101 protein-coding genes and 1 pseudogene (2 of these 102 cut by a window edge) are annotated in these 114294 nt (G+C 64.5%); 54 read left to right on the top strand and 48 right to left on the bottom strand.

Going from position 1 to position 114294, the window contains the following annotated elements; genetic code table 11:
• The 7 genes and pseudogenes from BV82_RS12095 to BV82_RS26380 all read left to right on the top strand — a co-directional run.
• A protein-coding gene (locus BV82_RS12095) for an alginate export family protein (RefSeq protein ID WP_036995964.1) crosses the window boundary here: on the top strand, positions 1–1223 show its 3' portion. Its footprint begins 229 nt before the window's first position; the window shows 1223 of its 1452 coding nt (coding positions 230–1452); its start codon lies off the left edge, out of view; it ends in the stop codon at positions 1221–1223.
• 14 nt (positions 1224–1237) lie between these two features.
• The gene (locus tag BV82_RS12090; RefSeq protein ID WP_036995967.1) at positions 1238–2665 is read left to right on the top strand and encodes an MBOAT family O-acyltransferase; all 1428 of its coding nucleotides are present in this window, start codon (positions 1238–1240) and stop codon (positions 2663–2665) included.
• A gap of 9 nt (positions 2666–2674) precedes the next feature.
• Complete coding sequence (locus BV82_RS12085; RefSeq protein WP_036995970.1) at positions 2675–3769, top strand: alginate O-acetyltransferase; 1095 nt, start codon at positions 2675–2677, stop codon at positions 3767–3769.
• A gap of 10 nt (positions 3770–3779) precedes the next feature.
• Positions 3780–4424: an alginate O-acetyltransferase AlgF gene (locus BV82_RS12080; RefSeq protein WP_010221868.1), complete on the top strand. Its 645-nt coding sequence runs from the start codon at positions 3780–3782 to the stop codon at positions 4422–4424.
• A 9-nt stretch (positions 4425–4433) separates the two neighbouring features.
• Positions 4434–5837: an alginate O-acetyltransferase AlgX-related protein gene (locus BV82_RS12075; protein ID WP_036996133.1), complete on the top strand. Its 1404-nt coding sequence runs from the start codon at positions 4434–4436 to the stop codon at positions 5835–5837.
• Positions 5828–6943 (top strand): polysaccharide lyase, encoded by a 1116-nt coding sequence (locus tag BV82_RS12070; protein WP_010221866.1) that lies wholly within the window; start codon positions 5828–5830, stop codon positions 6941–6943. Before BV82_RS12075 ends, BV82_RS12070 begins: the two co-directional genes overlap by 10 nt.
• A gap of 17 nt (positions 6944–6960) precedes the next feature.
• A pseudogene (locus BV82_RS26380) lies at positions 6961–8139 on the top strand (right-handed parallel beta-helix repeat-containing protein); the annotation flags it as partial.
• Between the two features lie 267 nt (positions 8140–8406).
• On the opposite strand, the gene BV82_RS12060 reads toward BV82_RS26380, so the two are convergent.
• Positions 8407–8838: a GNAT family N-acetyltransferase gene (locus BV82_RS12060; protein WP_026001234.1), complete on the bottom strand. Its 432-nt coding sequence runs from the start codon at positions 8836–8838 to the stop codon at positions 8407–8409.
• A gap of 62 nt (positions 8839–8900) precedes the next feature.
• Entirely contained in the window at positions 8901–9299 is a 399-nt protein-coding gene (locus BV82_RS12055) for a DUF488 domain-containing protein (RefSeq protein ID WP_036995975.1), read from the bottom strand.
• 128 nt (positions 9300–9427) lie between these two features.
• Between BV82_RS12055 and BV82_RS12050 the strand changes: the two genes are divergently transcribed.
• Positions 9428–11044 (top strand): inorganic phosphate transporter, encoded by a 1617-nt coding sequence (locus BV82_RS12050; protein WP_036995976.1) that lies wholly within the window; start codon positions 9428–9430, stop codon positions 11042–11044.
• 78 nt (positions 11045–11122) lie between these two features.
• Here the strand turns inward: BV82_RS12050 and BV82_RS12045 are convergent, their stop codons facing one another.
• The 9 genes from BV82_RS12045 to BV82_RS12005 form a co-directional block, all read right to left on the bottom strand.
• Positions 11123–11818 carry a glutathione S-transferase N-terminal domain-containing protein gene (locus BV82_RS12045; protein ID WP_036995977.1) on the bottom strand — a complete coding sequence of 232 codons (696 nt, stop codon included), beginning with the start codon at positions 11816–11818 and terminating at the stop codon, positions 11123–11125.
• 48 nt (positions 11819–11866) lie between these two features.
• Positions 11867–12373: a GNAT family N-acetyltransferase gene (locus BV82_RS12040; protein WP_010221859.1), complete on the bottom strand. Its 507-nt coding sequence runs from the start codon at positions 12371–12373 to the stop codon at positions 11867–11869.
• Between the two features lie 48 nt (positions 12374–12421).
• Positions 12422–14260, bottom strand: a complete 1839-nt coding sequence (locus BV82_RS12035) for an amidohydrolase (protein WP_162472685.1) — start codon at positions 14258–14260, stop codon at positions 12422–12424.
• A gap of 182 nt (positions 14261–14442) precedes the next feature.
• Positions 14443–15861, bottom strand: coding sequence for a hypothetical protein (locus BV82_RS12030; RefSeq protein WP_036995979.1), 1419 nt, complete (start codon positions 15859–15861; stop codon positions 14443–14445).
• Positions 15858–19667 carry an NACHT and WD repeat domain-containing protein gene (locus BV82_RS12025; protein ID WP_036995980.1) on the bottom strand — a complete coding sequence of 1270 codons (3810 nt, stop codon included), beginning with the start codon at positions 19665–19667 and terminating at the stop codon, positions 15858–15860. The genes BV82_RS12030 and BV82_RS12025 overlap by 4 nt, the downstream gene beginning before the upstream one ends.
• A 12-nt stretch (positions 19668–19679) precedes the next feature.
• On the bottom strand, positions 19680–21818 hold the full coding sequence (locus BV82_RS12020; RefSeq protein ID WP_081839678.1) for a CHAT domain-containing protein: 2139 nt from the start codon (positions 21816–21818) through the stop codon (positions 19680–19682).
• A 280-nt stretch (positions 21819–22098) separates the two neighbouring features.
• Positions 22099–22593: a DUF934 domain-containing protein gene (locus tag BV82_RS12015; RefSeq protein WP_010221857.1), complete on the bottom strand. Its 495-nt coding sequence runs from the start codon at positions 22591–22593 to the stop codon at positions 22099–22101.
• On the bottom strand, positions 22581–24263 hold the full coding sequence (locus BV82_RS12010; RefSeq protein WP_036995982.1) for a nitrite/sulfite reductase: 1683 nt from the start codon (positions 24261–24263) through the stop codon (positions 22581–22583). Before BV82_RS12010 ends, BV82_RS12015 begins: the two co-directional genes overlap by 13 nt.
• A 174-nt stretch (positions 24264–24437) precedes the next feature.
• A complete protein-coding gene (locus BV82_RS12005) occupies positions 24438–25511 on the bottom strand; it encodes a sigma-54 interaction domain-containing protein (RefSeq protein ID WP_010221855.1) in 1074 nt (357 codons plus the stop codon).
• 273 nt (positions 25512–25784) lie between these two features.
• Between BV82_RS12005 and BV82_RS12000 the strand changes: the two genes are divergently transcribed.
• From BV82_RS12000 to BV82_RS11990, 3 genes are read left to right on the top strand one after another with little or no spacing between them, the layout of a single operon-like run.
• Positions 25785–27008 carry a lipase family protein gene (locus BV82_RS12000; RefSeq protein ID WP_036995983.1) on the top strand — a complete coding sequence of 408 codons (1224 nt, stop codon included), beginning with the start codon at positions 25785–25787 and terminating at the stop codon, positions 27006–27008.
• A gap of 11 nt (positions 27009–27019) precedes the next feature.
• Entirely contained in the window at positions 27020–28216 is a 1197-nt protein-coding gene (locus BV82_RS11995; RefSeq protein WP_036995984.1) for an LLM class flavin-dependent oxidoreductase, read from the top strand.
• A gap of 4 nt (positions 28217–28220) precedes the next feature.
• Positions 28221–29780 (top strand): ABC transporter substrate-binding protein, encoded by a 1560-nt coding sequence (locus tag BV82_RS11990; protein WP_010221852.1) that lies wholly within the window; start codon positions 28221–28223, stop codon positions 29778–29780.
• Here BV82_RS11990 and hpaA read toward each other — a convergent pair.
• Positions 29777–30679 (bottom strand): 4-hydroxyphenylacetate catabolism regulatory protein HpaA, encoded by a 903-nt coding sequence (gene hpaA / locus BV82_RS11985; protein ID WP_010221851.1) that lies wholly within the window; start codon positions 30677–30679, stop codon positions 29777–29779. The two genes, BV82_RS11990 and hpaA, sit on opposite strands and share 4 nt — an antisense overlap.
• 143 nt (positions 30680–30822) lie before the next feature.
• Here hpaA and BV82_RS11980 point away from each other — a divergent pair, with 143 nt between their 5' ends.
• The 8 genes from BV82_RS11980 to hpaI all read left to right on the top strand — a co-directional run bounded on the left by BV82_RS11980 (position 30823) and on the right by hpaI (position 38180).
• On the top strand, positions 30823–31494 hold the full coding sequence (locus tag BV82_RS11980) for a fumarylacetoacetate hydrolase family protein (protein ID WP_010221850.1): 672 nt from the start codon (positions 30823–30825) through the stop codon (positions 31492–31494).
• Positions 31494–32267, top strand: coding sequence for a fumarylacetoacetate hydrolase family protein (locus BV82_RS11975; RefSeq protein WP_036995985.1), 774 nt, complete (start codon positions 31494–31496; stop codon positions 32265–32267). The genes BV82_RS11980 and BV82_RS11975 overlap by 1 nt, the downstream gene beginning before the upstream one ends.
• Before the next feature lie 5 nt (positions 32268–32272).
• Positions 32273–33733, top strand: coding sequence for a 5-carboxymethyl-2-hydroxymuconate semialdehyde dehydrogenase (gene hpaE, locus BV82_RS11970; RefSeq protein WP_036996135.1), 1461 nt, complete (start codon positions 32273–32275; stop codon positions 33731–33733).
• 106 nt (positions 33734–33839) lie between these two features.
• Positions 33840–34697: a 3,4-dihydroxyphenylacetate 2,3-dioxygenase gene (hpaD, locus tag BV82_RS11965; RefSeq protein WP_036995986.1), complete on the top strand. Its 858-nt coding sequence runs from the start codon at positions 33840–33842 to the stop codon at positions 34695–34697.
• Between the two features lie 105 nt (positions 34698–34802).
• Positions 34803–35195: a tautomerase family protein gene (locus BV82_RS11960; protein WP_010221846.1), complete on the top strand. Its 393-nt coding sequence runs from the start codon at positions 34803–34805 to the stop codon at positions 35193–35195.
• Positions 35196–35246: 51 nt separating this feature from the next.
• Entirely contained in the window at positions 35247–36551 is a 1305-nt protein-coding gene (locus BV82_RS11955; RefSeq protein ID WP_010221845.1) for an MFS transporter, read from the top strand.
• 11 nt (positions 36552–36562) lie between these two features.
• Positions 36563–37366, top strand: coding sequence for a 2-oxo-hept-4-ene-1,7-dioate hydratase (hpaH, locus tag BV82_RS11950; protein ID WP_010221844.1), 804 nt, complete (start codon positions 36563–36565; stop codon positions 37364–37366).
• Between the two features lie 10 nt (positions 37367–37376).
• On the top strand, positions 37377–38180 hold the full coding sequence (gene hpaI / locus BV82_RS11945) for a 4-hydroxy-2-oxoheptanedioate aldolase (protein WP_010221841.1): 804 nt from the start codon (positions 37377–37379) through the stop codon (positions 38178–38180).
• Positions 38181–38266: 86 nt separating this feature from the next.
• Here hpaI and hpaR read toward each other — a convergent pair whose 3' ends face one another.
• On the bottom strand, positions 38267–38689 hold the full coding sequence (gene hpaR, locus BV82_RS11940) for a homoprotocatechuate degradation operon regulator HpaR (RefSeq protein WP_036996137.1): 423 nt from the start codon (positions 38687–38689) through the stop codon (positions 38267–38269).
• Positions 38690–38853: 164 nt separating this feature from the next.
• Here hpaR and BV82_RS11935 point away from each other — a divergent pair, with 164 nt between their 5' ends.
• Both BV82_RS11935 and BV82_RS11930 read left to right on the top strand, forming a co-directional pair.
• Complete coding sequence (locus tag BV82_RS11935) at positions 38854–40152, top strand: NAD(P)/FAD-dependent oxidoreductase (protein ID WP_010221838.1); 1299 nt, start codon at positions 38854–38856, stop codon at positions 40150–40152.
• A 34-nt stretch (positions 40153–40186) separates the two neighbouring features.
• Positions 40187–40552, top strand: a complete 366-nt coding sequence (locus BV82_RS11930; protein WP_010221837.1) for a cupin domain-containing protein — start codon at positions 40187–40189, stop codon at positions 40550–40552.
• A 75-nt stretch (positions 40553–40627) separates the two neighbouring features.
• Here the strand turns inward: BV82_RS11930 and BV82_RS11925 are convergent, their stop codons facing one another.
• From BV82_RS11925 to BV82_RS11900, 6 genes are all read right to left on the bottom strand, one after another.
• The gene (locus BV82_RS11925) at positions 40628–41212 is read right to left on the bottom strand and encodes a TetR/AcrR family transcriptional regulator (protein WP_010221836.1); all 585 of its coding nucleotides are present in this window, start codon (positions 41210–41212) and stop codon (positions 40628–40630) included.
• Between the two features lie 27 nt (positions 41213–41239).
• Positions 41240–42463, bottom strand: coding sequence for a multidrug effflux MFS transporter (locus tag BV82_RS11920; protein ID WP_036995987.1), 1224 nt, complete (start codon positions 42461–42463; stop codon positions 41240–41242).
• Positions 42464–42594: 131 nt separating this feature from the next.
• Positions 42595–43539 (bottom strand): transcriptional regulator FeaR, encoded by a 945-nt coding sequence (feaR, locus tag BV82_RS11915; RefSeq protein WP_010221834.1) that lies wholly within the window; start codon positions 43537–43539, stop codon positions 42595–42597.
• Positions 43540–43656: 117 nt separating this feature from the next.
• On the bottom strand, positions 43657–44241 hold the full coding sequence (locus tag BV82_RS11910; protein WP_036995988.1) for a DUF3156 family protein: 585 nt from the start codon (positions 44239–44241) through the stop codon (positions 43657–43659).
• Positions 44201–45703, bottom strand: a complete 1503-nt coding sequence (locus BV82_RS11905) for an APC family permease (protein WP_010221832.1) — start codon at positions 45701–45703, stop codon at positions 44201–44203. The genes BV82_RS11910 and BV82_RS11905 overlap by 41 nt, the downstream gene beginning before the upstream one ends.
• Before the next feature lie 105 nt (positions 45704–45808).
• The gene (locus BV82_RS11900; protein ID WP_010221831.1) at positions 45809–46258 is read right to left on the bottom strand and encodes a winged helix-turn-helix transcriptional regulator; all 450 of its coding nucleotides are present in this window, start codon (positions 46256–46258) and stop codon (positions 45809–45811) included.
• Between the two features lie 92 nt (positions 46259–46350).
• Here BV82_RS11900 and BV82_RS11895 point away from each other — a divergent pair, with 92 nt between their 5' ends.
• Positions 46351–47559: an MFS transporter gene (locus BV82_RS11895; RefSeq protein WP_036995989.1), complete on the top strand. Its 1209-nt coding sequence runs from the start codon at positions 46351–46353 to the stop codon at positions 47557–47559.
• On the opposite strand, the gene BV82_RS11890 is transcribed toward BV82_RS11895, so the two are convergent.
• The 7 genes from BV82_RS11890 to BV82_RS11860 all read right to left on the bottom strand — a co-directional run bounded on the left by BV82_RS11890 (position 47523) and on the right by BV82_RS11860 (position 53851).
• The gene (locus BV82_RS11890) at positions 47523–48488 is read right to left on the bottom strand and encodes a Csu type fimbrial protein (RefSeq protein ID WP_036995990.1); all 966 of its coding nucleotides are present in this window, start codon (positions 48486–48488) and stop codon (positions 47523–47525) included. The two genes, BV82_RS11895 and BV82_RS11890, sit on opposite strands and share 37 nt — an antisense overlap.
• The gene (locus BV82_RS11885; protein ID WP_244993547.1) at positions 48485–50800 is read right to left on the bottom strand and encodes a fimbria/pilus outer membrane usher protein; all 2316 of its coding nucleotides are present in this window, start codon (positions 50798–50800) and stop codon (positions 48485–48487) included. The genes BV82_RS11890 and BV82_RS11885 overlap by 4 nt, the downstream gene beginning before the upstream one ends.
• Positions 50801–50873: 73 nt before the next feature.
• Positions 50874–51665: a fimbrial biogenesis chaperone gene (locus BV82_RS11880; RefSeq protein ID WP_036995992.1), complete on the bottom strand. Its 792-nt coding sequence runs from the start codon at positions 51663–51665 to the stop codon at positions 50874–50876.
• 40 nt (positions 51666–51705) lie between these two features.
• Positions 51706–52209, bottom strand: coding sequence for a Csu type fimbrial protein (locus BV82_RS11875; protein WP_051636784.1), 504 nt, complete (start codon positions 52207–52209; stop codon positions 51706–51708).
• Positions 52210–52212: 3 nt separating this feature from the next.
• On the bottom strand, positions 52213–52746 hold the full coding sequence (locus BV82_RS11870; protein ID WP_036995993.1) for a Csu type fimbrial protein: 534 nt from the start codon (positions 52744–52746) through the stop codon (positions 52213–52215).
• A gap of 17 nt (positions 52747–52763) precedes the next feature.
• Entirely contained in the window at positions 52764–53291 is a 528-nt protein-coding gene (locus BV82_RS11865; protein WP_036995994.1) for a Csu type fimbrial protein, read from the bottom strand.
• A gap of 32 nt (positions 53292–53323) precedes the next feature.
• Entirely contained in the window at positions 53324–53851 is a 528-nt protein-coding gene (locus BV82_RS11860; RefSeq protein WP_036995995.1) for a Csu type fimbrial protein, read from the bottom strand.
• A 242-nt stretch (positions 53852–54093) separates the two neighbouring features.
• Between BV82_RS11860 and zapE the strand changes: the two genes are divergently transcribed.
• Positions 54094–55191, top strand: a complete 1098-nt coding sequence (zapE, locus tag BV82_RS11855) for a cell division protein ZapE (protein WP_026001230.1) — start codon at positions 54094–54096, stop codon at positions 55189–55191.
• A 118-nt stretch (positions 55192–55309) separates the two neighbouring features.
• Here zapE and BV82_RS11850 read toward each other — a convergent pair whose 3' ends face one another.
• Positions 55310–57199 (bottom strand): propionyl-CoA synthetase, encoded by a 1890-nt coding sequence (locus tag BV82_RS11850; protein WP_010221819.1) that lies wholly within the window; start codon positions 57197–57199, stop codon positions 55310–55312.
• Between the two features lie 141 nt (positions 57200–57340).
• Here BV82_RS11850 and BV82_RS11845 point away from each other — a divergent pair, with 141 nt between their 5' ends.
• The gene (locus BV82_RS11845; RefSeq protein ID WP_036995996.1) at positions 57341–58630 is read left to right on the top strand and encodes a leucine-rich repeat-containing protein kinase family protein; all 1290 of its coding nucleotides are present in this window, start codon (positions 57341–57343) and stop codon (positions 58628–58630) included.
• 87 nt (positions 58631–58717) lie between these two features.
• Here the strand turns inward: BV82_RS11845 and BV82_RS11840 are convergent, their stop codons facing one another.
• The 3 genes from BV82_RS11840 to BV82_RS11830 form a co-directional block, all read right to left on the bottom strand.
• Entirely contained in the window at positions 58718–59425 is a 708-nt protein-coding gene (locus BV82_RS11840) for a YebC/PmpR family DNA-binding transcriptional regulator (RefSeq protein ID WP_010221816.1), read from the bottom strand.
• 228 nt (positions 59426–59653) lie between these two features.
• Positions 59654–60937: a Zn-dependent hydrolase gene (locus BV82_RS11835; RefSeq protein ID WP_010221815.1), complete on the bottom strand. Its 1284-nt coding sequence runs from the start codon at positions 60935–60937 to the stop codon at positions 59654–59656.
• Between the two features lie 45 nt (positions 60938–60982).
• A complete protein-coding gene (locus tag BV82_RS11830; protein ID WP_010221814.1) occupies positions 60983–62470 on the bottom strand; it encodes an NCS1 family nucleobase:cation symporter-1 in 1488 nt (495 codons plus the stop codon).
• 331 nt (positions 62471–62801) lie between these two features.
• Between BV82_RS11830 and hydA the strand changes: the two genes are divergently transcribed.
• The 3 genes from hydA to preA all read left to right on the top strand — a co-directional run bounded on the left by hydA (position 62802) and on the right by preA (position 66960).
• A complete protein-coding gene (gene hydA / locus BV82_RS11825; RefSeq protein ID WP_010221813.1) occupies positions 62802–64247 on the top strand; it encodes a dihydropyrimidinase in 1446 nt (481 codons plus the stop codon).
• Positions 64248–64317: 70 nt separating this feature from the next.
• The gene (locus BV82_RS11820) at positions 64318–65685 is read left to right on the top strand and encodes an NAD(P)-dependent oxidoreductase (protein WP_036995997.1); all 1368 of its coding nucleotides are present in this window, start codon (positions 64318–64320) and stop codon (positions 65683–65685) included.
• Positions 65686–66960, top strand: coding sequence for an NAD-dependent dihydropyrimidine dehydrogenase subunit PreA (preA, locus tag BV82_RS11815; protein ID WP_036995998.1), 1275 nt, complete (start codon positions 65686–65688; stop codon positions 66958–66960).
• A gap of 55 nt (positions 66961–67015) precedes the next feature.
• On the opposite strand, the gene BV82_RS11810 is transcribed toward preA, so the two are convergent.
• Positions 67016–67645, bottom strand: coding sequence for a LysE family translocator (locus BV82_RS11810; protein ID WP_036995999.1), 630 nt, complete (start codon positions 67643–67645; stop codon positions 67016–67018).
• Between the two features lie 124 nt (positions 67646–67769).
• On the opposite strand from BV82_RS11810, the gene BV82_RS11805 reads away from it, so the two are divergent.
• Complete coding sequence (locus BV82_RS11805; RefSeq protein ID WP_010221808.1) at positions 67770–68153, top strand: DUF2784 domain-containing protein; 384 nt, start codon at positions 67770–67772, stop codon at positions 68151–68153.
• On the opposite strand, the gene tam is transcribed toward BV82_RS11805, so the two are convergent.
• Entirely contained in the window at positions 68150–68914 is a 765-nt protein-coding gene (tam, locus tag BV82_RS11800) for a trans-aconitate 2-methyltransferase (RefSeq protein WP_036996000.1), read from the bottom strand. The two genes, BV82_RS11805 and tam, sit on opposite strands and share 4 nt — an antisense overlap.
• A gap of 63 nt (positions 68915–68977) precedes the next feature.
• Positions 68978–70432 (bottom strand): MocR-like pyridoxine biosynthesis transcription factor PdxR, encoded by a 1455-nt coding sequence (gene pdxR / locus BV82_RS11795; RefSeq protein WP_036996002.1) that lies wholly within the window; start codon positions 70430–70432, stop codon positions 68978–68980.
• Between the two features lie 90 nt (positions 70433–70522).
• Between pdxR (BV82_RS11795) and BV82_RS11790 the strand changes: the two genes are divergently transcribed.
• The 5 genes from BV82_RS11790 to BV82_RS11770 all read left to right on the top strand — a co-directional run bounded on the left by BV82_RS11790 (position 70523) and on the right by BV82_RS11770 (position 76208).
• Positions 70523–71734: a multidrug effflux MFS transporter gene (locus BV82_RS11790; protein WP_036996003.1), complete on the top strand. Its 1212-nt coding sequence runs from the start codon at positions 70523–70525 to the stop codon at positions 71732–71734.
• 34 nt (positions 71735–71768) lie between these two features.
• The gene (locus tag BV82_RS11785) at positions 71769–72248 is read left to right on the top strand and encodes a GNAT family N-acetyltransferase (RefSeq protein ID WP_010221804.1); all 480 of its coding nucleotides are present in this window, start codon (positions 71769–71771) and stop codon (positions 72246–72248) included.
• A 77-nt stretch (positions 72249–72325) separates the two neighbouring features.
• Positions 72326–73147 carry a WG repeat-containing protein gene (locus BV82_RS11780; RefSeq protein WP_036996006.1) on the top strand — a complete coding sequence of 274 codons (822 nt, stop codon included), beginning with the start codon at positions 72326–72328 and terminating at the stop codon, positions 73145–73147.
• Between the two features lie 44 nt (positions 73148–73191).
• A complete protein-coding gene (locus tag BV82_RS11775) occupies positions 73192–74925 on the top strand; it encodes a gluzincin family metallopeptidase (RefSeq protein ID WP_036996008.1) in 1734 nt (577 codons plus the stop codon).
• Positions 74922–76208, top strand: a complete 1287-nt coding sequence (locus BV82_RS11770; protein ID WP_036996010.1) for a ComEC/Rec2 family competence protein — start codon at positions 74922–74924, stop codon at positions 76206–76208. Before BV82_RS11775 ends, BV82_RS11770 begins: the two co-directional genes overlap by 4 nt.
• A gap of 89 nt (positions 76209–76297) precedes the next feature.
• On the opposite strand, the gene BV82_RS11765 is transcribed toward BV82_RS11770, so the two are convergent.
• Complete coding sequence (locus tag BV82_RS11765; protein ID WP_010221800.1) at positions 76298–76918, bottom strand: TetR/AcrR family transcriptional regulator; 621 nt, start codon at positions 76916–76918, stop codon at positions 76298–76300.
• A gap of 159 nt (positions 76919–77077) precedes the next feature.
• Here BV82_RS11765 and dkgB point away from each other — a divergent pair, with 159 nt between their 5' ends.
• From dkgB to BV82_RS11750, 3 genes are all read left to right on the top strand, one after another.
• Positions 77078–77881, top strand: a complete 804-nt coding sequence (gene dkgB, locus BV82_RS11760; RefSeq protein ID WP_036996013.1) for a 2,5-didehydrogluconate reductase DkgB — start codon at positions 77078–77080, stop codon at positions 77879–77881.
• Positions 77882–78024: 143 nt separating this feature from the next.
• The gene (pdxR, locus tag BV82_RS11755; protein WP_036996015.1) at positions 78025–79455 is read left to right on the top strand and encodes a MocR-like pyridoxine biosynthesis transcription factor PdxR; all 1431 of its coding nucleotides are present in this window, start codon (positions 78025–78027) and stop codon (positions 79453–79455) included.
• A gap of 102 nt (positions 79456–79557) precedes the next feature.
• Positions 79558–79995 (top strand): carboxymuconolactone decarboxylase family protein, encoded by a 438-nt coding sequence (locus tag BV82_RS11750; protein WP_010221797.1) that lies wholly within the window; start codon positions 79558–79560, stop codon positions 79993–79995.
• Between the two features lie 36 nt (positions 79996–80031).
• Here BV82_RS11750 and BV82_RS11745 read toward each other — a convergent pair whose 3' ends face one another.
• From BV82_RS11745 to BV82_RS11735, 3 genes are all read right to left on the bottom strand, one after another.
• On the bottom strand, positions 80032–81462 hold the full coding sequence (locus BV82_RS11745; protein WP_036996016.1) for a short-chain fatty acid transporter: 1431 nt from the start codon (positions 81460–81462) through the stop codon (positions 80032–80034).
• Between the two features lie 143 nt (positions 81463–81605).
• On the bottom strand, positions 81606–82262 hold the full coding sequence (locus tag BV82_RS11740; protein WP_010221795.1) for a CoA transferase subunit B: 657 nt from the start codon (positions 82260–82262) through the stop codon (positions 81606–81608).
• A gap of 29 nt (positions 82263–82291) precedes the next feature.
• Positions 82292–82990: a CoA transferase subunit A gene (locus tag BV82_RS11735; RefSeq protein ID WP_010221794.1), complete on the bottom strand. Its 699-nt coding sequence runs from the start codon at positions 82988–82990 to the stop codon at positions 82292–82294.
• A 137-nt stretch (positions 82991–83127) separates the two neighbouring features.
• Between BV82_RS11735 and BV82_RS11730 the strand changes: the two genes are divergently transcribed.
• The gene (locus BV82_RS11730; protein ID WP_010221793.1) at positions 83128–84033 is read left to right on the top strand and encodes a LysR family transcriptional regulator; all 906 of its coding nucleotides are present in this window, start codon (positions 83128–83130) and stop codon (positions 84031–84033) included.
• On the top strand, positions 84021–84848 hold the full coding sequence (locus tag BV82_RS11725; protein ID WP_036996018.1) for an aldo/keto reductase: 828 nt from the start codon (positions 84021–84023) through the stop codon (positions 84846–84848). Before BV82_RS11730 ends, BV82_RS11725 begins: the two co-directional genes overlap by 13 nt.
• A 90-nt stretch (positions 84849–84938) precedes the next feature.
• On the opposite strand, the gene BV82_RS11720 is transcribed toward BV82_RS11725, so the two are convergent.
• Genes BV82_RS11720 through lexA form a run of 4 tightly spaced genes read right to left on the bottom strand, consistent with a single transcriptional unit; the run spans position 84939 to position 90675 of the window.
• Positions 84939–88043 (bottom strand): error-prone DNA polymerase, encoded by a 3105-nt coding sequence (locus tag BV82_RS11720; protein WP_215444976.1) that lies wholly within the window; start codon positions 88041–88043, stop codon positions 84939–84941.
• Positions 88019–89434 (bottom strand): Y-family DNA polymerase, encoded by a 1416-nt coding sequence (locus BV82_RS11715; RefSeq protein ID WP_036996021.1) that lies wholly within the window; start codon positions 89432–89434, stop codon positions 88019–88021. The genes BV82_RS11720 and BV82_RS11715 overlap by 25 nt, the downstream gene beginning before the upstream one ends.
• Before the next feature lie 6 nt (positions 89435–89440).
• Complete coding sequence (gene imuA / locus BV82_RS11710; protein WP_010221789.1) at positions 89441–90058, bottom strand: translesion DNA synthesis-associated protein ImuA; 618 nt, start codon at positions 90056–90058, stop codon at positions 89441–89443.
• On the bottom strand, positions 90058–90675 hold the full coding sequence (gene lexA, locus BV82_RS11705) for a transcriptional repressor LexA (protein ID WP_026001228.1): 618 nt from the start codon (positions 90673–90675) through the stop codon (positions 90058–90060). Before lexA ends, imuA begins: the two co-directional genes overlap by 1 nt.
• A 77-nt stretch (positions 90676–90752) precedes the next feature.
• Between lexA and BV82_RS11700 the strand changes: the two genes are divergently transcribed.
• From BV82_RS11700 to BV82_RS11685, 4 genes are all read left to right on the top strand, one after another.
• Complete coding sequence (locus tag BV82_RS11700) at positions 90753–91409, top strand: HAD family hydrolase (protein WP_036996022.1); 657 nt, start codon at positions 90753–90755, stop codon at positions 91407–91409.
• Between the two features lie 278 nt (positions 91410–91687).
• On the top strand, positions 91688–92407 hold the full coding sequence (locus BV82_RS11695; RefSeq protein WP_036996023.1) for a DUF899 domain-containing protein: 720 nt from the start codon (positions 91688–91690) through the stop codon (positions 92405–92407).
• Positions 92408–92508: 101 nt separating this feature from the next.
• The gene (locus BV82_RS11690; protein ID WP_036996024.1) at positions 92509–93414 is read left to right on the top strand and encodes a hypothetical protein; all 906 of its coding nucleotides are present in this window, start codon (positions 92509–92511) and stop codon (positions 93412–93414) included.
• A 113-nt stretch (positions 93415–93527) separates the two neighbouring features.
• Positions 93528–94445 carry a bestrophin family protein gene (locus BV82_RS11685; protein ID WP_010221784.1) on the top strand — a complete coding sequence of 306 codons (918 nt, stop codon included), beginning with the start codon at positions 93528–93530 and terminating at the stop codon, positions 94443–94445.
• Here BV82_RS11685 and BV82_RS11680 read toward each other — a convergent pair.
• Positions 94426–95418, bottom strand: a complete 993-nt coding sequence (locus BV82_RS11680) for a bile acid:sodium symporter family protein (protein WP_010221783.1) — start codon at positions 95416–95418, stop codon at positions 94426–94428. The two genes, BV82_RS11685 and BV82_RS11680, sit on opposite strands and share 20 nt — an antisense overlap.
• 79 nt (positions 95419–95497) lie before the next feature.
• On the opposite strand from BV82_RS11680, the gene BV82_RS11675 reads away from it, so the two are divergent.
• From BV82_RS11675 to BV82_RS11650, 6 genes are all read left to right on the top strand, one after another.
• Positions 95498–96313, top strand: coding sequence for an AraC family transcriptional regulator (locus BV82_RS11675; protein ID WP_036996025.1), 816 nt, complete (start codon positions 95498–95500; stop codon positions 96311–96313).
• An 81-nt stretch (positions 96314–96394) separates the two neighbouring features.
• A complete protein-coding gene (locus BV82_RS11670; RefSeq protein ID WP_010221781.1) occupies positions 96395–96790 on the top strand; it encodes a hypothetical protein in 396 nt (131 codons plus the stop codon).
• A gap of 3 nt (positions 96791–96793) precedes the next feature.
• Entirely contained in the window at positions 96794–99454 is a 2661-nt protein-coding gene (locus BV82_RS11665) for a DUF4132 domain-containing protein (RefSeq protein WP_036996026.1), read from the top strand.
• 59 nt (positions 99455–99513) lie between these two features.
• On the top strand, positions 99514–99933 hold the full coding sequence (locus tag BV82_RS11660; protein ID WP_010221778.1) for an LIC_13387 family protein: 420 nt from the start codon (positions 99514–99516) through the stop codon (positions 99931–99933).
• Positions 99930–100355 (top strand): hypothetical protein, encoded by a 426-nt coding sequence (locus BV82_RS11655; RefSeq protein WP_010221776.1) that lies wholly within the window; start codon positions 99930–99932, stop codon positions 100353–100355. Before BV82_RS11660 ends, BV82_RS11655 begins: the two co-directional genes overlap by 4 nt.
• Positions 100352–101401, top strand: a complete 1050-nt coding sequence (locus BV82_RS11650; protein WP_036996027.1) for an NAD(P)/FAD-dependent oxidoreductase — start codon at positions 100352–100354, stop codon at positions 101399–101401. The genes BV82_RS11655 and BV82_RS11650 overlap by 4 nt, the downstream gene beginning before the upstream one ends.
• Here BV82_RS11650 and BV82_RS11645 read toward each other — a convergent pair.
• A complete protein-coding gene (locus tag BV82_RS11645; RefSeq protein WP_036996030.1) occupies positions 101391–102266 on the bottom strand; it encodes a LysR family transcriptional regulator in 876 nt (291 codons plus the stop codon). The two genes, BV82_RS11650 and BV82_RS11645, sit on opposite strands and share 11 nt — an antisense overlap.
• 131 nt (positions 102267–102397) lie before the next feature.
• On the opposite strand from BV82_RS11645, the gene ampC reads away from it, so the two are divergent.
• Positions 102398–103552 (top strand): class C beta-lactamase, encoded by a 1155-nt coding sequence (ampC, locus tag BV82_RS11640; RefSeq protein WP_010221773.1) that lies wholly within the window; start codon positions 102398–102400, stop codon positions 103550–103552.
• A gap of 196 nt (positions 103553–103748) precedes the next feature.
• On the opposite strand, the gene BV82_RS11635 is transcribed toward ampC, so the two are convergent.
• Positions 103749–104372: a glutathione S-transferase family protein gene (locus BV82_RS11635; protein ID WP_010221772.1), complete on the bottom strand. Its 624-nt coding sequence runs from the start codon at positions 104370–104372 to the stop codon at positions 103749–103751.
• 3 nt (positions 104373–104375) lie between these two features.
• A complete protein-coding gene (locus tag BV82_RS11630; protein WP_010221771.1) occupies positions 104376–105167 on the bottom strand; it encodes a helix-turn-helix transcriptional regulator in 792 nt (263 codons plus the stop codon).
• A gap of 166 nt (positions 105168–105333) precedes the next feature.
• On the opposite strand from BV82_RS11630, the gene BV82_RS11625 reads away from it, so the two are divergent.
• The 3 genes from BV82_RS11625 (at position 105334) to BV82_RS11615 (ending at position 108781) form a co-directional block, all read left to right on the top strand.
• The gene (locus tag BV82_RS11625) at positions 105334–106452 is read left to right on the top strand and encodes a DmpA family aminopeptidase (protein ID WP_010221770.1); all 1119 of its coding nucleotides are present in this window, start codon (positions 105334–105336) and stop codon (positions 106450–106452) included.
• Positions 106453–106538: 86 nt separating this feature from the next.
• On the top strand, positions 106539–107912 hold the full coding sequence (ppnN, locus tag BV82_RS11620; RefSeq protein WP_036996031.1) for a nucleotide 5'-monophosphate nucleosidase PpnN: 1374 nt from the start codon (positions 106539–106541) through the stop codon (positions 107910–107912).
• 182 nt (positions 107913–108094) lie between these two features.
• Positions 108095–108781 (top strand): TIGR04211 family SH3 domain-containing protein, encoded by a 687-nt coding sequence (locus BV82_RS11615; protein ID WP_010221768.1) that lies wholly within the window; start codon positions 108095–108097, stop codon positions 108779–108781.
• 18 nt (positions 108782–108799) lie between these two features.
• Here BV82_RS11615 and BV82_RS11610 read toward each other — a convergent pair whose 3' ends face one another.
• The gene (locus BV82_RS11610) at positions 108800–109723 is read right to left on the bottom strand and encodes a DMT family transporter (protein ID WP_036996032.1); all 924 of its coding nucleotides are present in this window, start codon (positions 109721–109723) and stop codon (positions 108800–108802) included.
• A gap of 96 nt (positions 109724–109819) precedes the next feature.
• Between BV82_RS11610 and BV82_RS11605 the strand changes: the two genes are divergently transcribed.
• Positions 109820–110377, top strand: coding sequence for a helix-turn-helix domain-containing protein (locus BV82_RS11605; RefSeq protein WP_010221765.1), 558 nt, complete (start codon positions 109820–109822; stop codon positions 110375–110377).
• A gap of 13 nt (positions 110378–110390) precedes the next feature.
• A complete protein-coding gene (locus BV82_RS26510; protein ID WP_036996034.1) occupies positions 110391–110912 on the top strand; it encodes a methylated-DNA--[protein]-cysteine S-methyltransferase in 522 nt (173 codons plus the stop codon).
• A gap of 94 nt (positions 110913–111006) precedes the next feature.
• On the opposite strand, the gene BV82_RS11595 is transcribed toward BV82_RS26510, so the two are convergent.
• Both BV82_RS11595 and BV82_RS11590 read right to left on the bottom strand, forming a co-directional pair.
• A complete protein-coding gene (locus BV82_RS11595; protein ID WP_036996035.1) occupies positions 111007–113406 on the bottom strand; it encodes a TonB-dependent siderophore receptor in 2400 nt (799 codons plus the stop codon).
• Between the two features lie 100 nt (positions 113407–113506).
• Positions 113507–114294 carry the 3' portion of a FecR domain-containing protein gene (locus BV82_RS11590; RefSeq protein ID WP_036996036.1) on the bottom strand. The gene runs 175 nt beyond the window's last position, so only the last 788 of its 963 coding nucleotides appear in the window; the start codon falls outside the window, past its right edge; the stop codon is at positions 113507–113509.

Below are 114294 nucleotides of genomic sequence, written 5' to 3'. Positions count from 1 at the left end.
GCTTGCGCTACGAGCCGTCGTTCGCCTGGTACTCGCCGGAAAAACGCTGGGCCAAGTGGATGGTCTACGGCCGCGTCTGGCTGAACTATGACTCCAGCGAGTCGGCCAGCGTGCAGAACGAAAACGCCAACAACCTCGACCGCGACCAGCCCGAAGGCTGGTACGCCGAACTGCGCGAACTGTATGTGAAACGCAACCTGCTCGGCGACGACCCGCGCTTCTCGCTGTCGGCCGGGCGCCAGCGCTATTTCGACGACTACGGCATCTGGTGGGACGACAGCATCGAGTCGCTGCGTTTCAACTACAACGACACCTTCTCCCGTGGCTTCGTGGCCGTGGCGCAGAAGTTCTACAACTACAACAGCGACGTCAACCGCCTGGCCGACAGCGAGGAGCGCACCACCTACCTGATGGGCGAATACGCCTACCGCTGGAGCGAGCACAACTGGGCTGGCATGCGCCTGATGCACGAGAACGACCACAGCGGCCACGACGCCGAAGACCGCTACGACTTCAAGGGCATGCGCTACGGGCTGTTCTTCAAGGCAGACGATCTTGACGTGACGCCGCTGTTCAGCGACTACCACCTGGAACTCGCGGGCCTGGACGGCAAAGTCGACAACACCGACGTCAACGGCGTCACCAGCAGCGGCCACAACGCCAGCGGCTGGGCGGCCCTGGGCGAAATCGGCAAACGCTTTCACGACCTGCCGTGGACACCACGGGTGGCCTTGCGCGGCGGCCTGACCGACAAGCCGAGCAACGACAACGACGGCTTTCGCCTCAATGCCATCCAGTCCGACCGCATCACCCGCCAGGGTAGCTACAGCACGCGCCTGGCCAGCTCCTTCGTCAGCCTCGACCTGCGCAACCTGAGCTACTACGGCATCGCCCTGGAAACCAACCCGACGCCGCGCAGCGCCCTCGATTTTCGCCTGACCGAACTCAAGCTGCGCGACGCCAACGGCACCCTGCCGATCCGCCTCGACGGCGACCAGCGCAGCGAGCGCAACCGCGCCATCGCCCAGGGCAGCCACGGCAACGGCAAGGACGTCGGGCAGATGCTCGACCTCAACTACTACTGGAAGATGTTTCCGGTGGCCATCGACGGCAAGCACCTGGACGTCAACGCCCTGGTCAGCGCCAGCTACCTCAATGCCGGCAACGCCCTGGACAGTGGTGATGACTACCAGCTGACCTTCGGCGTCGTGGTCAGCTACTAAGGACGGAACCCGAGATGATCTTCGCCTCCAACGTGTTCCTGTTCCTCTACCTGCCGCTGTTCCTGGCCGTGTACTTTCTCGCCCGGGCGCCGTGGCGCTCGACGGTGATCGTCGCCGCCAGCTACATCTTCTATGCCTGGTGGCGGCCGGACTTTCTCCTGTTGTTCGTGGCCATTACCTACTGGAACTACTGGTTCGGCCTGCGCATCAAGGCGCGCCTGGATGCCGGCGACAAGCGCTGGGCCTTTCGCCTGCTGTGGATCGGCATCATCGGCAACCTGTCGACCCTGGGCTACTTCAAGTACGCCAACTTCGGCGCCGAGGTGCTGGCCGCCCTGCTCGCGCCGCTGGGCATCAACACCTTCACCCTGGAAACGATCTTCCTGCCGCTGGGCATCTCGTTCTATGTGTTCCATGCCCTGAGCTACATCGTCGACATCTACCGCAAGGACGCCACGCCAACCAACAACTTCATCGACTTCGCCGCCTTCGTCGCGCTGTTCCCGCACCTGGTCGCCGGCCCGATCCTGCGCTACAGCCAACTGGCGCCGCAGCTGCGCCAGCGCAGCCACTCGCTGGAGCTGTTTTCCCTGGGCGTGTGCCGTTTCATGCTCGGCTTCATCATGAAGGTGCTGATCGCCGACCAACTGGCGCCGATCAACGTGCTGTTCATCAGCGAAGGCACCCTGCAGTTGAGCGATGCCTGGTTCGGCCTGGTGGTCTCGACCCTGCAGCTGTACTTCGACTTCGCCGGCTACAGCCACATGGCCCTGGGCCTGGCCTTGATGATGGGTTTTCGCTTTCCGGAGAACTTCAACCAGCCCTATGTGTCGCAGAGCATCACCGAGTTCTGGGCCCGCTGGCACATGACCCTGGCGCACTTTCTGCGCGACTACGTGTACATGCCGCTGGTGCGCAAGCGCATCACCGGGGCGCTGCCGGCGCTGGTCTACACCATGCTGCTGTCGGGCCTGTGGCATGGCGCCAGTTTCGCCTTTATCTGCTGGGGGCTGTTCTTCGGTTTCGGCATGGTCATCGAGCGCAAGTTCAACCTCGCCACCAAGATCACCACGCCCTACCACCTGGGCCGCAACCTGCGCACCTTCGTGCTGATCATCCTGAGCATGCCGCTGTTCTTCACCAACGACCTGCGCCACAGCATCGACATCTACCAGGCTCTGTTCGGCCTCAACGGCCTGGGCTCGCTGGACCTGTACGTGCTCGGCGCCTCGAAGATGGCCATGTCGTTCGCCGCCATTGCCCTGTGCTGGCTGGTGCTGGCCGGCAACAACAACGTGCGCTTCTACGCCGGCAACAAGGAGCAGTACTTCATGCGCCATGTCGGCGGTCTCAAGGCGCTGCTGCTGTGGGCAGGCTTTACCCTGGCGCTGAGCAGCCTGGCGGCGCATTCGTTCTCGCCCTTTTTGTACTTTCAGTTCTAGGAGAGCGCCATGTACCCGGTCATGAATTCGGCCAGCAAGGTCAACGGCATTGCCTTCGGCGTCCTGCTGGCGGGCATGTTCGTCTACTCGCTGCCGCCAGTGTTCAGTTTTGCCCGCAACCAGACCGACGCCTGGAACCTGTTCGTCGACGGCAAGCTGCTGCGCAAGTTCGAGCAGGTCTACGAGAAGCGCTTTTTCCTGCGTGAGCCGTCGGTCGAGCTGTGGGCCAACGCCCAGTACCGGCTGTTCGACGAAGGCACCAAGGGCGTGGTGCTGGGCAAGGACGGCTGGCTCTACACCAACCAGGAGTACCGCGTGCCGAATGATCTGCAGGCCAATCTGGACGGCCAGCTCAAGCAGATCGCCGAGATCGGGCAGCAGCTCAAGGCCCACAACAAGCGCCTGATCCTGCTGCCGCTGCCGATGAAAGCCGACGTGTACGCCGCCCACGCCGAACGCGCGATCGACCCGCGGGCAATCAGCCTGTACGACCGTTTCGTCGAACGCCTGCAGGCGCAGAACATTGCCGTCACGCCGCTGCGTTCGGCGTTTCTGGCCAACCTCGCCGGCCCCGGGCTGTTCCTCAAGTCCGACACCCACTGGAGCCCGGAAGGCGCGCGCCTGAGCGCCTACGAGCTGGCCCGCCAGCACCCGGAACTGCTCGGCGACGAGCGCTACCTGTCGCACAAGGTCGCCGACAAGACGGTCAAGGGCGACCTGATGAACTACATCCAGTTCAACCATGTGCAACTGGCGCCGCAGTTCGGCCCCAGCCAGATCGCCCTGTACGAAACCCTCAAGGCCGAACAGAACGCCGGCGACCTGTTCGCCAGCGAAAACCAGAGCCTGATGCTGGTCGGCACCAGCTACAGCAAGATCGATGACTGGAACTTCGTCGGCTTCCTCAAGGAGGCGCTCAACCGCGACCTGCTCAGTGTTTCGGTGGAAGCCCGCGGGCCGTTCGAGGCCATGAGCCAGTTCCTTGCCAGCGACCAGCTGAGCAACCCCGAGATCGACACCGTGGTCTGGGAGTTCCCCCTGCGCACCCTGCTCGCCCACCGCCTCGGCTCCCTGAGCCGCCCCGGCCAGACCCAACATTTCTAAGGAGAGACTGATGAACATTGCACTGCAACGCCTGCTCGCCACTTCCGCCCTGCTGCTGGGCAGCGCCGCTGCCCATGGCGCCGAAGGCAATGCCGACCTGTACGACGCCGTGGCCCCGGCCGACTCGGCCTTCGTCCGCGTGCTCAACCTGTCCAACGCCAACATCGACGTGACCCTGAGCGGCAAGATCAGCCCGCAACGGGTCGCCGCCGGCCAGCTCAGCGGCTACCGTTTCACCCCGGCCGGCGCGCACAAGATCGCCGTCGGCGCTACCGCCATCGAGCCGCAGCTCAAGGCCAATGCCGCCAGCACCGTGGTCTTTGATGGCAGCAAGCTGACCCTGATCGCTGACAAATACGTCAACGAACCGAAGAAAGCCCAGGTCGCCTTCTACAACCTGACCGCGGCCCAGGCGGCGCTGAAAACCGTCGACGGCAAGCACGTGATCGTCGAGCCGCTGGGCAAGGACCAGACCGGCAGCCGCATGGTCAACGAGATCAAGATCGGCTTTGCCGCCTACGTCGATGAGCAGAACGTGGCCAGGTTCGATGAGCTGTTCCTGAAAAAAGGCCGCTCCTACAGCTACGTGCTGCTGCCCCAGGGCGCCGGCTATCGCAGCATGAGCCTGGCCAACAGCATCGACCCGAGCGAGTGATCCATGGCCATGAAGCGCATTCTTCCCCTTGGCCTGGCCGCACTGCTGGGCCCTCTGCTGAGCACCCCAGGCGTAGCCGCAGAGCCAGGCAAGGCCGCCTGCAGCAGCCTTGAGTGCATGGTCTGCCCGGGCTTGAGCAACCCACAGAACTACGCCGAAGGGCGCATGAAGCTGATGCGTGAAATCGTCCCGGCCAAGGACCGCTGGCTGTTTCGCTCGGCGGTCGACCTGACCAATGATTTTGGCATCCCGGCGCCAATGCGCGCGGAATTCGCCCGTTTGATGGCCGCCTTCCGCCAGCAGGGCATCCACGTGGCCATGGCGGTACAACCGACCCGCGGCCTGATGCACCGCGACAAACTCTACGCCGACAAGCTGCACGGCTTCGACTTTGCCCGCGCCAGCAGCAACCTCGAAAGCTACCTGCAACAACTGCGCGCCGCTGGCGCGGTGGTGCCGCCATTGATGCAACTGGTGCACACCCCGCCCAAGGGCGAGTTCTTCTTTCGCCGTGACCACCACTGGACCCCCGCCGGTGCCGAAGCCACGGCACGCCTGGTAGCCGAGGAAGTGCGGCGCCAGCCGTTCTATGCCCAGCTGAGCAAGAAGCGCTACCGCACCGAGCCCGGGGTCATGGTGCCCAAGGACGGCACGCTGAACCTGGCGTTGAGTTATATCTGCGGCAACAACTATGGTTTCCAGTATGTGCGTGGCTACCAGACCATCCCCGAAGCCGACGGCGCCGATGCACTGTTCGACGACGCGCCGGACCCTGAAGTGATCCTGGTCGGCGACAGTAACGCCGCCGCCCGTGAGGACGAGAGCAAGCAGTTCAACTTCGACGGCTACCTGAAACAGTACCTGGAGGTCGACATCCTCAACTACGCCCTGCCCGGTGTTGGCCAGGACGGCTCGCTGCTCGAATACCTGCTGTCGGAGAACTACAAGCCCAAGGCGCCGCCGAAGCTGATCATCTGGGAGCTGCCGGCCAACTACCAGTTGGAATCCGAGTCGATGTACCGCCAACTGATCCCGGCGGTCAAAGGCGGTTGCCCGGTGTCCACCGAGGTCCTGGCCAACCGTGTGCAGCGCCCGCCGCTGCGGGTCAACGAGCGCATCGAGCTGCTCAGCAACGCAGGTGATGGCCGCAAGCAGCTCGGCAACGGCCAGGGCTTTCTCGATATCCGTATCAGCGACAAGAACGTCAAGGACTTCTACCTGATCGTCTATTACGACAACGGTGCCCGCGACAAAGTCTGGTTCCGCCGCGAAGCGGTGGTCACCGGCGGCCAGTACTACCTTGAGTTGAGCCGCGCCAAGGAATTTGCCGGCGCCAACCTGCTGTCGGTGTTCATGGAACCGACCAAGCCCGGCACTGCCGCCACCCAAGTGGAAACCCGCGTATGCCTGTAAAGACCTGGACCGCGCTGGGCCTGGGCCTGTGCGCCAGCCTGCAGTTGAGCAACAGCCTGGCGGCCAGCTCGATCTGGCCGCCGCGGGCCACCGCGCAGTCGGCGATGATTGCCGACTACCGGACCCTGAGCTGCAGCAAGCAAGTACCAGCGCCCTACACCGGCAGCTTGCAGTTGCAAAGCAAGTACGACCAGCGCGACGCCAGCAAGTCGACCCTGCGCAGCAGCCCGGACGCCAACAGCGAACAGATCGGCAAGCAGGTCAAACAGTTCATCGGCGGCCTGATCTACGCCAGCAAGCGCTTCCAGCGGGCCAAGAATCCGCAGGAGGCGAACATGGCCCTGGCCTGCCAGGACCAGTGGCTGGAGCGCTGGGCCCAGGCCGGTGCACTGCTCAACCCCGACGCCAGCAGCACCGGCATGGCCGCACGCAAATGGGCGGTGGCGGCCATGGCCTCGACCCTGCTGCTGACCCAGGCCGCCAGCGACGCCAAGCTGCAATTGTCGCCGGCCCAGAAGGCCTGGTTCAGCCAGCTCGGCGAACGCATCATCGCCGAGTACCAGCCGCGCCGCACGCCGGGCTTTACCTGGTTCAACAACCATGACTACTGGGCGGCCTGGGCCGTGGCCGCCACCGGCATGCTGGTGCAGCGCGACGACTTCATCCAGTGGGCCGACGGCAACCTGCGTCGCGGCCTGCAGCAAGCGGTGAAATCCAGCGATGGCAACTACGCCTACCTGCCGCTGGAAGTGGCGCGCAGCAAGCTGGCCGCCACCTACAGCCAGTACGCCCTGGTGCCACTGGTACTGCTGGCGGAATCGGCGCGAGCCAATGGCCTGCCGTGGAGCAGCGACGATCAGCAGACCCTGGAACTGCTGGCCAACTTCGCCGCCCGCAGCATTCTCGACCCCGACGGCCTGCCCGAGCTCAAGGGCCAGTCGCAGACCGACGTCGCCCCGTACAAGCTGGCCTGGCTGATCCCCTTCCTGCAGCGCGCCCCCGGCAACCGCCTGGCTCGCCAGCTGTATGACAGCGAGGACGGCGAGGTCGACAACTACAGCCAGATCGGCGGCCCGCTCAAGCCGTTCTATCCCAAACTGCCGTAACCCAAGGACGAACCGTCATGGCCATGCTTGCCCGCCCGCTTACCCTTTCCTGCCTGGCACTGCTGTTCAGCGCCATGGCCCAGGCCGCCAGCCAGAGCCTGCCACTGCAGCAAACACTGAGCGCGGTAAACAGCGCCGAACACCAGCGCGACCTGCAGCAGTTGCAGCAACAAGTCAGCCAGGCCGTGCAGCTGCAGGTCGACGAACGCCCGCGCCCGGCTGGCCGCGCCACTGTCAGCCTGCAACCGATGTTCTCGTCCCAGGCTGGCAGCTGGCCGTTCGAGCCGTTCGTCAACAACGGCCTGTTCCGCGCCATTGCCGGCTACCAGGCGCATCACCCGCAAGCGGTAATGGTGCGCGGCGGCAGCATTACCCTCGCGCAGTTGCACGATGCCCTGAACGACCCGAAGATCATCAAGCGCTACAAGGACGGCTATCTGCTCAGCTACCCGCTGCTGATCGCCAACGACGGCGGCCTGTTGCTTGAGGGCACCAGCCTGTACCTGTACAGCTACTCCGGCACGGCGTTGATCAACCAGGGCTGGCTGGGCCTGAACCAGTCACGCCTGGAAAGCGTCGCCGGCGACAAACCGGGCAGCACCGACCGCGCCTGGCGGCCGTTCGTGGTGGCCTGGGCCGGCAGCCATACCCAGGTGCTGGGCTCGACCCTCAACCGCCTGGGCTACAACGCCAACCTCTCGCGCGGCCTGACCACCGCCTTGAGCAGCCAGCAGGCAGCGTCAACCCGCCCGGCCACGCTGCTGATCCGCGACAGCCAGCTCACTGAACTGGCCAGCGCCGTGGAGCTGCAACACAGTCAGGCGCAGATCGACAACAGCCAGTTCGGCCAGTCTCGGCAGTACGCCATCGACGTGCGAGACAGCCAAGTGACTGTGCGCAACAACCAGCTGCGCGGCATCGACAACAACAGCGGCATCCGCCTGCGCGGCCAGACCCGCGCACGCATTGAGCACAACCTGATCCTCGGCGCGCACAAGGCGGCCATCGAGGTCAGCGAGCAACAGGGCGCCCTGCTGCTCACTGGCAACCTGATCGGCGACAGCCGTGGCAACGGCATCCAGCTACGCAACCTGGCGCCGACGGCTGGCGCGCCGCTGCTGATCAGCGACAACCTGATCGGCAACAGCCAGGGCAGCGCCGTGGATGCCAGCGAGGTCGGCGCCGTGAGCCTGATCGGCAACCGCATCGGCAACAGCCCGGAGTACGCCGTCAGCCTGCGCAACGCCGCGCCGCTGGCCGGGCCGCTGACCTTGAGCGGCAACACCCTGGGCAAGGTCGGCAAGGCTGTGGTGCGAGTCGAAGGCTTGCAGCAGGTGGTGCTGGGGCCGAACACCTTCGAGGGCAAGCCGATTTTGCAGAACCTGCTGATTGGTGACTTGTTGCCGGTGCAGGGCCTGTTGCTGCAGGCGACCCAGCGTCAGGGCTGCGTGGTGCGGGTCGAGCTAAGCGAACGCCCGTTGCATGCGCAAAAAGCACTCGTCCTCGCCCATGCAGACGAAGCCCTCGCGCTCGTACAGGCGCCGTGCCGGGTTGCTCTTGAACACCATCAGGCGCAGCAGCGGCAATTGCCGTTGGCGGGTCCAGTCGGCCAGTTGCGTTAACACCCAGCGGCCGATACCGCGGTCGCGAAAGCCTTCGAGCAGGTGCAGTTCACGGATGAACAGAGCCTGGCGGTCCTGGCTGAGGCTGAAGTAACCCAACGGCTGCCGGGCTTCGCTGATCAGCCACTGCTCGCGCCACGTCCAGGCCTGGTCGAAGGCTTCTTCCTGCCAGAGCAGGTCGAACTCGCGGTAATAAGGCAGCATGGCCCGGCGGGTGAGGTCGCGGGCGAAGGTGCGGTGCTGGTCGGTGGCGGGGGTTAGTTGCACAGTCATAAGGGCCAGGATATGTGGGAGCCGGCGTTGCCGGCGATGGGCTGCAAAGCAGCCCCATTGACTCAAGGTTTGAACTCATCGGCATAACACACCGGCGAACTGCCCGGCCCCTGGCGCTCCAGCTCATCCTCGAGCCATTGCGCCAACACCGTAGCATTGTTGTGCTCAGTGTCCTTGCCAGCATACAGCAAGGTCACATCGCCCTGCCCGGCCATGCCCAGCAACTTCCACCAATGCTCGGGCCGCGCCGTCAGTTCCTCGCGGTAGCGCTCGGCAAACCCGGCAAAATCCACTTCACCGGCATGAAAAGCCTGACGCAACGCCGTTGAAGGCGCCACCTCCGGCAACCACAAGGCTTGCAGCTGGTCCTTGCGCCGGTTGCGCGGCCACAGCCGGTCGACCAGCACCCGCTGGCCATCGCCAGGCTCCAGCGGCTCGTAGACGCGTTTGCAGCGGATCATCGCTTCACTCCATCGAATGCTCTGTTGATCCTAGGACTTTCCTTGACCGAGGTCACGGTGCTGTCAGCGATTGTTTTTATCATGGCCGGGCAAGGCTAGACCCTTCCTGGTAACCCGGACCCGTCATCATGACCACCCCGACCCTGGCTGGCAGCCCATCGCTGGCCAACCACGATCCACGCCCGCGTCTGAATCACAAACCCGGCCGCACCACCCTGACCCTGTTCTTCGGCCTGCTGGCGGCCGGCCTGGTGTATACCGCCTGGAGCCTGTTCCGCGACATTGACGCCACCGGCACCGTGGTCACCACCTGGACACCCTTTGTGCTGCTCGGCCTGGCGTTGCTGATTGCCCTGGGGTTCGAGTTCGTCAACGGCTTTCACGACACCGCCAACGCCGTGGCCACGGTGATCTACACCCATTCGCTACCCCCGTCGGTGGCGGTAGTCTGGTCCGGCTGTTTCAATTTTCTCGGCGTGCTGCTGTCCAGCGGTGCGGTGGCCTTCGGCATCATCGCCTTGCTGCCGGTGGAGCTGATCTTGCAAGTCGGCTCCTCGGCCGGTTTCTCCATGGTCTTTGCCCTGTTGCTGTCGGCGATCATCTGGAACCTGGGCACCTGGTGGCTGGGCCTGCCAGCGTCCTCATCGCATACCTTGATCGGCTCGATCATCGGCGTCGGCATCGCCAACGCCCTGATGCACGGGCGTGACGGCACCAGCGGCGTGGACTGGAGCCAGGCCAGCAAGGTCGGTTACTCACTGTTGCTGTCGCCGCTGGTGGGCTTTACCTGCGCGGCGCTGTTGCTGCTGGCCCTGCGCATGCTGGTCAAGCGTCGCGAGCTGTACCAGGCACCGGTCGGCAATACGCCGCCGCCCTGGTGGATTCGCGGGCTGTTGATCCTTACCTGCACCGGCGTGTCCTTCGCCCATGGCTCCAACGACGGGCAGAAAGGCATGGGCCTGATCATGCTGATCCTGGTCGGCACCCTGCCCATGGCCTATGCCTTGAACCGGACCATGCCGGCTGACCAGTCGCTGCAGTTCGTCGCGGTGGCCGAGGTCACCCAGCAGGCCTTGCAGCGCAGCGCCCCGCAGGCCGCACCGGCAGACCCGCGACAAACCCTCAGCAGCTTCATTCGCGAGCCGCAGGCCAGCGACGAACTGGTGCCTGCCCTGGCGGCGCTGGCCGGGATGATCGGCACCGAGGTCAAAGGCTACGGTTCGCTCAACCGGGTGCCGGCAGAAGCGATGGCCAACGTGCGCAACGACATGTACCTGACCTCCGAGGCCATCCGCCTGATCGACAAGCACCAACTGGGGCGGTTCGATGCCGATACCCAGGCCAAGGTGCAGGTATTCAAGCAACAGATCGACAACGCCACCCGCTACATTCCGCTGTGGGTGAAGATCGCCGTGGCTATCGCCCTGGGGCTGGGGACCATGGTCGGCTGGCGGCGGATCGTGGTGACCGTTGGCGAGAAGATCGGCAAGACCCACCTGACCTACGCCCAGGGCGCGTCGGCGGAGCTGGTGGCGATGTGCACCATTGGTGCCGCGGACATGTACGGGCTGCCGGTGTCGACCACCCACGTGCTGTCGTCCGGGGTGGCCGGGAGCATGGTCGCCAATGGCTCGGGCTTGCAGATGCGCACCCTCTTCAACCTGATGATGGCCTGGGTGCTGACCTTGCCGGCGGCGATGATGCTGGCGGGGGGGTTGTACTGGTTATTGCGGCAGGTGTTCTGATTTGAATGTACCGGCCTCATCGCTGGCAAGCCGGCTTGCCGGCGATAAGGCCGGCAGGGGCAGCACAAATACCGGAGATTACCCCGGAATCTTCAACCCCCGCTCCACCGCCGGCCGCTGCACGAACGCCGCCAGTACCCGCTTGACGTTGGCAAAGTCATCAAAGCCCACCAGCTCGCCCGCCTCATAAAAGCCGACCAGGTTGCGCACCCAGGGCAGAATGGCGATATCGGCAATGCTGTAGGCGTCCATCACCCACTCACGCCCTTGCAGGCGCTGGTCCAGCACCCCGAGCAAGCGCCGCGACTCGGCCACGTAACGGTCGCGCGGACGCTTGTCTTCGTACGCCTTGCCAGCGAATTTGTGGAAAAAACCCACCTGGCCGAACATCGGCCCGATCCCGCCCATCTGGAACATCAGCCACTGCAGAGTCTCGTAGCGCTGGGCCGGGTCCGCCGACAGCAGTTGCCCGCTCTTCTCTGCCAGGTAAACCAGGATCGCCCCGGACTCGAACAACGCCAGCGGCTCGCCACCCGGGCCATTGGGGTCGAGGATCGCCGGGATCTTGTTGTTGGCGCTCAGGGAAATGAATTCCGGGGTCAACTGGTCATTGCTCTCGAAGCTGACCTTGTGCACCTCGTAGGCCAGGCCGATCTCCTCGAGCATGATCGACACCTTCACGCCGTTGGGCGTGGTCAGCGAGTACAGCTGCAGCAGCTCGGGCTGTTTGGCCGGCCATTTGCGGGTGATCGGGAATGCACTGAGATCAGTCATGAACAGAACCTTGAGCAGAAATTGAGGAAGACACTGTAACCAGTTTTGTCACCGCCGCGCGACCATCACCCAGTCGCGGTGACGCTCCGGGCCACATTCGAACAGCGCCTCGCCGACCTTGCTAAAACCATTGCGCTGATAAAAACGGATGGCCCGGGTGTTCTGTTCATTGACGGTCAGGCGAATCGCCCCGCGCACCGGCGCCAGGGTGTCGTCGAGCAACAGCTGGGCGCCGCCGTGGCCATGGTGCTCGGGCAGCACATAGCAGCGGCTCAGCTCCGGCAGGCCATCAGCCTCGGCAATCCCCAGGGCTTCAGGTGCACTGTCGATCATGCTGTAGCCGACCACGCTACCCAGGTACTCCAGCACCCGCAGGCGCTTGCGCGGATTGAGCAGGTGGAGGACGAAATGCTCGGACTGCAACTGCCTGTCGATGTAGGCCTGCAACGCCTGGGGCGCAGCATCCGGCGGGCTGGCCAGGGCGAAGGTCAGGCCGGCGACATGGCTGAGCGCCTCGGCATCACTGGGCCGGGCAACACGGGTACTGAAAGGCATTAAGCAACATCCTGTCGATCGGGCGAACCGGCATGGTAGCCCGAACCCTCAGAAGGCAAAACAGGAACAACCGAATGCGCCCCAAAAGCCCTGAAAATCGCTGACCGGCACCGACGATTGCCGCGCGCGCTGATGCGCGTGGGCATGCACCGCGCAGGCACCGACGCACTGATGCACCTGGGCGGTCAGCGGCGCGCCCTGGCGCCAGTGCCCGGGGACCTTGGCCACCGGCGACCAGTCGGGCAGCACCGGCAAGGTCGGTGGGTCGAGCCGGGCGAACTCGGCGGCGCCATACACCACCTTGCCATCGACCAGGGTCAGCACCGACTCCAGGTGCTTGATCGCCTCGGCGTCGATACTGAAATAGTCGGCGCTCAAGGCCGTCAGGTCTGCCAGTTGGCCGACCTTGATCTGGCCCTTCTTGCCCTGCTCACTGGAAAACCAGGCGCTGCCGTGGGTGAACAGCGACAACGCCGTGTCGCGGTCCAGCCCCTGTGGGTACAGCTCCAGCCCACCAACGGTACGTCCGCTGACCAGCCAGTACAGCGAGGTCCAGGGGTTGTAGCTGGACACCCGGGTGGCGTCGGTGCCGGCGCCGACCGGGATGCCTTCGCCAAGCATGCGCTTGATCGGTGGCGTGTGCTGCGCCGCCTTGGCGCCGTAGCGCTCGACGAAGTACTCGCCCTGAAACGCCATGCGGTCCTGAATGGCGATGCCGCCGCCCAGCGCCCGCACCCGCTCGATGTTCTTCGGGCTGATGGTCTCGGCATGGTCGAAGAACCACGGCAGGCCGTTGAAAGGGATGTCGCGGTTGACCTTCTCGAACACGTCGAGCATGCGCGAGATCGATTCGTCGTAGGTGGCGTGCAGGCGAAACGGCCAGCGCTGCTCGACCAGATGGCGTACCACCGGTTCCAGATCGCCCTCCATGGCGCCGGGCAGGTCCGGACGCGGTTCGAGGAAGTCTTCGAAGTCGGCGGCGGAGAACACCAGCATCTCGCCGGCGCCGTTGTGGCGCAGAAAATCGTCGCCCTGACCGTACTTGACGCTGCCGGTCCAGTGCTTGAAATCGGCCAGTTCTTCCTTGGGCTTCTGGGTAAACAGGTTGTAGGCGATGCGCACGGTCAACTGCCGGGCCTTGGCCAGTTGCTCGATCACCGCGTAATCGTCAGGGTAGTTCTGGTAGCCGCCACCGGCATCGATGGCGCTGGTCAGGCCCAGGCGGTTGAGCTCGCGCATGAACTGGCGGGTCGAGTTGACCTGGTATTCCAGCGGCAGCTTCGGCCCCTTGGCCAGGGTCGAGTAAAGGATCATCGCATTGGGCCGGGCGATCAGCATGCCGGTCGGGTTGCCGTTGGCGTCGCGCTGGATCTCGCCACCCGGCGGGTTGGGCGTGTTGCGGTCATAGCCGACCACGCGCAGGGCTGCGCGGTTGAGCAAGGCGCGGTCGTACAGGTGCAGGACAAACACCGGGGTGTCGGGCGCCGCCTGGTTGAGCTCGTCGAGGGTCGGCAAGCGGCGCTCGGCGAACTGGAATTCGTTCCAGCCGCCGACCACCCTCACCCACTGCGGCGAAGGCGTGCGCAGGGCCTGGTCCTTGAGCATGCGCAAGGCGTCGGCCAGGGACGGCACGCCCTCCCAGCGCAGCTCCAGGTTGTAGTTCAGGCCGCCGCGGATCAGGTGCAGGTGCGAATCGTTGAGCCCGGGGATCACCGTGCGTTGCTTGAGGTCGATGACCTGGGTCGCAGGCCCGCGCAAGGCCATGACCTGGGCATCATCGCCGACTGCCACGAAGCGCCCGTCGCGAATGGCCACGGCGCTGGCTTGCGGGCGCTCGCGGTCCACCGTGTGCACGCGGCCGTTGTGCAGGATCAGCTCGGCCGGCATTGCCTTTTCGGTCCCGCGCAGAAGGGCCCCGGCGGCCAGAGGCACCGCCGAGTACATGGCCCCGGCTGCGCCAAGCACGGAACTGGCGGCAATGAAGCGGCGGCGGCTGTTGCTGGGCTCGGTCATAAGGCCTCTCTCAGGCAGGATGTACTCACCAGACAGAAACCATAGACCACTGCCGGTCAGACCTCTACCTGCAGCCTGACCGCCGGGTCGCCGAGGATCACGTAGTTGCGTGCATCGTTGCTGGCAATCCACAACGCGCCAAGCGCGAGATCATCACGCTTGGCGATCGGGTCTTTGAGCACGTCCAGTTCACCATTCAACGCTACCGCCACTTCGGCGTGACGCATGGCGAAATGATCCATTGCCAACCCCACGCGCTTGCCCTTCATCAACGCCTGTACGGTGCCCTTGAAGGTGGCCAGGTCATCGCCGCAACCGGGCCAGTCAAACGAGTAGGACCAAGCCCGCTCGACATGTCCGATCACCGCCAGCGCACCGCCGGCCGGCAAGCTCAGCGCACGCATCGGCAAAGCGGCCAGGAACGGCCGCGATGCGAGCTGGCGCAAGGCCTCGTTGCTGCGCTTGAAGTTATCCTGCAGTGGCGTGCCGGCACCATAGCAACAGAAATGCATCATCACGCGGCCGGTCAGGCACAGATGGTCGCCCAGATCATCGGCACTCAAGTAGTAGTCAGCGGGGATCGCCCCCCGATGCTGCTGCGGCCCAGGCCAGTCCTGGCACAGCAAGGCGCCTTGATGGCGCAATTGTCGCGGGTCGCCGCAAGGAAAGCCCATGCCATGGCTGGCGGTGAACAGCAGTGACGGCGGCTGATCCGACAGGTGCCCAAGCAGCCTGGCCTTGGTGGCCTGGTCCCCCACGCACTGCTCGACCTGCCAATGCTCGAGCCCGAGCTGGGCGAGTTGTTGTGCCAGAGGTTCGACCAGCAGCCCGCAACTCAGCCGAGTGGCCGCATCCGCCTCGTTGCAGGGGCCGAAGAACAGTGCCTGGTGTCTCGATGCGACCTCGGCCGCCTGCGCCGCGACGACCGACCGGGCGTAGTCGTGGTAGCCCTGCAGATGGTCAAAATGGATTCGGCCTACTGCATAGCTGACGGCCAGTTCATACTGGAAGCGAAAAGGAATGTCCTGCGGGTCAGCAACGATCAACAGGTAGTAGGGTACTTGGCAGGGCGCGACAACGCCGGGTGACTTGCCTCGGGGCTGACGCGCCAGCCATACACGTGCGGTATCGCCTGGCCAGTAACCCTCTTCGCCGCTGAACTCGCGGTACAACGCCCCGGCCTCCATAGCCCGCAACGCCAGCAGCGGGGCCAGTGCCTGACGAATCCCGGCGGTTGCCGAACGTGCAAAAATCACCGCCCAACCGGTTTGCGCCAATGCCTGGCCATCCATGTCCAATGGCAAACCGAAGCAGGCCTGCCTTTTCAGGTCACGCGCCTTGAGGGTATCAAGATCGCTGGCAGGGTCGTTGAGTTGCATCAGGCGCTGCCCCAGGCGCTCTGGAGTCAACGGTGCTGTCAGGTAACTGCCGTCGGCGCCATTGATGCCATTGAAGACAAACGCCTCGTTGTTCATTGCGCCTGCGCCTGGGTTGGCACATCGATGACTACCGTTGGCTTGCGCGCCAAACGTAACGCGGTGTCGCGCATCAACCCCAGCTGCAACTGCCATTGCCAGAGGGCGTTGCTGGACACCAGCAATTCGTCAGCCGCCGCGACCAGTGCGGTAATCGGGGTACCCCTCGGACTGCCCACGGGTGCGCATTGGTCTTCGCTGACCGGCGTGGCGCACAACACCATCTGTCCTTCGCGGTCTCCGCTGACCAGCAGTGAGGAGTCGTATTGGGTAAGGTAAGCGATGCTCGACACCGCACGGTTGTGCCACTGGCTGGAACCCAGACGCTGCAGGTCGGCAACCCGCCATTCGATAACCGACGCATCATCGCCACCGGAGGCGAGGCGTTCGCCGTTAGTGCTGAAGGCCAGCGCAGTGATCAGTGCCTGGGCGCCGGCGGTGACTTGATTGGCCTTGCTCAGTTTGCCGCCGTCGGTGGACCATAACTCGATCACACCCGAATCCCCCGCTATGGCCAACTGCTTGCCGGAGGGGTTGAAGGCCAGCGCCTTGATCCGTTGCTGCTCGGCAAGCGCCTGTTCATCCGCCAGTGACCAGCTGCCACTGGCGTCTTGCACCCAGAGTTTCAGCTGATTGCCAAAGGCACTGGCGAGCAATTGCCCGCCGGGCTGAAACGCCACTGACTCATCACGTTCACTACGGCATTGCAGCTCCTGCTTGCCGGCTTTCCTTTCCAACTTGCGTTGCGGCGCATCGCCGGCCACGTCCCAGACTTGCAAGAATCCATCGCAGGTCAAGGCGGCCAGGGTGTGCCCATCGGCTGACAACGCAAGGGTGGTCAGTCGCCGCTCAGGGCCAGGGAAGTCCAGGGCCTGGGGATGCGCGTGCGCATCCCCCCGGCGCCAACGCCGGACACTGAGGGTATTGGCCGCCAACCCGACCACCACCTGCTGGTCAAACGAGGTTGTCATTGCTCGCCAGGGGCCTTCGCTACCGGTCATGCGGCTGGTCAATGGCGTCATGCGGTTCAGGTCGAGCATGCGGATCTGGGTGCCGCCGCCCACTGCGACGATGCCCTCCTGCTGAGGGTGCAGGGCAATACTGTAGAGTTTCTCGCCCCATCCATCGACGCGTACGACCTGGATGGCGGATGCCAACTGCTGGGTATCCAGGGGTTTGCCTGCTTGTGCAGGCAGCGTCCACTCGAGCAATAGCTTGTCACCGCCTACGCTATAGAGCTTGTTGCCTTTGCTGGAAAATGCCATGGCCGTGACGCGGCCGTGGTGCATGAAGCTGGGAACCACCACACCGGTGTCGGCCGGTTTTTGTGCCCATAGATCCCAGAACAGCAGACTGCCATCTGCGGTACCTGCCGCCAGCCAGCGCCCGGAGGGGTCGATCGCTGCCGCAAATACACCGACTTTCTTGCGAATGACCTCCAGGGTGTGCAGGGCGACGACAGGTGCAGTGGCCTTGCCGGGCACGTTCCACAGCCCGAGATTGCCTTCGGTATCGGCTGAGACCAGGTAGCCGGCATACTTTCCGGCTGGCACAAACATAACCCTGGAGATGTTGGTGGTGTGATAGCCACTCAACGTGGTAACCACGGCCGGCTTGGCCAGGTCAGCCAACGACCAGACCGACAGGATCGGTTGTCTGTGGCGATTGCCCGGTGTCACCAGCCACTGGCCGCTGGCATCAAATTGCGCGCTCATCAATACGCCACGGTCAACGCTGACAAAGGGTGCAGTAAAGCGCGCCAGCTCCGCCGGGGCCGCGCCGCCTTCCTGCCAGAGCACCATTTCACCGATGCGGTTGGCGGCGACCAACAGCTTGCGTAGTGGGTTGTAGGCCAGCGACTGGATGCTCTGTCCTTCATCGTTGACCAGGCTCACACCTGGCGCATCCCCTCCGGCCAGGGGCCAGGCGAACGTTTGTCCGTTCCAGTCGCCGGAGTACAAGTGCCCGCCGTCACCCGAAAACTGCAAGCCCTTGACCACATGGCCCTGCCCGACCACGCGAGTCAAGGGCGGGCTCGAACCCAGCGCCTTCAACAAACTGCGAAAATACAGAGCCTGCATCGGCTCACTCGTACCAGGCTCCAGGAGCGACAAGCTGCTCAATGACCGACCACTGTCGGTCTGCACGTTTGCCTCCATCATCCGCGCCTGGAGCAGCTTTTCCTGTGCCTGGTACTTGGCTTGCAAGGCTTCGGCACTCCGCTCGTCCGCAGCGATTTTCGCTTGCTCTGCTGAATCCTTGGCAACGTTGGCACTGATCCAAGCAATTGCCACGAATACCAGGCCGAAGACCAGGCCGCCGATCAACCCCGCGGCAACCCCCAGGCGTTTGCCCAACTGGCGGTTGTCAGCGCGTATTTGCTCGTTACGTCGCGCCTGCTCCAGGTGTTCAGCCTGCAGGTCCCGGGACTCCTGGAGAAATTCGCATTCGATGGGATTGAGTTCGCCGGGATGCTCTTCCACGAACTCCTGGGCCTTGAGCAATTCCACAGGGTTGAGTAGCAGATTTTCCGGGCGGTTTTCCTTGATCCACTGCATAGCGCGCTTCTGCACAAGCTGCAGGTGCGACTCTCGCCACTTCTGGTTGTTGTCCAGGATCGGTTTGACCAGGCGATCATGGGACAGCTCCAGCCAGGTGCGTTCACCCGAGGTATCGGCACGTAACAGGTGGCCATCGATCAACGAGTCCACCGCTTCATCCAGGGCCGGATCCACACCGATTTCCCGCAACACCCGGGTACGTACCCGGCTGTCAGTCAACAGTCTTGTCTCGATCCAGTCACGCAGAGTGCGTTCTCGAATCTCCCGACCGGCGCTGGCCCGATTCAACTCGACCTGGTAGTACTCCTCCAGTGCGGTATCGACCTCGTTGCTCTGCCCATCCGCGTGGATATCCGCCGAGGTAATTGCTCGCTGCTCGCCAATGACCACTTTGTCCCACAAGCGCAAGCTGACGACCTGCAACTGCACAGGTTCGACGTAGCGCCCTTGCTTGGTATTGCGCTCTCCCGGTTGGCCGGTGCCGCTGAGGTCGCTGACCAGGCGCTCGGCGGCGGCCGCTTCGAACCAACCCGCTGCCGGGCCGACGATCGCCTCCGTTGCCTGCGTCCGATCCAGCGGTTCCAGCCGATAACGGAAGGTCAGGGCCGTCGGTATCAAATCCAGATAAGGCTCGAGTTCGGCAACATAGTCCTCGCGCATCGAGAACAGTGCCCAGACCTGTTGTACCTGTGGCGTCCCCTCCTCACCGGGCCCGAGGTCAATGCCTTCACTCAACAGTTTGCCCAACTGCTGGATGAACGCCTGCTTGCACTCCCAGTCGTAACGATCGAGGGTAAATAGCTCTTCAAACTGGTCGAGAACCAAAACCGGAAACACCCCGTTTGGCTGCTCCGCGTCAGCGTTCTGCATGCGCATTTTCAAATAGCTTGCCAGTGTCTGCTGAGCCAACTCGGCTTCGCTCATGCGCTCATCGCCGCGCCCCGCCTCCATGGAATGCAAGGTAGCCATCAGGTAGGGATTGAGCGATTCGATGTCGCCCGCGCCAGTCGCGCTCAGGCTATCCAGACGGATGATCGGCAATGGCCACAGGCGCTCTCTGAGTTGCGGTAGCAAGGCGGCCTGTATCAGCGACGTCTTGCCAGCACCTGAGGGTGAAATCAGCAGCACGATGCGCTTGCTGATCAACAGGTCGAACAGCACCTGGGTTTCCTGCTCCCGCCCATACAGCGTTTTGCCTTCAGTGAACGGTAACGGACCAATATAGGGGTTGGCATGGTCTGTCATGGCACCACCTCGTTACGCGTCGGGAGGGATTACACCTTGTTCGATACAACGTTCTGTCAGTGACTGGATAAACGCCTGGGCACTGCCCCAGAACACATGAATCTTGCCCTGATGAGGATCTATGAAATACTTGGCGAGGTAATCACTGGCGCGGTCCGGGTCGATGATCAGGCCTTCACGCGGACTGACCTGCACCGCCACGCGGGTACCGTTAAGCGAACTTCCCGGCTGCATCAGGATACCTTTGAGCAGCACCCGGAAATCCCAGTCGTCGGGTTGAAATCCCAGTAACAGCGCACCGTGCGACGCCAGCGCGCTGGACACCGCCCCCGGAATACTTGCCAGCTGGGAGCGCTCATTGCGTGTGACCGCCATAAGAAAATCAAAATAATCATCTTCGGTAATGACCAGGCTGCTGGTGTATTCGAGGCTGCCATAGACATAAAAGATCAACGGTTCGGCAACACTCGGCTTGTAATTCTTCGGCAGTGACGGGCCATAGAACTGCGGTGTATTGTTACTGGTCACCCAGGTACACAAGGCAATCTGCGGTTGTTTACCTGCCTCGATCAATGCATCCCTGAGAAAATTATCCCGATTGGCATTGATGTAAATCGGCACTGGCAACCTGGCCAATAACCGATGCATATCGTCCTTATGGTGCTGTCGCTGATAACGGCCTACAAATGCCATTAACTCATTGAGGGTTTGATCCGAGTCTTTGCCGTTGCGCAAACGTTCACCCACGTCATCGTCCAGTATCGCCAGCTGTTCTTTGTAGCGTTCACGGATGTGCGATATCAAATACGATTGAAGTTCCGCCACGACCACATTCGGACTTTGCCGACATTTCAAGTACTGGGCGACATGTTCGATCCGGTCGCGGTGTTGCGGCGCGAGCGGGAATTCATACAGTTGCGCCCACTTCTTGGCAATGTTGCCCATGCTGCCCAGTGTCGACTCCACCAGTCCGGGCCCCAGAATCGGCACGCATTCTTCCTTGGCCACATCGGTGATGATGCTTTTCCATTTGTCGAACTGGGCGTCAGGCTGGGCAAACGCCGGCCACAACCGCCCGGAGCGCAAGCGCATGAACAGCACCGGCATCCACCAGTCACTTTCAGCGCGCACCTGGCTGCGCGCGGCGGCCACGGCCCGGTCGATCTGGCCGTGGCAGGCGAGTTCCTCGAACAGCGCGCTGATGAACATGGCGCTGGTGCGCTGGGTGATCGCACCTTGCATGGCAATTACCGCCGGTACCCCTGCCGCGGCCAGGCTGGGGCCGATGGCGGTCAATGCACCAGCGTGCTCGTCGCCGGCGCTGGCGCAGGAAGCGAGGACAATCAAGCGAGGCCGCTCGTCCATGTCACGAATACGTTCGACCAGTTCCTTGCCTTCGATGAAATGCGAAGTCTTGTCTTCTTTTTCGAGCAACAGCCGGGGCTTGCCATCGCTGGTAATCGCCCCATGGCAAATGATGTAGAGGACATCGGCATACTTCTGTTTCAGGGCAGTGGCAATATTGAACACCGAGGCGGGTTTATCCAGGGTGCGCATCTGTATGGTAGTTGCCGCACGCTCTTCGCCTTGCTTCACCGCTGTCGTGACCCTGGCCAGCTCGGCAGCACTGTCGATGGCCGCGAAGTTCCAGCGCGTGTTCAAGTCATCCGGGTTGGACACCACCACCAGCGTGGAGATTTCCCCGCTGTCGGCACGCGGCTGCCAGCGAAAGTCCCGGGCACTGAGGAAGCGAGAAAACCAGACATTCTCCTGCACCAGCAGTCGACTGTTGTCATCCGGATCCTGCAAAGTTTCCCAGCGCAAGGCATGAAGTTCTGGGGCACTGCTCTGGATATTCAAACGCACGCGCAATCCATGTTGCCTAGCCGCTGCAACACGTGCATGTAAATACGCTTCACGCAATGGACTACCCGCGCCGGAAAACAACATGTGTGTCAGTAAAGTTCCGTAGCGCCCGGCATCGAGCACGGCATCACGAAGTTGGGCCATATCAAAGGTTATGCGCACCGGCGCAACCAGTTCATTCTCCGTATCACTGCTCGGATTCATGAACCGTGCATCCAGCAGATAACTGCTTACATCATGCCAGGCCAAGCGCAACTCTAGTTCACAGTATTCATTTTTCGGCATGATATTCAGCTTCCTGACAACACCGCGTTCCCTTGGTATAGCAGGCGCTATCCTGCGCGCAAACCACAGCCAGGCACAGGTGCTTCAAGCACGCAACAGAACAGCCATACTATCGCTAACTGGCGAAGTGGCAATAACAGCTTATTACCTTTGGCTGTTATCCCGTCGCCCTGCGTTAGTTGCAATTTACATGTTTATTCAAGATGTTACCCCTGATCTTGGATCTACAAGCGGCCCCGTGCACGGGGCCTTGACCATCGGTCGGAATGCAGCTTGTTGCTCAACGCCGACGAAACAGCGGCCGTGGCTCGATCACCGAACGCCCATACAGCACGCTCATGCCAGCCAGGCCCAGCAAGGCATCCTGCGCGCATTTGTCTTCACGCACCGCGTAGCTGTCAAAACCGCACTGGCGCATATGGCTGAGCTGGTCGCGCAACACGTCGCCGACCGCACGCAGTTCGCCGTGCCAGCCCAGCCGGCTGCGCAGCAAGTAGGCCTGGCTGTAGCCACGGCCGTCGCGAAAGCTGGGGAAGTCCACCGCAATCAACGGCACCTGTGCCAGCCACGGGCGCAACGGTTCGACATCATCGTCCGGGCCCAGCCACAAGCCGTCACGCCCCAGGGGCCGCTGGGCGCGGCGGGCAATCCAGGTGGCCAGCGGCAGAATCAGCAGGCCGTCGGGCAGCACCTCGCCGGGTTCGCGCAACAGTTGCCAGGGATCGTGCTCGATCAACTGCGCCTCACCATTGCGCAGGCCAATCACATTACGCATATCAGCTCCTCCGGGCGCTTGGCATAGACCCGTTCCTTGAAGGGTTCCAGGCCGACCCGGCGCACGGTGTCGACAAAGGCTTCGTCCTGCTCGCGGTAGGCGCAATAGGTGGCGATGATCTGCTCGATCACCTGCGGGATCTCGGCGGCGCTGAACGACGGGCCGATGACCTTGCCCAAGGTACTGTGCTTGCCCTGGGCGCCGCCGAGGGTCACCTGGTACCACTCGCTGCCGTTCTTGTCGACGCCGAGGATGCCGATGTTACCGATGTGGTGGTGGCCGCAGGCGTTGATGCAGCCGGAGATGTTCAGGCTCAGCTCACCCAGGTCGTGCAGGTAGTCCAGGTCATCGAAGCGGCGCTGGATCGACTGGGCGATGGGGATCGACGTGGCGTTGGCCAGGGCGCAGAAATCGCCGCCCGGGCAGGCGATGATGTCCGTCAGCAGACCAATGTTGGCCGTGCCCAGGCCGCGTTCGCAGGCCAGGCGCCAGAGCGCGTGCAGGTCACGCTTGCGCACGTCCGGGAGAATCAGGTTCTGCTCGTGGGCAATGCGGATTTCGCCGAAGCCGAACTGCTCCGACCAATCGGCCACCGCGTCCATCTGCGCATCGGTCAGATCGCCCGGTGGCGAGGCATCGCCCGGTTTGGTCGAGAGCACCACGCTGGCATAACCCGGAACCTTGTGCGCCTTGACGCAGCAAGCCACCCAGCGGGCGAAGGCGTGGTCCTGGGCCAGGTGGGTGTCGTAGGCCAGGTCATCGTCAATGACACTGCCGTAGGCTGGAGGCTCGAAGGCCGCAGCCACGCGCTGGAACTCGTCCTCGGTGAGTTGCGCCGGGCCGTCCTTGATGTGTTGCCACTCCTCCTCCACCTCGCGGGAAAACGCCTCGATGCCCAGCGCCTTGACCAGGATCTTGATCCGCGCCTTGTACTTGTTGTCGCGCCGGCCATGGCGGTTGTACACGCGCAAAATGGCTTCGACATACGACAACAGGTGCTGCCACGGCAGGCCCTCGCGAATCTGCAAACCGAGGATCGGCGTGCGCCCCAGGCCGCCGCCGACCATGACCCGCAGGCACATCTGGCCGTGGCCGTCGCGGTACAGGTAGAGGCCGATGTCATGCATCATGATCGCCGCGCGGTCTTCAATCGCCGAACAGATGGCGATCTTGAACTTGCGTGGCAAAAACAGGAACTCCGGGTTGATCGTCGACCACTGCCGGAGGATCTCGGCCAGCGGCCGCGGGTCGAGCAACTCGTCGGCGGCAACGCCGGCAAAGGCTTCGGTGGTGATGTTGCGCACGCAGTTGCCGGAGGTCTGGATCGCATGCATCTCGACCTCGGCCAGGCGCTGGAGGATGTCCGGCACCTGGGCCAGTTCGATCCAGTTGAACTGGATGTTCTGGCGCGTGGTGAAGTGGCCATAGCCGCGGTCGTACTCGCGGGCGATCTGCGCCAGGGTGCGCATCTGCCGGGCGCCGAGGGTGCCGTAGGGAATGGCCACGCGCAGCATGTAGGCATGCTTTTGCAGGTACAGGCCGTTTTGCAGGCGCAGGGGCAGGAACTCTTCTTCACTCAGTTCGCCAGCCATGAACCGGCGCACCTGATCGCGAAACTGCGCCACGCGCTCGAACACCAGCGCACGGTCATACTCGTCATAGTGATACATGGTTCGGACCTCATCAGGGAGGCCGTTACTATGGCTTTTGGGTGTACTGGGTTACAGATTCAGGTTGGCGGGATTTATACGGATCAGATGGTAAAAGCATCGCGGGTCAAGCCCGCTCCCACAGGTACTGTTTGCACCGGACCCTGTGGGAACTGGCTTGCCAGCGATGAGGCGCTAATGCACAGCACCCTCCGTACGCTTCAACTCACCAATCTTCTCCAACCGCGCCCGCACGATGTTGCGGCTGATGTTCAGCAAGCGCCCGGTCTGCAACTGGTTGCCATGGCAGAAGCGGTACGCGGTGCGAAACACCGTTTCCTCGATATGCTCGTACAAGTCTGGAATGTTCTGCTCGAACAGCGCCGTCAGCGCCGCCTCAAGGTTCGGCGGCTCGCTGGCCAGGCGCAGCGGCTGGCTGTGTTCTTCCTGGCGGATGCCCACCGAGCGCATGTCCACCAGGTGCAGGTCGGCCGGCTGCACCACCTGTTGCCGGCACACCAGCAGCGCGTGGTGAATGGCGTTTTCCAGCTCGCGGATGTTGCCTGGCCAGCTGTGCGACAGCAGCTTGCGTTCGCTTTCCAGGCTCAGGCTGGCGCGGCTGTAGCCCAGGCGCTGGCAGTGCTCCTCAAGGAAGAACTCGGCCAGCGGCAGGATATCCCCCGGACGTTCGCGCAGCGGCGGCAGGCGGATGGTCGCCACGTGCAGACGGTAGAACAGGTCTTCGCGAAAATGCCCGGCCACCACCGCATCGGCGAGGTTGACGTTGGTCGCCGCCACCAGGCGCACGTTGATCGGGATCGGCGTGCGCGAGCCCAGGCGTACCACTTCGCGCTCCTGCAGCACCCGCAGCAGTTTCACCTGCATGTTCAGCGGCAGGTCGCCGATCTCATCGAGGAACAGCGTGCCGCCGTTGGCCGCTTCGAACCAGCCGGCCTTGCTGTTGGTGGCGCCGGTAAAGGCGCCCTTCTCGTGGCCAAACAGCTCGCTCTCGACCAGGGTTTCGGCAAAGGCGCCGCAGTTGACCGCCACGAACGGCTCGCGCCCGCGACGGCTGAGCTGATGGATATGGCGGGCCACCAGCTCCTTGCCGGTGCCGGTCTCGCCGATGATCAGGGTGTTGGCTTCACTCGGCGCCAGGCGTTCGATGCGACTGAGCAGTTCCTGGGAGCGCGGGTCCTTGAACACCAGGACGGTGGCGCGAACGGATTTGGTCAGTTCCCGGGCGTGGGGATGGGTTATCAGCGACATGGTGCATTCCTGGCAGTGAAAGCGCTGGGCCATAGTGCCCGAAACAAATTAGAACAAATAATTATTAATTAGTATTTATATATACCTATTAGAGATATGCGCTCTGCGTTGCTGCTCCAGCAACAGTCGGCCAGCAACGCGTGGTGGCTGGCCAGCATCGATGCCCTCAGGCAACCCCCATGCTGGCAACGCAGCCCTTGAAAACCAAGGCCTGCAGCGCCCTGGCACGCATTTCGCTCAAGCCTGGCACACGCACCGTGCAAGGACCTCTCGATGAAACTGCAGAACACATTCGCCTTCGGCCTGAGCCTGCTGGCCCTGTCGCTCAGCGCCATGGCCGCTGACACCTTCGCGCCCAAACCCGACCCGCTGCAAGGCGATGGCCGGGTCTCGGCGTTCTACAGCTGGAGCCAGGCCATCCCCGCCAGCCCCGGCAAACTGTTGCGCAGCGAGCCGCTGGAACAGACCCTGAGCCTGCCCGGCGCGGCGTCGCAACTGCGCATCCTCTATAGCTCCACCGACGGCATCGACGGCAAGACCCCGGTGGCAGTGTCTGGTGCACTGTTCATTCCTAAGGGCAAGGCACCGGCAGGCGGCTGGCCGCTGGTGACCTGGGGCCATGGCACGGTGGGTGTGGCGGATGTCTGCGCGCCGTCCTGGGCCGGGCGCTCGTACCGCGACGTGCAGTACCTGGCGCGCTGGCTCAACGAGGGCTACGCCATCGTCGCCACCGACTACCAGGGCCTGGGCGTGCCCGGCGGCCACCCGCTGCTGAACAACCGCATGGCCGCCTACGGCATCCTCGACGCCGCCCGCGCGGTGATTGCCGGGGTGCCGGGGCTGGCCAATAAGGTGCTGGTGGTCGGCCAATCCCAGGGCGGCGCCGGCGCCTTTGCCTCGGCCGCCTATGCGCCGACCTACGCCCCGGACCTGGGCCTGAAGGGCAGCGTCGGCACCGGGGTGATCTACACCGTGGGAACGAAGAACGTCGGCGAGCAGGACCCGGACAAGGTCGACGCCTCCCTGGCCTACGGCTTCTACACCTTGCTGGCGGCCCAGCAGTACGACCCACGCATCGACCCGCGCGACTTCTACACCGACAAGGCCCTGCCGCTGTTCGAACAGGCGCGCAGCACCTGCCTGTCATCACTGGTGGCCGATGTGCTCGGCACCGGCCTGACCCCGGCCAACACCCGCAAGATCAACAGCGGCGAACAGCTCAAGCCGTGGCTGGCGCAGGTGTCCTACCCGACCCTGAAACTCAAGCAGCCGATCTTCATCGGCACCGGCGCCGAAGACAAGACCCCGGCCGCCGCCACCCAGGTGGCCTTGATGCAGGACGCCTGCAAGACCGGCTCGATTGTCGAAGGCCACCTGTACAAGGGCCTGGGCCACAGCGAGACGGTCAACGCCTCGCTCAAGGACTCGCTGCCCTTCGCCCGCAAGGTGTTCAGCGACCAGCCCATCAGCGCAATCTGCAACCCCACCGTGCAATAAGGACAATCACCGTGAGCATTGAATTTTTTACCCGCCTGCCGTTGCACGGCGAAACCCAGTTCCTCCCTGGCGATCCGCGCAACCGCGGCGACTGGCATGCCGGCAGCGACAGCACCGGCGCGGTGTCGAACTTTGCCGTGGGCGATCACTTCACCTACATCGACTACCTCGGGCAGATCGCCCGCGCCGCCGAGATCAACGGCTTTGGCGGCGCGCTGATGGTCAACGCGCCGTCTGGCGAAGAGCCGTGGACGGTGTGCTCGCTGCTGGCCCGCGAGACCCGCACCTTAAGCTACGTCACCGCCTTCCAGCCCTACCACTACACGCCCTGGGTCGCCGTGCAGCAGGCCGCCACCTACCAGCGCGCCACCGGCAACCGCCTGGTATGGAACATCATCAATGGCGGCTCGGACGTGATCCAGCGCCAGGTCGGTGACTTCAGCGACCACGATGAACGCTACGAACGCGCCATCGAGTTCATGGACGTGGTCAAGGGCTACTGGCACTCGGAGAACTTCCACTACCAGGGGCGCTTCTACAAGGCCGAAGGCGGCGGCCTGCGCGGGCCGCAGAAAAAGGCCGAACTGCCGTTGATCTGCACTGCCGGCTCGTCGATCGCGGCGCGGGAGTTCGCCGCCCGTCACGCCGACTTCTACCTGATGCGCGCCGAGCATCCGGACGAGATCCGCGCACTGATCGCCGATATCCGTGAACGGGCGCTCAAGCATGGCCGCAGCAACATCCGCTTCGGCCTGTCGATCGATGTGATCACCCGCGAGACCGAAGCCCAGGCCCTGGCCGAGGCCAAGCGCTTCTTCGACGAAGGCGTGGCCAAGGGCGCGGTCAAGGCCGTGGCCGCCCATGCCGGGCTGCGCACTGCGCGCAAGCTCAGTTACGAAAATGAGTACTCGGCCAAGGATCAAAGCCGGCCGTTCGACGACTTTTTCATCTACCCCAACGTCTGGGCCGGCTTCGGTTACATCGGCATCCCGCCGGGCCTGGCGCTGGTCGGCAGCTACGAGAACGTGGTGGCGCGGATTCGCGAGTACAACCAGTTAGGCATCGACCTGTTCTTTCTCGCCGGCTACCCGCACCTGGAAGAAGCCTACCGCCTGGGCGAGCACATCCTCCCGCACTTTCGCGGCGAGCGAGCGCCATTACGGCGGATCGACACCCAGGCGCCGGCCCTGCGTGCAGCAGGAGGCTGAGGCCATGGACCCTTTTGATTACCAGCGCCGGCGCTTTCTCGGCTATAGCCTGGCGCTGGGCGGCGGGCTGCTGCTCAGTGGTTGCGGCCCCGAGCAGCCGGCCGCCAGCCCTGTTGCCAACGACCCGCCGCGCCACGGCGGGCGCCTGCGCCTGGGCGTGCTGTCCGGCGGCCAGGTCGGCAACCTCGATGCCCACAAACCGATCGGCAGCGGCATCGTCCGCGGCTTTGCCCTGTACAGCAAGCTGTGGGAATGGGACGAGCAGATGCAGCCGCGCCTGGCCCTGGCCGAAGAGGCCGAAGCCAGCGCCGACGCCAGCACCTGGACCGTGCGCCTGCGCCAGGGCCTGGAATTTCACAACGGCAAGACCATCGACGCCGACGACCTGATCTTCTCCATTCGCCGCCTGACCGACCCGCAACTGGCCTCGCCCTATGCTGCGCTGCTGCACTGGGTCGACCGCGACAACCTGGAAAAGCTCGACGCGCGCACCGTGCGCATCCGTTTCAAGGACGGGCGCAGCTACCTGCCGCTGGCAGAAACCTGGGTCAACTTCGGCGGCATCGTCCCGGTCGATTACCACCCGCTGACCAACCCGGTCGGCGCCGGCCCTTACAAGCTGAAAAGCTTCACCCCCGGCCAGCGCTCGGTGTTCAGCCGCTTCGAAAACTACTACAAGGACGGCAGACCCTACGCCGACGAACTGGAGATCATCGACTTCAAGGACCAGGTCTCGCGTCTGGCCGCCTTGCGCGCCGGGCAGATCGACATGGCCAACGGCCTGCCCAGCGAGCAGTTGCAGATCATCGAACGCGACCCGCGCCTGCAACTGGTGACTTCGGTCAGCGGCAACTGGCTGTCGTTCGAGATGAACACCAGCAAGCCGCCGTTCGACAACCCGAAAGTCCGCGAGGCGTTGCGCCTGCTCGCCGACCGCCCGGAGCTGGTGCGCCGCGCCTTGAATGGCCAGGGCCGGGTAGCCAACGACCTGTACGCACCGAACGACCCGACCTTCAACCACCGCCTCGGCCCACGCCCGCATGACCCGCAACGGGCGGCGCAACTGCTGCGCGAAGCCGGCTATGACAAACTCGAAGTCGAGCTGGTAACCACCAGCGGCCCGGCCCTGGCTTCGGCCCTGGTGTTCGCCGAACAGGCCAAGGCCATCGGCGTGACCCTCAAGGTGCGTCAGGTCGACCAGGCCACCTTCGACGGCCCGCAGCACGATCAGTGGCAACTGAGCACCGGCGGTACCATCGGCGCGCCGTTTCTGGCCAGCGCCATGCACATCGATGCGCCCTTTGCCGTGGCCAACAAGACCCACTTCAACGACCCGCAGTTCAGCCAACTGTTCCTCCAGGCCATGGCCCAGCCGGACCTGGCCAAGCGCAGCGCCCTGGTGCACCAGGCCCAGCAGATCCAGTACGAGCGCGGCGGCTTGCTGATCTGGGGCTATGTGAATCTGCTTGATGCCTTCTCCCGCCAGGTCGGCGGCGCCGCAGCCGAGCAGACGCTGTTCAGCACCTGGCGTTTCGACAATCTCTGGCTACGCGGCCAGGCCTAGCGCAACCCCGCCTGACGCTGGCGGTATTCCCCCGGCGTCAGTTGCGCGTAACGCAAAAAGAACCGGCTGAAATACGCCGGGTCCTTGAAGCCCAGGCGGTAGCAGATCTCGTTGGCCGAGCTGCCGGTGTACAGCAGCAGGCGCCGCGCCTCCTGCATCAGCCGTTCGAGGATCAGGCGCTTGGACGGCAAGTCGGCGATGCGCCGGCACACTTCGTTGAGCCGCGCCTCGGTGACGCCGATGCCCTGGGCATAGCGCGCCAGCGGCCAGTGTTCGAGGTAGTGGGCCTCGATCAGTTCGTTGAAACGATGGAACACCTGCAGGTCTTCATGCCGGGTTGGCCGGGCCGGCAGCGAGCGGGCGCACAGGCGCAGCAGGCTGGTCATGATCAGCCGCGTCAGGCTTTCCAGGGCCGCCGCGCGCCCGGCTGCGCTGGCGTTGATCTCGCTGTGCAGCTCATCGAAGAGCAGCGCCAGGCGCCGCGCCTCGGCGGCGTAGCTCGGCTCCAGGCCGCTCAAGGCCACGCAGGCCGGCGCCACCTGCGGCCCCGGCGCCAACCCAGGATCGGCTTCGAGCAACTGCCAGACCAGTTGCTGACGCACGGTCAGCACATGGCCGTCGGCATCGGGCTCGGTGACGAAGGAATGCGGGATGGTCGGCGGGGTGAGGAAGAACATCGGCCCCGATTCGACGTACTGCTGGTCGTCCAGGTACACCCGCACCGTGCCGCTCTCGACGTAATGCACCTGGAAAAACCGGTCATGGCGGTGCACCGGCATGTTGCGGCCGAAGAACCCGGCCAGGTTGCCGAGCTTGTCGTAGTGCACCTCGGCATCGCTGTAGCGCTGATCGTAGACCTGACCGATGTTGATGTTGGGGATTGGTTGGCGCTCGCTCATGGCCCTGCTCACTCTTATTGTTGTGCCGCCAGCTTACTCCTGCAGCAAGCCGCTTGCATTTCGTTAACATCTTAATTATAACGTTAATACATTAACAATTATTCGAGCAGGGACCCTGCCCCTGCCCCAGCCAGGAGAAGCCCATGAGCCGTGCCTTGCACGATGCTGCCAGCGGTACCCTGTTCGGCGTTGCGCTGAACTATCAGGGTTTGCTGAACCAGCGTCTCGCCGAATTCGAACAGCCGCCGTATCAAAAGCCGCCGGTCAAGCCGGTGCTGTTCATCAAGACCCCCAATACCCGTAATGGTCACGGCCAGCCGGTGGTCTACCCGCAGGGCATCGAGCAGCTGCAACCGGGCCCGGCCCTGGGTGTGGTGATCGGCAAGCGTGCCACCCGGGTCAGCGTCGACAACGCCTTGGCGCATGTTGCCGGCTACACCATCGTCAACGAATTCAGCCTGCCGGAAGACAGCTACTACCGCCCGGCGGTCAAGGCCAAGTGCCGCGACGGCTTCTGCGCCCTGGGCCCTGAGCTGGTACCCGCCGCGCAGGTTGCCGACCCGCAGCAACTGAGCATCAAGCTGTTCATTAATGGCCAACTGCGCCAGCAAAACAGCACCGCCAACATGGTCCGCAGCGTTGCCCAGCTGATTGCCGAGATCAGCGAGTTCATGACCCTGCACGAAGGTGATGTGCTGATCACCGGCACCCCCGAAGGCCGCGTCGATGTACTGCCCGGGGACCAGGTAGAAGTCGAGATCAGCGGCCTCGGGCGCCTGACCAACAGCATCGTTGCCGCGCAGGAGAAGCGCTGATGAAACACGCACGTATCCGCTACCAGGGTGAAGTCCACGCCGTCACCGTCGAGGCCGACAACGCCGTGCGCCTGGCTGATGGCCGGTTGTTGCCGGAGCAGCAGGTCGAGTGGCTGCCACCGGCCACCGGCAACATGTTCGCCCTGGGCCTGAACTACGCCGACCACGCCGCGGAACTGGCCTTCACGCCGCCCACCGAACCGCTGGCGTTCGTCAAGTCGGTGGGCACCTACACCGGCCACAACCAAGTCAGCTGGCGCCCGGACAACGTCGCCTACATGCACTACGAGTGCGAGCTGGTGGCGGTGATCGGCAAGCCTGCGCGCAACGTCAAGCGCGAGGATGCACTCAAGTACCTGGCCGGCTACACGGTGTGCAACGACTACGCCATCCGCGATTACCTGGAGAACTACTACCGGCCCAACCTGCGAGTGAAAAACCGCGACGCCACCACCCCGGTCGGGCCGTGGATCGTCGACGTCGCCGACGTGCCGGATGCCGGCAACCTGACCTTGCGCACCTGGATCAACGGTGAACTCAAGCAGCAAGGCAGTACCAAGGACATGATTTTCGACATCCCCTACCTGATCGAATACCTGTCCAGCTTCATGACCCTGCAGCCGGGCGACATGATCGCCACCGGCACCCCCGAGGGCCTGGCCGACGTGGTGCCGGGCGACGAAGTGGTGGTCGAAGTCGAAGGCGTCGGGCGCCTGGTCAACCGAATTGTCAGCGAAGCCGAGTTCTTCGCCCTCAACCGCCAAGAGGCATGAGCAACATGATCAAACACTGGATCAACGGCCGCGAGGTCGAAAGCAAAGACGTGTTCGTCAACTACAACCCGGCCACCGGCGAGGCCATTGGCGAAGTCGCCAGCGGCGGCGCCGACGAGGTTGCCCAGGCTGTTGCGGCGGCAAAGGAAGCCTTCCCGAAATGGGCCAACACCCCGGCCAAGGAGCGCGCCCGGCTGATGCGCAAGCTCGGCGAACTGATCGAGCAGAACGTGCCGCACCTGGCCGAGCTGGAAACCCTCGACACCGGCTTGCCGATCCACCAGACCAAAAACGTGCTGATCCCCCGTGCTTCGCACAACTTCGACTTCTTCGCCGAAGTCTGCACGCGCATGGACGGCCACACCTACCCGGTCGACGACCAGATGCTCAACTACACCCTGTACCAGCCGGTGGGCGTGTGCGGGCTGGTATCGCCGTGGAACGTGCCGTTCATGACCGCGACCTGGAAGACTGCGCCGTGCCTGGCCCTGGGCAACACCGCCGTGCTGAAGATGAGCGAACTGTCGCCGCTGACCGCCAACGAACTGGGGCGCCTGGCCGTCGAAGCCGGTATCCCCAAGGGTGTGCTCAACGTCATCCAGGGCTACGGCGCCACCGCCGGCGACGCCCTGGTGCGTCACCCGGACGTACGTGCGATCTCCTTTACCGGCGGCACCGCCACCGGCAAGAAGATCATGCAGACCGCAGGCCTGAAGAAGTACTCCATGGAGCTGGGCGGCAAGTCGCCGGTGCTGATCTTCGAGGACGCCGACCTGGAGCGCGCCCTGGATGCGGCGCTGTTCACCATCTTCTCGCTCAATGGCGAGCGCTGTACCGCCGGCAGCCGCATTTTCATCCAGGAGAGTGTCTACCCGCAGTTCGTCGCCGAGTTCGCCGCACGGGCCAAACGGCTGATCGTTGGTGACCCGCAAGACCCGAAAACCCAGGTAGGCTCGATGATTACTCAAGCCCACTATGACAAGGTCACCGGTTACATCAGGATCGGCATCGAGGAAGGCGCGACCCTGCTCGCTGGCGGCCTGGAGCGCCCGGCCAACCTGCCGGCGCACCTGGCCCGCGGGCAGTTCATCCAGCCGACGGTGTTCGCCGACGTCAACAACCAGATGCGCATCGCCCAGGAAGAAATCTTCGGCCCGGTGGTGTGTTTGATCCCCTTCAAGGATGAAGCCCAGGCGCTGCAACTGGCCAACGACACCGAGTATGGCCTGGCCTCGTACATCTGGACGCAGGACATCGGCAAGGCGCATCGTCTGGCCCGCGGTATCGAGGCCGGCATGGTGTTCATCAACAGCCAGAACGTGCGCGACCTGCGCCAGCCGTTCGGCGGGGTCAAGGGCTCGGGCACCGGCCGTGAGGGCGGGCAATACAGCTTCGAGGTGTTTGCCGAGATCAAGAACGTGTGTATCTCGATGGGCAGTCATCATATTCCGCGCTGGGGCGTCTAAAAGCAGATCCCTGTAGGAGCGGGCTTGCCCCGCGATCTTGCTTCGGTCCTACACCACATCGCGGGGCAAGCCCGCTCCAACAACAACAATTTCCAGGAGTTCCATCATGGGCGAAGTCGTCCTGGCAGCCAAAGTCTGCCACGTACCCTCGATGTACCTGTCCGAACTGCCCGGCAAGCATCATGGCTGCCGCGAGGCGGCGATCGCCGGGCACAAGGAAATCGGCCGCCGCGCCCGCGAGCTGGGCGCCGATACCGCCGTGGTGTTCGACGTCCACTGGCTGGTCAACAGCGGCTACCACATCAACTGCGGCGAGCACTTCAAGGGCACCTACACCAGCAACGAACTGCCGCACTTCATCAAGAACATGGACTTCGAGTACCCCGGCTGCCCGGAGCTGGGCGAGCTGATCGGCCTTGAAGCCAACGCCGCCGGCGTGCGCACCCTGGCTCACAACATCCCAAGCCTTGAGCTTGAGTACGGCACCCTGGTACCGATGCGCTACATGCACATGGATGTACCGCAAGCGCAAAAGCTCAAGGTCGTGTCGATTGCCGCCTGGTGCGCCTGGCACCGCCTGGAAGACAGCTTCGCCTTTGGCGCCGCCGTGCGCCGGGCCATTGAAAAGAGCGACCGCAAGGTCCTGGTACTGGCCTCGGGTTCGCTCTCGCACCGCTTCTCGGACGACCGCGAGGCCGAAGCCAACATCCACAACTGGACCCGCGAATTCGACAAGCAGATGGACCTGCGCGTGGTCGAGCTGTGGAAGCAGGGCCGCTTCAAGGAGTTCTGCGCGATGCTCCCGGACTACGCCAATCACTGCTACGGCGAAGGCGGCATGCACGACACGGCGATGCTCCTGGGCCTGCTCGGCGGCGCCGACTACAACAAGCCGGTCGAGGTGCTGACCGAGCCGTTCGGCAGCTCCGGCACCGGCCAGATCAACGCTGTCTTCCCGCTGTAGCGCGAAGGCAGCAGCCACAAGCTTCAAGCCACAAGCTGCAAGTGAAGAGCACGCGCTCTTGCCGCTTGTAGCTTGCCGCTTGCCGCCGTTCAAACGGAGATCTTCATGCCGCATTTCATCATTGAGTACACCGACAACATCGAGCAACAGGCCGACCTGCCCGGCCTGTTCGAGAAGGTCCACGCCAGCCTGGGCGCCAGTGGCGTGTTCCCCCTGGGCGGCATCCGCAGCCGCGGCGTGCGCCTGGACAGCTGGCGCATGGCCGATGGCAAGCATGACTACGCCTTCGTCCACATGACCCTGAAAGTCGGCCATGGCCGCGACCTGGACACCCGCACCCAGGTCGCCCAGACGCTGTTCGAGGTGATCACCGCGCATTTTGCCGAGCTGCAAAGCCAGCGCCTGCTGGCCCTGTCGTTCGAGATGATCGAGCTGCACCCGCAACTGAACTTCAAGCAGAACAATGTTCACGCCTTTCTGCGCAACCAGGCGGGCTGAGCCACAGCCACCCGCCCTCCCCAACGGCCCTCTGACAAAAAGTACAAGATCATGAGCACAGCCAATACTGCCGAACACGCTGCCCTTGCCCAACATGACTCGACCCACAGCAAGATCACCTGGCGGCTGATGCCGCTGCTACTGATCTGTTACCTGTTCGCTCACCTTGACCGCATCAACATTGGTTTTGCCAAGATGCAGATGAGCAGCGACCTGCACTTCAGCGACACGGTCTACGGCTTTGGTGCCGGGTTGTTCTTCATCGCCTACGCGCTGTTCGGCGTCCCCAGCAACATGGCCCTGGACCGCGTCGGCCCACGGCGCTGGATCGCTACCCTGATGGTGGTCTGGGGCACGTTGTCGACCAGCATGCTCTGGGTCGAATCGGCCTCGGGCTTCTACGTCCTGCGCTTTTTGCTGGGCGTCGCCGAAGCCGGCTTCTTCCCCGGCATCCTGGTTTACCTCAACCGCTGGTACCCGGCCCGCCGCCGTGGGCAGATCACCGCGCTGTTCGCCATTGCCGTGCCCATGGCCGGCGTGGTCGGCGGGCCGCTGTCGGGCGGCATCCTCGAGCTGTTCCACGACGCCGCCGGCTTGCGTGGCTGGCAGTGGATGTTCCTGATCGAAGGCGCACCGGTGGTGTTGCTCGGCCTGGTGGTGCTCAAGTGCCTGCCCGACAGCTTCGAAAGCGTCAGCTGGCTGAACGGCAACCAGAAACAGCAACTGCGCGAGCAACTGAGCCAGGAAGAACAGCGCAAATCCATCACCTCGTTCGCCGGCATCCTGCGCGACAGCCAGGTCTGGCTGCTGGTGGCGGTGTACTTTGCGGTGATGCTGGCGGTCAACACCCTGGCGTTCTGGATGCCGACCCTGATCCACGGCGCCGGCATCGGCAGCGATGGCCGGGTCGGGTTGCTCAGCGCCGTGCCGTACCTGGCCGGGTGCTTCTTCATGATCGCCTGCGGCCGCTCCTCGGACCGTCAGCGTGAACGCCGCTGGCACCTGTGCGTACCGCTGCTGATGTCGGCCATCGGCATTGCCGTGGCGGGCCTGGCGCCAGGCAATGCCGTCATGGTCCTGGGCGGGCTGATCATCGCCGGCATGGGCGCCAGCGCCGCCTTGCCGATGTTCTGGCAACTGCCACCGGCGTTCCTTTCGAACACCACCCAGGCTGCCGGTATCGCCCTGATCAGCTCGTTCGGCAGCATCGCCTCGTTCCTTGCCCCCTACCTGATCGGCTGGATGCGCGACACCACCCAGAGCGCCAGCCTGGCCCTGTACGTATTGGCGCTGTTCATCACCCTCGGCGGCTTGCTGGTGCTGCGCACCAAGGCTGCCATCGTCAACCCTCAGTAAGAGATTCAGCCATGCTTGACCACAGCCAGATCCTACAAGCCGCCGCCCAGCTCGACCGCGCCGAACGCAGCCGCGAACAGGTGCGGCAGTTCTCCCTGGAGCACCCGGGCATCAGCATCGAAGACGCCTATGCCATCCAGCGTGCCTGGGTCGCGCAAAAGATCCAGGACGGGCGCAAGCTGGTCGGCCACAAGATCGGCCTGACCTCGCGGGCCATGCAGGTGTCGTCGAACATCAGCGAGCCGGACTACGGCGCGCTGCTCGATGACATGTTCTTCGACGAAGGCAGCGACATCCCCTTCCAGCGCTTTATCGTGCCGCGGGTCGAGGTCGAGCTGGCCTTTGTCCTCGGCAAGCCGCTCAAGGGGCCGAACGTGACCCTGTTCGATGTGCTCGACGCCACCGAATGGGTGATCCCGGCGCTGGAGATCATCGATGCGCGCATCCAGCAGATCGACCCGCAGACCCAGGCCACGCGCAAGGTCTTCGACACCATCTCCGACAACGCCGCCAACGCCGGCGTGGTCATGGGCGGACGCGCGGTTCGCCCGGGCGATATCGACCTGCGCAAGGTGCCGGCGGTGCTCTACCGCAATGGCGTGATCGAAGAGTCCGGGGTCTCGGCGGCGGTGCTCAATCACCCGGCCAAGGGTGTCGCCTGGCTGGCCAACAAACTGGCGCCGTACGACGTCACCCTCGAAGCCGGGCAGATCATCCTCGCTGGCTCCTTCACCCGCCCGGTGGCGGCCAACCCGGGCGATACCTTCCATGTCGACTACGACATGCTCGGTTCGATTGCCTGCCGTTTCGTTTGAGGACTTGCCCATGGACATGCCCATCAACCGTTTTAAACAACGCCTGCAACGCGGCGAGGCGCAAATCGGCCTGTGGCTCGGCCTCGCCGAGCCGTACTGCGCAGAACTTGCCGCCAACGCAGGCTTCGACTGGCTGCTGATCGACGGCGAGCACGCCCCCAACGACTTGCGCGGCATGCTCGGCCAGTTGCAGGCCATCGCCCCCTACCCGGCCCAGGCGATTATCCGCCCGGTGATCGGCGACACCGCGCTGATCAAGCAGGTGCTGGATATCGGCGCGCAAACCCTGTTGGTGCCGATGGTCGAAAGCGCCGAACAGGCACGCCAACTGGTACGCGCCATGCACTACCCGCCCAACGGCGTGCGCGGCGTCGGCAGTGCCCTGGCGCGGGCATCGCGCTGGAACAGCATCCCCGGTTATCTCGACCAGGCCGATGAGCAGATGTGCTTGCTGGTGCAGATCGAGAGCCTTGAAGGGCTGCAGAACCTGGATGCGATTGCCGCCGTCGAGGGGGTTGACGGGGTGTTCATCGGCCCGGCGGACCTGAGTGCGTCCATGGGGTATCGCGGCAATCCCGGGCACCCTGAGGTGCAGGCGGCGATTGAACAGGCGATCGGGCAGATTCAAAAGGCCGGCAAGGCAGCAGGGATTCTCAGTGCCGATGAGGCCTTGGCACGGCGCTACCTGGAGCTGGGCGCCGGGTTTGTCGCGGTGGGGGTGGATACCACGGTGCTGATGCGCGGCTTGCAGGGGTTGGCGGGCAGGTTCAAGGGGGGGGTGGCGCCGGCTTCATCCGGCCCTTCTGTGTATTGACTGTACTGGCCTCATCGCTGGCAAGCCAGCTCCCACAGGTTAGGTTTACAGAAGACCTTGTGGGAGCTGGCTTGCCAGCGATGCGGTCACCGCCCCACCTGCTTCAACTCCTCCAGCAAGCCCAGCAACGCCTGCAGCTTCTGCTCCCCGAACTGCTCCTGAATACGCCGATAGTTGCTCTCCATGCACTGGCTCATCGAGGCAAAAATCTCCTCGCCCTTGGCCGCCAGGTTGACCAGCACCCGGCGCTGATCCTGCTCGGCCTTGCGCCGGCTGACCAGCCCGGCCGCCTCCATGCGCACCAGCACCCCGGTCATGCTCGGCTTGAGGATGCAGGCCAGTTCCGCCAGGCGGTAGATCTCCATTTCGCCCTGCTGGTGCAGGATACGGATCACCCGCCACTGCTGCTCGGTGAGCCCGTGCTGGTTGAGCGAGGGTCGAAAGAAACGCATGGCCGCTTCGCGGGCTTGCAACAAGGTCAGGGTCAGGGACGGGCGCGGTTGGGGCATGGCTTGGCTAATCATCAGGCTATTTTGTTAACACTTTAACAAAATCAACGCCTTGCCACAGCCCTGGCACCGCCAGTCAAGCCCGGCGGCAGGCAGGATCAAGACGCCAGCGCGGCGCAGGGCCTTAATAGAGCCCATCAGTACTTCACTTTTCAGGCAGCGCCATGATCAACATCGAAACGCCGACCTACTACACCGCCACCAAAAAATACAACCTCAGCTTCCCGACCCTGGAAGAAGACGTGGACGCCGACGTGGTCATCATCGGCGGCGGTTTTTCCGGGATCAACACGGCCCTGGAGCTGGCGGAAAAAGGCATCACCAACATCGTCGTGCTCGAAGCCCGGTACCTGGGCTTTGGCGGCACCGGGCGCAATGGCGGGCAGATCATGGCCGGCATCGGCCACGACCTGGAGAAGATCAAGCAGCACGTCGGCGACGATGGCTTGCGGCAGATCTTCGAGATCAGCGACCTGGGCGCCGACATCATCAAGCAGCGCATTGCCAAGTACGCCATCGATGCCGACTTCTGCCATGGCTACGGCTACATGGGCTTCAATGCCCGCCAGGAAAAGACCCTGCGCGCCTGGGAAAAGGACTTCAAGTCGGTCAACTCCCAGCACGAGATCCGCTTTCTCGGTGGCAGCGAGGTCAAGCAGATCATCGGCTCCGACGCCTACAGCAGTGCCCTGCTGCACATGGGCGGTGGCCATGTGCACTCGCTGAACCTGTTGCTCGGTGAAGCCAAGGCCCTCAGCGAACACGGCGTGCGCATCTTCGAGAACAGCCCGGCGCTGCAGGTGCAGTACGGCGAGCGCATTCGCGTACGCACCGGGCGCGGTTCGGTGACCGCCAGCAAGCTGCTGTGGGCCTGCGACAGTTTCCTCAACAAACTGGAGCCGGAGCTGCACCGCTCGACCATCAACACCTACGCCTTCCAGATGATGACCGAGCCGCTGCCGGACGAACTGATCCAGCGCATCAGCCCGATTCGCGGCGCCTACAGCGACATCCGCCCGGTGATCGACTACTACCGCGTGACCAACGAAAACCGCCTGTTGTTCGGTGCCGCCACACCGCTGGTCGAGCACATCCCGCGCGACCTCAAGGCCTGGAACCGCAACCTGATGCTGAAGATCTTCCCCTACCTCAAGGACGTGAAGATCGACCTGGCCTGGGGCGGGCCGATGGCGTGCAGCCCCAACCTGTTCCCGCAGATCGGCACCCTGCCCGGTCGGCGCAACGCGTTTTACGTGCAAGGTTATTCCGGTTTTGGCGTCACCCCAAGCCACATCATCTGCAAGGTACTGGCCGAAGGCATGAGCGAAGGCTCTGCGCGCTATGACCTGATCAGTTCGGTGCCACGCCCGACCATCCCGGCCAAGGACTCACTGCGCGCGGTGCTGCTGACCGCCGGCAAGTCCTGGCACCAGTTGTCCGGCTACTGGAATGGCCGGCGCTGAAACCCATTGTTTTCAACCCTCAAGGAACACTGCCATGACCCTGACTGCCGTTAAACAGAACCTCCAGCTCAGCGAACTCGACGCCTGGGGCACCGTTGCCGACCTGGGCTCTGAGATACTCGAAGGCGAAGTGCGCGCCTTCGGCAAAATGACCTTCGGCGCCCCCACCGACCCGGTCAGCAGCGCCTATTTTGGCACCACCACGGGCAAATTCCGCATGGTCTACCCGTTCAATGAACAGGCCGTGGTGGTCACCGGCCAAGTGCGCTTGACCGACGAAGCGAGCGGCGTCAGCCGCACCTACAACCAGGGTGACAGCTGGTTCGTGACCAAGGGCACGCCGGTGTTGTGGGAGATTCTCAGCGAGAGCTTTGTGAAGCATTACTTTGCAGTAGCCTGACAAAAAGCATCGCTGGCAAGCCAGCTCCCACAAGGACTGCATGCACCGAACCTGGGAGCTGCCAGCGATGAGGCCCTAAAGCCTGGCCAACGATTCCCCAAACAAGCGCCACAATGCCGCCAAGCGCCGCTCGAACGCCCCCGCCCCCGCATAGATCAATTCGACATTCAAACTGTCGACAATCCCCAGGTAGGCATCGCCATACAAGCGTTGCTGCTGCTCATCCAGCGCTGGCGCATAGCGGCGCAACGCCTGGGTGAACAACTCGCCCAAACGCGCCAGGTACGCCTCGAACCCGGCGCAGATCACCGGCCGCAATTCACTCGGTGGAAAGAACGCCGTGCGCAGCATGAAGCGCAAGTGCGCCGACGCCTGGTAACGTTGGTTCAAACGCTCGGCAAAGCGCTGCCCCGGCAATTCCCCGGCCGTCACCTTCTCGGCAAAGCAGGCCTCCAGGTACTCATGCTCCGCGTGCAGGGCCCGTGCATAGACCACCTGGAACAGGTCATCCTTGCCAGCGAAATGCGCATACAACGACGGCTTGCGCATGCCTGCAGCGGCGGCGATATCGTTCAGCGACGAGGCGTCATAACCCAGTTCGGCAAACTGCTCGACGGCAATCGCGCAGATTTTTTCCGCCGACGGCGTCAGGCTTCTCATAGCGGTGTCTCCCACAACAAATACGGATCAATGCCCAGCCAGGCTGTGCAGGTGCGGCTCGGCATGGCGGGTGCTGATGTGCACCAGTAGCGCGACGCACACCGCCGAGACGCCAAGCAACAGCGCCCAGTGCGCCGCACCCAAAGGCGCCATGATGCCCGACAATGGCGTGGCGAACGACGAAATGATCAACTGGAAGGCGCCGAGCAAGGCGGCGGTCGAGCCCAGGGCCTTGCTCTGCGACGCCATCACCAGCGACATCAGGGTCGCCTCGGCCATGCCCAGGCCGAACATGGCCACGGCCATGCCGGCAACGATACCCACCAGCCCCGCCGCACTCAGTGCGCCAGCCAGCACCAGCACGGCACCGACCAACATGCACGCTGCGCCCCAGCGGGCCAGACGCACCAGGCCCTTGCGCGCCACCAGGCGGCCGGCGCTGATGGCACCGAGCAAAATGGCCACGCCGGTGGCCCCGAACAGTGTGCCGAAGGCTTCCACCGACAGCCCGAAATGCTCCTGGTAAACCAAGGCCGCACCGCCGATGTAGGCAAACAGAAAGAAGAACACCGCCGACAAGGCCAGGGCCGGGCGCAGGAACTGGCGGTCGCAGGCGATACGCCCATAGGTACGCAGGAACTCCCGGGGCTGCCAGGCCATGCGCTGGTCCTCGGGCAAGGTCTCCTTGAGCATCACGGCCGAGTTGATCAGTACCAGCACCGCCAATGCCGCCAGCACCAGCATGATCGCCCGCCAGCCAAAGTGCGCACCGACAAAGCCGCCCAGCGCCGGGGCGATCACCGGTGCCAGGCCCTCGATGGTCATCAGCAAGGCGAAGATCTGCGCCGCCCTTGCGCCTTCGGCGACATCGCGAACCATGCTCATGATCACCACCAGGGTCAGGGCACTGCCCAGGCCCTGGATGAAGCGCGCCAGCAGCAGGCTGTTGAGGTCTGGCGCGGCGGCAGCGGCCAGGGAGCTGCAGACGAACACCAGCAAACCGGCGAGCAATGGCCGGCGCCGGCCAAGGGTATCGACCAGCGGGCCGAACAACAACTGCCCGGCACCCATGGCCAGGAGGAACACGGTCAGGGTCAGCTGCACCCCGGCATAGGAGGTGGCGAACTCGCTGGCAATGCTCGGCATGCTTGCCAGGTACATGTCGACCGCCGAGGGCCCGAGGGCGCCGATCAGGGCCAGGGAAATGGCGAAGCCGACCTGGGCGGTCGGCGTGGGGGCTGTACTGTGCATAGGCTCGATTCCAGATAAAAACGGCAACTGGCTGGTGTTTACCATTAAACCTACCTATCGGTAGGTAGCCAGCTCGAGCGAGCCTATACAGACCGCATCCTGCGGTCAAGTCAGCACAGTTGAAACGACGATCAGGCCAGGCTGCTGGCGCGGTAGTCCTTGGGCGACTGCTCGAACTGCTTCTTGAACGAACGGCTGAAGTGCGCCGAGTCGGTGAAGCCCCATTTGTAGGCGATGGTGGTGATCGACTCGCGCTTGAGCACCGGGTTGGCCAGGTCGGCGGCGCTACGCTTGAGGCGCGCGCGCTGGATGTAACGGCAGACGCTGTCGCCCTGCTCTTCGAACAGGCGGTAAAGGTGGCGCACGGAAATGTTCAGGCGGTTGGCGAGGTTGACCGGGGTCAGGTTGGCCTGACCCAGGGAGTCATCGATGATTTTTTGCACATAGCTGCGCAAGTTGGCGCCCTGCAACGAGGCCGGCAGGGCCGCCGGATCGTCGCTGCCCTCAAGTGCCGAACCGAGCAACGACAGGAAGGCACTGTGCAGCGCCTGGCCCTCGCCCTGCTCGTCTTCGCCGGCGCTTTGCTCCTTGCACAGCTGGTCCATCAACAGGTGCAGCATGCGCCCGCAGGCACGGGTCTGGGAGATCTTGCCGAAGGTGCGGCTGTCGCTGCCCAGTTGCTTGCACACCTCGGCCCGCGACAGTGACAGCGAGGCGTGTTCGATCAGGCCGAAGGGCATGATTTCGCAAGCGCCGGCAGCGTCCATCAGAAGCATTTCGCCCGGTGCCAGCTGGATGCTGAGGCCGTTCTGGGTGATCTGCGAAAAGCCGGTGCGCTGGCTGACCAGAAAGCAGTGCTGGTCGTTGTCGCGGTCGCTGTTCAGGCCCTTGCGGCGGATCAGCCCGGCATTGGTGCGCAGGTTGGCCAGGGCCAGGCCGCCGCGCGACCAGGTGGAAATCTCGCCGATGAACAGCGAAGGGTTGAACGCCAGTTCCGTCTCGTACACCCCGCAGATGTTCTGCATCGTTGCGTTCCAGCGTTCCAGCGCAGGGCTGCTGGCGTGATGGATACTCATGGGTACCTCCACAGTGGCATCTTGTTTTTGTTGGGCAATAGTTAACATGTTATCTATGTGCGCGCAACTTGCGTCAAGCAGCCAGGGTGAAAGCAGGTTTGATGCCAGGTGGCCGGGTCAGAGCCCGGCCACTAGCGCCGGCAAGCCTTGCAGCGCGGCCAGCAGGTGCTGGCGTTGCTCGGGGCTCAGGCGAATGTAGCGACGAAAGGCCGGCAGGCGGTTGACCACCTCGCTGGCACCGATGTGTTCGAGGCTCAGGGTCCACTGGCCGTCGCACCGTTGCAGCAACAGGCGCTTGAAGTCCAGCGGCATCAACGCTTGCAGCAATGCGCTATCTGCCTGCAGGCGGCGTTGCAGTTCAGCCTGCAATGCCAGCTCGCCCTTGCGCAGGCGAACCTGCAGCCCGGTGCGCCGCAGTGACCCGCGGTGGTGCAGCACCAGGCGGGCATTGCCCTGGCCGGTGGCAGGCAGGGTCAGGCTGAACTCGGTCAGCACCAGGTGCATGAGCAATTGCGCTTCACAGCGCTCGCGCACCTGCACCACCTGCCCGGCCCAGTCGAAGCGGCCCAGGCCGGGGGCGACGACCTCAAAGCGCTCCAGGCCCAGGTTGCGCCGCACCCGCTCAAGGGTCAGCCCCGGCCGATAGCCGGCCGGCGCCCGTTCAGACAGCCTTTGCCACAGATGACGCAGGGTAATGGCCATGTGCAGTCCCCGGTTGATGAGCGAATTCCCGCGCCAGCACCTCTTCCACCGAGGCCGGCTTGAACGGATTGACCTTCTGTACCACCAGCGTCCAGAACAGCGCGTACACCGCCGTACCGGCCAGCATCAGGCCGAAGGGCACGTAGATGTCGGCCGGGTCCATGCCTGGCGGGGTGATGAACCACATGCCCAGGACAATCCCCACGCTCGACAGGATCTGCGGCAGCGGGAACAGCGGTGAGCGGTAGGCCCGTGGCAGGTCCGGGCGGCGGATGCGCAGGATCACCACCGACAGGGTCACCAGCAAATACGCGGTACTCCAGGCACACACCGCCGCCAGCACCAGGTGCATGATGCGGTCGGTGTTGCCACCCAGCCACAGGGCATGCAGGCATGGAATCAAGGCGGCGACGAGGATGCACAGCAGCGGCGTTTTAAAGCGCGGGTGCAGGTAGGTGAAGACCTTGGGCAAGGCGCCATCGACGGCCATGCCGTAGAGAATCCGCGGTACCCCGGCCATCAGCGTGTTGATGGTCGCAGCACCGGCGAACAGAAAGCCGATACCCAGCCACAGCGGGCCGATATCGCCCATCACCTGTTCGGCAAACCGCGGGATGGCCATGGGCGTATCCAGCAGGTGCACGCCGCTGGCGGCATCGAGCAACAGGTTCTCGACCTGGCGCTTCATCGCCGCGCCGTAGATGAACATGCACGCCGCCACCCCGAGCAGGCCCAGGGCCATGGCTCGCGGCATGCTCCGCGCCGACTGGCGCAGGTCCGGGGCCAGCGGCGTGACGAACTCGCAGCCGACGAACATGAACATCGCCATGCCCACCAGCGAGAGGATGGTCACCAGGTCGGTGCCCACCAGCGACACCCCAAACCAGCCCTCCAGCTCCACGGCTGGCGCGGCCACCAGGCCGAGCACGCCAAAGACCATCAAGGTGGTCCACATGCCGAAGGTGAGGATGATCTCGGCCTTGCCGAACGCGCTGACGCCGAAGGCATTGAGGATGGCGAAGATGATCACGAACCCCACCCCCAACAGCCACGAACCACCGGCCGATTCAGCCAGGGTGTTGAGGTGCTCGAAGTTCACCAGGGCCATGACCCCGGCCAGCATGGTCTCGGCGGTGCCGGCAAAGACGTGGACGATCAGGTAGGCCGACAGCGTGCCGGTGATGGCGAAGAAGCGGCCCATGCCGCAGTTGATGTAGTCGTAGACCGCACCGGTGGTCGGCAGGATCGACGCCGCCTCGGCAAAGGTGGTCGCCTGCGCCAGCATCATCACCACGGCAATCAGCATGGCCACGGCGAAGGCACTGCCGCCAATGCCGAAGCCCATGGTCGCAGTGAGGATCACCGGGCTTGCCATGATCAGGCCGATGGTACTGGCAAGGGCGGTGGGAAAGCCGACCGTGCCGCGATTCAGGTGCGCACTGAGCGTGTCGTTGAGCGACATGGCAAAAGACCTCGAGCAGAAGGATGACAGTGGTCATACTCTGCGCGTTGAGGCAATGGCCGTCTTGCCCGTGGCTGCCGTGACGGTTGTAGCTGGCTGCCAGGTTCAGCCCCTGGCCGGCAGCCGTACACAGTCGTGCGGGCCGAGCAGGCGGCCGTCGGCCGCACGCAGTTCCAGGGCCTTGACCGGTTGGCCGTGTTGCCGGTCGACCAGTTGCGAATGGGCTTCACCCGCAGCGAAGTAGAACGCCTCGCCCCACTGGCGCAAGCCGACGATCAAGGGGAACAGGCCCAGGCCCTTTTCGGTGAGCACGTATTCCTGATAGGCACTGCCCTCGGACACCGGCACCAGTTCGAAGATCTGGTGCTCGACCAACTGGCGCAGACGGGTGCTGAGGATGTTCTTGGCCAGGCCGAGGTTGCGCTGGAACTCACTGAAGCGCTTCAAGCCATCGAAGGCATCACGCACGATCAGCAGCGACCACCAGTCACCAATGGCGTCGAGGGAACGGGCCACCGGGCATTCGGCGTCTTGCAGGCGGGTGCGTTGGACCATGGGAAATCTCGCCAATGAAAGTGGTTGCAATATAAAACCAGTTTATCTAGCGTACAACTGGTTTCATTATGCAACCAGAAGGATTGAACCCCATGCAGCCCGCACATCGATTGTCGTCCGCCGTCGTCTTGCTGTTTTCCGTGGCCTGCGCTTTGGCGGTGGGCAATGTCTATTACGCGCAACCCTTGCTGGAAGCCATGGCCCGGGAATTTGCCATCGACCCGGGCCTGGTCGGCCTGGTGGTGACCCTGACCCAGGTCGGCTATGGCCTGGGCCTGTTGCTGCTGGTGCCGCTGGGCGATCGTCTCAACCGGCGGCGGCTGATTGTCGGCCAGTCACTGCTGTCGGCCCTGGCCTTGCTGCTGATTGCCTGGGCACCGAGTACCCCCTGGCTGCTGCTCGGCATGGGCTTGAGCGGCTTGCTGGCAGTGGTCACGCAAGTGTTGGTGGCCTATGCCGCCACGCTGTCGGCGGCCAGCGAACGCGGCCAGGTGGTGGGGGTGATCACCAGCGGTATCGTGATCGGCATCCTCCTCGCCCGCACCTTGTCCGGGGCCATGGCCGACCTGGCCGGCTGGCGCTCGATCTACTGGCTGTCGGCGGCCCTGACGCTGGTGATCGCCGCGTTGCTCTGGCGCGTGCTGCCGCGCCAGGAACCGGCGCAGGCGCCCACCCGCTACAGCGAACTGATCCGCTCATTGGCGCTGCTGTTGCGCGATGAGCCGCTGCTGCGCCGACGCTCGCTGCTGGCCCTGCTCAGCTTCGCCTCGGCGATGGTCTTGTGGACGCCACTGGTGCTGCCCTTGAGCGCCCCGCCACTGTCGTTATCGACCAGTGAAGTCGGCCTGTTCGGCCTGGCTGGAGCAGCCGGCGCACTGGCCGCGGCACGGGCCGGAGCGTTGGTGGATCGGGGCCTGGGCCAATGGGTCAGTGGCGGCTCGTTGCTGTTGATGCTGGCGTCCTGGGCGGCCATCGCCCTGACCGGCTACTCATTGTGGGCGCTGCTGCTTGGCGTGGTGCTGTTCGACCTGGGCCTGCAGGCCGTGCACGTCGCCAGCCAGAGCCTGATCTACCGCTTGCCCGAAGCCACCCACAGCCGCCTGACTGCCGCCTACATGCTGTTCTATTCAGTGGGCAGTGCCTTCGGCGCGCTGACCTCGACCCTGGTCTACGCCTGGGGCGGCTGGCTGTGGGTGTGTGCCTACGGCGCCCTGCTCAACGCCCTGGCCCTGGGTTACTGGTGGCTGACTGAAGGGGCGCGGGCTCAAAACTGCACGTCGAGTATCACGTTGTCCAGGTAGGTACCGGCTGGGGGTGTGCTCTGGTCGGTGTAGACCTTGGCGTTGTAGTTGAACACCTGGCTGCCGGTACCGGTGCCCGCGCCGGGATTGATGTCGGCATCGGTGCTGGCCCGACGGGCAGTGGTAACGCTGCCCCAGCGCACGCTGCCGGCGCTCTTGAAGATGTCATAGGCGAGGTAATTGTTGGCCGCCGATTTCATCCGCCGCCGCCCGGCGGAAACGTTCTGGCCGTCGTCCAGGCCCACGCTGTAGTTGCTGCCCTTGGTGCAGGAGACGTTGACGTTGCTGTTGACCGTGCTGAAGCCGCCGACCACCGGCGCACTGCCGAAGCTGATATTGGGGCTGGTGATCTGGCAGTCATTGGTCACGGTCAGGCTCACGGTCAGGTTGGTGGTGCCGGTGAGGTTTTGCCGGCCCAGGCAGATACTGCCCACGCCCAGGCCCCAGCAGTAACTGATGTCCCAGTACACCGAGAAGGTTTCCTGATAGAAACCGGCGGCGACGTTGCTGCCGGTCAGGCTCTTGAGGTAGATCGGCACCGCCTTGGGTGTGGTGCCGTTGAGCAGGCCGAGGGCATCGATGATGCCGTTGCGGGCAAAATCGTAGGGCAGGCTGCGGGCGATCGGGAAGTTGCTGGTATTGTTGGCGTACAGGGTATAGGTGATCACATCGCCGGAGGGCCCGAGCAAGCCGGTACTGCCTGCGGGCGGGGTGAAGGTGGCATAGAAATGATCGTCGCTGGCCAGCAGGCTCGCCAGGGAACCTGTGCATTGCAGCCCGGCATTGAGGGTCGAAGCCGACTGTACGGTGGTGCGCACCAGGGTCGAGCTGACGCTGCCAAAGCTTGCCGGCGCGGTATCGACCACCGAGCACAGCGCCTGCACCTGCTGGCTGAGCAATAACGCCAGCAGCGCGAGCAGGCGCTTCATTGGCACACCAGCGGGCCGATCAGCGGCACCTGGTCCTGCTCGGGCGCCAGCGTGAACTGCACCCGGCAACTGCCGCCATTGGCAATCTGCACCTGCAGGCTGTTGTCCGCAGCCAGCCCCTCCAGATACACCAGCCCGTCCCAACCGACCACCGCCAGCGCCCCGCTCTGCTCGTGGCGCACCTGGCTGCCCAAGGGCAGTTCCTGGTGGTGGCCATCGACCAGAACGATGCTCGCCGCCACCACCCGTTGCAGGGGGAACTCCAGCAGGTAGCCGCTGCCACGACGCACGGCCACGCGCTGCTCGACCTCAGGGGTCTGGACATTGGCCGGCAGCTCCATGGGGTCGATCTCGTACTTGGCCCGGTAGTAGGCGCTGCTCCAGGGCACCAGCAGGTGGCCGTTGCGGTCGGTGCGACCGACCAGCTGGTTCTCGTAACGCACCGGTACGTCGGCAAAGCCTTCGGTACTGACCACCACAAAGGCATCGTCGATGCGGTTGGCGGCGAACACCCCGGCGTCCATCCACACCAGCGACCCGCTGGCATCGGCCCAGCGGGTCATGCTGGCGCTGCTGCCATAGGCGCCGGCCTGCAGTTGCACGGACTGCAGACGCCAGGTGACGTCGGCCTGGCGATAGGCTTCGCGGTCGCCATCGGCGTAACCGAGGTTGAAACCGACCCCGCCTTCGCTGGGCACCGCGCGGCTGTAGTTGACCCGTTGCTGGCGCTCGCCGTCCTTGTTGCGCTCGACGCTGAAGCTCAGGGTGCCACGCAGGTCGAACGGGACCACCAGTTGCGCCTGCAGCGCCCACTGGCTGTCACCGATTTCACGGTTGGCCGACAGGTACAGGCTGCTATTGCCCCACAATGGCTTGCTCCAGCTGAGGTTGAGCAAGCGGGTCCGCGAGTTGTCGCCGGCACGTACATCAAAGTAGCCGGCACCGAGGCTACCGTACCGCTCCAGGTTAAGGCTCAAGGTCACCTGCTCGCTGCGCTGGCTCAGGCGCGTGTAGGGGCTGTCGACCAGCGACAGGTCGGCGTAGTCGCCCCGCCGTTGCAGGCGCTGGTAGTTAAAGCCCAGGCGCTGGCTGTTGTACTGGTAGCCGAAGCTCAGCTGCTCGCCGCTGCGGCTGTCGAAACGGCTTTGGCTCAGGGCCGTGTTGACCACGCCCCAGTTGCCCACCTGCCAGTTGCCGCCCAGCCCGCCGAGGGCCAGGGACTCGGCCGCCTCGGCGTGGCTTTCGAGGGTGAAGCTGTCGCTCAGGCCATAGCGCAGGCTGGCGGCGGCAACCCCCGGGCCGTAGGCAAAGTCGCGAATCGCGTAATCCCGGCGCAGGCTACCGGCAGCGACCGAGAAATCCGCCAGGCCCTTCTGCAACAAGCTGCTGGTGACATAGAACGGCAAGGTGGTCGATACCTGGCGGCCCAGGGCATCGGTGGTCACCACCACGGCCTCACCGGCGCCATTGATGAACGGCACATTGGTCAGGGTGTAAGGGCCCGGTTGCAGCTCGGCGCTGGAGCTCTTGTAGCCGTTGATGAACAGGTCCACCGAGGACGGCACCGCCGCTTCACCGGCAAAGGCCGGCAACGGGTAGGTGACCAGGTCCGGGCGTACGGCAAAATCACGCGACAGTTGCAGGCCGCCCAGGCGCACCGAGCCGGTCCAGGGCAAGGCGCCACTGATCACGTCGCCGAGCTCCAGGGTCAGCAGGCGCGCTTCGTCGGTATAGCGCCAAGTGGTGTCGTAGCGGCGAAAACCTTCCTGGCTGGCGGCGTAATCGTTGCCACCCAGGGACTGGCGCCACTGGCCGGTGGTCGACAGCGTGCCCCAGCTGTCGAACAGGCGCAGCTCGTTCCAGGCCGCGAGATAGCGACCACCGTCGTCGGTGTCGTTGAGGTACAGGTCATAGTTGAGCAATGCACCGAAGCTGCTGCGCGCTTCGCTGGCCGGGTACAACTGGCGGCTGCCGATGCGCTGGGTCGGCAGCCAGTTGGCCGGCACCTGCAAGAGCAGGCGCTGGCCCTGGCTGTCGTAGTCGGTATGCAGCCCGGGGATGCTGTCCAGGGCCACTTCGGCGCCGTACTCGCCAGGCAGTTCGATACCGGCCGCGTGCAAATCGGCCGTGGCCATGTACAGGCGCCCGGCGCGCTGCTGCACCGCTACCAGCTCAGGGCTGCTCATCTGGTTGACCAGCAGTTCCAGGAACAACGGCGCATCGGCAACCGCTTCGAGGCTGGCCGGGGGCGGCGGCAGGTCGCCGGCCAGCAGCGAGCCACAAACCAGCACGGTCAGGCCACAGGCCTGCAGCGCCGAAAAGAGCCTCACACACCGTATCCGACCATTACCGGGTCCTCCCTGGCCCCTTGCTGCTAGCAGTGGCTCATTGGCCCTGACTCAAGGTTTGCGCCGGCTCCTGGCCATTGACCCGGCCCTTGAGCACCGAGGCGGCGCTCATCGTCTGCGGCGCCGGCCAGCGCATGACCGCGCCGGGCAGCACATAGCCGAGCAGGCCCTCGACCAGCGGCCGGCTCTGGCCGCCCTGCTGCAGCACCACATCGGTCAGGCGTGCGTGCACCGGCCCGCTGTTGCGGATTTCCACATAGGGCTTGCCCTGCACCGACACCTGGCGCCAGCTCAGCGCCGGCTTGCCCACCCCGCTGTCGCCGCGCGGGCCGCTGGCGTCCGGCTTGCCCCACAGTCCCTCGCCATAGACAAACAGCGGCACCGAGTAACGCATCTGAAAGCGGATCGCGGCCTGGGCCTTGTCGGCGCTGGCCACCGCCGGCAAGGCCGGGGGAATTTCATCGATGATGATGCGGTAGGCCTGCTCCTGGCCGACCGGCGAGTTGCCGGTGCGGGTCAGGCGGATCAACTGCTTTTGCCCGGGGGCGATATTGGCCACCGGCGGGCTGCCGATGATCTCGCGCTGGGCCTGGTACTGATCGTCGAACTCGCCCTGGCGCCAGGCGAACACCCGGACCTGCAGGTTGGCCGGTGCGTCGCCGCGGTTTTCCAACCACAGCGCCCCGGCTTTCTGATTGGCCTCCAGCACTGGATCGATCGGCCAGATCAGTACCGAAGTGGCGGCCTGCAACGGTGCACTGCCCAACAGGGCAACCGCGCAAGCCAAGAGGTTGTAACCCAAGCGCGAACTGCCAGCGCCTACTCCCATGCACACACTCCTTATTATCCAAGTCATTCAGCGGCGCGGCTCAAAAGGTCAGCACCACCTGCACCACATCGGTATAGCTGCCGGCCGGCAGAGTGCCGGTCAACTGGGCCCGGGCGTAAACCGGCAAGCTGATGGCCGCAGGGTCGCTGTAGCTCACCGCCACGCTCTGGTTGATGCCCAGGCTCTGGCTGAAGCCGGCATCGCGAAACAGTTGATAGGCCACCAGCGAGGTACCGCTGCTGCGTTTGAGGTTGCGCGTGCCACTGGCGCTGTTTAATCCGGCATCGACGCTCATGCTCAGGCTTACCCCCGGCGTGCATTGCAGGGTCACCGTCGTTCCGCCCAGGGCGGTGCTCACGCTGCTGGTCGACAGCGCCGAATAACTGCCGAAATCCAGGCTGCCGTAGTTGCTCACCGCGCCCACCACCAGGCAACCGGAGGCCACCGTGGCACTGACCTGAAAGGTGCTGGTGGTGACCGCCGCCAACGGCAACGGCAGGCTGCCGGCGACCAGGGCCAGCAGCGCCGGCAAGACGCGGTGCACGACTCAGAAACTCAACTCGACCGCCACCGTGTCGGTGTACACCCCGGCCGGCAGGCCCGCCTTGCCTTTGGCCAGGCCATAAAGGTTGACCGTCTGCGCCGCACCGGTACTGGTCGGCAGCGTGATGGTGTCGTCGATAGCCAGCAGTTGGCTATGCCCTGAATCGGTGTAGAAGTCATAGGGCACGTAGTTGCCGACGCCGTCGTAAAGCGCCCGGCTACCGCCGGCTGACTGGCTGTCATGAGCACCGGCGCGCACCTTGATCACCGGCACCGTACCGCTGGAGCAGAGAATGCTCATGGCGCCACCGCCACCGCCGAGCACTTGCCCGGGGGCATTCGTGAACAGCGCTTCCTGGGTGCCGAAGTTCAGCGTACCGAAGTTAAGGCCGCTGGCACCGCCGCCACCGTTGACCTGGCAACTGGCGATCAGCGTCAGGGTGGCGGTGATGTTGCCGGTTACTGTGGCCGCCTGGGCCTGAGCAGCGAGCGCCAGGCCTATGCCTGCGAAAATCAAGCGAGAGAGGTTCAGATGCATGAGTCACTCCTTGCATGCTACCAATCCAGGGTCACCATCAGGGTGTCACGGTAAATGCCGGCCGGCAGCGCCTTGGGATGGGCGACTACTGCACCATAGATCGGAATCGGAATCTGTGCGGCGCTGCTGACCGAAAAATTGCGGGTCTGGCCGATGGCGTAACGGGCCCGGCCTGAAGGGTCGGCGGACAGCTCATAGGGAATCAGCTCGCGGCCGTTGCTCAGCCTTCGCGTGGCACCATCGCCGTTGGTACCGCCGTTGATGCTCACGGTGAAAGCCCGTACCTGTGGGTTACAGCGCACGTGCAGGCTGCCGTCACCGGTGCTGTTTTCGATGCCGGAGTGCAACGGGCTGGTCCAGCTCGGGGCCTGGCGGCCAAAGTCCAGTACACCGCCACCCGGGGTTTGCAGGGCGCCGGGGCCAGCGCTGATCTGGCAGGCGCTGCTGATCACCAGCTGGGCCTGGATATGCCCGCTCATGGCCGCAAAGGCATCATGGCTGATCAACAGCAGTGGGCCAACACTCAACAGCAATACCCGTTTCATCCTGCCAGTTCCTTTAGCAAGCGCCGCCCCGGCTACCAGGTGACGGTGACTTTGAGCAGATCCGAATAACGCCCCACCACCGGTACGTAGGCCAAGCGGTCGATACGCGCATACAACGGCAGCGCCACCGAGCCCGAGTCGGGCACCCGGGCGTGCTGGACGACATTGACCGGCAGCGGCATGCGCCAGGCCGGGTCCTGATACAAACGGTAGGGGATGGGTCGGGCTGTCGGCTGGTTGCTGGCCAGGTAACGCACCTCGCCGACGCCACCGTGCTGACCGCCATCGACCTGTACCTGATAGGCGGTGTCGGGGTTGCATTCCAGGCGTGGTGCACGCACGGCGACCAGCTGGCTGCTGAGCGGGCCGGCCGGGTCGTCCAGCCGCGCGGTGCGGCCGAAGTCGAGCACGCCCAGGGCCTGGGCGCCGGCATCACGGGGCTGGTGAATGAGTACACAGCCGCGCTGCACCTGCACTTTGACTTCAACCATGAAATCGACGGCGCCTGCCGTGCTGGCTAAGAGCAACGCGAGCAGCGTTGTCAAAGAGCGTCCCTTCACCGTGTCATCCTTCAATGCAGGATTTATCTGACCTTGAGGGTAGCAGTGAAGGAAAAACCTGCCAGTTCGCAAGGAAATGTATAAGCCGCGTACAAGATTTCTCTGTAGGAGCGGGCTTGCCCCGCGATAAACATCGCCACCTATCCTCCGTCGAGATCACTGGCCGCCTTCAGTCATATTGGTTAAATTGGCCGCCCTCGCTCAAGCTGGCCCTTGAGTCCCATCGCCCCGAGGAGCCCGGTTTGCCTGCCCTGCCCCCTTCCTGGATACGTTCGCCCTTGCGCGCCTTGCGCCGCTTGAGCACGCCCGCGGCTGATGACCGCGCCCTGGCGGAGACCGTTCGTCAGCATTTTCGCACCCAGGCCACAGCCTGCGGCTACACCCTGAGCGCCGGCCAACTGCGCGTCATCGAACATATGGCCGCCCAGGCGGCACAACTTGAAACTGGCCAGGCGCGCAGCCTGTACCTGTATGGCGCGGTCGGGCGCGGCAAGAGCTGGCTGCTCGACGGTTTCTTCCAGGCCCTGCCCCAGGCCCACAAGCGCCGCCTGCACTTTCATGACTTCTTCGCCCGCCTGCATCAGGGCATGTTTGACCATCGCCATCAGGACGATGCCCTGGCCTGCACCCTGGATGAACTGCTCGAAGACTGCCAGGTGCTGTGTTTCGACGAGTTCCATGTGCACGACATTGGCGATGCCATGCTCATCACCCGGCTGTTTCAGGCCTTGTTCGCGCGGCGGATATTTTTGCTGGTGACCTCCAACCACGCACCGCAAGGCCTGCTGCCCAACCCGCTCTATCACCAACGTTTCGAGCCGGTGATCGGCCTGATCAACCGCCGTATGCACGTGCTTGAAGTGGGCGGCGAGCAGGACTTTCGTCGCCTGCCCAGCGCTGCTGGCCAGCAGCGTTTTACCCAGGGTCATTACCTGTGGCCGGGCAGCCGCGAACAGCGCCAGGCCTTGCAGTTGCCTGAGCCGGGTGACGCGCCGGTTTTGCTGGAGGTAGGCAAGCGCACGCTGCGCGCACACCTGAGCGAGCAGCGCACGGTGGGGTTTGATTTTGTCGAACTCTGCGAACAGCCCACGGCGGTGATCGACTACCTGGAACTGGCCCGGCATTTTGATCACTGGATCATCGAGCGCTTGCCAAACCTTGAAGACTGCTCGATCGCCGCCCAGCAGCGCTTCGTCAACCTGGTGGATGTGCTGTACGACCAGGACAAGCACCTGGTGCTGATCGGTAGCCGACCGCTGGCCGACAGCCTCGGCGGCAGCGCCAGCGACCTGGCCCGCACCCGTAGTCGGTTGGGGCAGTTGCGCCAGGCTGGCTGCTGAGACCTGAACTACGAGCGCTTCGCGCTCGATCGCCGGCAATGCCGGCTCCCACAGGATTGGCAGTGTTCTCAAGGTTGGTGCAAGACCTGTGGGAGCTGGCTTGCCAGCGATGAGGCCACTACCCCACCCGCGCCAAGCTCGCCAACACCGCCTCGATCTCCACCAGCACCGCCGGATCATCCAGGGTCGAGGGCGGTGTATACGGCTGCTGATCGGCGATCTTGCGCAGCACCGCGCGCAAGATCTTGCCCGAGCGAGTCTTGGGCAGGCGCTTGACCACCCGTACCTGGTTGAAGCACGCCAGGGCGCCAATCTGCTCGCGCACGCTGGCCACCAGTTCGCTCTGCATCTGCGCCTGCGGGATGTCCTGGCCGTCCTTGAGCACCACCAGCGCCAGCGGCACCTGGCCCTTGATCTCGTCGTGCACGCCGATCACCGCACACTCGGCCACGGCCGGGTGGCGGGCGACCAGGTCTTCCATCTCGCCGGTGGACAGGCGATGGCCGGAGACGTTGATGACGTCGTCGGTGCGCCCCATGATGTAGACGAAACCGTCTTCATCCAGGTAACCGCCGTCGCCGGTGTGGTAATAGCCAGGGTAGGTCTTCAGGTAGGCATCCAGGTAACGCTGGTGATCGCCCCATAAGGTCTGGCTGCAACCGGGCGGCAACGGCAAGGCAATGACGATCGAGCCTTGCTGGTTGGCGCCCAGCAGGTGGCCATCCTCGTCGAGCACCCGCACGTGATAACCCGGCACCGCACGGTTGCTTGAGCCCGGCCGCGCCGCACTGCCTTCAAGGCCCACGCAGGGCGCGGTCACCGGCCAGCCGGTCTCGGTCTGCCACCAGTGATCGTGCACGGTCTTGCCGCTGGTTGCCTCCAGCCATTGATGGGTACTGGAATCGAGCTTCTCACCGGCCAGGAACAACTGCCGCAGGGAGCTCAGGTCATAGCGGCGCAGCAGTTCGCCGTCAGGGTCTTCCTTGCGGATCGCGCGCATGGCGGTGGGCGCGCAGAACAGGCCGTTGACCCGGTACTGCTCGACCACCCGCCAATAGGCACCGGCGTCCGGCGTGCGGATCGGCTTGCCTTCGTAGAACACCGTGGTACAGCCGTTCATCAACGGCCCGTAGACGATCAGCGAATGGCCGACTACCCAGCCAACATCGGAAATCCCCCACCACACGTCCCCCGCCTGCATGCCATAGATGTGGCGCATGGCAAAGCTCAGGGCCACGGCGTTGCCGCCGTTTTCCCGGACAATCCCCTTGGGTTTGCCGGTGGTGCCGGAGGTGTACATGATGTACAGCGGGTCGGCGGCGGCCAGCTCCACCGGCGCCACCGGGCTGGCCGTGGCCACGGCTTCGAGCCAGTCCAGGTCGCGGCCCTCGACCAGTGCTGCCGTGGCTTGCGGACGTTGCAGCACCAGCACCTGACGCGGCTGGTGCTTGGCCAGTTGCAAGGCACGATCCACCAGCGGCTTGTACTCGATGACCCGGTCGAACTCCAGCCCGCACGAGGCGGTCAGCAGCAGCTTGGGGCGGGCATCGTCGATGCGCAGGGCCAGCTCGTTGGCGGCAAAGCCGCCGAATACCACCGAATGCACCGCGCCGATACGCGCGCAGGCGAGCATGGCCATGGCCGCCTGCGGCACCATGGGCATGTAGATGATCACCCCATCACCCTTCTCTACCCCAAGCGCACGCAACAGCCCGGCCAGGCGCGCCACCTCGTCGCGCAGCTGGTTGTAGCTGAACTGCTGCTGGCTGCCGGTCACCGGCGAGTCGTAGATCAGCGCAGTCTGCTCGCCACGGCCTTGCTCGATCTGATGATCAAGGGCCAGGTAGCAGCTGTTGAGCCGGCCGTCGGCAAACCACTGGTGGGTGCCGTCGGCGTTTTCAACAAGGGTGTGCAGGGGCTTGCGGTACCAGGCCAGGTGGTCAGCCTGTTCGGCCCAGAAGCTGGCTGGATCGGCGATGGAGCGGGCGTAGCTGTGCTGATAAGTCATCGAATGAAAACCCTGAACTTGTTGTTATTAATAAAGGGCGAGCTTCGAGTATGGACCGCAGCGGCCAGTCTGCCATGGGACTAAAGTCGCATCTTGCCGGTATGATGGGCGCCGTTTATTTTTGAGCCTGCCACGCCCCCCATGCATACCCTTGAAGACCTCAAAGCCGGCCGTCTGGCGGGCATTACCCGCCTCGACCTGGCCTGCGGGCTGGAACAGTTCCCGCGGGAAATTTTCGACCTGGCCGACAGCCTGCAGGTGCTCAACCTGACCGGTAACCGCCTCAGCGACTTGCCCGAGGACCTGGGCCGCCTGGGCAAGCTCAAGGTGCTGTTCTGCTCGCAAAACCGCTTTCGCCACCTGCCCGAAAGCATCGGCCAGTGCCAGACGCTGGAGATGGTCGGGTTCAAGAGCAACCAGATCGAGCAGGTCAGCGGCGCCGCTCTGCCCCCGCGTTTGCGGGCGCTGGTGCTTACCGATAACCGTATCGAACGCTTGCCCGAGGCATTGGGCGATTGCCCGGACCTGCAAAAGCTGATGCTGGCCGGTAACCGCCTGCGAGCGCTGCCAGCCAGCCTGGCGCGCTGCAGCCAGCTGGAACTGCTGCGCCTGTCCGCCAACCAGTTGCCAGCCCTGCCCGAATGGCTGCTGCAGATGCCGCGCCTGGCCTGGCTGGCCTATGCCGGCAACCCCATGGCGGCGGGTTACTGCACGCCGCAAGACCCTGGCCATTGCAACATCATTGACTGGCAGCAGATCACCCTTGAACAGGTCGTGGGCCAGGGCGCTTCCGGTGTCATCCATCAAGCCCGCTGGCAACACCAAGAAGCGCCGGTGGCGGTCAAGGTGTACAAGGGCGAGATGACCAGCGACGGCTTGCCGCTCAACGAGATGAGCGCCTGCATAGCTGCTGGCGACCACCCGCAACTGGTACGCCTGGCCGGACGCATCGACAACCACCCCCAGCACCTGCCGGCGCTGGTGATGCAGCTGATCGAGCCGAGCTGGTTCAACCTCGCCGGGCCGCCAAGCCTGGATTCCTGCACACGGGATACATACCCGCCACGGCGCTTGAGCCTGGCTTGCGTGCGGCGCCTGGCCGGCGCCATTGCTGGCGTGGGCGCGCACCTGCATGGGCACGGGATTACCCATGGCGATCTGTATGCGCACAATGTGCTGTGCGATGAGGAAGGCGATTGCTTGCTGGGGGATTTCGGCGCGGCGTCGTTTCATCCGCTTGATAGCAGTGTGGCAGCCGCCGCGTTGCAGCGGATCGAGGTGTTGGCGTTTGGAGTGTTGTTAGGGGAGTTGCTGAGGTGTTGCGAGGGGGATTGCGAGGCGTTGAAGGCACTGCAGCGGGATTGTGTGCAGCCTGAGGTGATGCGCCGGCCAAGCTTCGACGAGGTCTGTCAGCAGCTTCGCGGCGTCTGAATCGCTGGCAAGCCAGCTCCCACAGGTCCGGTGCATGCTGTACCTGTGGGAGCTGGCTTGCCAGCGATAGGGCCCTGAAGGCTTACATCAACCCGCCAGACCTACATAAACGTTCTGCACGTCATCGTTATCGTCAATCGCCTGCAGGAAGGCTTCAACCTCGGCCATCTGTTCGTCGTTCAAACTGCTGACCGGGTTTTTCGGGGTGTAGCCGATTTTCGCCGAAACCACAGTGAAACCCTGACCCGGCAGGGCTTTTTGCACGGCATCCAGATCGGTGGTGTCGGTGATGAACAGGGTCGCGCCCTCTTCTTCGCCTTCGGCAAAATCCTGGGCACCGGCTTCGATGGCGGCCATTTCCGGGTCAGCGTCAGGGCTGTTCGGCGTGGCCTCGATCAGGCCGACGTGGTTGAAGTCCCAGGCCACCGAGCCAGAGGCGCCCAACTGGCCCTTGCGGAACAGCACGCGGATCTGCGCCACGGTGCGGTTGACGTTGTCGGTCAGGCACTCGACGATCAGCGGCACCTGATGCGGGGCAAAGCCTTCATAGGTCACAGCGGTGTACTGCACCGCATCGCCATCCAGGCCGGCACCCTTGCGGATCGCGCGCTCCAGGGTCTCGCGGGTCATCGAGGCCTTTTTGGCTTGCTCGATGGCCAGGCGCAGGCGCGGGTTCATGTCCGGGTCGGCGCCGGATTTAGCGGCGATCTGGATCTCTTTGGACAGCTTGCCCATGATCTTGCCTTTGGCGTTGGCTGCTTCTTCTCTATGCTTGGCTTTCCACTGTGCGCCCATCTCGACTCTCTTGATTCAGGTGCCGGTTCAGGTAGCGACCGGCCAAAGTGGGGAGCAGTTTATACGCTCTGCAAGCCATCGACAAAAAAACCCGTCAGCCCTTGTCTGCCTTGCATGCGGCGGATGGCTGGCTCTGAACCGCGGCGCGGCCATCGCTGGCAAGCCAGCTCCCACAGTGGATCCTGCTTTCCCTGTGGGAGCTGGCTTGCCAGCGATGGGGCCTTGAGCTCAAGCCGCTTCCCTGCCCCGCGCCAGCGCCTGGGCCGCCGCCAGCATCGAGCGCAACAGTACCGCGCAACCATCGGCCAGGTCTTCAGGCGCGGCATTCTCGATCTCGTTATGGCTGATCCCGCCCTCGCACGGTACAAAGATCATCCCCGCCGGCCCCAGTTCAGCGACAAAGATCGCGTCATGCCCGGCGCCACTGACGATATCCATGTGCGACAGCCCCAGGCCCCTGGCCGCGCTGCGCACCGCCTCCACGCAACCCTCGTCGAAATACAGCGGCGGGAAATCCGCCGTCGGCGTCAGGCTGTGGGTCAGCCCATGCTGCTGACAGGTGCTGCTGATCACACCCTTGACCTGGGCAATCATCGAATCCAGCCGCGCCGGCTCCAGGTGACGGAAATCCAGGGTCATGCGCACCTCGCCAGGGATCACGTTGCGCGAGCCCGGATAGGCCTGCAGGCAACCGACCGTGCCGCAGGCGTGGGGCTGGTGCTCCAGGGCCACGCGGTTGACCGCCGCCACCACCGCGCTGGCGCCGACCAGGGCATCCTTGCGCAGGTGCATCGGCGTGGGCCCGGCGTGGGCCTCGACGCCGCGCAGGGTCAGGTCGAACCACTTCTGCCCGAGGGCCCCCAGCACCACGCCGATGGTCTTGTGCTGGTCTTCCAGGATCGGCCCCTGCTCGATATGCGCCTCGAAGTAAGCGCCCACCGGATGCCCGCTGACCGGCCGTGGCCCGGCATAGCCAATGGCGTTGAGCGCCTCGCCAACGCTGATGCCTTCTGCATCGGTCTTGGCCAGGGTTTCGGCCAGGGTGAATTTCTCGGCAAACACCCCCGAACCCATCATGCACGGAGCAAAGCGCGAGCCCTCCTCGTTGGTCCACACCACCACCTCCAGCGGCGCTTCGGTTTCAACCTTGAGGTCATTGAGAGTGCGCAGCACTTCAAGCCCGGCCAGCACGCCAAAGCAGCCGTCGAACTTGCCACCTGTCGGCTGAGTGTCGATATGACTACCGGTCATCACGGGCGGCAGTTGCGGGTTGCGTCCCGGGCGGCGGGCGAAGATGTTGCCAACGCCGTCAATGGTGACGGTACAACCGGCCTCCTCGGTCCATTTGACGAACAGGTCGCGGGCCTGGCGATCAAGGTCGGTCAGGGCCAGGCGGCAAACCCCGCCCTTGACCGTGGCGCCAAGCCGGGCCAGGTCCATCAGCGACTGCCACAAACGTTCGCCGTTGATATGCCGTTGGGTCGATTGCAGAACATCCTGAGCGGTTTGCATGTGCTTCTCCTGCATCACGTGCCTGGCCTCTGCGGGCCATAGGCGCTACACGGTGGGTTTGAGGTTGGTCGCGCGGGCTGCCCTGAGGCTGCCGAGGGCGTAGTAGATCAGCCCGCCCAATGCGGAGCCGGTGAACCAGCCAAAGTCGTAGAACCAGCTGAAAGCGGTGCTGTGCAGCGACAACAGGGTCAGCACCACCGGTACGCCGAAGGCGATGAAGCCGGCGGCATTCCAGGCCGGATAGACGTCGTCGCGGTACAGGCCGGCGAGGTCCAGGGTCTGTTTGCGGATGATGAAGTAGTCCACCACCATGATCCCGGCAATCGGCCCGAGCAGGCTGGAATAGCCCAGCAACCAGTTGGAATAGAGGCTTTCCAGGCTCACCTCGCTGACGATCCAGCCAAGCTTTTTCAACAGTTCATGGCCCATCAGCAACAGCCCCACCAGCCCGGTGAGCAGCACCGCGGTGGTACGCCCGATCCATTTGGGCGCCAGGTTCTGGAAGTCGTTGGTTGGCGAGACGATGTTCGCCGCCGTGTTGGTCGACAGTGTGGCGATGATGATCAGGGCCATGGCCAGTGCGACCCACAGCGGGCTCTGGATATGCCCGATCAGGCTGACCGGGTCGGACACGGTTTCGCCGACCAGCGAGGTCGAGGCAGCCGTCAGCACCACCCCCAGGGCGGCGAACAGGAACATGGTCAGCGGCAGGCCGAAGATCTGCCCGAGAATCTGGTCTTTCTGGCTTTTGGCATAGCGGCTGAAGTCAGGAATGTTCAACGACAGCGTGGCCCAGAAACCGACCATGGCGGTCAGCCCGGCAAAAAAGTAGCCATACACGCTGGCGCCCTCGGGGCGCTTGGGCGGCTGGGCCATCAGCTCGCTGATCGACACATTGGGCAAGGCCCACACCAGCAGCCCGGCGCCCACCAGCACCAGCAACGGCGCCGACAGGGTCTCCAGCCATTTGATCGACTCGGCGCCACGCAGCACCACCCACAGGTTAAGGCACCAGAACAGCATGAAGCCGATCACCTCGCCGGTGCCGCCCAGCGCCTTCCAGTCCGCCGACAGCGAACCAAGAAACAGGTGGATGGCCAGGCCGCCGAACATCGTCTGGATACCGAACCAGCCACAAGCCACCAGGGCGCGAATCAGGCACGGCACGTTGGAACCGAGGATGCCGAAGGACGAGCGCAGCAACACCGGAAAGGGAATGCCGTACTTGGTGCCGGGAAAGGCATTCAAGGTCAGCGGAATCAATACCACGGTGTTGGCCAGCAGGATCGCCAGCAGTGCCTCGCCCACGGTCAGCCCGAAATAGGCGGTGAGCACGCCGCCGAGGGTATAGGTCGGCACGCAGATCGACATGCCGACCCACAGCGCGGTGATGTGCCATTTGTTCCAGGTGCGCTCGTGCACCTTGGTCGGGGCGATGTCGTGGTTGTACCGGGGGCTGTCGAGGACGTCGCTGCCGGCGTCGAGTTCATACAAGCCGTCGCGTTCGCTCACCTGCGATCTGGTCTGCTGCATGGCCGCTCCACTGTTGTTGTGTTTTTGGGAGTTGGTTGCATTGCACTGGCATGTGGGCAATCACGGCTGCCCATGAGAAATCTTGACCATTTCCACAACCTGTCAAGAACGACAGGACCACTGGTCGTTTTTCTTGAGCCCGAAATAGTTCATATAACCCTTGTAAATCAGCCATTTAACCTAGTTATAGGCCTATAAACTAATTATTTGCCCTATCCAAAATCGCCGACTAGATTCAATTCCTGACAGCGATGACAGGTTTTCGCCTACGCTGAAAAAAGTACAAAACCTAGAACCGGTAACAACCGGTCAAGCCTGCGAGGAGCATCTGATGACGCTTATGATTCGTGGCGCCACCCTGATTACCCATGAAGAAAGCTACCGTGCCGATGTGTTGTGTGCCGACGGCGTGATCAAGGCCATCGGCAGTGACCTTGAGGTCCCGGCCGGCTGTGAAGTGCTCGACGGCAGCGGCCAGTACCTGATGCCCGGCGGCATCGACCCGCACACCCACATGCAACTGCCCTTCATGGGCACCGTGGCCAGCGAGGACTTCTACAGCGGCACCGCTGCGGGCCTGGCCGGCGGCACCACCTCGATCATCGACTTTGTCATCCCCAACCCGCAGCAATCGCTGCTCGAAGCCTTTCACCAGTGGCGTGGCTGGGCCGAGAAATCGGCCAGCGACTACGGCTTTCACGTCGCCGTGACCTGGTGGAGCGAGCAGGTGCGCGAGGAGATGGGCGAGCTGGTGAGCCTGCACGGGGTCAACAGCTTCAAGCACTTCATGGCCTACAAGAACGCGATCATGGCCGCCGACGACACCCTGGTCGCCAGCTTCGAGCGCTGCCTGGAGCTGGGCGCGGTACCCACCGTGCACGCCGAGAACGGCGAACTGGTCTATCACCTGCAGCGCAAGCTGCTGGCCCAAGGCATAACGGGCCCGGAAGCGCACCCGCTGTCACGTCCCTCGCAGGTTGAAGGTGAAGCCGCCAGCCGCGCCATTCGCATTGCCGAAACCCTGGGAACGCCGCTGTACCTGGTGCATGTCTCGACCCGTGAAGCCCTGGATGAGATCACCTACGCGCGCAACAAGGGCCTGCAGGTCTACGGCGAAGTACTGGCCGGCCACCTGCTGCTGGACGACAGCGTCTACCGCCACCCCGACTGGCAGACCGCTGCCGGCTACGTCATGAGCCCGCCGTTTCGCCCGCGCCAGGACGGCCATCAAGAAGCACTGTGGCACGGCCTGCAATCGGGCAACCTGCACACCACCGCCACCGACCACTGCTGCTTCTGCGCCGAACAGAAAGCCGCCGGGCGCGACGACTTCAGCCGCATCCCCAACGGTACCGCCGGCATTGAGGACCGCATGGCAGTGCTCTGGGACGAAGGGGTCAACAGCGGCAAGTTGTCGATGCAGGACTTCGTCGCCCTGACCTCGACCAACACCGCGAAGATCTTCAACCTGTTCCCGCGCAAGGGCGCCCTGCGCGTCGGCGCCGATGCCGACCTGGTGCTGTGGGACCCGCAAGGCACGCGGACCATCTCAGCCGCCACGCACCATCAGCAGGTCGACTTCAACATCTTCGAAGGCAAGACCGTGCGTGGCATCCCCAGCCACACCATCAGCCAGGGCAAGCTGGTCTGGGCCAACGGCGACCTGCGCGCCGAGCGTGGTGCCGGGCGCTACATCGAACGGCCGGCGTACCCGGCGGTGTTCGATCTGCTCAGCAAGCGGGCCGAGCATTCAAGGCCGGTTGCCGTGAAGCGCTGAAGAGCATCGCTGGCAAGCCAGCGATGGAAGGCAAAGCCTTCCCCAAAAAATAAAAAAAGAGGAACCCACCGTGATCGACTCCCTCAACCACCTGCCCCGACCGACCCAGAACAACGCCACCCTCGCCGAGCACTTCAGCGACCTGGCACCGCCCCTGACCGCCCGCCAGGCCGCCCTCGAAGCTTCCCGTTGCTTGTACTGCTACGACGCCCCCTGCGTCAATGCCTGCCCCAGCGAGATCGACATCCCCTCGTTCATCCGCAACATCCACCAGGAGAACGTCCAGGGCGCGGCGCAGAAAATCCTCTCGGCCAATATCCTCGGCGGCAGCTGCGCGCGTGTCTGCCCCACCGAGATCCTCTGCCAGCAGGCCTGCGTGCGCAACAACCACCAGGAATGCGCGCCGGTGCTGATCGGCTTGCTACAGCGCTATGCCGTGGACCATGCCGACTTTGCCCAGCACCCGTTCCAGCGCGCCGCCAGCACCGGCAAGCGCATTGCCGTGGTCGGCGCCGGCCCGGCGGGGCTGTCCTGCGCCCACCGGCTGGCCTGGCACGGCCACGACGTGGTGATTTTCGAAGCCCGGGAAAAAGCCGGCGGCCTCAATGAATACGGGATCGCCAAGTATAAGCTGGTGGACGACTTCGCCCAGCGCGAGGTGGATTTCGTCCTGCAGATCGGCGGCATCGAGATCCGCCACGGCCAGGTACTGGGTGACAACCTCAGCCTGGCCGAGCTGCAACAGCAGTTCGACGCGGTGTTCCTCGGCCTTGGCCTGAATGCCGTGCGCCAGCTGGGCCTGGCCAACGAGGCTGCGCCGGGCATGCTCGCCGCTACCGCGTACATCCGTGAACTGCGCCAGGCCGATGACCTCACCACCCTGCCCGTCGCCGACCGCTGCATCGTCCTCGGCGCCGGCAACACCGCCATCGACATGGCCGTGCAGATGGCTCGCCTCGGTGCCCGCGACGTCAACCTGGTGTACCGCCGCGGCGTCGAGGACATGGGCGCGACCGCGCACGAGCAACACATCGCCAAGGAAAACCAGGTACGCCTGCTGACCTGGGCCCAGCCTGAGGAAGTATTGCTCGACGATCAGGGTCGGGTGCGCGGCATGCGTTTTGCCCGCACGCACATGAGCGATGGCCGCCTGCAGCCAACCGGGGAAACCTTCGAACTGGCCGCCGATGCGATCTTCAAAGCCATCGGCCAAACCTTTGATGACTGCGCCCTGGGTGACAGCAGCGGGCAACAGCTTGCTCGCGACGGCGAGCGTATTCGTGTCGACCAACAGCTGCGCACCAGCCTGCCCGGCGTGTATGCCGGCGGCGACTGCACCCAGCTCGGCCAGGACCTCACCGTCCAGGCCGTGCAGCACGGCAAGCTGGCCGCCGAGGCCATGCATGCGCACCTGATGCTCAATGTGGAGGCTGCATAAATGGCTGACCTGTCGATCGAATTCGCCGGCATCAAGGCGCCCAACCCGTTCTGGCTGGCCTCCGCGCCGCCTACCGACAAGGCCTACAACGTGGTCCGCGCCTACCAGGCCGGCTGGGGTGGCGTGGTCTGGAAAACCCTCGGCGAAGACCCGGCCGCGGTCAACGTCTCGTCGCGCTACTCGGCGCACTACGGGGTCAACCGCGAGGTCATGGGCATCAACAACATCGAGCTGATCACCGACCGCTCGCTGGAAATCAATCTGCGCGAAATCACCCAGGTGAAGAAGGACTGGCCCGACCGCGCGCTGATCGTGTCGTTGATGGTGCCCTGCGTCGAAGCCTCCTGGAAAGCTATCCTGCCGCTGGTCGAGGCCACCGGCGCCGACGGCATCGAGCTGAACTTCGGCTGCCCCCACGGCATGCCCGAACGCGGCATGGGCGCGGCGGTCGGCCAGGTGCCGGAGTACGTCGAACAGGTCACCCGCTGGTGCAAGACGCACGGTTCGCTGCCGGTGATCGTCAAGCTGACACCGAACATCACCGACATCCGCCAATCGGCCCGCGCCGCCCATCGCGGCGGTGCCGACGCGGTGTCGCTGATCAACACCATCAACTCGATCACCAGCGTCGACCTCGAACGCATGGTCGCCCATCCCATCGTCGGCGACATGAGCACCCACGGCGGCTACTGCGGCTCGGCGGTCAAGCCGATCGCCCTGAACATGGTCGCCGAAATTGCCCGCGACCCGGCCACTCATGGCCTGCCGATCTGTGGCATTGGCGGTATCGGCAGCTGGCGCGATGCCGCCGAATTCGTCGCCCTCGGCTGCGGCGCGGTGCAAGTGTGCACGGCGGCGATGCTGCATGGTTTTCGCATCGTCGACGAGATGAAGGACGGCCTCTCGCGCTGGATGGACAGCCAGGGCTACCGCAGCCTCCAGGAGTTCCAGGGGCGCGCCGTGGGCCACACCACCGACTGGAAGTACCTGGACATCAACTACCAGGTAGTGGCCAAGATCAACCAGCAGGCGTGCATCAACTGCGGCCGCTGCCACATCGCCTGCGAAGACACCTCGCACCAGGCCATCGCCAACCTCAAGCAGGCCGACGGCAGCCACCGTTACGAGGTGATCGACGCCGAATGCGTGGGCTGCAACCTGTGCCAGATCACCTGCCCGGTGCAGGACTGCATCGAGATGGTCCCGCAGGACACCGGCAAGCCGTTCCTCGACTGGCAGCATGACCCGCGCAACCCCTATCACGAAGCGTCCTGAAGCCGAGGTAAAAACAACGAGGGAGGATCATTGATCCTCCCTCGTTGGCTTTCGCTCAGCGCAAATCACTGCGCCGGTACAGGCTCAAGCCCACCGCCAGCGCCGCCAGCATGCCGGCGCAGCTGCGGTTGATCCACTGCATGGTGCGCGCCGAAAAGCGCCGCATGGCGTGCCGCCCGCCATAGGCGTAAACGGCCATCATCAGCCCGTCGATCGCCGCGCTGGTGATCGCCAGCACCAGGTACTGCTCGGCCACCGGTTGCTCGGGGCGAATGAACTGCGGCAGGAACGCCGAGAAGAACAGCAAGCCCTTGGGGTTGGACAAGCCGACCAACAATGCCCGCAAAAAGGCCGAACGCCCCGTGGCGCCAGCGCTCACCGTGCTACGTTGCAAGGCCCCGCTCGGCGCCCGCCAGAGCACCCAGGCCAGGTACAGCAGGTACACCGCGCCCACCCACTTGACCACACTGAACAGCTGCTCCGAAGCCTGCAGCAACGCCCCCAGGCCGCAGCCCACCGCCGCAATCAACAGCAGGTCGGAGAGCATCGCCCCGGCCATGCCGAAACCGGCCACGCGCATGCCGTGGGACGCGCCATTGTTCAGGGCCAGGAGCATCGCCGGACCGGGGGTGATCATCACCGCGCTGGCGGCGATAACGTAGAGCAGCAGGGTCGAGGCTTGCATGGCAGGCTCCGTGGACAGAAAGGCCCAAGCATGCCTTGGCCAAGCGGATCATGGCAATCGTAGCGGCCCGCGAATGCCTATATCATGGTGGCTAGAGGAACATATCCACGAGGAAGGAATCGTCATGCTGTACCGCCTGGGCGCCGATGGTCTGGTGCTGTTTCACCTGTTGTTCATCCTGTTCGTGCTGTTTGGCGGTTTGCTGGTACTCAAATGGCGGGGTGCGATGTGGTGGCACTTACCGGCGGTGTGCTGGGGGACCGCCGTGGAGTTCTTTCACCTCACCTGCCCGCTCACCGAATGGGAAAACCGCCTGCGCCAGGCCTCGGGCCTGGCCGGTTACGAAGGCGGTTTCATCGAGCATTACATCTGGCCGATCATCTACCCGGCCGGGCTGACGCCGGGCATCCAGCTGGTGCTCGGCTCGGTGGTGGTACTGGTCAACGGCCTGGTCTACCTGCGCGTCCTGCGCCAATGGCAAGCGCGGCGCCAGCAGCGCATCGCCTAGCGTGTGGCGACGATAAACAGGCGCGGGAACGGTAACAACACCGTGCCATCCGCTGCAGGCGGATAAGCCTGCTCCATGGCCTGCAGGTAGTACTGTAGAAAGTCTGCCTGCTCCTGCGCATCCAGCGCCGCCAGATACGGCCGCAGCGCCGAGCCCTTGAACCACTCCACCACCGCCGGCGCACCACCCGCCAGCGGGTGGTAGTAGGTGGTGCGCCACACGTCCACCCGCCGGCAATGGGGGCTGAGCACATCGTAGTAGTAGGCGGCGGTGTGCCGTGGCGGCAACTTCAGGTCAGCGACCTTGCTGGCCCACGCGCCACGCCTTGCGATCTCGCGAATCTGCCGATGGGCCGGCTCGTCGAGGTTGTCCGGGGTCTGGATGGCCAGGCTGCCACCGGCCACCAGTTGGCGCACCAGGTGCGGGTACAGCTGGGCATGGTCGGGCAACCACTGCAGCGAGGCGTTGGCCAGGATCACATCGACGCCCTGTTCGGCGCTCCAGCTGCCGATATCACCCACGTCGAACGCCAGCTGCGGCAAGCGCTGGCGGGCGGCGGCGATCATGTCTGCAGAGCTGTCCAGGCCGGTGACCTGCGCCTCGGGGTAGCGCCTGGCAAGCACTTGCGTGGAGTTGCCCGGGCCGCAGCCCAGGTCCACGGCGCTGGCCACCGCCTGGTTGGGCAGCGCCGCCACCAGGTCGCGCACCGGGCGCGTGCGTTCGTTCTCGAAAGTGCTGTACTGCGCGGCGGACCAGGTCATCGCAGGTTCCTTGAGTGGCCTTGGGAATTCGAGCGTGGCCCTAGCATGCCGGTTACCCGCCGATTAGGAAACCTCATGCAGCAGCGCCGCGAGCTTGCGCCCGGCAAAACGCAGCTGCGCCGCTGTCAGGGCGGTGAAGCCAATCATCACCGCCGGTCTCAGTTGCACCTGCTGGCAGAAGCTGCCGATCGGCTGTAGCTGCAAGCCTTGACTGGCCGCGCGCTGGCAAAAGTCCTGCTCATCCGTCCCCTCTGGCAACCACAGGACAAAGTGCAAACCGGCTTGCTGCCCGCTGACCTCATAACCGCTCGGCGCCTGCTCGGCCAGGCACTCGAGCAACAGATCACGGCGTTGCTGATAAGCCTGGCGCGCCTGCCTCAGGTAGCGCACGAAGCTGCCATTGGCCATGTACTCGGCCAGGCCCAGTTGCTCGGTGACCCCAACCGCGCCACCGGTACCCTGCAGGGTGGCCAGCAACGGCTCGCGCAGGCTGGCCGGCACCAGCATGAACCCTACGCGCAGGCCGGCGAACAGGGTCTTGTTGAAGCTGCCGCAGTAGATCACCCGGTCGCTGTGATCCAGGGCCTTGAGCGCCGGCAGCGGCGCATTGTTGTAGTTGAACTCGCTGTCGTAGTCGTCTTCGACGATCCAGGCGTCGGCACGCTTGGCCCAGTCCAGCAACATCAACCGTCGCGACACCGACAGGGTCACGCCCAGCGGCGACTGGTGCGCGGGGGTCACGCAGGCCAGGCGGGCATCAAGGTGGCGCTCGAGCAGCTGGTCATCGATACCCTCGGCCGTCACCGGCACTGCGACCACCTGCGCCCCGGCCCGCTCGAACAGCGACCTGGCGGTGCGGTAGCCGGGGTCTTCGACGCAAGCCTTGTCGCCTGGGCAGATCACGCTGCGCGCCACGAGGTCGATGCACTGGCGAATGCCGCTGGTGACGATCAGGTCCTGGGCATTACAGCGTATGCCGCGATAGCTGCGCAGGTAGTTGGCAATCCGTTCGCGCAGGGCCGGCAGGCCGGCCGGGTCTGGCGAACTGAGCAAGGCTGTCGGCGCGCAGGCCAAGGCCCTGCCCAGGGCCCGGGACCAGGCCTTGACCGGGAACAGTGCCGGGTCGGCCAGGCGCGCGACAAACGGCACCCCCACCTGCACACCGGTAAGGCGCGAGGCTGTCGGCTCGCTGACCGGCTGCTGCGCCAACGCCAGTGGCGGGCCGCTGCCGGCAGCGATGAACAGGTCAGGAACGACCGCGCAGACCCGCGTACCGGAGCCGGCCACCCGGCTGACATAGCCTTCATCGCGCAAGCGCTCGAACACCAGCTCCAGGGTGCCGCGCGACAACTGCCAGCGCTCGGCCAGGGTTCGCGTCGAGGGCAAGCGGGTGCCGGCCGGCAGGCGCTTGTCGAGTATTGCATCGCGCAAGGCGGCATAAGCGCCTTGCTGCTTACCCTGGGCCAATGCCGGTGGCAGCGGTAGATCGAGGGCGATGGCGGCTTTGCCGGTGCGCATAGTGGTCCAATCAAATTCACTCTTAATGGCGCTGCCGATTAAACCACATTGACCGTTAAGGTCGACGCATCGACAACAAGGAAATGTTCCATGCGCACCACCCCCTCGCCCGGCCCACGAACCTGGTTGCTGTTGCTGCTGATGATTGTCTGCCTGCCGCGGGTGGCCCTGGATATCTACCTGCCCGCCCTGCCCGACATCGCCACGGCCCTGCACGCCAGCGACGCCCAGTTGCAACTGACGCTGACCCTGTACATGGTCGGCTACGCCCTGAGCATGCTGATCAGCGGCCCACTGTGCGACCGTTTTGGCCGCCGCCCGTTGTTGCTGCTCGGCGGCACTATTTACCTGCTGGCGAGCCTGGCCTGCAGCCTGGCCAGCAGCGTCGAGGTGATGATTGCCGCGCGCCTGTTGCAGGCCCTGGGCGGTTGTTGCGGGGCCGTCATCGGCCGGGTGATGGTGCGTGACCACTTCGACCGCCAGCAACAGGGCCACCTGCTCGGTTACCTGTCCATGGGCATGGCGCTGTCGCCAATGATCGCGCCACTGCTGGGCAGCCTCATCGAAACCACCCTTGGCTGGCGCTGGATTTTCCTGCTGCTGAGCCTCAGCGCCGCCCTGAGCCTGCTGCTGATCGCCCTGCGCCTGCCGGAAACCCGCCCGCCGCACGCCGCCGGACAGCGCCACGAGCCGGTGCTGAAGGTTTACCTGCGGCTGCTCGGCGACGGCTACTTCATGCGCTATTCACTGGCGATTGCCTGCGTGTATTGCACCTATTTCCCGTTCATCGCCGAGTCCTCGACCCTGCTGCAACGCAGCCTGGGCCTGAGTTCGCTGCAGTACGCCGCGGTCTTCGCCGTCACCGTCGGCGGCTATCTGGCCGGCTCGCAGCTGTTTCGCCGGCGCAGTGGGCGCTACAGCGCCGATGCCTTGCTCGGCCAGGCCATGTTCCTCAACCTGGGTGGCGCGCTGCTGCTGATGCTCACCACCCGCCTGTGGCCCGAGGCATTGCTGGCGATCGTCCTGCCGATGCTGCTGATCATGCTTTCGGTGGGCCTGGCCATTCCGGCCTGCCAATGGGCGGTGCTGCACCCCTATGCGGCCATCGCCGGCAGCGCCTCGGGGTTGTTCTTCTTCATCCAGATGGCCTTCACCGCTCTGTGCAGCCTGGTCATCGGCCAGTTGTCCGATGGCAGTGCCGGGCCCTTGGCGGGCATGACCGCGCTGGCCAGCCTGGCCTTTGCCCTGGTGCTCAAGCGGTTACGCAGCGAAGCGATTACCCTCAAGGCCAGTTCCGGCTAACATGGGCGATTACCTCACTTGCCGGAAGCCTGCCATGAGCCTGACCATCCGCCCTGCCCGGCGCGACGACGCCGCCCAGATCCTTGCCTTCATCACTGAACTGGCCGACTACGAACGTGCCCGCCACGAGGTGATCGCTTCCGTGGCCGACATCGAGCGCACCCTGTTCGATGACGGCGCCAAGGCCCTGAGCCTGATCTGCGAGCGCGACGGCCAGGCCATCGGCTATGCGGTGTACTTCTACAGCTATTCGACCTGGCTGGGGCGCAACGGCATCTACCTCGAAGACCTGTACATCACCCCCGAGCAACGCGGTGGCGGCGCCGGCAAACAGCTGCTGCGCCATATTGCCATCGAAGCCTGCGAGAACGGCTGCGGGCGCCTGGAATGGAGCGTGCTGGACTGGAACGAGCCGGCCATCCAGTTCTACAAGTCCCTGGGTGCCCTGCCCCAGGATGAATGGGTCCGCTACCGCCTCGAAGGCGCCGGCCTTGAGGCCTTCGCCCGCGGTTGAGTGGCTGGGCAAGGCCGGCGCGATCGGCTAAGGTGCATGCCTTGCCCTACCCTCGCCTTGCCAAGGAATGCACTGAATTGAAGGCTTTATTTCGCGCCCTCCCGTCATTGTGCCTGGGCGCTGCCCTGGCAGCGTGCAGCACCACCCCCGCCGACCCGGTCAGTTTTAAGGAAAATGGCCTGTATGGCCTCAAAGACGCCAGCGGCAAGGTCATCGTTGCGCCGTCCATCGAGCTGCAACCGGTCTACCACGAAGGCATGGCAGCGGTTCGCATCAACAACCAATGGGGCTACATGGACCGCAAGGGGCAATTGGTCATCCCAGCCCTCTACAAGCGCCCCGGGCCATTCAGCGATGGCCTGGCAGGCGTCTGCCTGACGTCTTCCGCATGCGGCTACATCGATACCCGGGGCCGCACCGTGGTGCCCTTCGACTATGACTGGGTCGAGAGTTTCGATGAAGCCAAGGACGACCTGGCGGTGGTCGCCAAAGGCAACCTGTACGGCATGATCAACCGCAAGGGCAAGCAGGTGATCCCCCTGCGCTTCAGCTCGCGGCCCCTAACCCAGAAAGGCTATGTGCTGCTGAACGACAACGACAGCAAAAAAAGCGGCCTGATGAACACATCCGGCAAAGTGGTGCTGCCTTTCGAATACGACGGCATCGCCTACAATACCTGGGGCGGACGGCTGATCAACGACAACCTGCTGAGCGTGGCCAAGGAAGGTAAATGGGGGTTTGTCGACCTTAGCGGCAAGGTGGTGCTGCCCTATCTCTACGACAGACCCGGTTTTTTCCGTGACGGCCAGGCCATCGTCCAACGCGACGGCAAGCATTACCGGATCGACCGCCAGGGCAATGAAACGCCGTTGGAATACGAGCCGTTGAAGCTGCCCTGATAGCAGTTCCGCTGATTTGAGCCTGGTGCACAGGAGCGTTGCCCATGGTCGTGAAAGCCAATAGCCAGACCTTCACCATCCTCGCCCAGGATCCTGCAGTGCGTAATGCCCGCGGCGAGCTGCTGTTCGCCCGGGTCAGCGTGCCGCGGGAAAGCCTCGGCCTGGGGCCCACCGGCTACCGCCTGAAGGTGGTCGACTTCGATGCCTCGCGCAACCAGCTGTATCACGCCCATGCCTACCAGCAGGACGCGGCCAGCGGCTGCATGATCGACCCCTTCGACCCGCCCGGCGAAGCGCTGCTGGGCAATCCGGCGTTCCATTGCCAGCACGTTTATGCGGTGGTCATGCGCACCCTGGCGCGTTTCGAGATGGCCCTCGGGCGCCGGGTTGGCTGGGGCTTCGACGGCCATCAGCTGCACGTGGTGCCGCATGCCTTCGTCGAAGCCAACGCCTTTTACTCACGGGCTGACCGGGCGCTGATGTTCGGTTACTTCAAAGGCCTGGACGGCCAGCATGTGTTCACCTGCCTGTCCCACGACATCGTCGCCCACGAAGCCACTCACGCGATTCTCGACGGCTTGCGCGGCGGCTTCATGAACGCCTCGGGGCCGGACCAGGCGGCCTTCCACGAAGGCTTTGCCGATGTCGTGGCCCTGCTGTCGGTGTTCTCCCTGCGTGAAATCATCGAGTTCGCCCTGACCAATGGCGGGCGCATCGAACTGACCGTGCAGGGCGACCGGCGCCTGCTCAATGGCGATCAGCTGAGCCCGCAGAACCTCGCCGAATCGCTGCTGTTCGGTATCGGCGAAGAGTTCGGCCAGCAGCTCGAAGGCCTGCGTGCCAATGCCCTGCGCCGCTCGGTGATGCTGCCGCCGTCGACCGATTACCTTAGCGGCGAGCAGTTTGCCGAGGCCCACAACCGTGGCGAAATCTTCGCCGCCGCCATGCTGCGCAGCATGCTCGCCCTGTGGGTGGCGCGCCTGGGCGAGCTGGGCAATTTTGGCGACAACCTGTACAACCTGCGCGAAGTGGTCGCGGAAGGCGCCAAGGCCGCCGACCAGTTGCTGACCATCGCCATCCGCGCCCTGGACTATTGCCCGCCGCTGGACCTGGAGTTCGGCGACTACCTGGCCGCCCTGCTCACCGTCGATGCCCAGGTGGCTCCGGATGATTCGCGCTACGACTACCGGTTGATCATCCGCACCACCTTCGAAGCCTTCGGTATTGTCCCGCCAGCGGCGCGCACCGACAGCGACGGCTGCTGGCATGGCTTTGCCGACAACGGCCAGGTGCAGTACCGCAACAGCCACTTCGACTCGATGCTGCGCGACGACGAAGAGGTGTTCCGCTTTCTCTGGGAGAACCGTGCGGTGCTGGGCATCGATGAGCGGGCCTACACCCAGGTGGTGTCGGTGCGCCCGAGCATCCGCCTGGGCACCGACGGCCTGCTGCTGCGCGAGAGCGTTTGCGAATACATCATGAAGGCCAACATCTTTGGCGCCGAGCTCAAGAGCGTGTGCAACATCAGTCCGCGCCCGGCCTGGATCAAGACCACCGACGCCCTTACCGTCTACGGCGCCGGCACGCTGATTTTCGATCAATACGGGCGCATCAAGTACCACGTCCAGCGCCCGCTCAATGACGGCCAGTGGCAGTTGCGCCGCTTGAGCTACCTGGCGGGCCTGGACAACGGCGAGCTGGACCTGCGCAACCCGCTGGCCCAACTGCACCGCCAGCGTGCCTGGCAGGTGGGACCGCTGCGCGAGGAGCAAGCATGAGCCCGACCAGCCTGACCCTCTATGCCTACCAGGTTGGTTTTGGCGACTGCTTCCTGCTGCGCTTCAACTACCCCGGCGCAGTGCGCCGCCATGTGCTGATCGACTTCGGTTCCATGGGCATGCCCAAGGGTGTCGCCCAGGGCCAGCGCCTGCTGGCCATTGCCGAGGACATCAAAGCCAAGTGCGCGGGCAAGCTCGATGCGGTGGTCGCGACTCACCGGCATGCCGACCATATCAGCGGCTTTGCCACCAACCGCGCCGGCACCGCCAGCGGTGATGTGATCCGCAGCCTGGCGCCGGAGCTGGTGCTGCAACCCTGGACCGAACAGCTTGAGCTGGCTGAAGACGCCAGCGCCCCCGAACAACCCGGCCTGTTCGGCGCACGCAGCATGGCCCAGACCCTCAAGAGCATGAATGCCCTGGCCAGCGCCGTGGTCAAGCTGCTCGATCAGGGCAAGCACGGGCTGTCCGAGGAGCTGACCCGGCGCCTGGGGTTTATCGGCGAAGACAACATCTCCAACGCCAGCGCGGTCAACAACCTGGCGAGCATGGGCACCCGCAACGCTTATGCGTTTTTCGGCAGTGAGGACGTCCTGGCCGAGCTGCTGCCCGGCGTGCGCACGCACATTCTCGGCCCGCCCACGGTCGAGCAGAGCGCCTCGATCCGCAAGCAGCGCAGCCGTGACCCGGCCGAGTTCTGGCACCTGCACCGGCAACTGCTCGATGCCCAGGTCAACCCGCCGGACGACGATCCGGGGCCCTTTGCCGACTACCCGGCGATGCGTGGCAGCAAACTGCCCATGAGCAGCCGCTGGATCGCCCGACGGGTGCGCGAAGCCCGTGGCGAGCAACTGCTGCAGATCGTCACTGCGCTGGACAAGCAAATGAACAACACCAGCCTGATCCTGCTGTTCGAAGTGGCGGGCAAGAAGCTGCTGTTCCCGGGCGATGCGCAGATCGAGAACTGGAGTTATGCCTTGAGCCACCCGGACATTCGCCAGCTGCTGGCGGATGTCGACCTGTACAAGGTCGGCCACCATGGCAGCCTTAATGCCACGCCAAAAAGCCTCTGGGGCGGTTTCAACAAACGGGGCAAGGCCGGGACGGCGCAGCGTTTGACCAGTGTGTTGTCGACCATGCCCGGCAAGCATGGCAACCCCGAGGCTGGCACCGAGGTGCCGCGGCGGCCGTTGCTGGAGGCGCTGGGCAAGGAGAGTGAGTTGCACAGTACCGATGGGTTGGAACCGGGAGCTTTGTATGAGGAGCTGGAGTTCAGCTTCTGACGGTCAGGGCCCTATCGCTGGCAAGCCAGCTCCCACAAGATCAGCATCCACAGTACCTGTGGGAGCTGGCTTGCCAGCGATGCTTTTGATCAGGGCTCCAACCCGATACCCCTGAGGATCACACTGGTCACCGTCTGCACCGCCCGCTCGAACTGCAGCTCCGACAAGGGCTGGTGGTCATTGAGCAGCCCCACCTGGTGGCTGAAATCCGCATAGTGCTGGGTCGAGGCCCAGATCATGTACAGCAAGCCCGATGGCTCCACCGGCAGGATTCGCCCATCCTCGATCCACTGGCGGATCTTCGCCTCCTTCATCTTCGCCCAGTCGTACAGCGGGTCATCCAGTGCTGCGCCAAGGTTCGGCGCGCCATGGATGATCTCGTTGGCCCAGACCTTGGAGCCATGGGGCCGGGTGCGCGAATGGTTCATCTTGGCGCGGATGTAACTGCTCAGCACAATGCGTGGATCGTCGTACAGCTCGAAGCACAGGGCATCCTGCTTCCACACATCGAGCAGGCCGAACAGCACCGCCTGGTACAGTTCGGCCTTGGTGCTGAAGTAATAGTGCACGTTGCTGCGCGGCAGGTCGGCGGCCTCGGCGATGTCGGCCATGGCCGTGCCGGCGAAGCCTTTTTCAGCAAAGACCTTTTCGGCGGCAAGAAGAATGTTGTCAACGTTGCGTTGACGAATGCTGAGCTTGTGCTGGGCCATGGGCGAATCCGCTGCGACTGACCCTGCAAGGCTACCACTGCCGGGGCATTCGTGCGCTGCAGGCAAAAAGGTTGTGCCGCGATGGGCATTTTTCTGCGTGTGCACAGTCGCAATACTGCACGCCTTGTTTATCAACGCCCGCACTGAAGGAACCCGCTAATGACTATTCCCGCCCTCGGCCTCGGCACCTTTCGTCTCAAGGATCAGGTGGTAATCGATTCGGTGGCCACCGCCCTGGAGCTCGGTTACCGCGCCGTCGATACCGCGCAGATCTACGGCAACGAAGCCGAAGTCGGCCAGGCCGTGGCCGCCAGCGGCATCGGCCGTGACCAGCTGTTCATCACCAGCAAGATCTGGACCGAGAACCTGGCCGCCGACAAGCTGATCCCCAGCCTCAAGGACAGCCTGGGCAAGCTGCGCAGCGACTACCTGGACCTGACCCTGATCCACTGGCCATCGCCCAAGGGCGCAGTGCCCGTCAGCGAATTCATGGGCGCCCTGGCCGAAGCTCAAAAACAGGGCCTGACCCGGCAGATCGGGGTGTCCAACTTCACCATCGACCTGCTGCGCCAGGCCATCGAGGAGGTCGGCAAAGACGCCATCGCCACCAACCAGATCGAGCTGCATCCATACCTGCAGAACCGCACGCTGGTGGACTTCATGCACAGTCAGGGCATTGCCGTGACCTCGTACATGACCCTGGGCTACGGCAAGGTCCTGCAAGACCCGGTGATCCAGCAGATCGCCGCGCAACACCATGCCACCCCGGCGCAGGTGACCCTGGCCTGGGCCATGCAGCTGGGCTATGCGGTGATCCCGTCCTCGACCCGGCGCGAGAACCTGGCCGGCAACCTCAAGGCCCGCGAGCTCAAGCTGAGCGATGAGGACATGGGCAAAATCGCCGCCCTCGACAGCGGCCTGCGCCTGACCAGCCCCGAGGGCCTGGCGCCGGCCTGGGATTAACCGCGGTCGGTGCAGACCCGGGCCAGTTTCAGGTACTGCAGGTTGTGTTGCTGGCCGCGGGCATTGGCGTTGCGCCGGGGGATCAACGGCGCCGAATCAGGTAACCTGAGCAGCAGACAAACGCCTGCGGACGCCCCCCCACCATGGAACTCCATATCAGCCTGCAAGGCCGCAAGGGCCTGGCCGAGCAGCTTTACCAGCAGTTGCGCGACGGCATCGACAGCGGCCGCCTGGCCGCCGGCACACAACTGCCGCCCAGCCGCCTGCTGGCCGAACAACTGGGGGTGTCACGCAAGACCGTGGCCGAAGCCTATTCGCGCCTGACCTATGACAACCTGCTCTGCGGCCAGGTGGGCAAAGGCACCTTCATCACCCCGGCCACGACCCGCAGCCCCTCGCCTATCGCCAGCATCCCCCTGGCCAGCGCCGCGACCCTGGCCAAATGGCGAGCCCGCGCCAACCCGCTGGCGGACCTCAAACTGCCCACCCTGCGCTACGACTTCATCGGCGGCGCCTCAAGCAAGGTGCAGTTCCCCTTCGATGACTGGCGCCGCTGCAGCCAGTACGCCCTGCGCCAGATCCGCCACAGCAGCGCCCGCTACAGCGCCCATCAGGGCCTGCCAGAGTTGCGCGAGGCGATTGCCCGGCATATCGCCTTTGCTCGCGGCGTGCGCTGCAGCAGCCAGGATGTGCTGGTGTGCAACGGTGCCCAGCAAGCCCTGGACCTGATCGCCCGGGTGCTGATCGAGCCCGGTTGCCAGGTGGCCATGGAGGACCCCGGCTACACCCCGGCACGCCAGTTGTTTCTGGCCCAGGGTGCCGAACTGCAGTGTGTGCCGGTCGACGCCGAGGGCATGTGCGTCGAGCAGATCGCCCAAGGCACGCGGCTGATCTATGTCACCCCGTCACACCAGTTCCCGCTGGGCATGCCGATGAGCCCGGCGCGGCGCCAGGCCCTGCTGGAGCGCGCGGCACAGCTTGGCGCGATCATCATCGAGGACGACTACGACAGCGAGTTTCGCTATGAAGGGCGGCCCACCGACTCGTTGCAAAGCCTCGACCGTCATGGCCTGGTGGCCTATGTCGGGACCTTCTCCAAGACCCTGCTGCCAGAACTGCGCCTGGGTTACTGCATCGCCCCTCAAGCGCTGCGCGAAGCGCTTTGCATTGCCAAGCAACTGACCGACTGGCACACCCCGACCCTCAACCAATGGGCCCTGGCGCAGTTCATCAGCGAAGGCTCGTTGCAAAAGCACATCCGCCGTGTGCACGAGGTCTATGCCGCGCGCCGCGAACGCATCCTGGCACGTCTGTACGGCGACCTGGCGCCGTGGTTCGAGGTGGTGCCGGCCACTGCCGGTTATCACCTGAGCGCCCTGGCCAAGGGGGATCTGGATGTGGAATTTCTCATCAGCATGGCACGCAAGGTCGAGGTCGGCCTGTATTCACTGGCGCCCTTCCATGCCCGGGTACCGGTGCGCCAGGGCTTGTTGCTGGGCTTTGGCGCCATTGATCGGCTGGACATCGACCCGGCCCTGGACCGGTTGCGCGACGTCCTCGAGGCCCTGGGCTGATTGGCCTCCTGACAAAGGGCAAAATTGGCTATTCGAGCTGGCCCGGCCAGGCGCTAAGGTAGCGCCATCACCGCCTGTCGCGGACCTTACCGGAGAGCAACAATGAGCAACCGTATCGAATGGGCCAAACACGCCCCTGAGGCTTACAAGGCGATGGTCGGCCTGGAAATGGCCTTGGGCAAGTCGGGTCTTGAGAACTCGCTACTGGAGCTGGTGCGCCTGCGCGCCTCGCAGATCAACGGCTGCGCCTACTGCGTCAACCTGCACGCCAACGATGCCCGCAACAGCGGCGAAAGCGAAGCGCGCCTGCAGACCCTGAGCGTCTGGGACGAGACCGAATTCTTCACCCCGCGCGAACGGGCAGCGCTGGCCTGGGTCGAAAGCCTGACCCGCCTGCCCGACCAGCGCGCCCCGGAGCACCAGTACCGCGCCCTGCTCGAGCACTTCAGCGAAGCCGAAGTGGTCAACCTGACCCTGGCCATCGCCACCATCAACGCCTGGAACCGCTTTGGCGTCGGCTTTGCAATGATCCCAAGCTGATCTGTGTTTGGACACAGACTGTGGGAGCGGGCTCAATCAACCCGCCGGGGTCGGCATCACCGGCGGCGTGTACTGCAAGGTAGTGCCGAGGATCCACAGCAGGAACAGCACCAGCGGCACGTGCACCAGCAACTGCACGAACGAGAAGCCGATCAGGTCGCGGGCCTTGAGCCCCAGCACGCCCAACAGCGGCAGCATGTAGAACGGGTTGATCAGGTTCGGCAGCGCCTCGGCGGCGTTGTAGATCTGCACCGCCCAGCCCAGGTGGTACTGCAGGTCATTGGCCACCAGCATCACGTAGGGCGCTTCGATGATCCACTTGCCGCCACCCGACGGGATGAAGAACCCCAGCACAGCCGAGTACACGCCCATCAACAAGGCGTAGGTATCGTGGGTGGCGATCTGTACGAAGAAGGTCGAGATGTGGTGCGCCAGGCTTTGTGCATCGGCGCCCTGGACCTGGGTCAGGATCGCCGCGATCGAGCCGTACAGCGGGAACTGGATCAGCACCCCGGTGGTGGTCGGCACCGCCCGGGCCACTGCGTCGAGAAAGCTGCGCGGACGCCAGTGCAGCAAGGCGCCGGTCATGATGAACAGCAGGTTGTAAGTGTTCAGCCCGGAAATCGCAGTGATCGCAGGTTTGCTCGAGAATTCGTTGTACAGCCAGCCGGCTGCCAGCGCCACCAGCAACAGGATCAGGATCGGGCTGTATTCCAGCCACTCGCCCGGGCGGGTCCGCTGGGGCGGCGGCGGCGCCGAGAAGCTCGGGTCGACGCCACAGGCCTCGGCGCTGCGGGCGCTGCCCGGGCCGGGTGCGGTGGCATAGGCCACGACCAGCGAGACCACCACCAGGGCGGCGAGCATCACCCCCGATTGCCAGAGGAAGATGGTTTCGGTGAACGGGATCACCCCGGTGATCGCCAGGATCGATGGCGGCAGGCTGGCCGGGTTGGCCTGCAATTGCGCGGCCGAAGACGACAAGCCCAGGGCCCAGACCGCGCCCAGGCCCAGATAGGCGGCTGCACCGGCAGCACGGTAGTCCATGTTCAAATCGCTGCGGCGCGCCAGGGCACGGACCAGTAGGCCGCCGAACACCAGCGACAGGCCCCAGTTGAGCAAGGACGCGACCATCGAGATCAGCGCCACCCAGCACACCGCCGAGCGACCGTTCTTGGGAATTCGCGCCAGGCGGTCGATGAGCCTGACCGCAGGCGGCGAACTGGCCACCACATAACCACCGATGACCACGAAGGCCATTTGCATGGTGAACGGGATCAAGCTCCAGAAGCCGTCACCGAAGGCCTTGGCAGTGTCGGTGGGCTTGGCGCCCATGACGATGGCGGCGACCGCTACCAGCACCACGGCCAGCGCGGCGAACACCCAGGAGTCGGGGAACCAGCGTTCGGCCCAGTTCGAACAACGCAGGGCAAAGCGGGCGGAGCGGCTGTCTTGAATATCAGCGGCCACGGAAATTTCCTTTTATTGGCTTTATCGAAACGGCACAAGGCCCCATCGCTGGCAAACCACCCCCCACACGGTCGTCTCTACACCGAACCTGTGGGAGCTGGCTTGCCAGCGATGAGGCCAGCAAGGTCTACACGAAACTCAAATCAGAAGGTCATCTCTTTGACATCGTCCGCCACAATCAACTTGCCAGCGGTCTTCTCGATGATCTCTTCAACCGACACCCCCGGCGCGGTTTCGCGCAGGATGAAGGCGCCGTTTTCGATCTCAAGGTAAGCCAGGTCGGTCAGCACCTTGCGGATGCAACCGGCACCGGTCAGCGGCAGGCTGCAGCGCGGCAGCAGCTTGGACTCACCGTCCTTGGAGGCGTGGGTCATGGTGACGATGATGTTGTCGGCACCGGCCACCAGGTCCATCGCCCCGCCCATGCCCTTGACCAGCTTGCCGGGGATCATCCACGAGGCGATGTTGCCTTCCACGTCCACTTCAAAGGCGCCGAGCACGGTGAGGTCGACGTGACCGCCGCGGATCATGGCGAAGGACTCGGCCGAGTTGAAGATCGAGGCGCCCGTGCGGGCGGTCACGGTCTGTTTGCCGGCGTTGATCATGTCGGCGTCCAGTTGCCCTTCGGTTGGGAATTCACCCATGCCGAGCAAGCCGTTTTCCGATTGCAGCATCACGTCCATATCGGTCGGGACGTAGTTGGCCACCAGGGTCGGGATGCCAATGCCGAGGTTGACGTAGTAGCCGTCCTTGAGTTCGCGGGCTACGCGTTGTGCCATTTGTTCGCGGGTAAGTGCCATGGTCAGGATCTCTTTATTGTTCTATCGGGTCAGGCTTTGACGGTGCGTTTTTCGATACGCTTCTCGAACGTGCCGACGATGACCCGGTCGACATAGATGCCCGGGGTATGGATTTCGCTCGGCAACAGCACGCCCGGCTCGACGATCTCTTCGACCTCGACCACGGTGATCTTGCCGGCGGTGGCGGCCAGCGGATTGAAGTTCTGCGCGGTGTTGCGGTACACCACGTTGCCGTAGTGGTCGGCCTTCCAGCCCTTGACGATGGCGAAGTCACCGGTGATGGCTTCTTCGAGGATGTACTTGCGGCCGTTGAACTCGCGCACTTCCTTGCCGTCGGCCACCGGGGTGCCGTAGCCGGTGGCGGTGAAGAAGGCCGGGATCCCGGCGCCGCCGGCGCGCATCTTCTCGGCCAGGGTGCCTTGCGGGGTGAGTTCCACTTCCAGCTCGCCGCTGAGCAGCTGGCGCTCGAACTCGGCGTTCTCGCCCACGTAGGAGGCGACCATCTTGCGGATCTGGTGGTCTTCGAGCAGCACGCCCAGGCCAAAGCCATCGACACCGCAGTTGTTGGAAACCACGGTCAGGCCCTTGACGCCACGGCGCTTGATTTCGCCGATGAGGTTTTCCGGGATGCCGCACAGGCCGAAACCCCCAGCCAGTACCGTCATGTTGTCGGTTAGGCCTTCAAGAGCCTGTTCATAGGTTGCTACGCGCTTGTCCAGTCCGGCCATGCTGATCCGCCTTTTGTAGTTGTTGATCCGACAGGGGTGTCGGCGAGCGTTTGCGCCATCTTCACCCCTGGGCACTTATTTGTTAATTTTGTTTTTATGATCGTTTAATAAATTTTCCAAAACAATAGTCCAGTCCGATGAACGTCAAACAGTTGCGCGCTTTCGTTACCGTCGCCAAGTACCAGAGCTTTGCCCAGGCGGGCGAACGCCTGCACCTGTCGCAGCCGGCCTTGAGCCTGACCATCAAGGCCCTGGAGGACAACCTCGGCGGCGCCCTGCTCAGCCGCACGACCCGCAGCGTCAGCCTGACCCCGGAGGGCGAAGTGTTGCTACCCCTGGCCCGGCAACTGCTGGCCGACTGGGACAACACCGAAGAACTGCTGCGCCAGCGCTTTACCCTGCAGCTTGGACGGGTGGCGATTGCGGCCATGCCGGCCTTTGCCGGTAACCTGCTGCCAGCGGCGCTGAAGGTGTTTCGCCAGCGCTACCCACGGGTCAACGTCACCGTGCACGATGTGATCAACGAACAGGTGCTGGAGCTGGTCCGCCACCGACGCGTCGAACTGGGCATCGGTTTCGAGCCTGAAGCCAGCGAGCCACTGCGCTTCAAGCCGCTGTACCTGGACCGCTTCGTCGCCGTGGTACCGGCCGACTCGCCGCTGGCGCAACAGGCCCAGGTGAGCTGGCGCGAACTGCTGGCCGAAGACTTCATCGCCCTGCAACGCCCCTCGGCAGTGCGCTTGCTGCTCGAACAACACCTGGCCGCCGAACACGGCAAGCTGGCGGTGGCGTTCGAAAGCCACCAACTGTCGACCATTGGCCGTATGGTTGCCAACGGCTTGGGCGTGAGTGCCGTGCCGGCGCTGTGCATCGGCCAGATGCAGGAGCTGGGCGCGCGTTGCGTGCCGCTGGTGGAGCCGAGTATCGAACGGCGCATTGGCGTCACGATGTTGGCCGACCATAAACTCTCGGCAGCGGCCCAGGCGCTGCTGGACGTATTGCTTGAACATATCCGCCCACAGGAGGTGACATGCGTACCGTGAAACTTGCCGAACACAACGTCCCGGCCATCGGCCAGGGCACCTGGTACATGGGCGAGGACCCGGGCCGGCAGCCCGCCGAAGTCGCCGCCTTGCAGCACGGCATCGAGCTGGGCCTGAGCCTGATCGACACGGCCGAGATGTACGCCGAAGGGGGTGCGGAAAAGGTCGTCGGCAAGGCCATTGCCGGGCGCCGCGACAACGTGTTTCTGGTCAGCAAGGTGTACCCGCACAACGCCAGCCTCAAGGGTATTCCGGCAGCTTGCGAACGTAGCTTGCAACGCCTTGGCACCGATCATATCGACCTGTACCTGCTGCACTGGCGCGGCCAGTACCCGCTGGCGGAAACCGTCGAAGCCTTCGAGCGCTTGCGCGTCGAGGGCAAGATCGGCCGTTGGGGGGTGTCCAACTTCGATGTCGATGACCTGCGCGAGCTGTATCAGGTGAGCCGCGATTGCGCCGTCAACCAGGTGCTGTACAACCCGGCCCAGCGCGGCATCGAATACGACCTGCTGCCCTGGAGCCACAAGCGCCAGCTGCCGACCATGGCCTACTGCCCGCTGGCCCAGGCCGGTCGCTTGCTCAAGCACCCGACCCTGGCAGAGATTGCCGAGCGCCATGGCGCAACGCCGGCGCAGGTGAGCCTGGCCTGGGTGATTCGCCAGGACGGCGTGATCGCCATTCCCAAGGCGGTGAACCTTGAGCATGTGCGCCTGAACGCGGCGGCGGCTAACCTGGTACTCAGCCATGAAGACTTGCGGGCGATAGACCGGGCCTTTGCGCCGCCGACGCGCAAGCAGCATCTGTCGATGGTTTGAGGCGTTTCTGAGGGCCTCATCGCTGGCAAGCCAGCTCCCCACCGATCCCCTGTGGGGCGTTGCCGGCGATGGGCTGCGTAGCAGCCCCAATCAATGGAAATCCCGGCTCCGCACATCCAGCCCCTGCAACAGCGGACTCAGATCCTCCAGGCGCTGGGCAATCAGATGCCGCACCCCGCTCTCGCACTCCAGCCGCCCAGTCACCCGCATCAGTTGCGCGCCCACCAGCACCCGGCGCTGACGCTCGGCCAGGTCGCGCCAGACCACTACGTTGACGTTGCCGAACTCGTCTTCAAGGGTGACGAAAGTCACCCCGCTGGCCGTCCCCGGCCGCTGACGCCCGGTCACCAGCCCCGCCACGCTGACCCGGTCGCCGTGCCCAGCCTGCTCCAGCGCCTGCGCACTGCGACAGCCCAGGGCCGTGAGGCGGCGGCGCAACAAGGTCAGCGGGTGCGGGCCGAGGGTGGTGCCGACACTGGCGTAGTCGGCGAACATGTCCTCGCTCAGCGACGGCTGCGGTAAATCCACCGGGGCTTCCAGCGGTGCCTCGATGCCGGCGAACAACGGCAGTTGCGCCTGCACCGCCGCCACGCTCCAGCGCGCCCGGTAGCGGTCGCTGGCCAGGCCACGCAAGGCCCCGGCATCGGCCAGCAGCTCACGGGCGCGGGCATCCAGGTGCGCCCGTTGGCACAGGTCACTGACATCGCGCCAGCCGCGCTCGGCCCGGGCCTGCTCGATACGCTGGGCATCCTGCTGACGAAAGCCGCGCACCTGGCGCAGGCCCAGGCGAATGGCCAGGGCCTGCCCTGCCCCCGGCTCCAGGCTGCAGTCCCAGTCGCTGTGGCAGACATCCACCGGGCGGATCTCGATGCGGTGACGGCGGGCGTCCTGCAAGATCTGGTCGGGGCTGTAGAAGCCCATGGGCCAGCTGTTGATCAGCGCGCAGGCAAAGATCGCCGGCTCGTGGCACTTGAGCCAGCAGCTGGCGTAGGTCAGCAAGGCGAAGCTGGCGGCGTGGGATTCAGGAAAGCCATAACTGCCAAAGCCCTTGATCTGCTCGAAGATACGCTCGGCAAACTCTGCGCTGTAGCCGTTGTCGAGCATGCCCCGGGTCAACCGCTCGCGGTGCGGCTCAAGGCCACCGTGGCGCTTCCAGGCGGCCATGGCCCGGCGCAACTGGTCGGCCTCGCCCGCCGAGTAACCACCGGCGACCATCGCCAGCTCCATCACCTGTTCTTGGAACAACGGCACGCCGAGGGTGCGCTCGAAGACCTTCTGCAAGGCTTCGGACGGATAGTTCACCGGCTCAAGGCCCTGGCGCCTGCGCAGGTACGGGTGAACCATGTCGCCCTGGATCGGCCCGGGGCGAACGATCGCCACCTCGATCACCAGGTCGTAGAAGTTCTTCGGCTTGAGCCGCGGCAGCATGGCCATCTGCGCCCGCGACTCGATCTGGAACACGCCGACGGTGTCGGCGCGGCCGATCATTTCGTAGGTTGCCGTGCAGTCGGCCGGAATGCTGGCCAGGGTCAGCTGGCGGCCACGGTGGCGATACAGCAGGTCGAAACAGCGGCGCAAGGCGCTGAGCATGCCCAGGGCGAGGATATCGACCTTGAGCAGGCCGACCAGGTCGAGGTCGTCCTTGTCCCACTGGATCACCGTGCGATCTTCCATGGCGGCGTTTTCCACCGGCACCAGGCTGTCCAGCGGCTGCTCGGAAATCACGAAACCGCCCGGGTGCTGGGACAGGTGGCGGGGAAAGCCGATCAGCTCGCCGGTCAACGCCAATACCCGGCGCAGCAGCGGGCTGTCGGGGTCGAAACCGGCTTCGCGCAGTTGCTCGGGCGGCGGCAAGCGGTCGCTCCAGCGCCCGCAGCAATCGGCCAGGGCGTTGATCTGCTGCGCCGGCAAGCCCAGCACCCGGGCGATATCGCGCACCGCACCAGCGGCATGGTAGGTGCTGGCCACCGCGGTGAGCGCCGCGCGGTGGCGGCCATAGCGGCGGAACACATACTGCAGCACCTCTTCGCGGCGCTCGTGCTCGAAGTCGACGTCGATGTCTGGCGGCTCGTCGCGCTCGCGGGACAAGAAGCGCTCGAACAGCAGGTGGCTTTTCAACGGGTCCAGTTCGGTAATGCCGAGCACGTAACACACCACCGAGTTGGCCGCCGAGCCGCGCCCCTGGCAGAGAATGCCCTGGCCCCGGGCGAAGTTGACGATGTCATGGACGGTGAGGAAGTAGCTTTCGTAGTTGAGCTCGGCAATCAGTTCCAGCTCATGCTCAAGGGACTGGCGTGCCTTGTCGCCGATACCTGCGGGCCAACGCCAGCGCTGGCCCTGCTCGCACAGATGACGCAGCCAGGCGCTGGCCGTCTGGCCTTCGGGGACCAGTTCGCGGGGGTACTGGTAGCGCAACTGGCCAAGGTCGAAACGGCAACGCGCGGCAATGCGCAGGCTTTCCTCAAGCAATGCCGGCGGATACAGCTCGGCCAGTTGCGCCAGCGGGCGCAGGTGCCGCTCGCCATTGGCGAACAGGCGCTGCCCGGCCTCGGCAACGCTGCAGTGGTGGCGGATGGCAGTCATGCTGTCCTGCAGGGCGCGGCGGCCACGGGCATGCATGTGCACATCGCCGCTGGCCACCGCGGCGATGCCGAGGCTGGCGGCCAGGCCCAGCAGCTGTTGCAGGCGCCGCGGGTCATCCGGGCCACGGTGCAGCTCGACCGCCAGCCACAGCCGCTGGGCGAACACTTCGCGCAACCAGCGGCCGGTGGCCAGGTCATCCTCGGCGGCATCCGGCAGCCACAGCGCCAGCAGGCCCTCCAGGGGCTTGTCGAAATCTTCGCGCAGCAACTGGTACTCGCCCTTCTTCGCCCGTCGCCGGCCCAAGGTGATGAGCTTGCACAGGTGCTGGTAACCGCTGAGGTTCTCCGCCAGCAGCACCAGCTTGGGGCCGTCGTGCAGGCGCACTTCGCTGCCGACGATCAGCGCCAGGCCCGTCGCCCTGGCCGCCTGCCAGGCGCGGACGATACCGGCCAGGGTGCACTCGTCGGTGATCGCCAGCGCCTGGTAGCCATGCTGGCGGGCGCGCTGGAACAGCTCCTGGGCACTGGAGGCGCCACGCTGGAAGCTGAAGTTGGACAGGCAGTGCAGCTCGGCATAACCCGGCGTGCTCATGCGAACCAGCCCTGCAGCCACAACGGGCCGTCTTCACCGAGGGTGCGGTAGGCCCAGCCCTGCAAGCCGCTGGCGGTACGCACCCGGTAGTAGTCGCGGCGCACATCGCCGCCGTCCCACCAGCCGGACTCGATGCGCTCGGCGCCGGTCAGCAACTGCACGCCGATGCCGGGCAAGGCCTGGGGCTCGACCAGCAGCCAGCCCGGACGCGGCGCACTCGACACTGGCGGCGCCTGACGCGGCCCGTTGCCGCTGTGCCAGGCGCATTCCGGGCGGTGATCGGCCTGGGCCGTGAGGCCGCGCACCGCCTCGTCGCCAAGCCGTGCACGCAGGCGTTCGCGCAGTTGCTCCCAGGGCTGGTTCTGCTGCGGGCGTGGGTCGAACAATTCGCTACGTTGCGGCACGAAGGCCGGCAGGTCTTCGGCCAGCAGGCGCAGGTTGCGCACCGGCGCGGCAATTTGCAGTTGCTCAAGGCGGCCACGGGCCAGTTCGAACAGCAGCGAAGGGTCGCGCTCGGCCGCCAGCAGGCCGACCGGCACACACGTATCGGGCCCTTCGGCATGTTCCAGGTGCAGGGCAAAACGCTGCACGCCACTGTCACGCCCGGCAAGGAAGGCGGCAAGGTCGTTGATCAAGCGGCGCAGGGGGAACAGCAAGGCCTGATGGGATTCGACATCGAAGTTCAGCTCCAGGCGCGCATCGAAACGGTCCGGCGGCACATAGAATCCCAGGGCCATGGGCCGCCGCCCGAGCAGGCGGTCCAGGTGCAGTTGCACCGGCGCGGCAAAGCGCCGGGCCAGGGCATCACGGGGCAAGGCCAGGACCTGGCCGAGCTGGCGCAGGCCCATGCGGGCAAAGGCGCTGGCGGCCTCGGCGGGCAAGCCGACACGGTCGATGGGCATCTGCTCCAGCGCCGCGCGGGTTTGCTGCGGGCACTCCAGGGCCAGGCCGTCGTGAACATTGGCGAGCATGCGCGCCGCCACCGGGTTGCTGGCCAGGACAATACGGTGACGAAAACCCAGGGCCCTCAGCTCGGCACGCAGCCGCGCTTCAAAGGCCGGCCAGGGCCCGAACAGGCCGAGGCTGGATTCGACTTCGAGCAACAGCACCCGCGGGTAATGCAGGCTGACCTGGGAGCTGAAGCGGTAGGCCCAGGCGGCCAGAAACTGCTGCCACTGCTCGATGGCCGCCGGGTCGTGCTCGACACAGGTAAAACTGCCGGCCAGGGCCTGGGCGGTGGTCAGCGACTGCCCGGCGCGCAGGCCCAAAGCGGCCGCCGGTGGATTGACCGCCTGCAAGACCCGGCGCTGGGCCGGGCCGCTGAGCAGCACCAGCGGCGTATCGGCGTCGTCGCGGGCGCGCAGTGCCGCGTCGAGTGCCAACTGCGGCAGCAGGATACAGGCCCAGAGCATGATCCATCAGCCTCGCCCGGGGCAGGCAATCGGCGTGGCCGGGGCCAGGCCGCCGCGGCACTTGAGCACTCGCCACTGGGCCGGCAGGGCATCGACGGCAATGCGCAGTGCCGCCGGTGACGGGTTGAGCGCAGCCTGTTGCGGGCGACAGGCAAAGGCCAGGGTCTGGCCGCTTTCGGCAGCGACCTGCAAGCGGCGCAAGGCGCGGTCATCCGCTTTATGCGGCCAGCACAGCACGGCGCCGCAACTGCCCGAGCGCAAACACTGCTCGGCGGCCCAGAGCACCTCGCTTGGCCCCGCCTGGACCACCGCCAACCACTGCAGATCGACCCCTGCCGCCTGCCAGGCCGGTGGGTAGGGAATGAACGGCGGGGTAATCAGTACCACCCGCTCGCCGGCCTGGGTCAGGCGCGCCAGGCTCGGCCACAGCAGTTGCAGCTCGCCACAGCCTTCTGCCGCCAGCAGCAGTTCGGTCAGTGCCCCGGCCGGCCAGCCGCCACCGGGCAGCGCCGCGTCCAGGGCGGCATGACCGGTGGGCTGCAGGCCCTGGGGCAAGGCCTGCGGCCGGCCCTTCCAGACCCGTTGCTGGTCGAGCAGGCCGTCGAGGCTGACCACCGCGCCCATCAGCCGCGCCTCACCAGGCCGCAGAACACCCCTTCGATGACGAAGTCGTGCTCCGGGCCAACCTCGATGGGGGCATACGCCGGGTTGCGCGGCAGCAGACGGTAATGCCCGCCGGCGCGTTCAAAGCGCTTGATGGTCACCTCGCCGTCCAGGCGCGCGACGATGATCTGCCCGTCACGGGCGTCGGCCTGCTGCTTGATGCCGACCAGGTCGCCATCGAGGATGCCGTCGTCGATCATCGAGTCGCCCCGCACCTTGAGCAGGTAGTCGGGGGAGCGGCTGAACAGGTGTGAATCGAGCATCAGTTGCTCGTGGATATCCACGTCCGGGCCGATCGGCCGGCCAGCGGCGACCTGACCGAGCACCGGGATCTCCAGCACCTCGGGGCGGCGCAAGACGCCGGCCAGGCGAATGCCACGGGCCTGGTTGGGCGTGACCGCGATGAAGCCGGCCTCGGTCAGCGCCTGGATATGCTTGCGCGCGACACTGCGCGAGGCAAAACCGAAGGCCGTGGCGATGTCGGCCAGGCTCGGCGGCTGAGCCTGATCGGCGATGCGCTGACGAATGAAGTCGAGGATAGCGCGGCGTTTGGGCGATAGTGTATTCATGGAGTACATTTGTACTCTTTTCCTACGTATCTGACCAGCCCCGCTGATCCGGTTATCATGGCCGGCCACCGCAGCGGAAGCCGACCATGCTTGATGCCCTGTTGTTCGACCTCGACGGTACCCTGACCGATACCGACAAACTCCACCTGCTGGCCATGCAACAGCTGTTGCTCGAAGAAGGCCGGGTGTTCACCGAAGCGGAGTTCGATGCCCACGTCAGCGGCCGGGCCAATGCCGACCTGTGCCGTTACCTGTTCCCGGACCGGCCGGTGAGCGAGCACCAGCTATTTGCCGACCGCAAGGAGGCGCGTTTTCGCGCCCTGTCACCGACCTTGCAGCCCACCGCCGGCCTGCTGCGCCTGCTCGAACATGCCGAGCACCGGCGCATCGGCGTTGCCGTGGTCACCAACGCGCCGCGGGCCAACGCCGTGCACATGCTCGACGCCATGGGCCTGAATGAACGCTTTGCACATGTACTGGTGGCCGAAGAGCTGGCCCGGGCCAAGCCCGACCCGCTGCCCTACCTCACCGGCCTTGAGCGCCTGCAGGCACGGGCGGCGCATTCGCTGGCGTTCGAGGATTCGCTGCCGGGGGTGAAGGCGGCCAGTGGCGCGGGGATCTTCACCGTCGGGCTGTCGACCAGCCAGCGGCCTGAAGCCTTGCTTGAGGCCGGTGCGCAGCTGGTGGTGAAGGATTTTGAGGATGAGCGCTTGTGGGCGTTGATCGGGCGGATGTCCGGCTGAAAGTGGGAGCGGGCCTTGCCCCGCGATCGAGCGCGAAGCGGTCGTAATCCGGGCACCACTTGATGAGTTGGCTGTACTGGCCTCATCGCGGGTCAAGCCCGCTCCCACAGTGGGTCTGTGGGGGCTTAAAGCCAGCCACAAAGGGTTGATGCAAAACCTGTGGGAGCGGGCTTGACCCGCGATGAATTCACCACCGTTCATCAGCCCTGCACTCACCCCTGTCGAATCCCCCACCCGACAATCGACCATGAGTACATTCCCCCAGCGGAGCCGTACCCATGGACAACTATCAAAACCCCCAGGTGGTCTCGCGCAGCGAATGGCTCAGCGCCCGCCGCCAGCTGTTGCTGCATGAAAAGGCCCTGACCCACCAACGCGATGAACTGAGCAAAGCCCGCCGCGCCCTGCCCTGGGTACGGGTCGAACAGGACTACCGCTTCGAAGGCCCCGAGGGCCGCCTGAACCTCGCCGAGCTGTTCGCCGGCCGCAGCCAGCTGCTGGTCTACCACTTCATGTTCGGCGAAGACTGGGAGGAAGGCTGCCCCGGCTGTTCGTTCCTGGCCGACCACTTCGACGGCGCCAACCTGCACCTGGCCCATCACGATGTGTCGCTGGTGGCAGTATCCCGTGCACCGTACGCCCAGTTCCAGGCGTTCAGGCAACGCATGGGCTGGAAGTTTCCCTGGGTCTCGTCGCATGCCAGCAGCTTCAACCAGGACTTCGGCGTCGGCGGCAAGGGCAGCGATCAGTACAACTACGCGCCGTATTCGGGCGAGGAAACCGAGCTGCCGGGCCTCAGCGTGTTCTACCGCGATGCCGACGGCATGCTGTTTCATACCTACTCAAGCTTTGCCCGCGGCCTGGACATTCTGGTCGGCACCTATAACTTCCTCGACCTGATGCCCAAGGGCCGCAACGAGGAAGGCACCATGGACTGGGTGCGCCACCATGACCGTTACGAAGACGTCGCCCAACCACCCCACTGCTGCCATGAATAGCCGCGGCACCTGGTATTTTTGCCAGTAGCCAGCACGCCCTGGCGGTGCTCGAATGCACCGAGGCCTGTCGACCGACAGGCACCACCCCGGAGGCAGGGCGTATGGAACTGTTTATCGATCACACCGATTTCGAATCCAGCAATGACCCATGGAATGGCTGGCGGAAAGGCCCCAACGGCCAGACCCTGGCGGTGACCTCCGACGGCGCCAACCACTGGGCGCACTTCGAAGACTTTGCCGGTAACCTGTTGGGCAGGGTGATCAGTAAGGAACTGACAGGCCTTGTGCCCGACACCGACTATCATCTGTCGATGCGGGTAAAACGCAACGGCAACAGCTCCAAGACCCCTCACCTGTCATTTGAGCTGGATGGCATCCCCCTCGAGGGCAAGTTTGCCGTCACCGCACCTGAATGGCAGATCCTTCGCTGGCAGTTCCGCGCCCGCGAACATTCCCACGCTATCGAACTGATCGGTCGTGACGATACCGGCAACGGCAGTGACCATGGCGCGGATTTCAGCTTCGACGATATCCGGATATACCCAGTTACCATCACCGAAAACCTCGATGGCCAGCCTGCACAAACGATTTCCCAGGGTGAGGAAATTCAACTGCTACGCAAGACCATGACCATCAAGCTCCTCGAAGATCCTCTGGGCATCAAAGCCTTCATCGAACCGACAGCCGCAGAACCCGGAATGCGAGAAGGCCCAGCCATCACACTTCAACGCCAACAGCACCATCAGCCGAACAATCCGCAAAAACTGCAGATCACTCCTGTGCTCCCTTGCTCCGAGCTGAAGTTCTTCTGGACCTGGAAGCAATTTCCTGGTGAGGTCGAGTTCTATGGGCTGCATGGCAACCTGCTGGCCACTTTGTCATACACCGGAGAGCCCAGGGATCATGAGGTGAAATACAACGCTCCAGACGGCGAACAGATTGCCTGGATCGTGGTCATCTGCCGAGACTACGCCTACCTCGACAACTTCACCTTAACAACGGCCTAGCCTGCCCAGGTGAGTTGCTAGGCTCCTCACCTTCTGCAGCGCCTAGCTACCGCAGGCGCCTTTGCCTTACAGTGGCGCGGATATTTTCGCGCCACTGCCAAGGCTTGCCTCGCATGATCATCCAGCCGCAAAAACCCTCCATCCGCGTCCTGCTGTTCTCGCTCAAGGGCTCGATCATCCCGGCCATCTGGCGCAAGGTGCTGTACACCGTACTGATCAGCTCGGCGGTGGTGGCCACCCACGGTACCCTGTTCGAGTACAAGGTAATCCTCACTGCCACGCCCTTCACCCTCTGGGGCCTGACCCTGGCGATCTTCCTCGGTTTTCGCAACACCGTGGCCTACCAGCGCTTCTGGGAAGCGCGCACGCTGTGGGGCGAGCTGCTGATCGTCAGCCGCAACCTGACCCGCCAGACCCTCAGCCTGCTGCCCGACCTCGACGCCAGCCAACGCCGTGCCCTGCTCGACCCGCTGATCGCCTTCGCCTACGTGCTGCGCGACCAGTTGCGCGGCAGCCCGGCCAGTGCCGATCGCCAGCGCCTGCTCGACACGTCGACACGCACTGCCCTGGCCAGCAGCGATGCGCCCGCCAGCCGCCTGCTTGGCGTGCTCGGTCAGCGCTTCATGGCCCAGGCCCGCGACGCCGGTGCCGGCGAGGTGATCCAGGCCAACCTCGATCAGCAGCTCAACCGGCTGTCGTACGTGCTGGGCGGCTGCGAGCGGATCAAGAACACGCCCATCCCCTACCCCTACATCCTCATGTTGCACCGCATCGTCCACGTCTACTGCTTTTTGCTGCCGTTCTGCCTGGTCGACAGCATCGGCTGGTTCACGCCCTTTGCCGTGTGCGTGCTGGCCTACACCTTCTTCGGCCTGGATGCCCTGGGCGACCAGATTGCAGACCCGTTCGACACCCAGCCCAACGACCTGGCCCTGGATGCCATGTGTCGCAACCTGGAAATCGCCGTGCGCGAGCTCGAAGGCGCAGCGGCGCCGGCGCAATTGCAACCGGTCAAAGGGGTTCTGTTGTAAGCGCAGGCTCGTCGCTGCGCGCGGCATAGCGCTGGGCCAACACTGCACAGACCATCAACTGGAGCTGGTGAAACAGCATCAAGGGCAAGATCATCGCGCCAATGCCACCGCCCACGAACAGCACCTGGGCCATCGGCACGCCGGTGGCCATGCTCTTTTTCGAGCCGGCAAACAGGATCGTGATGCGGTCTTCGAGGTTGAAGCCCAGCCAGCGCCCCAGCGCGCTGGTCAGCCACAGCACCACGGCCAGCAGCAGGCAGCAGACCAGCGCCAGGCCCAGCAACCGCGACGGCGGTACCGCATGCCACAGGCCGCTGACCAGCGCATCGCTGAAGGCGGTGTAGACCACCAGCAGAATCGAGCCCTGGTCGACGCGCTTCAACCAGCGTGCATTGCGCGCTACCCAGCTGCCGATCCAGCGCCGCGCCAGTTGCCCGGCCACGAACGGCACCAGCAGTTGCGCAACGATCTTCAGCACTGCATCCAGGCTCGAGCCGCTGTCACCTTCGACGTCCATCAGCAGCACCACCAGCAACGGCGTCAGTACGATGCCCAGCAGGCTCGACGCGGCCGCGCTGCAGATCGCCGCCGGCACGTTGCCGCGGGCCAGCGAGGTAAAGGCGATGGCCGACTGCACCGTGGCCGGCAAGGCGCACAGGTACAGCACGCCCAGGTACAGCTCATCGCCCACCAGCGGCAGGAACAAGGGCTTGAACAGCATGCCCAGCAACGGGAACATCACGAAGGTGCAGGCAAATACCAGCAGGTGCAGGCGCCAATGCCCGGCACCGGCGGCGACCGCCTCGCGCGACAACTTGGCGCCATGCAAAAAGAACAGCAGGCCGATGGCGAGGTTGGTCAGCCAGCCGAACACCACGGCGCCACTGCCTTCGCAGGGCAACAGGGTGGCAATGAGGATGACCCCGAGCAACGCCAGGGTGAAATTGTCGAACAGCATCCGCAGGTACTTCATGGCCGCTCCCAGCTTGTTATTGTGGCGCTGCAGACGTTAAGGTCTTTGCCCGACTTTCACTAACGCCAGCGCCCCGCCAGTGTCGCCAAAAGGACAACCGCCCGCCTTCACCCCACAGTCGCTGGAACAGCTGACGGCACTGCCGCGCCCGGTGTATGGCCACGTGCAGGCGCTGCCCAACGTGGTGCTCGGCTACCGCCATGCCCATCCATGGGGGCAGTTGTCCTATGCCATTCGCGGGGTGCTGGAGGTGCACAGCGACCAGGGTTTCTACCTGGTGCCGCCACAGCGGGCGGTGTGGGTGCCGGCGCAGGTCCAGCACCGGGTCAGCTGCGCCGAGGACACCTGCCTGCGCAGCCTTTACCTGGAGCAGGCGCCGGCAGGCTGGAGCGATCCGCAGTGCCGGGTGATCGCGGTCAATCCGCTGTTGCGCGAGCTGATCCGGACCTTCAGCGAACTGCCGGTGGAATACGACACTGCGGGCCCGGACGGGCGCCTGGCGCAGGTGCTGCTCGATCAACTGGGGCACGCCGAACAACAACAGTTGATGCTGCCGCTGCCGCTTGACCATGACCTGCGCGCACTGTGCCGCCACCTGCAGGCACATCCCGATTCGCCTACCGGGCTGACCGCCTGGGCGCAGCAGGCCGGCGTGTCGGAGAAAACCCTGAGCCGCCGCCTTCAACGTGAAACCGGCTTGAGCTTTCGCCTCTGGCGCCAGCGCACGCGCCTGCTCAGCGCCCTGCCCGCCCTTGAGCGCGGCGAGCGGGTCACCGACGTGGCCCTGGCCTGCGGCTATGAGTCGCTATCGGCGTTTATTGCCGCCTTCGGCAAGCAGTTCGGCCTGCCGCCGGGTGAGTTCTTTCGCGCGCGAATCAGCAGCAGCGAACACTAAGCGCCTGCGCATCGAAATCCCCGAGCCAGCCTGATACCCTTGCGCCCATCCGTTTTGCCTCTTGCCAGAAAAGGAGTTCCCATGGCAACGCTCACCGTCCGCGACGAGTCGGTTTCGGGCGAAGTCTTCGACGATTTCGCCCTGCACTTTGCCACCGACACCATCACCGTGCGCCAGTTGATCCGCGAGCGGGTTCACCAGGAAGTCCAGCTGCGCAACAACGACACCGGCCACAGCCGGCGCCAGCGCCTGGTCAGCCCCGAGCCGCTGGAAGCCGCGCTCAACGGTGAGCCTCCCATCGAGCGTGCGAACATCGACTGGCGCAAGCAGGTCGACATCGCCTGCGACGCCTTCGCGCGCAATGGCTTTTTCATCCTCCTCGACGAACGTCAGGCCGAAAGCCTCGACGAAGTCCTGACCATCCGTCACGACAGCGTGGTCAATTTCATCAAACTGACCCCACTGGTAGGAGGCTGAACCATGGCCCTGGAACAACTTCAGGCGTTTCGCCACGACCGCCCGCAAACCGAGCTGGGCCCGGTCGAGCACATCGGCCCGGACGGCTACCCGCTGCTGGCCGGCTCCGAACTGCGCCACGAGCATGAGCTGATCGGCGAGTTGCTACCGCTGCTGCAGAAGATCCACGGTCGCCCCGATGCCATGGTCTTTGCCTTGAGCAAACTGCCGGCAGTCATGGCCCTGAGCCCCGACCCGGCGTTTCGCACGCGCCTGGTGCTGGCGCTGATCGAACGGGTGGTGGCCTACAACGGTGAACTGAGCACGGCCAGTGCAGGCCATGCCTTTTCCCATGTCTTCGACTACGGCGTACTGCCAGCGTTGATGACCTGGCTGATGGAGAACGGCGCCGATGTCGGGCAACTGGCCGAGCCGGTGCTGCAATGGTTTACCAGCTACCGCTTTGCCTATTACGGCACCCTGCCGACCCTGACCGTGACTGACTGGGTCATCGCGCAAAACTACAAACAAATGCCCGACGACCTGCGCGACCTGCTGATCATGCTGCGCAGCCAGTGCGCTGACCTCGGTCACTACGGCAACTTTGGCGAACAGCTGATGGCCAAGCTCGACCCGCTGCTGGGCAACGGCGCCTGGCAGGTACTGGCGCCCTGCGAACACTGGACTCAATTGGCCCTGGAAGACCTCGAGCAATTCAGCCCCGAGGTGCGCGAAGACTGGTTGGCGCTGTTGCGTCAGGCCGCTGCGGCGACCTCGGCGCGACCGTCGGCGAAGTGGCTGAAGAACGCCAAGGCGCTGCTGCACAAGGTCGGTGAAGGCGCACTGCGCGAGGCCCTGCTGCGCTGGTTTGCGCGGGTCGATGCCGGGCGCTGCGGCGCACTGCTCAACGTTGGCTGGGAAAGCAGCGATGACCGCGCGCGCATGCACGATGGCAACGCCACGGTGCTGCGCGGTCTGCTGTGGATGAGCGCGCCGCTGGCCGACAGCGAACTGACCCGGGCCATCGCCCGCCTGGCCCTGAGCGCCTACCGCAAGGTGCGCGGCATCGGCCCGCGGGCACCGAAGGTCGGCAACGCGGCGGTGTTCGCCCTGTCCTCGATCCCCAGCAGCGAAGCGGTCGGGCAACTGGCCCTGCTCAAGGTACGGGTCAAGTTCGGCACGGCGCAAAAGGAAATCGAAAAAGCCTTCACCAGCGCCGCCCAGGCCCTGCAGTTGCCGCGTGACCAGATCGAAGAACTCGGCGTGCCGACCTACGGCCTGGAACAGGTCGGCCTGCGCCGCGAAAGTTTCGATGATGGCGCGCTTGTCGCCGAGCTTAAAGTCGATGGCAAGAGCGCCACCCTGAGCTGGTTGCGCGCCGACGGCACACCGCAGAAATCGGTGCCGGCCAAGGTCAAGGCTCAATACAAGGAAGAGCTCAAGGAACTGCAAGGTGCGCTCAAGGACATCGGCGCCATGTTGCCGGCCCAGGCCGAGCGCCTGGACAGCCTGTTCCTGCTGGAAAAGCACTGGCCGTTCGGCCAATGGCAGGAGCGCTACCTCGACCACCCGTTGATCGGCACCCTGGCGCGGCGGCTGATCTGGGTGATCAGCGAAGCCGGCCAGCAGCACGCCGTGGTGTTCACCGAGGGCGAACTGCAAAGCCTCGATGGCAACACCGTTACCCCGTCCAGCGAGGCCGAAGTACGCCTCTGGCATCCGATCGGCCGCCCGCTGGATGAGGTCCTCGCCTGGCGCGAGCGTATCGAAGCGCTGCAGATCACCCAGCCGTTCAAGCAGGCCCACCGCGAGGTCTACCTGCTGACCGAAGCCGAGCGCAACACCGCCACCTACTCCAACCGCTTCGCCGCGCACATTCTGCGTCAGCACCAGTTCCACGCCCTGGCCGCCGCCCGCGGCTGGCGCAACAAGCTGCGGCTGATGGTCGACGACAGCTATCCGCCGGCCACCCGCGAGCTGCCGGCCTGGGGCTTGCGTGCCGAGTTCTGGATCGAGGGCGTGGGTGACGACTATGGCGTCGACACCAACGAAGCCGGCGCCTTCCTGCGCCTGAGCACCGACCAGGTACGCTTCTACGCCATCGATGCCGCGCAACGCAGCGCCCATGCCGGTGGCGGCGGCTATGCCGTGAACCGCTGGGACAACGCCGACGATGCCGCGCCCTTGCCACTGGAGCAGGTCCCGGCGCTGGTGCTCAGCGAAGTGATGCGCGATGTCGACCTGTTCGTCGGCGTCGCCTCGCTGGCCAACGACCCGCTGTGGGCCGACGGCGGGCCGGACGGCCGCTACCGCGATTACTGGCACAACCATTCGTTCGGCGAACTGGGCGCCACCGCGCAAACGCGCAAGCAGCTGCTGGAAAAACTGCTGCCGCGCATGACCCGGCTCAAAGACAAATGGGCCCTGCACGGGCGCTTCCTCGAAGTCACCGGCAAGCTGCGCAGCTACAAGATCCATCTGGGCTCGGGCAACATCCTCATGCTGCCAAACGATCAGTACCTGTGCATCGTCCCCGACGCCAAGGCGCGTCAGCAGACCACGCCGCAGTACCTGCCGTTCGAGGGCGACGCCCTGCTGTCGATCATCCTCTCCAAGGCCCTGCTGTTGATTGACGACGACAAGATCAGCGACCCGACCATCACCCGCCAGCTGGCCTTGAAGTAGATTGTCTGTTCGCCGCTGGCCCACCGGCGGCGCTTTATTCACCTGCCAAAGGATTGCCCGTGATCGCTCAACTACTGATCTGTGCCAGCGCCGCCATCGCCCTGCTACTGGGCACTGTGCACCTGGTCTATACCTTCGCCAGCAACAAGTTCCAGCCGCGTGACCCGGCGCTGGGCGAACAGATGCAAAAAATCTCCCCGGTGATTTCCCGGCAGACGACGGTGTGGCGTGCCTGGGTGGGTTTCAATGCCAGCCATAGCCTGGGCGCCATGCTGTTCGGCCTGGTGTATGGCTACCTGGCCCTGGCAGCACCGCAGGCGCTGCTGCGTGACGGCTTTCTGCTGGGCCTGGGGGTTGTGTTCCTGGCGAGCATGGCGCTGCTGGCGCGGCGCTACTGGTTCAACATTCCCCTGATCGGCATCAGCCTTGCGCTGTTGCTGTTTGTTGGTGCCGTCATGCTTCAGGCCCTGCCGCTATGAGGCTGTTGCTGCTGGGTTTGATGCTGGTCGGCACGGCTTGCGTGGCCGATGATGAAGACTATCCGGACCCGCTCTACGGCTTTGTGGTCGGGCCTTATGCACTGGTCGGTAAACAACCGGACAACGGCGCCACGTATTCGGGCCGGGCCACCCTGCGCTATCTGGACGGTCAACTGGTGCTGGCGAAGACCATCGACGGCAAGACCCGGACGGCCATCGGCAAGGTCGAGGTCGCGGCCATCGCCCGCGCGAAAGTGCTGCGCTTCACCTGGCCCGGACACTACTCGACCTGCCTGGCCCACAGCGACCTGGATAACAACGCGCGCCTGACCTGTTACTGGCAGCGCAACGGCGTCGAGCACAAGGAGCCCGGTATGGAAAGCTACTTCCCGACCGCCACCTGGCCGGAGAATCGCCAATGACCACCGACCGGCAACGCCCGAACGTCGTAGTGATCGGCGCCGGTATCGTCGGCGCCTCGATTGCCTATCACCTGAGCAAGCATGCCCAGGTGACGGTGATCGACAAGGGCCAAGCAGGCCTGGGCGTCACCTCACAGGCCTTTGGCTGGCTCAACACAACGTCGCCACAGCCCGGCGAATTTGCCCAACTGCGCGGCCTGGCGATTGCCGAGTATCACCGGCTGCAAAACGAGTTGGGCACGGCGCCGATCAACTGGACCGGCGCGCTGTCGTTCAACCAGGCGCTGTCGCCTGCTGACGGCGTCGAGCCGATCGACCCCGCTCGTGTGCAACAGCTTGAGCCGCATTTCAAAGCGCCCCGGCAGCAGGCGCTGTTTGCGCCGCAGGAAGGCTCCATCGACCCGCCAGCGATGACCCGTTTGCTGCTGGAGCGCGCCCAGGCCAACGGCGCCAACGTGCTGATCGACACCCAGGTGCTGGCCATCGAATGCCTTGACGGCGCCGTCGCGGCACTCGTTACGACTGGCGGGCTGATTGCCTGCGAGCGCCTGGTACTGGCGGCCGGCACCGAGTGCAAGGCCTTGCTGCAGCCCTTGGGCGTGACATTACCGCTGCACCCGTCGCCGTCGATCCTGATCCGCCTGCGGGCACACGAGCGACTGGTGCACACCCTGATCGCCAGCAACGATCTGGAAATCCGCCAACCGACGCCCGAGCAGGTCCTGGCCGCCGAAGACTACCTTGATGCCGACGGCGAAAACGGCCCCGAGGCTATTGCCCAGCGGGCGCTGAATACCATTCGGGACAGTTTGCATCGGGGCCAGGAGCTTGAACTGATCAGCACCGAGGTTGGCTGGCGGCCCATGCCGGATGATCGCATTCCGATCATCGGGGCCTTGCCCGCTGTCAGCGGGCTGTACCTGGCGGTGATGCATTCGGGCGTGACCCTGGCAGCGGTGGTCGGTCGCCTGGTTGCGCAAGAGCTGATCGATGGCCAGCTTGCGCCCGAGCTGCGAGGCTGCCGGCCTTCACGCTTCAGCCTGTAGCCGCCTTCGACAACCAGCTTTTGAACGCTGCCATCGCCGGGCTCTCGGCCTTCGACTGCAGGCGCGTCAGCCAGTAGCTACCGGTGCTGATGCTCAAGGCAAACGGCTGGCGAATGGCATCGCTGGCCAGCAGCCGTTCGAACATCAGCGGCGGTGCCAGGGCCACGCCAGCGCCTTGCAGGGCCGCTTCCATCATCCCCAGCGACGAATCGAAGACCATGGTCCGCGAAGGCTGCACCGCGCCCGACAGCCCGGCGGCCTGGAACCATTCGGTCCATTCATCGCTGCGGTAGGAGCGCAGCAGGGTTTGTTGCAACAGATCGGCAGGCGTGTGCAGCTGCAGCGCAATCGACGGCACACACAGCACCGACAGCGGCGCCTCCAGCAGCGGCTGCGCATCGATGCCATGCCAGGCGCCGGAGCCAAAGCGAATGGCATAGTCCAGGCCTTCGGCGGCGACATCGACGCGGTTGTTGTTGGTCGACAGGCGCAAATCGATAAACGGGTGCAGGGCCTGGAACTCGGGCAGGCGCGGCAGCAGCCAGCCGACGGCAAAAGTGCCCACCGCGCCCACGGTCAGCACCTCGCGATAATGGCCGCCGTCGAAGCAGTCGAGCGTCTGGGCGATGCGGTCGAAGCATTCACGCAGCACCGGCAGCAAGGTCTCCCCTTCGCTGGTGAGCATAAGCCCGCGCGGCAGGCGCTTGAACAGGGTGACCTTGAGCTGGGCTTCGAGGCTCTTGACCTGATGGCTGACCGCCGCCTGGGTCACGCACAGCTCGATAGCCGCGCGGGTGAAGCTCAAGTGCCGGGCCGAGGCCTCGAACGCACGCAGGGCGTTCAGGGGCAAGTGTGGTCGGATCATGCAGACTCCCAAATTTTTCTAATGGCTGCTGCGAAATATCATCGTTTGTGGAGCCTGCGCCGAACGCCTAGATTGGCGCTCCCTGCTGCAGCCAGGCTCACAACAGTCCACTTATGGAAAGGTTGCCGATCATGCACCAAAAAACCAACCTCAAGCCAGGGATTCTGGCCGCCCTGACCCTTAGCCTGGTCACCGGGCAAAGCCTTGCCGATACGTCGCTGGCATCCACGGTAAACGCCGCCGTGCGCCCGCTGATGCAGCAACAGGCCATCCCCGGCATGGCCGTGGCCATCAGCGTCGATGGCCAGCAGCACTACTTTAACTACGGAGTAGCGTCGACGCAGAGCGGCCAGGCGGTGAACGCCGACACCCTGTTCGAGATCGGTTCGGTGAGCAAGACCTTCACCGCCACCCTCGCAGGCTTTGCCGAGGCCAGCGCCAAGCTGAGCCTGGGTGACCCGGCCAGCAAGCACTGGCCTGCGCTCAAAGGCACGGCGTTCGATGGCATCACCCTGCTCAACCTCGGCACCTACAGTGCTGGCGGCCTGCCCTTGCAGTTCCCTGATGAAGTCAAGGGCGAGGCCGACCTGCCCGGCTACTATGGCCACTGGAAGGCCGACTACGCGCCTGGCACCCACCGGCTGTACTCCAACCCCAGCCTTGGCCTGTTTGGCTACCTGACGGCAAAAAGCCTGGGTACGCCGTTTGCCGAGCTGATGGAGAAACAGCTGCTGCCGCAACTGGGCCTGCAGCACAGCTACCTGCAGGTGCCTGCCGCACAGATGGGCAACTACGCCCAGGGGTACAACAAGCAGGACCAGCCGGTGCGTGTCGGCCCCGGGCCACTGGATGGCGAAGCCTACGGTTTGAAAGTGACGGCGGTGGACCTCTTGCACTACCTGGACCTGAACATGCAGCCGCACAGCCTGAGCAAGCCGTTGCAACGGGCCATCGCCACGACGCAGACCGGCTACTACCAGGTCGGTGAAATGACCCAGGGCCTGGGTTGGGAGCAGTATGCCTACCCGGTAAGCCTGGAACAGCTGCAAGCCGGCAATGCGCCGTCCATGGTGCTGCAAGCGCAGCCGGTGACCTGGCTTAAACCGGCGCGGCCACTGCCGGCCAACACTTTGTTGAACAAGACCGGCTCGACCGATGGTTTTGGTGCCTACGTAGCGTTCGTGCCGTCAAAACGCATCGCCATTGTGCTGCTGGCGAACAAGAACTACCCGATTGCCGAGCGGGTGAAGGTGGCGCATCGGATCCTCACGGCTCTGGCCAAGTAGAATCGCGGGGCAAGTCGAGGCGTCGCCCCGCCGCTCCCACAGTGGATTTGTGTACGCCGGACCTGTGGGAGCTGGCTTGCCAGCGATGAAGCCGGTGCAGCCAGCACACCCAGTGTTGCCTGAATTGCGACCGCTGCGCGCTCGATCGCCGGCAAGTCCGGCTCCCACAGGTCCTACGCAGTGCTTAAAGTTGACCTCACGGCAACCCGTTGCGCCCGTGCAAGCGATAGCCTTCACGTTCGCTCAGGCGATCGTAGTAAGCCTCGACCGCCGGCAGCGCCGGGCGCTCCAGCGGCGTCTGCAGCCAGCGGTTGACCGACAGGCCGATGGGAATGTCAGCCAGGGAGAAATCCGCGCCACTGACATAGGCTCCGGTACGCTCCAGCTGACGCTCAAGGAGGGTCATGTTGCGCGCCCAGTTGCGGCAACCCGCCGCCAGCGCTTGCGGGTCCTGGTGGGTCGCGGCCTTGCGCACCAGCGAGACAAAGGCATAGCTCCATGAACCGTTGAGGTCAGTGGCCTGCCAGTCCATCCATTGATCGACCCGCGCCCGCGCCCTGGGCGCGGTCGGGTACAGCTGCTGACCGCCATACTGGCCGGCCAGGTAGCGGATGATGGTGTTGGACTCCCACAAAACGAAATCACCGTCGACGATCACCGGCACCATGGCGTTGGGGTTCAGCGCCAGGAACGCTTCATCCTCGGTCGAGCGAAAGCCCGAGCCCCAGTCTTCGCGCTCGAACGGCAGCTGCAATTCGGCGCAGGTCCACAGCACTTTGCGCACGTTGATCGATGAAGCCTTGCCGAGTATCCGTAGCATCACTCACTCCTGATGGTCGTGTTGTCCCAGGTGTTGCAAAAACAGGCTGAACAGCTCCGATTGGGACGATACCCCAAGCTTGCTGTACAGGTTGCGGCGGTGCACCTTGACCGTCTCCTGGGAGATGTCCAGGCGCTTGGCGATGGCCTTGCTGGAGTTGCCGCGCAGCACCAGGCGGGCCGTTTCCAGTTCGCGGGCCGACAGGGTGTCGCTGCCAAAATGCTCCAGGGCGCGCTCCACCGGCGTCGAATGCTCTGTGACCTGCTGAGGATGCTGCTGGTGCCAGTGCTGGCGCATCAGCGCCAGCAGCCACGGCGCCAGCAGGGTCAACTGGCCGATGGCGGCAGTGTCGTAGCGCTGATTGGCGCCCAACGAAATGGCCAGGACCTTGCCCGCGTCGAGGTTGAGGATCAGCTGCAGCTCGTCCTCGCCGACCAGGGCGCGAAAGTAGTTGTTGAAGTAGTCGCTCTTGCGAAACTCGTCCGGCGCCACCTCTTCCATGCGGTACACGCCATCGGCCAGGCCGTCGCGCATGGCCTGGATGAACGGGTCGAGCAGGTACAGGCCGCCCAGGTACAGCGGTGCCGCCGCAGGCGCATTGCGAAAACCACGGTCGAACTCCTCCAGCACCACAGGCGCACCCTCACGCTCCACCAGCAGGGCCAGCGCTGTGTCGCAAGGCAGCAGTTGATCGAGCAGCACGATCAACTGGTGCCAGAACCCCGGCCTGCCCAGCTGGTCAATGACCCGGGCCAGGCCATGGTGATGGGCGGCGGCTTCGAATAGCAGGTTCACCGGTAACTCCTAGGGGGTAACGATTGGGGGGAATCGCCAGCGGCAGGTCGAGTTCCTAGACTCTGCACACCGGCACGCAGTATTGCCGTTGCTCGAGCACTTGTCATGCTGTGCGAGCAACGGCCATTGCGGGCCCTTCAAACCTTTCAACAGGAGCTGTGAATCAATGCGTGTACGTGATCTGGGCATTCGAATCGGCGTGGGCAACCCTGGCGCATTCAACGCCATCACCGATGTACCGGGCGTGCGTGTCGGCCATCACACCGTGCAGCGCGGCAGCGGCGACAACGCGGTCAACACCGGGGTCACGGTGATCGAGCCACGGGCCCGGGCCGCCAGCCTGCAGCCGTGCTTTGCCGGCGTGCACGTGCTCAATGGCAATGGTGATGCCACTGGCCTTGAGTGGATTCGCGAGGCTGGCCTGCTGACCACCCCGATTGCCTACACCAACACCCACAGCGTCGGCGTGGTCCGCGATGCGCTGGTGGCGGCCGAGCGCGAGATGGGCAAGGCCCGTACCTACTGGTGCATGCCCACGGTGCTGGAAACCTACGACGGCGTGCTCAACGACATCTGGGGTCAGCATGTGACTGCCGAGCATGTCCACGCAGCGCTTGGCGCGGCGCAGTCGGGGCCGGTGGCCGAAGGTTGCGTCGGTGGCGGCACCGGGATGATCTGCCACGAATTCAAGGGCGGTATCGGTACCTCTTCGCGGGTACTGGACAGCGCGGCCGGCGGCTGGACCGTCGGCGTGCTGGTGCAGGCCAACTACGGTGTGCGCGGCGCCTTGCGGGTAGCCGGCTACCCGGTCGGCCAGGTGCTGGGGGAGGTGCATTCACCCTTTAGCGCACCGCGCACTGTCGGCGAACCGGGCATGGGCTCTATCGTCATCACCCTGGCCACCGACGCGCCGCTGCTGCCGCACCAGTGCACGCGCCTGGCGCAACGGGCCAGTGTCGGCCTGGCGCGGGTCGGCGGCGGCACCGAAGACTCCAGCGGCGACATCTTCATCGCCTTCTCCACCGGCAACAGCCTGCCGGCGGCCAACTTCGGCCACCCGGGGGCGCCGACCAGCACGGTGCAGATGGTCAACAACGACCATATCTCGGCGTTGTTCAGCGCGGCGGCCGATGCCGTGGAGGAAGCCATCGTCAATGCCCTGCTGGCGGCCACCGACCTTGAGGCCCATGGCAGCAAGGTGCTGGCCCTCAAGCCCGAGCAATTGCTCAAGGCCCTGCACGCCGTGGGTTGGCGGGCCGCGCCAGATACTGCTGACAAGGCCTGACAGCGAAAGGCACTCGTTGCTGCGACAATTTGTCGGTATGGTGGTGTTCTGAAGATGGACGTTTACCCGCTCACAGGAAACCCAGAATGCCCCAACGCGAAGTCATCAATGCATCTGTCAGCCCAAAAGGCAGCCTGGAAACACTGTCTCAACGAGAAGTACAGCAACTGAGTGAAGCCGGTTCCGGCAGCCTGTACACCCTGTTCCGCCAGTGCGCGCTGGCAATCCTCAACACCGGCGCGCATGTCGACAACGCCAAGACCATCCTCGAGGCCTACAAGGACTTCGAGGTACGCATTCACCAGCAGGACCGCGGCGTGCGCCTGGAGCTGCTGAACGCGCCGGCTGATGCCTTCGTCGATGGCGAAATGATCGCCAGCACCCGCGAAATGCTCTTCAGCGCCCTGCGCGATATCGTCTACACCGAAAGCGAACTGGCCAGCCAGCGCATCGACCTGGAAAGCTCCCAAGGTATCACCGACTACGTTTTCCACCTGTTGCGCAACGCCCGTACCCTGCGCCCGGGCGTGGAGCCGAAAATGGTCGTGTGCTGGGGCGGTCACTCGATCAGCACCGAGGAATACCAGTACACCAAGAAGGTCGGCCACGAGCTGGGCCTGCGCAAGCTGGACGTCTGTACCGGCTGCGGCCCGGGCGTGATGAAAGGCCCGATGAAGGGCGCGACCATCGCCCACGCCAAGCAGCGCATGAGCGGCAGCCGCTACCTGGGCCTGACCGAGCCGGGCATCATCGCCGCCGAAGCGCCCAACCCGATCGTCAACGAGCTGGTGATCCTGCCGGATATCGAAAAACGCCTGGAAGCCTTCGTGCGTGTCGGCCACGGCATCATCATCTTCCCCGGTGGCGCCGGTACTGCCGAAGAGTTCCTCTACCTGCTCGGCATCCTCATGCACCCGGACAACCGTGGCCTGCCGTTCCCGGTGATCCTCACCGGGCCGAAAAGCGCGGCGCCGTACCTGCAGCAGCTGCATGCCTTCGTACGTGCCACCCTCGGCGAATCGGCGCAGGCGCATTACCAGATCATCATCGACGACCCGGCCGAAGTGGCCCGGCAGATGGTCGACGGGCTCAAGGAGGTCAAGCAGTTCCGCCGCGAGCGCAATGACGCCTTCCACTTCAACTGGCTGCTGAAGATCGAAGAGGGCTTCCAGCGTCCCTTCGACCCGACCCACGAAAACATGGCCGAGCTCGCGCTCAGCCGCGAACTGCCGCCGCACGAACTGGCCGCCAACCTGCGCCGGGCGTTTTCCGGGATTGTCGCCGGCAACGTCAAGGACAAGGGCATCCGCCTCATCGAAGAAAAAGGCCCGTACGAAATCAAGGGTGACAGCGCTGTGCTCGAACCTCTTGGCCACCTGCTGCAAGCGTTCGTCGACCAGCACCGGATGAAGCTGCCGGGCGGTGCCGAATACGTGCCCTGCTACCGCGTCGTGAGCTGATTCAAGCCCCTCCCCCGTTTGCGGGCACAGCCTGTGCCCGCAACATTTGCTGCTATTTTCCTACCCCGCTCAGTGAACCTGCCTGCAGAAATATGGTCTTTCAGCTGGCGGCCTGCGCGCACGCCGCCTCTTCACCGGCCCAGTCATCGGGCTTTTATTGTTTATTTCACGCGAAGACCATCATGCCTATCTCTCGTCCTGTTGCTGCGGCGCCCACGCTGTTTTCCTCCTCCAACCCGGGCGCGCGCCGCCTGCTGACGGCCAGCCTGATAGGCGCCCTATTGGTCCTCGCCACCCCGCTACAGGCCGAAGAAGCTGCCAGCAGCAACGAGCGCTGGGTCAGCGACAGCCTGGCCACCTACGTGCGCAGCGGCCCCACCGATGGCCACCGCATCGTCGGCAACCTCAAGTCCGGGCAGAAGGTCACCCTGCTGGCCACCCAGGGCAACTACAGCCAGGTGCGCGGCGAGTCCGGCGACACCGTGTGGATCACCAGCAGCGACCTGCAGACCGTGCCCGGCCAGGCCGAGCGCCTGCCGCAACTGACCGGGCAGGTGACCCAGCTCAGCGAGCAGTTGAAAACCATCGACGACAGCTGGAAGACCCGGGTGCAAGGCATGCAGGAGACGCTTGATTCGCGCAAGGCGCTGATCGACGAGCTGGAAGCGCGCAACAAGGCGCTGAATGCCGAGCTCGGCGATACCCAGTCGGAACTGCGCAGCACCCAGGCGCGCCTGGGTGACGAGAACAAGCAGGTGCTGATGCGCTATATGGTCTACGGCGGCGGCATCGCCGGTGCCGGCCTGCTCGCCGGCTTGATCCTGCCGGCCTTGAGCCGTGGGCGTAAGCGTAATGATCGGTGGTTCTGAGGAATAGTCCTGGGACGCTCAGCGCCCCCTGTGGGAGCTGGCCTTGCCAGCGATCGGCCGCGCAGCGGTCGTGATCCGCAGCGTCCAGCCAAACGTCATCCCCGCCGCTGCCAGCAGAATCAACCCTGAACCCGCCAGTTGCAGCACGCCCAACGGGTGCCCCAGGGCCAGCCAGTCGACCAGGATCGCCACCACCGGGTAGATGAACGACAAGGCGCCGACCAGGCTGGTGGGGATCTTCTGGATAGCGCTGTACAGCAGGGTCGACATCAGCCCGGTGTGGACGATGCCGATGGTGGCCAACCAGGCCCAGGTAGCGGGCGCACGCGTCAACCCCGGCACCTGCGCAAAGGGTGCCAGCAGCCCTACACCGACCAGCATCTGGATCAGCACGATCAATTGCGGCGCCACACCGTGCAATCGCTTGGTGATAACGGCGGCAATCGCATAGAAAAACGCCGCGCCCAGCGCCATTAACACGCCCAGACGGTAGTCACCGGCGACAGCATCAGCGCTCGATCCGGCCATGACGATCAGCAGCATCCCCGCGAACGCCGCCAGCAACCAGCCGGCTTTGTTAGCGGTCATCTTCTCGGCGAACAACAGCATCCCCAAGCCCACCAGCATAAACGGCTGGGTGTGGTAGACCACGGTGCTCACAGCGATCGAGGCATGCCCATAGGCGCTGAACAGCAACACCCAGTTCAACACCAGCGCCACCCCGCCGACTGCCGCCGCCAGTGCCTGGCGCCAGCTAATCCTCCCGCGCCGCAGCAAACCCAGCCCGGCACAGGCCAGCAGTAATGCCAACGCACCGAACAGGCAGCGCCAGAACACCACGGCGGCCGCAGGCTGGTCTGCGGCCAGGACGAACCAGCCAACCGTGCCGGAGATCAGCATGGCGGCGGTCATCTCCAGGGTGCCGCGTGTTTTCAGGTGCATGGTGGGCTGACTCCTGTCATATCGAACAAAGGTCCGTTATGCTGAACAGATGAAAACCGTTCGTCAAGACGAACAATTGACCGGTATAGCGAACACATGATCGAAGCACACTCCCCCATCCTCCTGCTGGCCAGCGCCATCCGCCGCGAGCGTGAGCGCCTGGGCCTGTCAGTGACCGAACTGGGCAAGCGCGCAGGCCTGGCCAAGTCCACCCTGTCGCAGCTGGAGTCCGGGGTCGGCAACCCCAGCCTGGAAACCCTCTGGGCCCTGGCCGGCGCGCTGCAGGTGCCGGTCAGCCGGCTGATGGGCCAGCCGCGCCAGCATGTGCAGGTGATTCGCGCCAATGAAGGCGCCGCCAGCCACGCCGAGCAGGCCAATTACGCCGCCACCTTGCTCGCTGCCTGCCCGGCGGGGGCTCAGCGCGATATTTACCGGGTGCGGGTGCAGCCCGGTGAGCCACGGCTGTCAAAACCGCATCCACCGGGTACCCTTGAGCATGTGATCCTGTGCCACGGCCGCGCCCGAGTGGGCCCGGTCGAGCAGGCGGTGACGCTGGCGGCCGGCGACTACATGAGCTATTCGGCCGATACCCCGCATCTGTTCGACGCGCTGGACGCCGACACCCTGGCCGTGATGCTGATCGAACACGCCTGAACGAGGACTGCCCATGAGCGAATTGCTGCTGCGCCGCCTGCACTTGCCGGCGCCGATGGGCCAGGTGCTGATCGTCAGTGACGGCCAGCAACTGTTGGCACTGGAATTCGATGCGCCCGAAAAACGCCTGCTGCGGCTGCTGCGCACCCGCTTCGGCACAGGCGTGCAGTTGCGTGAAACCGCGGGGCTGGCGGCGCTCGCCGATGCCGTGCAGGCCTACTGCACGGGCCAATTGCAGGCGTTTGATACAGTGCCCCTTGACGCTGGCGGCACCCCGTTCCAGCAGCGCGTCTGGGCGGCGTTACGAGCCATCCCGGTGGGCAGCACCCGCACCTACGGGCAGATCGCCGCACAGCTCGGCAACCCCGCAGCCGCGCGGGCGGTGGGCTTGGCCAATGCGCTGAATCCGGTGAGCCTGGCCATCCCCTGCCATCGGCTGGTCGGCAGCAACGGCGCGCTGACCGGCTATGGTGGCGGTATTGAACGCAAGCGCTGGTTGCTGGAGCACGAACGTCGTAACTCAGACGACGGCTGATGTTGGCTGAACCGGCCTCATCGCTGGCAAGCCAGCTCCCACAGGTACGGCGTACACAGATTTGCTGCGGGAGTGGCAGGCACCCTACTAACAGTCAAAAATCCCAGCGTGTAGTCAACATCAAGTTGCGCGGGTCACCATAAGACATCGAATTATAGAAACCGATATTGGTGTAATAACGTTTATCGAACAGGTTATTGGCATTGACTGTTGCCGACAGGCTGTCGGTGATCTGGTAGCGGGCCATCAGGTCCACCAGCCAGAACGGGTCCTGGGCGAACTCCTGGTCGATGTCCTTGGGCTGATTGTGCAGCACCTGCCAGCCCTTGCCCTGCCAACGCGCACCACCGCCGACGGTCAGCCGCTCCAGTGCGCCCTTGAGCTTGTAGCTGGTGTAGAAGCTGACCTGGTCTTGCGGCTCCCAGGTCGAAACCTTCTGGCCATCGTCATCGCGAATCACTTTATGGGTGTAACCCGCCTGCAATTGCCAGCCCGGCGCCAGCTCACCCGAGACTTCGGCCTCGAAGCCCTTGGTCTTGGCTTTCACGCCCATCCAGGCGAAGGCCACGTCGGGGTTGGTCGGGCTGCCGTTGTACGGGTTGTCCTCGACCGTACGATTGCTCTCATGGATCTCGAAATAGGCAAGGCTGGCGTTGACCCGGCCGTCAAGGAATTCCCCCTTCAGACCCAGTTCGTAGTTCTGCCCTTCGTCCGGGTCCAGCAGGCGGTTGGTACGGTCACGGAACCAGGCGTCCTGGGGCATGAAGATATCGGTGTAGCTGGCGTACAGCGAGTAGGTGTCGTTGAGGTCATAGACCGCGCCAAGGTACGGCACCAGGCGGTCGTTTTCCTTGTTGTTGTCCTCGATCCCGTCGTAGCTGTAGTTGACCAGGCGCCCGCCGAGCAGCAGGGTCAGGTCGTCGGTCGGGTGCAGGCGGGCTGTGAGGTAGGTGCCGTTCTGGCGCACCTTGTCGTCGGTGCGCGCCGCCACCGGGCCCCAGTCGGGTTCGGCAATGTCGCCGTCCCAGTTGGGGAAGTCCGCGATGTTGTTGTTGGCATGGGTGACATTGCGGTAGTCGTTGCCCTTCCAGCGCGAGGCGGTGAAGGAGTTGCCGATCACCAGCTCATGCTCGCGGCCGAACAACTGGAACGGCCCGCTCAGGTACAGGTCGAGGGAGTTGCTGACGGTTTCGCCGGTGTACTTCTGTGCATAGATACCGGCGGTGCCGTCCTTGCGCGGCTGGTAGCCCTGGATCGAGCCAAGCGGCGCGTGGTAGCCGTTGATCTTGTGATCGAGCTGGGCCTTGGCCACCCAACCGCTGTCCAGATGATGTTCGAGGCTGGCGAACACCGTGCGGGTGTACTGCTCCCAGCTGCTCCATTTCGCCGCGTTGTTGAAATGGTGCGAGACATTGTTGGTGTCACCATTGCCATCGAACAGCGGCACGGTGCCCGACCAGCTGGAGCCTTTGGGGTTATTGTCCTGGTAGTCGGCGCCGACGGTCAGCAAGGTGTCGGGGTCGAGGTCGAATTCGAGAATGCCGTAATAGACGCTGGTCTTACGCTGGTAGTGATCAAGGAACGAATGCTTGTCCTGATAGGCCGCCACCGCCCGGCCACGCACATTGGCGCTGTCGGTCAACGGGCCGCTGACGTCCAGCTCGCTGCGGTAGTTGTCCCAACTGCCGGCACCGAGGGTGAAGTGGCCCTTGAACTCGGCGGTGGGCTTTTTGCGCACCAGGTTGATGGTCGCGCCGAGCGAGCCTGCACCGGTCAGCAATCCGGTAGCGCCCTTGAGCACTTCGACGCGGTCGTAGATGGCCATGTCGCTGAGGCTGTTGCCGGCCGAGTAACCGACGTTGCGCGAGGTCGAGGGAATGCCGTCGTACTGGAAGTTGTTGATGGCAAAGCCGCGTGCGTAGTAGCTGTTGCGCTCGGTGTCATAGGCCGAGACGGTGATGCCCGGCGTATGGCGCATCACGTCGTCGATGTTGTTCAGGCCAAAATCATCCATGTGCTGGCGAGTCACCACGGTGATCGATTGCGGCGTTTCACGGGGCGTCAGTACCAAACGCGTGGCCGTGGCGATGGTGCCGGGGGTGTAGGAATGGCTCTCCTCGGTAATGGTACCCAACTGGTTGCTGGTAACCTCTGTGGCGCTGAGGTTGATCGCGCCCGCCTCGCTCACTTCCCGTACCAGGCTGTAGCGCCCGTCCGCTTCCTTGATCACCGCCAGGCCCTTGCTGGCGAGCAAGGCACGCAGGCCCTCCTCGACCCCGTACTGGCCATGCAGGCCTTCGCTGCGCTGGCCCTGGGTCAGCGCCGGGTCAAACGACAGCACCACTCCAGCCTCGGCGGCAAAGCGGGTCAGCACCTGACCCAGATCATCCTGCGCCAGGTCGTAGGTACGCGTGGCCGCTTCGGCCTGGGTCATGCTCAAAGGCAACAACAACGCGCAACAGCGCAGGGCGTGGTGAATCCGGCGGGTTCTCATTCGATGCGTTCTCTTCTGGTTGGCATTCAGGCAGTGGGCCTGCCTCCCATAAGTCGAACGACAAGACGAATTAATATCATTTGCATGAAAAATACTTTAGCTAACGGGCCTGCACCGTCACCCAGTACGGCGTGCGCAGGCTGACCCGCACCGGCAGCGTGCTTTCCAGGGCGCGGAAAATCTGCGCCTGGTCGTCGAGCCTGAAGGTGCCGCTGATGCGCAGCCCCACCACCTCCGGCGCACAGCGCAACCAGCCGCGGCGGTAGCGCGCCAGCTCGGCGACAAACGCCCCAAGGTACTGCTCGTTGGCGATCAGCAGGCCTTTGCTCCAGGCGTCCAGGTTGGTTTCCAGTGGCGAACTGAGCACCAGCGCCGGGTTGGCGAAACGGCATTGCTCACCGGCCTCCAGCAGCGCTCCGCCACCCTGCTCGCCCGGCAGCACCCGCACGCGGCTTTCGAACACGGCCAGGCGCGTGGTGTTTTCGCCGGCCAGCACCGAGAAGCGCGTGCCCAGCGCCTGCAGCGTGCCGTGGCGGGTTCGTACCAGGAAGGGTCGATTGGCCGGGTCCTTGGCGGTAGTGATCAGCACCTCGCCGTCGCGCAGCACCAGCAAACGCTGCTGAGGGTCGAAACGTACATCCAGGGCGCTGGCGGTGTTGAGCTGGACCTGGCTGCCATCGTCCAGGGTCAGGCTCAGGCGTTCACCGGTGCGGGTGTGGTAGTCGGCGAACCAGGGGCCTTGGCGCCCCTGCTGGTAACCGGCCCAGCCCAGCCCGCCGGCACCGGCGACCAGGACCAGCCCCTTGAGTACACCGCGCCGGCCCATCGCCGGCTGCTGGCCGGCCAGCTCCAGCGTGCGTCCGGCCAGGCGCGTGGGCATTTGCTGCA

Source organism: Pseudomonas donghuensis (genome assembly GCF_000696345.2).
In the GTDB taxonomy this organism is placed as follows: Bacteria; Pseudomonadota; Gammaproteobacteria; order Pseudomonadales; family Pseudomonadaceae; genus Aquipseudomonas; species Aquipseudomonas donghuensis.
This window is presented reverse-complemented; position numbering and strand designations above follow the sequence as displayed.

Coding starts and splice junctions, on each gene's coding strand:
- BV82_RS12090 (WP_036995967.1), top strand. CDS start 1,238: ATGATCTTCGCCTCCAACGTGTTCCTGTTCCTCTACCTGCCGCTGTTC.
- BV82_RS12085 (WP_036995970.1), top strand. CDS start 2,675: ATGTACCCGGTCATGAATTCGGCCAGCAAGGTCAACGGCATTGCCTTC.
- BV82_RS12080 (WP_010221868.1), top strand. CDS start 3,780: ATGAACATTGCACTGCAACGCCTGCTCGCCACTTCCGCCCTGCTGCTG.
- BV82_RS12075 (WP_036996133.1), top strand. CDS start 4,434: ATGAAGCGCATTCTTCCCCTTGGCCTGGCCGCACTGCTGGGCCCTCTG.
- BV82_RS12070 (WP_010221866.1), top strand. CDS start 5,828: ATGCCTGTAAAGACCTGGACCGCGCTGGGCCTGGGCCTGTGCGCCAGC.
- BV82_RS12060 (WP_026001234.1), bottom strand. CDS start 8,838: ATGACTGTGCAACTAACCCCCGCCACCGACCAGCACCGCACCTTCGCC.
- BV82_RS12055 (WP_036995975.1), bottom strand. CDS start 9,299: ATGATCCGCTGCAAACGCGTCTACGAGCCGCTGGAGCCTGGCGATGGC.
- BV82_RS12050 (WP_036995976.1), top strand. CDS start 9,428: ATGACCACCCCGACCCTGGCTGGCAGCCCATCGCTGGCCAACCACGAT.
- BV82_RS12045 (WP_036995977.1), bottom strand. CDS start 11,818: ATGACTGATCTCAGTGCATTCCCGATCACCCGCAAATGGCCGGCCAAA.
- BV82_RS12040 (WP_010221859.1), bottom strand. CDS start 12,373: ATGCCTTTCAGTACCCGTGTTGCCCGGCCCAGTGATGCCGAGGCGCTC.
- BV82_RS12035 (WP_162472685.1), bottom strand. CDS start 14,260: ATGCCGGCCGAGCTGATCCTGCACAACGGCCGCGTGCACACGGTGGAC.
- BV82_RS12030 (WP_036995979.1), bottom strand. CDS start 15,861: ATGAACAACGAGGCGTTTGTCTTCAATGGCATCAATGGCGCCGACGGC.
- BV82_RS12025 (WP_036995980.1), bottom strand. CDS start 19,667: ATGACAGACCATGCCAACCCCTATATTGGTCCGTTACCGTTCACTGAA.
- BV82_RS12020 (WP_081839678.1), bottom strand. CDS start 21,818: ATGCCGAAAAATGAATACTGTGAACTAGAGTTGCGCTTGGCCTGGCAT.
- BV82_RS12015 (WP_010221857.1), bottom strand. CDS start 22,593: ATGCGTAATGTGATTGGCCTGCGCAATGGTGAGGCGCAGTTGATCGAG.
- BV82_RS12010 (WP_036995982.1), bottom strand. CDS start 24,263: ATGTATCACTATGACGAGTATGACCGTGCGCTGGTGTTCGAGCGCGTG.
- BV82_RS12005 (WP_010221855.1), bottom strand. CDS start 25,511: ATGTCGCTGATAACCCATCCCCACGCCCGGGAACTGACCAAATCCGTT.
- BV82_RS12000 (WP_036995983.1), top strand. CDS start 25,785: ATGAAACTGCAGAACACATTCGCCTTCGGCCTGAGCCTGCTGGCCCTG.
- BV82_RS11990 (WP_010221852.1), top strand. CDS start 28,221: ATGGACCCTTTTGATTACCAGCGCCGGCGCTTTCTCGGCTATAGCCTG.
- hpaA (WP_010221851.1), bottom strand. CDS start 30,679: ATGAGCGAGCGCCAACCAATCCCCAACATCAACATCGGTCAGGTCTAC.
- BV82_RS11980 (WP_010221850.1), top strand. CDS start 30,823: ATGAGCCGTGCCTTGCACGATGCTGCCAGCGGTACCCTGTTCGGCGTT.
- BV82_RS11975 (WP_036995985.1), top strand. CDS start 31,494: ATGAAACACGCACGTATCCGCTACCAGGGTGAAGTCCACGCCGTCACC.
- hpaE (WP_036996135.1), top strand. CDS start 32,273: ATGATCAAACACTGGATCAACGGCCGCGAGGTCGAAAGCAAAGACGTG.
- hpaD (WP_036995986.1), top strand. CDS start 33,840: ATGGGCGAAGTCGTCCTGGCAGCCAAAGTCTGCCACGTACCCTCGATG.
- BV82_RS11960 (WP_010221846.1), top strand. CDS start 34,803: ATGCCGCATTTCATCATTGAGTACACCGACAACATCGAGCAACAGGCC.
- BV82_RS11955 (WP_010221845.1), top strand. CDS start 35,247: ATGAGCACAGCCAATACTGCCGAACACGCTGCCCTTGCCCAACATGAC.
- hpaH (WP_010221844.1), top strand. CDS start 36,563: ATGCTTGACCACAGCCAGATCCTACAAGCCGCCGCCCAGCTCGACCGC.
- hpaI (WP_010221841.1), top strand. CDS start 37,377: ATGGACATGCCCATCAACCGTTTTAAACAACGCCTGCAACGCGGCGAG.
- hpaR (WP_036996137.1), bottom strand. CDS start 38,689: ATGCCCCAACCGCGCCCGTCCCTGACCCTGACCTTGTTGCAAGCCCGC.
- BV82_RS11935 (WP_010221838.1), top strand. CDS start 38,854: ATGATCAACATCGAAACGCCGACCTACTACACCGCCACCAAAAAATAC.
- BV82_RS11930 (WP_010221837.1), top strand. CDS start 40,187: ATGACCCTGACTGCCGTTAAACAGAACCTCCAGCTCAGCGAACTCGAC.
- BV82_RS11925 (WP_010221836.1), bottom strand. CDS start 41,212: ATGAGAAGCCTGACGCCGTCGGCGGAAAAAATCTGCGCGATTGCCGTC.
- BV82_RS11920 (WP_036995987.1), bottom strand. CDS start 42,463: ATGCACAGTACAGCCCCCACGCCGACCGCCCAGGTCGGCTTCGCCATT.
- feaR (WP_010221834.1), bottom strand. CDS start 43,539: ATGAGTATCCATCACGCCAGCAGCCCTGCGCTGGAACGCTGGAACGCA.
- BV82_RS11910 (WP_036995988.1), bottom strand. CDS start 44,241: ATGGCCATTACCCTGCGTCATCTGTGGCAAAGGCTGTCTGAACGGGCG.
- BV82_RS11905 (WP_010221832.1), bottom strand. CDS start 45,703: ATGTCGCTCAACGACACGCTCAGTGCGCACCTGAATCGCGGCACGGTC.
- BV82_RS11900 (WP_010221831.1), bottom strand. CDS start 46,258: ATGGTCCAACGCACCCGCCTGCAAGACGCCGAATGCCCGGTGGCCCGT.
- BV82_RS11895 (WP_036995989.1), top strand. CDS start 46,351: ATGCAGCCCGCACATCGATTGTCGTCCGCCGTCGTCTTGCTGTTTTCC.
- BV82_RS11890 (WP_036995990.1), bottom strand. CDS start 48,488: ATGAAGCGCCTGCTCGCGCTGCTGGCGTTATTGCTCAGCCAGCAGGTG.
- BV82_RS11880 (WP_036995992.1), bottom strand. CDS start 51,665: ATGGGAGTAGGCGCTGGCAGTTCGCGCTTGGGTTACAACCTCTTGGCT.
- BV82_RS11870 (WP_036995993.1), bottom strand. CDS start 52,746: ATGCATCTGAACCTCTCTCGCTTGATTTTCGCAGGCATAGGCCTGGCG.
- BV82_RS11865 (WP_036995994.1), bottom strand. CDS start 53,291: ATGAAACGGGTATTGCTGTTGAGTGTTGGCCCACTGCTGTTGATCAGC.
- BV82_RS11850 (WP_010221819.1), bottom strand. CDS start 57,199: ATGACTTATCAGCACAGCTACGCCCGCTCCATCGCCGATCCAGCCAGC.
- BV82_RS11845 (WP_036995996.1), top strand. CDS start 57,341: ATGCATACCCTTGAAGACCTCAAAGCCGGCCGTCTGGCGGGCATTACC.
- BV82_RS11840 (WP_010221816.1), bottom strand. CDS start 59,425: ATGGGCGCACAGTGGAAAGCCAAGCATAGAGAAGAAGCAGCCAACGCC.
- BV82_RS11835 (WP_010221815.1), bottom strand. CDS start 60,937: ATGCAAACCGCTCAGGATGTTCTGCAATCGACCCAACGGCATATCAAC.
- BV82_RS11830 (WP_010221814.1), bottom strand. CDS start 62,470: ATGCAGCAGACCAGATCGCAGGTGAGCGAACGCGACGGCTTGTATGAA.
- hydA (WP_010221813.1), top strand. CDS start 62,802: ATGACGCTTATGATTCGTGGCGCCACCCTGATTACCCATGAAGAAAGC.
- preA (WP_036995998.1), top strand. CDS start 65,686: ATGGCTGACCTGTCGATCGAATTCGCCGGCATCAAGGCGCCCAACCCG.
- BV82_RS11810 (WP_036995999.1), bottom strand. CDS start 67,645: ATGCAAGCCTCGACCCTGCTGCTCTACGTTATCGCCGCCAGCGCGGTG.
- BV82_RS11805 (WP_010221808.1), top strand. CDS start 67,770: ATGCTGTACCGCCTGGGCGCCGATGGTCTGGTGCTGTTTCACCTGTTG.
- tam (WP_036996000.1), bottom strand. CDS start 68,914: ATGACCTGGTCCGCCGCGCAGTACAGCACTTTCGAGAACGAACGCACG.
- pdxR (WP_036996002.1), bottom strand. CDS start 70,432: ATGCGCACCGGCAAAGCCGCCATCGCCCTCGATCTACCGCTGCCACCG.
- BV82_RS11790 (WP_036996003.1), top strand. CDS start 70,523: ATGCGCACCACCCCCTCGCCCGGCCCACGAACCTGGTTGCTGTTGCTG.
- BV82_RS11785 (WP_010221804.1), top strand. CDS start 71,769: ATGAGCCTGACCATCCGCCCTGCCCGGCGCGACGACGCCGCCCAGATC.
- BV82_RS11775 (WP_036996008.1), top strand. CDS start 73,192: ATGGTCGTGAAAGCCAATAGCCAGACCTTCACCATCCTCGCCCAGGAT.
- BV82_RS11770 (WP_036996010.1), top strand. CDS start 74,922: ATGAGCCCGACCAGCCTGACCCTCTATGCCTACCAGGTTGGTTTTGGC.
- BV82_RS11765 (WP_010221800.1), bottom strand. CDS start 76,918: ATGGCCCAGCACAAGCTCAGCATTCGTCAACGCAACGTTGACAACATT.
- dkgB (WP_036996013.1), top strand. CDS start 77,078: ATGACTATTCCCGCCCTCGGCCTCGGCACCTTTCGTCTCAAGGATCAG.
- pdxR (WP_036996015.1), top strand. CDS start 78,025: ATGGAACTCCATATCAGCCTGCAAGGCCGCAAGGGCCTGGCCGAGCAG.
- BV82_RS11750 (WP_010221797.1), top strand. CDS start 79,558: ATGAGCAACCGTATCGAATGGGCCAAACACGCCCCTGAGGCTTACAAG.
- BV82_RS11740 (WP_010221795.1), bottom strand. CDS start 82,262: ATGGCACTTACCCGCGAACAAATGGCACAACGCGTAGCCCGCGAACTC.
- BV82_RS11735 (WP_010221794.1), bottom strand. CDS start 82,990: ATGGCCGGACTGGACAAGCGCGTAGCAACCTATGAACAGGCTCTTGAA.
- BV82_RS11730 (WP_010221793.1), top strand. CDS start 83,128: ATGAACGTCAAACAGTTGCGCGCTTTCGTTACCGTCGCCAAGTACCAG.
- BV82_RS11725 (WP_036996018.1), top strand. CDS start 84,021: ATGCGTACCGTGAAACTTGCCGAACACAACGTCCCGGCCATCGGCCAG.
- BV82_RS11715 (WP_036996021.1), bottom strand. CDS start 89,434: ATGCTCTGGGCCTGTATCCTGCTGCCGCAGTTGGCACTCGACGCGGCA.
- imuA (WP_010221789.1), bottom strand. CDS start 90,058: ATGGGCGCGGTGGTCAGCCTCGACGGCCTGCTCGACCAGCAACGGGTC.
- lexA (WP_026001228.1), bottom strand. CDS start 90,675: ATGTACTCCATGAATACACTATCGCCCAAACGCCGCGCTATCCTCGAC.
- BV82_RS11700 (WP_036996022.1), top strand. CDS start 90,753: ATGCTTGATGCCCTGTTGTTCGACCTCGACGGTACCCTGACCGATACC.
- BV82_RS11695 (WP_036996023.1), top strand. CDS start 91,688: ATGGACAACTATCAAAACCCCCAGGTGGTCTCGCGCAGCGAATGGCTC.
- BV82_RS11690 (WP_036996024.1), top strand. CDS start 92,509: ATGGAACTGTTTATCGATCACACCGATTTCGAATCCAGCAATGACCCA.
- BV82_RS11685 (WP_010221784.1), top strand. CDS start 93,528: ATGATCATCCAGCCGCAAAAACCCTCCATCCGCGTCCTGCTGTTCTCG.
- BV82_RS11680 (WP_010221783.1), bottom strand. CDS start 95,418: ATGAAGTACCTGCGGATGCTGTTCGACAATTTCACCCTGGCGTTGCTC.
- BV82_RS11670 (WP_010221781.1), top strand. CDS start 96,395: ATGGCAACGCTCACCGTCCGCGACGAGTCGGTTTCGGGCGAAGTCTTC.
- BV82_RS11665 (WP_036996026.1), top strand. CDS start 96,794: ATGGCCCTGGAACAACTTCAGGCGTTTCGCCACGACCGCCCGCAAACC.
- BV82_RS11655 (WP_010221776.1), top strand. CDS start 99,930: ATGAGGCTGTTGCTGCTGGGTTTGATGCTGGTCGGCACGGCTTGCGTG.
- BV82_RS11650 (WP_036996027.1), top strand. CDS start 100,352: ATGACCACCGACCGGCAACGCCCGAACGTCGTAGTGATCGGCGCCGGT.
- BV82_RS11645 (WP_036996030.1), bottom strand. CDS start 102,266: ATGATCCGACCACACTTGCCCCTGAACGCCCTGCGTGCGTTCGAGGCC.
- ampC (WP_010221773.1), top strand. CDS start 102,398: ATGCACCAAAAAACCAACCTCAAGCCAGGGATTCTGGCCGCCCTGACC.
- BV82_RS11635 (WP_010221772.1), bottom strand. CDS start 104,372: ATGCTACGGATACTCGGCAAGGCTTCATCGATCAACGTGCGCAAAGTG.
- BV82_RS11625 (WP_010221770.1), top strand. CDS start 105,334: ATGCGTGTACGTGATCTGGGCATTCGAATCGGCGTGGGCAACCCTGGC.
- ppnN (WP_036996031.1), top strand. CDS start 106,539: ATGCCCCAACGCGAAGTCATCAATGCATCTGTCAGCCCAAAAGGCAGC.
- BV82_RS11615 (WP_010221768.1), top strand. CDS start 108,095: ATGCCTATCTCTCGTCCTGTTGCTGCGGCGCCCACGCTGTTTTCCTCC.
- BV82_RS11610 (WP_036996032.1), bottom strand. CDS start 109,723: ATGCACCTGAAAACACGCGGCACCCTGGAGATGACCGCCGCCATGCTG.
- BV82_RS11605 (WP_010221765.1), top strand. CDS start 109,820: ATGATCGAAGCACACTCCCCCATCCTCCTGCTGGCCAGCGCCATCCGC.
- BV82_RS26510 (WP_036996034.1), top strand. CDS start 110,391: ATGAGCGAATTGCTGCTGCGCCGCCTGCACTTGCCGGCGCCGATGGGC.
- BV82_RS11595 (WP_036996035.1), bottom strand. CDS start 113,406: ATGAGAACCCGCCGGATTCACCACGCCCTGCGCTGTTGCGCGTTGTTG.